This is a genomic window from Mongoliitalea daihaiensis (assembly GCF_021596945.1).
GTDB lineage: Bacteria > Bacteroidota > Bacteroidia > Cytophagales > Cyclobacteriaceae > Mongoliitalea > Mongoliitalea daihaiensis.
Window position 1 is genome coordinate 415,501 of sequence record NZ_CP063779.1, and the last position, 115,343, is coordinate 530,843.

The 115,343-nt window shown below is 40.1% G+C and carries 105 protein-coding genes, 1 tRNA gene and 1 pseudogene (1 of these 107 running past the window's edge); 45 read left to right on the forward strand and 62 right to left on the reverse strand.

What is annotated here, in order from left to right; all coding sequences use genetic code 11:
- Positions 1–485: 485 nt before the first annotated feature.
- A pseudogene (locus IPZ59_RS01515) lies at positions 486–839 on the reverse strand (HipA domain-containing protein); the annotation flags it as partial.
- Positions 840–1,918: 1,079 nt separating this feature from the next.
- Between IPZ59_RS01515 and IPZ59_RS01520 the strand changes: the two are divergent.
- The 8 genes from IPZ59_RS01520 to IPZ59_RS01555 all read left to right on the forward strand — a co-directional run bounded on the left by IPZ59_RS01520 (position 1,919) and on the right by IPZ59_RS01555 (position 6,837).
- Positions 1,919–2,767, forward strand: a complete 849-nt coding sequence (locus tag IPZ59_RS01520; RefSeq protein WP_236139756.1) for an SPFH domain-containing protein — start codon at positions 1,919–1,921, stop codon at positions 2,765–2,767.
- A gap of 4 nt (positions 2,768–2,771) precedes the next feature.
- Entirely contained in the window at positions 2,772–3,254 is a 483-nt protein-coding gene (locus tag IPZ59_RS01525; RefSeq protein ID WP_236138122.1) for a hypothetical protein, read from the forward strand.
- Positions 3,251–4,576 carry an alpha/beta hydrolase gene (locus IPZ59_RS01530; RefSeq protein WP_236138123.1) on the forward strand — a complete coding sequence of 442 codons (1,326 nt, stop codon included), beginning with the start codon at positions 3,251–3,253 and terminating at the stop codon, positions 4,574–4,576. The genes IPZ59_RS01525 and IPZ59_RS01530 overlap by 4 nt, the downstream gene beginning before the upstream one ends.
- A gap of 4 nt (positions 4,577–4,580) precedes the next feature.
- Positions 4,581–5,063 carry a hypothetical protein gene (locus IPZ59_RS01535; RefSeq protein WP_236138124.1) on the forward strand — a complete coding sequence of 161 codons (483 nt, stop codon included), beginning with the start codon at positions 4,581–4,583 and terminating at the stop codon, positions 5,061–5,063.
- Positions 5,053–5,238 carry an Arc family DNA-binding protein gene (locus IPZ59_RS01540; RefSeq protein WP_236138125.1) on the forward strand — a complete coding sequence of 62 codons (186 nt, stop codon included), beginning with the start codon at positions 5,053–5,055 and terminating at the stop codon, positions 5,236–5,238. Before IPZ59_RS01535 ends, IPZ59_RS01540 begins: the two co-directional genes overlap by 11 nt.
- A gap of 265 nt (positions 5,239–5,503) precedes the next feature.
- Complete coding sequence (locus IPZ59_RS01545; RefSeq protein WP_236138126.1) at positions 5,504–5,974, forward strand: hypothetical protein; 471 nt, start codon at positions 5,504–5,506, stop codon at positions 5,972–5,974.
- Between the two features lie 43 nt (positions 5,975–6,017).
- On the forward strand, positions 6,018–6,326 hold the full coding sequence (locus tag IPZ59_RS01550) for a hypothetical protein (RefSeq protein ID WP_236138127.1): 309 nt from the start codon (positions 6,018–6,020) through the stop codon (positions 6,324–6,326).
- Positions 6,327–6,423: 97 nt separating this feature from the next.
- Positions 6,424–6,837: a lipocalin family protein gene (locus tag IPZ59_RS01555; protein WP_236138128.1), complete on the forward strand. Its 414-nt coding sequence runs from the start codon at positions 6,424–6,426 to the stop codon at positions 6,835–6,837.
- Between the two features lie 239 nt (positions 6,838–7,076).
- On the opposite strand, the gene IPZ59_RS01560 is transcribed toward IPZ59_RS01555, so the two are convergent.
- The 6 genes from IPZ59_RS01560 to IPZ59_RS01585 all read right to left on the reverse strand — a co-directional run bounded on the left by IPZ59_RS01560 (position 7,077) and on the right by IPZ59_RS01585 (position 13,958).
- Positions 7,077–7,448, reverse strand: a complete 372-nt coding sequence (locus IPZ59_RS01560) for a GxxExxY protein (RefSeq protein ID WP_236138129.1) — start codon at positions 7,446–7,448, stop codon at positions 7,077–7,079.
- A 656-nt stretch (positions 7,449–8,104) separates the two neighbouring features.
- Complete coding sequence (locus IPZ59_RS01565) at positions 8,105–10,630, reverse strand: ABC transporter permease (RefSeq protein WP_236138130.1); 2,526 nt, start codon at positions 10,628–10,630, stop codon at positions 8,105–8,107.
- Entirely contained in the window at positions 10,623–11,300 is a 678-nt protein-coding gene (locus IPZ59_RS01570) for an ABC transporter ATP-binding protein (RefSeq protein ID WP_236138131.1), read from the reverse strand. The genes IPZ59_RS01565 and IPZ59_RS01570 overlap by 8 nt, the downstream gene beginning before the upstream one ends.
- A 141-nt stretch (positions 11,301–11,441) precedes the next feature.
- The gene (locus IPZ59_RS01575; RefSeq protein WP_236138132.1) at positions 11,442–12,485 is read right to left on the reverse strand and encodes a hypothetical protein; all 1,044 of its coding nucleotides are present in this window, start codon (positions 12,483–12,485) and stop codon (positions 11,442–11,444) included.
- A 5-nt stretch (positions 12,486–12,490) separates the two neighbouring features.
- Entirely contained in the window at positions 12,491–12,829 is a 339-nt protein-coding gene (locus IPZ59_RS01580; RefSeq protein WP_236138133.1) for a hypothetical protein, read from the reverse strand.
- On the reverse strand, positions 12,816–13,958 hold the full coding sequence (locus tag IPZ59_RS01585; RefSeq protein WP_236138134.1) for a DUF4221 family protein: 1,143 nt from the start codon (positions 13,956–13,958) through the stop codon (positions 12,816–12,818). The genes IPZ59_RS01580 and IPZ59_RS01585 overlap by 14 nt, the downstream gene beginning before the upstream one ends.
- Before the next feature lie 326 nt (positions 13,959–14,284).
- Between IPZ59_RS01585 and IPZ59_RS01590 the strand changes: the two genes are divergently transcribed.
- The 5 genes from IPZ59_RS01590 (at position 14,285) to IPZ59_RS01610 (ending at position 18,418) form a co-directional block, all read left to right on the forward strand.
- Complete coding sequence (locus IPZ59_RS01590; RefSeq protein WP_236138135.1) at positions 14,285–14,947, forward strand: arylesterase; 663 nt, start codon at positions 14,285–14,287, stop codon at positions 14,945–14,947.
- Positions 14,948–15,111: 164 nt separating this feature from the next.
- Complete coding sequence (locus IPZ59_RS01595) at positions 15,112–16,854, forward strand: GMC family oxidoreductase (protein WP_236138136.1); 1,743 nt, start codon at positions 15,112–15,114, stop codon at positions 16,852–16,854.
- Between the two features lie 11 nt (positions 16,855–16,865).
- Positions 16,866–17,573, forward strand: a complete 708-nt coding sequence (locus tag IPZ59_RS01600) for a gluconate 2-dehydrogenase subunit 3 family protein (protein ID WP_236138137.1) — start codon at positions 16,866–16,868, stop codon at positions 17,571–17,573.
- 204 nt (positions 17,574–17,777) lie between these two features.
- A complete protein-coding gene (locus IPZ59_RS01605) occupies positions 17,778–18,020 on the forward strand; it encodes a hypothetical protein (protein WP_236138138.1) in 243 nt (80 codons plus the stop codon).
- Positions 18,020–18,418: a type II toxin-antitoxin system VapC family toxin gene (locus IPZ59_RS01610; protein ID WP_236138139.1), complete on the forward strand. Its 399-nt coding sequence runs from the start codon at positions 18,020–18,022 to the stop codon at positions 18,416–18,418. Before IPZ59_RS01605 ends, IPZ59_RS01610 begins: the two co-directional genes overlap by 1 nt.
- 58 nt (positions 18,419–18,476) lie before the next feature.
- Here IPZ59_RS01610 and IPZ59_RS01615 read toward each other — a convergent pair whose 3' ends face one another.
- Genes IPZ59_RS01615 through IPZ59_RS01625 form a run of 3 tightly spaced genes read right to left on the reverse strand, consistent with a single transcriptional unit; the run spans position 18,477 to position 20,578 of the window.
- Positions 18,477–19,586: a hypothetical protein gene (locus IPZ59_RS01615; protein ID WP_236138140.1), complete on the reverse strand. Its 1,110-nt coding sequence runs from the start codon at positions 19,584–19,586 to the stop codon at positions 18,477–18,479.
- A gap of 12 nt (positions 19,587–19,598) precedes the next feature.
- Positions 19,599–20,042 (reverse strand): DUF2147 domain-containing protein, encoded by a 444-nt coding sequence (locus IPZ59_RS01620; protein ID WP_236138141.1) that lies wholly within the window; start codon positions 20,040–20,042, stop codon positions 19,599–19,601.
- A gap of 23 nt (positions 20,043–20,065) precedes the next feature.
- Positions 20,066–20,578 (reverse strand): hypothetical protein, encoded by a 513-nt coding sequence (locus tag IPZ59_RS01625; RefSeq protein WP_236138142.1) that lies wholly within the window; start codon positions 20,576–20,578, stop codon positions 20,066–20,068.
- Positions 20,579–20,739: 161 nt separating this feature from the next.
- On the opposite strand from IPZ59_RS01625, the gene IPZ59_RS01630 reads away from it, so the two are divergent.
- From IPZ59_RS01630 to IPZ59_RS01645, 4 genes are all read left to right on the forward strand, one after another.
- Positions 20,740–22,035, forward strand: a complete 1,296-nt coding sequence (locus IPZ59_RS01630; RefSeq protein ID WP_236138143.1) for a M20/M25/M40 family metallo-hydrolase — start codon at positions 20,740–20,742, stop codon at positions 22,033–22,035.
- On the forward strand, positions 22,032–22,652 hold the full coding sequence (locus IPZ59_RS01635; RefSeq protein WP_236138144.1) for a Pr6Pr family membrane protein: 621 nt from the start codon (positions 22,032–22,034) through the stop codon (positions 22,650–22,652). The genes IPZ59_RS01630 and IPZ59_RS01635 overlap by 4 nt, the downstream gene beginning before the upstream one ends.
- A gap of 328 nt (positions 22,653–22,980) precedes the next feature.
- A complete protein-coding gene (locus IPZ59_RS01640) occupies positions 22,981–24,849 on the forward strand; it encodes an outer membrane protein assembly factor BamB family protein (protein ID WP_236138145.1) in 1,869 nt (622 codons plus the stop codon).
- A 247-nt stretch (positions 24,850–25,096) separates the two neighbouring features.
- Complete coding sequence (locus IPZ59_RS01645) at positions 25,097–26,968, forward strand: alpha-amylase family protein (RefSeq protein WP_236138146.1); 1,872 nt, start codon at positions 25,097–25,099, stop codon at positions 26,966–26,968.
- A gap of 8 nt (positions 26,969–26,976) precedes the next feature.
- On the opposite strand, the gene selD is transcribed toward IPZ59_RS01645, so the two are convergent.
- The 3 genes from selD to IPZ59_RS01660 form a co-directional block, all read right to left on the reverse strand.
- Positions 26,977–28,023: a selenide, water dikinase SelD gene (selD, locus tag IPZ59_RS01650; protein ID WP_236138147.1), complete on the reverse strand. Its 1,047-nt coding sequence runs from the start codon at positions 28,021–28,023 to the stop codon at positions 26,977–26,979.
- Positions 28,008–29,051: a tRNA 2-selenouridine(34) synthase MnmH gene (gene mnmH / locus IPZ59_RS01655; protein ID WP_236138148.1), complete on the reverse strand. Its 1,044-nt coding sequence runs from the start codon at positions 29,049–29,051 to the stop codon at positions 28,008–28,010. The genes selD and mnmH overlap by 16 nt, the downstream gene beginning before the upstream one ends.
- Positions 29,052–29,318: 267 nt before the next feature.
- Entirely contained in the window at positions 29,319–29,789 is a 471-nt protein-coding gene (locus IPZ59_RS01660; RefSeq protein ID WP_236138149.1) for a Dps family protein, read from the reverse strand.
- A gap of 148 nt (positions 29,790–29,937) precedes the next feature.
- Between IPZ59_RS01660 and IPZ59_RS01665 the strand changes: the two genes are divergently transcribed.
- A complete protein-coding gene (locus tag IPZ59_RS01665) occupies positions 29,938–31,179 on the forward strand; it encodes an ATP-binding protein (RefSeq protein ID WP_236139757.1) in 1,242 nt (413 codons plus the stop codon).
- Positions 31,180–31,342: 163 nt separating this feature from the next.
- On the opposite strand, the gene IPZ59_RS01670 is transcribed toward IPZ59_RS01665, so the two are convergent.
- The 6 genes from IPZ59_RS01670 to dusB form a co-directional block, all read right to left on the reverse strand.
- Complete coding sequence (locus IPZ59_RS01670) at positions 31,343–33,559, reverse strand: histidine kinase dimerization/phosphoacceptor domain -containing protein (RefSeq protein ID WP_236138150.1); 2,217 nt, start codon at positions 33,557–33,559, stop codon at positions 31,343–31,345.
- A 151-nt stretch (positions 33,560–33,710) separates the two neighbouring features.
- A complete protein-coding gene (locus IPZ59_RS01675) occupies positions 33,711–34,133 on the reverse strand; it encodes an energy transducer TonB (protein ID WP_236138151.1) in 423 nt (140 codons plus the stop codon).
- A 129-nt stretch (positions 34,134–34,262) separates the two neighbouring features.
- On the reverse strand, positions 34,263–34,997 hold the full coding sequence (locus tag IPZ59_RS01680) for a LytR/AlgR family response regulator transcription factor (RefSeq protein ID WP_236138152.1): 735 nt from the start codon (positions 34,995–34,997) through the stop codon (positions 34,263–34,265).
- Between the two features lie 144 nt (positions 34,998–35,141).
- The gene (locus tag IPZ59_RS01685; RefSeq protein WP_236139758.1) at positions 35,142–35,888 is read right to left on the reverse strand and encodes a ThuA domain-containing protein; all 747 of its coding nucleotides are present in this window, start codon (positions 35,886–35,888) and stop codon (positions 35,142–35,144) included.
- A gap of 91 nt (positions 35,889–35,979) precedes the next feature.
- Positions 35,980–36,876, reverse strand: a complete 897-nt coding sequence (locus IPZ59_RS01690; RefSeq protein WP_236138153.1) for a DMT family transporter — start codon at positions 36,874–36,876, stop codon at positions 35,980–35,982.
- A gap of 126 nt (positions 36,877–37,002) precedes the next feature.
- A complete protein-coding gene (gene dusB / locus IPZ59_RS01695) occupies positions 37,003–37,992 on the reverse strand; it encodes a tRNA dihydrouridine synthase DusB (protein WP_236138154.1) in 990 nt (329 codons plus the stop codon).
- A gap of 38 nt (positions 37,993–38,030) precedes the next feature.
- Between dusB and IPZ59_RS01700 the strand changes: the two genes are divergently transcribed.
- The 5 genes from IPZ59_RS01700 (at position 38,031) to IPZ59_RS01720 (ending at position 42,105) form a co-directional block, all read left to right on the forward strand.
- Positions 38,031–38,972, forward strand: coding sequence for a CPBP family intramembrane glutamic endopeptidase (locus tag IPZ59_RS01700; RefSeq protein WP_236138155.1), 942 nt, complete (start codon positions 38,031–38,033; stop codon positions 38,970–38,972).
- Complete coding sequence (locus tag IPZ59_RS01705) at positions 38,965–39,171, forward strand: putative signal transducing protein (protein WP_236138156.1); 207 nt, start codon at positions 38,965–38,967, stop codon at positions 39,169–39,171. The genes IPZ59_RS01700 and IPZ59_RS01705 overlap by 8 nt, the downstream gene beginning before the upstream one ends.
- Positions 39,155–40,012 carry a phosphatidate cytidylyltransferase gene (locus tag IPZ59_RS01710; protein WP_236138157.1) on the forward strand — a complete coding sequence of 286 codons (858 nt, stop codon included), beginning with the start codon at positions 39,155–39,157 and terminating at the stop codon, positions 40,010–40,012. The genes IPZ59_RS01705 and IPZ59_RS01710 overlap by 17 nt, the downstream gene beginning before the upstream one ends.
- A 73-nt stretch (positions 40,013–40,085) precedes the next feature.
- On the forward strand, positions 40,086–41,363 hold the full coding sequence (locus IPZ59_RS01715) for a Glu/Leu/Phe/Val family dehydrogenase (RefSeq protein ID WP_236138158.1): 1,278 nt from the start codon (positions 40,086–40,088) through the stop codon (positions 41,361–41,363).
- A 79-nt stretch (positions 41,364–41,442) separates the two neighbouring features.
- Positions 41,443–42,105, forward strand: a complete 663-nt coding sequence (locus IPZ59_RS01720) for a phosphatidylserine decarboxylase family protein (RefSeq protein ID WP_236138159.1) — start codon at positions 41,443–41,445, stop codon at positions 42,103–42,105.
- A 231-nt stretch (positions 42,106–42,336) separates the two neighbouring features.
- On the opposite strand, the gene IPZ59_RS01725 is transcribed toward IPZ59_RS01720, so the two are convergent.
- The 9 genes from IPZ59_RS01725 to cmk all read right to left on the reverse strand — a co-directional run bounded on the left by IPZ59_RS01725 (position 42,337) and on the right by cmk (position 50,077).
- On the reverse strand, positions 42,337–42,723 hold the full coding sequence (locus IPZ59_RS01725; RefSeq protein ID WP_236138160.1) for a hypothetical protein: 387 nt from the start codon (positions 42,721–42,723) through the stop codon (positions 42,337–42,339).
- A gap of 239 nt (positions 42,724–42,962) precedes the next feature.
- Positions 42,963–43,562, reverse strand: a complete 600-nt coding sequence (locus IPZ59_RS01730; protein WP_236138161.1) for a DUF502 domain-containing protein — start codon at positions 43,560–43,562, stop codon at positions 42,963–42,965.
- 95 nt (positions 43,563–43,657) lie between these two features.
- On the reverse strand, positions 43,658–44,269 hold the full coding sequence (nqrE, locus tag IPZ59_RS01735; protein WP_236138162.1) for an NADH:ubiquinone reductase (Na(+)-transporting) subunit E: 612 nt from the start codon (positions 44,267–44,269) through the stop codon (positions 43,658–43,660).
- 13 nt (positions 44,270–44,282) lie between these two features.
- Positions 44,283–44,960, reverse strand: coding sequence for an NADH:ubiquinone reductase (Na(+)-transporting) subunit D (locus IPZ59_RS01740; protein ID WP_236138163.1), 678 nt, complete (start codon positions 44,958–44,960; stop codon positions 44,283–44,285).
- Between the two features lie 24 nt (positions 44,961–44,984).
- Positions 44,985–45,764: an NADH:ubiquinone reductase (Na(+)-transporting) subunit C gene (nqrC, locus tag IPZ59_RS01745; protein ID WP_236138164.1), complete on the reverse strand. Its 780-nt coding sequence runs from the start codon at positions 45,762–45,764 to the stop codon at positions 44,985–44,987.
- Complete coding sequence (locus tag IPZ59_RS01750) at positions 45,751–46,968, reverse strand: NADH:ubiquinone reductase (Na(+)-transporting) subunit B (protein ID WP_236138165.1); 1,218 nt, start codon at positions 46,966–46,968, stop codon at positions 45,751–45,753. Before IPZ59_RS01750 ends, nqrC begins: the two co-directional genes overlap by 14 nt.
- A gap of 4 nt (positions 46,969–46,972) precedes the next feature.
- Positions 46,973–48,355 carry a Na(+)-translocating NADH-quinone reductase subunit A gene (locus IPZ59_RS01755; protein ID WP_236138166.1) on the reverse strand — a complete coding sequence of 461 codons (1,383 nt, stop codon included), beginning with the start codon at positions 48,353–48,355 and terminating at the stop codon, positions 46,973–46,975.
- A gap of 138 nt (positions 48,356–48,493) precedes the next feature.
- Positions 48,494–49,387 carry a 4-hydroxy-3-methylbut-2-enyl diphosphate reductase gene (locus tag IPZ59_RS01760; protein ID WP_236138167.1) on the reverse strand — a complete coding sequence of 298 codons (894 nt, stop codon included), beginning with the start codon at positions 49,385–49,387 and terminating at the stop codon, positions 48,494–48,496.
- A 3-nt stretch (positions 49,388–49,390) separates the two neighbouring features.
- Positions 49,391–50,077, reverse strand: coding sequence for a (d)CMP kinase (gene cmk, locus IPZ59_RS01765; protein WP_236138168.1), 687 nt, complete (start codon positions 50,075–50,077; stop codon positions 49,391–49,393).
- A 153-nt stretch (positions 50,078–50,230) separates the two neighbouring features.
- Here cmk and ade point away from each other — a divergent pair, with 153 nt between their 5' ends.
- Entirely contained in the window at positions 50,231–51,862 is a 1,632-nt protein-coding gene (ade, locus tag IPZ59_RS01770; RefSeq protein WP_236138169.1) for an adenine deaminase, read from the forward strand.
- A 446-nt stretch (positions 51,863–52,308) separates the two neighbouring features.
- Positions 52,309–53,448: an acyl-CoA dehydrogenase family protein gene (locus tag IPZ59_RS01775; RefSeq protein WP_236139759.1), complete on the forward strand. Its 1,140-nt coding sequence runs from the start codon at positions 52,309–52,311 to the stop codon at positions 53,446–53,448.
- Positions 53,449–53,739: 291 nt separating this feature from the next.
- On the opposite strand, the gene IPZ59_RS01780 is transcribed toward IPZ59_RS01775, so the two are convergent.
- Together IPZ59_RS01780 and IPZ59_RS01785 are read right to left on the reverse strand one after the other, a co-directional pair.
- Entirely contained in the window at positions 53,740–54,888 is a 1,149-nt protein-coding gene (locus IPZ59_RS01780) for an ATP-binding protein (protein ID WP_236138170.1), read from the reverse strand.
- Between the two features lie 155 nt (positions 54,889–55,043).
- The gene (locus tag IPZ59_RS01785) at positions 55,044–56,276 is read right to left on the reverse strand and encodes an NHL repeat-containing protein (protein ID WP_236138171.1); all 1,233 of its coding nucleotides are present in this window, start codon (positions 56,274–56,276) and stop codon (positions 55,044–55,046) included.
- A gap of 131 nt (positions 56,277–56,407) precedes the next feature.
- Here IPZ59_RS01785 and IPZ59_RS01790 point away from each other — a divergent pair, with 131 nt between their 5' ends.
- Positions 56,408–57,775 (forward strand): DUF5723 family protein, encoded by a 1,368-nt coding sequence (locus IPZ59_RS01790; protein ID WP_236138172.1) that lies wholly within the window; start codon positions 56,408–56,410, stop codon positions 57,773–57,775.
- A 1-nt stretch (position 57,776) separates the two neighbouring features.
- Here the strand turns inward: IPZ59_RS01790 and IPZ59_RS01795 are convergent, their stop codons facing one another.
- From IPZ59_RS01795 to IPZ59_RS01805, 3 genes are all read right to left on the reverse strand, one after another.
- Positions 57,777–58,523 carry an MIP/aquaporin family protein gene (locus IPZ59_RS01795; protein ID WP_236138173.1) on the reverse strand — a complete coding sequence of 249 codons (747 nt, stop codon included), beginning with the start codon at positions 58,521–58,523 and terminating at the stop codon, positions 57,777–57,779.
- Positions 58,523–60,013, reverse strand: a complete 1,491-nt coding sequence (gene glpK, locus IPZ59_RS01800) for a glycerol kinase GlpK (RefSeq protein ID WP_236138174.1) — start codon at positions 60,011–60,013, stop codon at positions 58,523–58,525. Before glpK ends, IPZ59_RS01795 begins: the two co-directional genes overlap by 1 nt.
- 575 nt (positions 60,014–60,588) lie before the next feature.
- Complete coding sequence (locus tag IPZ59_RS01805; protein WP_236138175.1) at positions 60,589–62,157, reverse strand: glycerol-3-phosphate dehydrogenase/oxidase; 1,569 nt, start codon at positions 62,155–62,157, stop codon at positions 60,589–60,591.
- Positions 62,158–62,283: 126 nt separating this feature from the next.
- Between IPZ59_RS01805 and IPZ59_RS01810 the strand changes: the two genes are divergently transcribed.
- Positions 62,284–63,045, forward strand: coding sequence for a DeoR/GlpR family DNA-binding transcription regulator (locus IPZ59_RS01810; protein WP_189584694.1), 762 nt, complete (start codon positions 62,284–62,286; stop codon positions 63,043–63,045).
- A 217-nt stretch (positions 63,046–63,262) separates the two neighbouring features.
- On the opposite strand, the gene IPZ59_RS01815 is transcribed toward IPZ59_RS01810, so the two are convergent.
- The 6 genes from IPZ59_RS01815 to IPZ59_RS01840 form a co-directional block, all read right to left on the reverse strand.
- Complete coding sequence (locus IPZ59_RS01815) at positions 63,263–63,784, reverse strand: phosphoglycerate mutase family protein (protein WP_236138176.1); 522 nt, start codon at positions 63,782–63,784, stop codon at positions 63,263–63,265.
- A 400-nt stretch (positions 63,785–64,184) separates the two neighbouring features.
- The gene (locus IPZ59_RS01820) at positions 64,185–64,919 is read right to left on the reverse strand and encodes an RluA family pseudouridine synthase (RefSeq protein WP_236138177.1); all 735 of its coding nucleotides are present in this window, start codon (positions 64,917–64,919) and stop codon (positions 64,185–64,187) included.
- Between the two features lie 4 nt (positions 64,920–64,923).
- Complete coding sequence (locus tag IPZ59_RS01825; RefSeq protein ID WP_236138178.1) at positions 64,924–66,504, reverse strand: peptide chain release factor 3; 1,581 nt, start codon at positions 66,502–66,504, stop codon at positions 64,924–64,926.
- A 995-nt stretch (positions 66,505–67,499) separates the two neighbouring features.
- Positions 67,500–70,037, reverse strand: coding sequence for a hypothetical protein (locus IPZ59_RS01830; RefSeq protein ID WP_236138179.1), 2,538 nt, complete (start codon positions 70,035–70,037; stop codon positions 67,500–67,502).
- Positions 70,030–70,491: a hypothetical protein gene (locus IPZ59_RS01835; protein ID WP_236138180.1), complete on the reverse strand. Its 462-nt coding sequence runs from the start codon at positions 70,489–70,491 to the stop codon at positions 70,030–70,032. The genes IPZ59_RS01830 and IPZ59_RS01835 overlap by 8 nt, the downstream gene beginning before the upstream one ends.
- Positions 70,481–71,653: a DUF4221 family protein gene (locus IPZ59_RS01840; RefSeq protein ID WP_236138181.1), complete on the reverse strand. Its 1,173-nt coding sequence runs from the start codon at positions 71,651–71,653 to the stop codon at positions 70,481–70,483. Before IPZ59_RS01840 ends, IPZ59_RS01835 begins: the two co-directional genes overlap by 11 nt.
- Before the next feature lie 58 nt (positions 71,654–71,711).
- Here IPZ59_RS01840 and IPZ59_RS20235 point away from each other — a divergent pair, with 58 nt between their 5' ends.
- Positions 71,712–71,837 carry a hypothetical protein gene (locus tag IPZ59_RS20235; protein ID WP_262912244.1) on the forward strand — a complete coding sequence of 42 codons (126 nt, stop codon included), beginning with the start codon at positions 71,712–71,714 and terminating at the stop codon, positions 71,835–71,837.
- Positions 71,838–72,545: 708 nt separating this feature from the next.
- Here the strand turns inward: IPZ59_RS20235 and IPZ59_RS01845 are convergent.
- The 11 genes from IPZ59_RS01845 to IPZ59_RS01895 all read right to left on the reverse strand — a co-directional run bounded on the left by IPZ59_RS01845 (position 72,546) and on the right by IPZ59_RS01895 (position 84,329).
- Entirely contained in the window at positions 72,546–73,637 is a 1,092-nt protein-coding gene (locus tag IPZ59_RS01845) for a hypothetical protein (protein WP_236138182.1), read from the reverse strand.
- Positions 73,638–74,485: 848 nt separating this feature from the next.
- Positions 74,486–75,556 carry a DUF3810 domain-containing protein gene (locus tag IPZ59_RS01850; RefSeq protein ID WP_236138183.1) on the reverse strand — a complete coding sequence of 357 codons (1,071 nt, stop codon included), beginning with the start codon at positions 75,554–75,556 and terminating at the stop codon, positions 74,486–74,488.
- Positions 75,549–76,130 (reverse strand): NifU family protein, encoded by a 582-nt coding sequence (locus IPZ59_RS01855; RefSeq protein WP_236138184.1) that lies wholly within the window; start codon positions 76,128–76,130, stop codon positions 75,549–75,551. The genes IPZ59_RS01850 and IPZ59_RS01855 overlap by 8 nt, the downstream gene beginning before the upstream one ends.
- A 57-nt stretch (positions 76,131–76,187) precedes the next feature.
- A complete protein-coding gene (locus IPZ59_RS01860) occupies positions 76,188–76,850 on the reverse strand; it encodes a porin family protein (RefSeq protein WP_236138185.1) in 663 nt (220 codons plus the stop codon).
- A 55-nt stretch (positions 76,851–76,905) separates the two neighbouring features.
- Positions 76,906–79,653 (reverse strand): TonB-dependent receptor, encoded by a 2,748-nt coding sequence (locus tag IPZ59_RS01865; protein WP_236138186.1) that lies wholly within the window; start codon positions 79,651–79,653, stop codon positions 76,906–76,908.
- A 92-nt stretch (positions 79,654–79,745) separates the two neighbouring features.
- Positions 79,746–79,958 (reverse strand): hypothetical protein, encoded by a 213-nt coding sequence (locus IPZ59_RS01870; RefSeq protein WP_236138187.1) that lies wholly within the window; start codon positions 79,956–79,958, stop codon positions 79,746–79,748.
- Positions 79,959–79,978: 20 nt separating this feature from the next.
- Positions 79,979–81,505 (reverse strand): glutamate--tRNA ligase, encoded by a 1,527-nt coding sequence (gene gltX, locus IPZ59_RS01875; protein ID WP_236138188.1) that lies wholly within the window; start codon positions 81,503–81,505, stop codon positions 79,979–79,981.
- 582 nt (positions 81,506–82,087) lie between these two features.
- Positions 82,088–82,453, reverse strand: a complete 366-nt coding sequence (gene rplS / locus IPZ59_RS01880) for a 50S ribosomal protein L19 (protein WP_236138189.1) — start codon at positions 82,451–82,453, stop codon at positions 82,088–82,090.
- Between the two features lie 86 nt (positions 82,454–82,539).
- Positions 82,540–83,226 carry a tRNA (guanosine(37)-N1)-methyltransferase TrmD gene (gene trmD / locus IPZ59_RS01885; RefSeq protein WP_236138190.1) on the reverse strand — a complete coding sequence of 229 codons (687 nt, stop codon included), beginning with the start codon at positions 83,224–83,226 and terminating at the stop codon, positions 82,540–82,542.
- Between the two features lie 3 nt (positions 83,227–83,229).
- Positions 83,230–83,760 (reverse strand): ribosome maturation factor RimM, encoded by a 531-nt coding sequence (gene rimM / locus IPZ59_RS01890; protein ID WP_236138191.1) that lies wholly within the window; start codon positions 83,758–83,760, stop codon positions 83,230–83,232.
- Between the two features lie 14 nt (positions 83,761–83,774).
- Positions 83,775–84,329 (reverse strand): 30S ribosomal protein S16, encoded by a 555-nt coding sequence (locus IPZ59_RS01895; RefSeq protein ID WP_236138192.1) that lies wholly within the window; start codon positions 84,327–84,329, stop codon positions 83,775–83,777.
- A gap of 322 nt (positions 84,330–84,651) precedes the next feature.
- On the opposite strand from IPZ59_RS01895, the gene IPZ59_RS01900 reads away from it, so the two are divergent.
- The 3 genes from IPZ59_RS01900 to IPZ59_RS01910 all read left to right on the forward strand — a co-directional run bounded on the left by IPZ59_RS01900 (position 84,652) and on the right by IPZ59_RS01910 (position 87,005).
- Positions 84,652–84,723 (forward strand) — tRNA-Arg (locus IPZ59_RS01900).
- Between the two features lie 103 nt (positions 84,724–84,826).
- Positions 84,827–85,876 (forward strand): cellulase family glycosylhydrolase, encoded by a 1,050-nt coding sequence (locus IPZ59_RS01905; protein ID WP_236138193.1) that lies wholly within the window; start codon positions 84,827–84,829, stop codon positions 85,874–85,876.
- A 151-nt stretch (positions 85,877–86,027) separates the two neighbouring features.
- Positions 86,028–87,005, forward strand: a complete 978-nt coding sequence (locus IPZ59_RS01910) for an endonuclease/exonuclease/phosphatase family protein (RefSeq protein ID WP_236138194.1) — start codon at positions 86,028–86,030, stop codon at positions 87,003–87,005.
- Positions 87,006–87,076: 71 nt separating this feature from the next.
- On the opposite strand, the gene IPZ59_RS01915 is transcribed toward IPZ59_RS01910, so the two are convergent.
- Together IPZ59_RS01915 and IPZ59_RS01920 are read right to left on the reverse strand one after the other, a co-directional pair.
- On the reverse strand, positions 87,077–87,721 hold the full coding sequence (locus tag IPZ59_RS01915; RefSeq protein ID WP_236138195.1) for a response regulator: 645 nt from the start codon (positions 87,719–87,721) through the stop codon (positions 87,077–87,079).
- A gap of 183 nt (positions 87,722–87,904) precedes the next feature.
- On the reverse strand, positions 87,905–88,630 hold the full coding sequence (locus tag IPZ59_RS01920; RefSeq protein WP_236138196.1) for an energy transducer TonB: 726 nt from the start codon (positions 88,628–88,630) through the stop codon (positions 87,905–87,907).
- Between the two features lie 102 nt (positions 88,631–88,732).
- Here IPZ59_RS01920 and IPZ59_RS01925 point away from each other — a divergent pair, with 102 nt between their 5' ends.
- On the forward strand, positions 88,733–89,074 hold the full coding sequence (locus IPZ59_RS01925) for a hypothetical protein (protein ID WP_236138197.1): 342 nt from the start codon (positions 88,733–88,735) through the stop codon (positions 89,072–89,074).
- A gap of 7 nt (positions 89,075–89,081) precedes the next feature.
- On the opposite strand, the gene IPZ59_RS01930 is transcribed toward IPZ59_RS01925, so the two are convergent.
- Together IPZ59_RS01930 and IPZ59_RS01935 are read right to left on the reverse strand one after the other, a co-directional pair.
- A complete protein-coding gene (locus tag IPZ59_RS01930; protein ID WP_236138198.1) occupies positions 89,082–89,495 on the reverse strand; it encodes a type II toxin-antitoxin system VapC family toxin in 414 nt (137 codons plus the stop codon).
- A complete protein-coding gene (locus IPZ59_RS01935; protein WP_236138199.1) occupies positions 89,492–89,749 on the reverse strand; it encodes a DUF6364 family protein in 258 nt (85 codons plus the stop codon). Before IPZ59_RS01935 ends, IPZ59_RS01930 begins: the two co-directional genes overlap by 4 nt.
- 92 nt (positions 89,750–89,841) lie before the next feature.
- Here IPZ59_RS01935 and IPZ59_RS01940 point away from each other — a divergent pair, with 92 nt between their 5' ends.
- Positions 89,842–90,453 (forward strand): Uma2 family endonuclease, encoded by a 612-nt coding sequence (locus IPZ59_RS01940; RefSeq protein WP_236138200.1) that lies wholly within the window; start codon positions 89,842–89,844, stop codon positions 90,451–90,453.
- On the opposite strand, the gene IPZ59_RS01945 is transcribed toward IPZ59_RS01940, so the two are convergent.
- Positions 90,443–91,777: a metal-dependent hydrolase family protein gene (locus IPZ59_RS01945; protein ID WP_236138201.1), complete on the reverse strand. Its 1,335-nt coding sequence runs from the start codon at positions 91,775–91,777 to the stop codon at positions 90,443–90,445. The genes IPZ59_RS01940 and IPZ59_RS01945 overlap by 11 nt on opposite strands.
- Positions 91,778–91,828: 51 nt before the next feature.
- Complete coding sequence (locus IPZ59_RS01950; protein ID WP_236138202.1) at positions 91,829–93,061, reverse strand: hypothetical protein; 1,233 nt, start codon at positions 93,059–93,061, stop codon at positions 91,829–91,831.
- 181 nt (positions 93,062–93,242) lie between these two features.
- Between IPZ59_RS01950 and IPZ59_RS01955 the strand changes: the two genes are divergently transcribed.
- Positions 93,243–94,004, forward strand: coding sequence for a tryptophan-rich sensory protein (locus IPZ59_RS01955; RefSeq protein WP_236138203.1), 762 nt, complete (start codon positions 93,243–93,245; stop codon positions 94,002–94,004).
- Positions 94,005–94,009: 5 nt separating this feature from the next.
- On the opposite strand, the gene IPZ59_RS01960 is transcribed toward IPZ59_RS01955, so the two are convergent.
- The 4 genes from IPZ59_RS01960 to IPZ59_RS01975 form a co-directional block, all read right to left on the reverse strand.
- Positions 94,010–94,840 carry an alpha/beta hydrolase gene (locus IPZ59_RS01960; RefSeq protein WP_236138204.1) on the reverse strand — a complete coding sequence of 277 codons (831 nt, stop codon included), beginning with the start codon at positions 94,838–94,840 and terminating at the stop codon, positions 94,010–94,012.
- Between the two features lie 44 nt (positions 94,841–94,884).
- Positions 94,885–95,280 carry a group III truncated hemoglobin gene (locus IPZ59_RS01965; RefSeq protein ID WP_236138205.1) on the reverse strand — a complete coding sequence of 132 codons (396 nt, stop codon included), beginning with the start codon at positions 95,278–95,280 and terminating at the stop codon, positions 94,885–94,887.
- A gap of 9 nt (positions 95,281–95,289) precedes the next feature.
- Positions 95,290–96,540, reverse strand: a complete 1,251-nt coding sequence (locus IPZ59_RS01970; protein WP_236138206.1) for an alkaline phosphatase family protein — start codon at positions 96,538–96,540, stop codon at positions 95,290–95,292.
- A 665-nt stretch (positions 96,541–97,205) separates the two neighbouring features.
- Positions 97,206–98,684 carry a CotH kinase family protein gene (locus tag IPZ59_RS01975; RefSeq protein WP_236138207.1) on the reverse strand — a complete coding sequence of 493 codons (1,479 nt, stop codon included), beginning with the start codon at positions 98,682–98,684 and terminating at the stop codon, positions 97,206–97,208.
- A gap of 182 nt (positions 98,685–98,866) precedes the next feature.
- Here IPZ59_RS01975 and IPZ59_RS01980 point away from each other — a divergent pair, with 182 nt between their 5' ends.
- Positions 98,867–99,514 carry a peroxiredoxin gene (locus tag IPZ59_RS01980; protein WP_236138208.1) on the forward strand — a complete coding sequence of 216 codons (648 nt, stop codon included), beginning with the start codon at positions 98,867–98,869 and terminating at the stop codon, positions 99,512–99,514.
- Positions 99,515–99,569: 55 nt separating this feature from the next.
- Here the strand turns inward: IPZ59_RS01980 and IPZ59_RS01985 are convergent, their stop codons facing one another.
- Complete coding sequence (locus IPZ59_RS01985) at positions 99,570–100,217, reverse strand: Crp/Fnr family transcriptional regulator (protein ID WP_236138209.1); 648 nt, start codon at positions 100,215–100,217, stop codon at positions 99,570–99,572.
- Between the two features lie 92 nt (positions 100,218–100,309).
- Here IPZ59_RS01985 and IPZ59_RS01990 point away from each other — a divergent pair, with 92 nt between their 5' ends.
- The 9 genes from IPZ59_RS01990 (at position 100,310) to IPZ59_RS02030 (ending at position 112,121) form a co-directional block, all read left to right on the forward strand.
- The gene (locus IPZ59_RS01990; protein ID WP_236138210.1) at positions 100,310–101,488 is read left to right on the forward strand and encodes an MFS transporter; all 1,179 of its coding nucleotides are present in this window, start codon (positions 100,310–100,312) and stop codon (positions 101,486–101,488) included.
- A 51-nt stretch (positions 101,489–101,539) separates the two neighbouring features.
- Positions 101,540–102,472 (forward strand): DMT family transporter, encoded by a 933-nt coding sequence (locus IPZ59_RS01995; protein ID WP_236138211.1) that lies wholly within the window; start codon positions 101,540–101,542, stop codon positions 102,470–102,472.
- Positions 102,450–103,745: an aminotransferase class I/II-fold pyridoxal phosphate-dependent enzyme gene (locus IPZ59_RS02000; RefSeq protein ID WP_236138212.1), complete on the forward strand. Its 1,296-nt coding sequence runs from the start codon at positions 102,450–102,452 to the stop codon at positions 103,743–103,745. The genes IPZ59_RS01995 and IPZ59_RS02000 overlap by 23 nt, the downstream gene beginning before the upstream one ends.
- A gap of 451 nt (positions 103,746–104,196) precedes the next feature.
- Positions 104,197–105,546: a M48 family metalloprotease gene (locus tag IPZ59_RS02005; RefSeq protein WP_236138213.1), complete on the forward strand. Its 1,350-nt coding sequence runs from the start codon at positions 104,197–104,199 to the stop codon at positions 105,544–105,546.
- A 101-nt stretch (positions 105,547–105,647) separates the two neighbouring features.
- On the forward strand, positions 105,648–106,136 hold the full coding sequence (locus IPZ59_RS02010; protein WP_236138214.1) for a DoxX family membrane protein: 489 nt from the start codon (positions 105,648–105,650) through the stop codon (positions 106,134–106,136).
- Positions 106,137–106,148: 12 nt separating this feature from the next.
- A complete protein-coding gene (locus tag IPZ59_RS02015) occupies positions 106,149–107,765 on the forward strand; it encodes a Gfo/Idh/MocA family protein (RefSeq protein ID WP_236138215.1) in 1,617 nt (538 codons plus the stop codon).
- A 132-nt stretch (positions 107,766–107,897) separates the two neighbouring features.
- Complete coding sequence (locus tag IPZ59_RS02020) at positions 107,898–108,134, forward strand: hypothetical protein (protein ID WP_236138216.1); 237 nt, start codon at positions 107,898–107,900, stop codon at positions 108,132–108,134.
- Between the two features lie 510 nt (positions 108,135–108,644).
- Positions 108,645–110,129, forward strand: coding sequence for an MFS transporter (locus IPZ59_RS02025; protein WP_236138217.1), 1,485 nt, complete (start codon positions 108,645–108,647; stop codon positions 110,127–110,129).
- A gap of 42 nt (positions 110,130–110,171) precedes the next feature.
- Positions 110,172–112,121 (forward strand): amylosucrase, encoded by a 1,950-nt coding sequence (locus IPZ59_RS02030; RefSeq protein ID WP_236138218.1) that lies wholly within the window; start codon positions 110,172–110,174, stop codon positions 112,119–112,121.
- 109 nt (positions 112,122–112,230) lie between these two features.
- Here IPZ59_RS02030 and IPZ59_RS02035 read toward each other — a convergent pair whose 3' ends face one another.
- Positions 112,231–113,727, reverse strand: a complete 1,497-nt coding sequence (locus IPZ59_RS02035) for a trypsin-like peptidase domain-containing protein (RefSeq protein ID WP_236138219.1) — start codon at positions 113,725–113,727, stop codon at positions 112,231–112,233.
- A 214-nt stretch (positions 113,728–113,941) separates the two neighbouring features.
- On the opposite strand from IPZ59_RS02035, the gene IPZ59_RS02040 reads away from it, so the two are divergent.
- On the forward strand, positions 113,942–115,343 hold the 5' portion of the coding sequence (locus IPZ59_RS02040; protein WP_236138220.1) for a mechanosensitive ion channel family protein. 1,064 nt of this gene lie beyond the right edge of the window; the window shows 1,402 of its 2,466 coding nt (coding positions 1–1,402); it begins with the start codon at positions 113,942–113,944; its stop codon lies off the right edge, out of view.

A 115,343-nucleotide genomic window follows, 5' to 3' on the forward strand; every position in this document is an offset into this window, starting at 1 on the left:
TGGTAGGAGATTAGAAACAAGAGACAAGAATCAAGAGACTAGAATCAAGAAACAAGAGACAAGAATCAAGACGGATATATGCTTACGCAAAATAAATAGAAATATGCCTAGCGGCGAAAGATTAGGGGCGTGTGGAATTCCAACTATTCTTCTTAAATGGAGTAACCCTTTGGAAAAACCCCTTAAATGTAAGAAAAAGACCTTTGAGACTTCTAATTTTTCAAAGGTCTTTTCCTATACTATATGGCGCTATTTAGGAATATTATTTTATAAGGTCTTCTATTTTCACTAAGCTTTTGTCCCTCATACCAAGTGAAGTTTTTTACTTGTTTGACAAAAATCCCTTATAACAACTATAGCTCATACCTTAGTCAATTGTTTTAAGCGACCTTGAAACGACTGGAAATAATTTCTTTTAGTAGTGTCATTAAGAAAGGAAGCAGCCACCATTTTTTCAACTAAATCTGATTTTGAAATCATCAATGCTATGATATATTTTGGAAAGTCTTTTCATTGATTTCAGCTAATTTCGCTAGTTTGGCAAATTGCATAGCAATAGTGCCATGGGCTAGATTTCTTGGCAAAAGACCATCATCTAATGCAAAGTCTCGATCTTCTATATGAATACGGCTATTGAGCAAGTCATAGGCTGGGCTTAGTCGATAATCTCTGAAAGATGTTTCTAGTATAGAAAAATTTTTAAAGTGAGCATCTCCATTTGAAAAGAGAAAATTAAAGATTAGCATTTTCAAAAGTTTGGGAGCTTCTAACTTGTATGTGGTTAAATAGCTACGCATTAATTCAAATATTTCTAAATAATTTCCGAGATACTTATAATGTTCCCCATGGGTTTGTGGAGTTCTTTTTGCTAAGTAAGCAAAGTCATCTTGAGCTAATTTTTAAAATTTCAATAAAAAGAGCGGTAAAAAGCACTATGTTGCGTATAGCTTGAATTCTATCAAAAATTACGGCAAAAGATGCGCCATAAAGCACTATTAACCAACATTTAATCATTGGATAAATGGAGCTCACTTTGTAACTTTCGAAACATACTATATCAAGATAAAAATTGCCGCATGCTCCGGTAATGTAACATGGTTTTATCTTCAGCCCTAAACGAAAAATATTGTGAAAACCTATATCGATAGTTATATCTATCTCTTTGTTATATCGATTATTTTTTTGGCACTAATAGCTCTAATTATAATAATCTTGTATAATGGTTGGAAAATATTAAAAAAACTATTTTCTCGTTCATGAAATTAGGCAATTTTAGCTTAAAATAAATCAACTTGATTTTAATTTTATGGAAAAAAGGATGATATATATTTACTTCTGCTAGTTCAGCACAAGTATGCCCTATAAATTGATATAAGCCTTCTACCTTTGGTAGACAAGAGCGGCGAAATATTATTAGGCGCGTTTGAGATAACCAATTATTCTTTAAAAGATGATTGGGGCTTTCCTAAAAGCAAATTACATAAAGACAGAAGACCTTTGAGATTTCAGGTATCTCGAAGGTCTTTTTTAACATTGTGCTATTCCTGTGTATTGATAAAAAGACTATTGGAGTTTACAAATCAGTTTTTTGGCCTATTTAGCCTTTAAACTCGAAAGCGGAATCTTACAATCAGCCATAAGCTTTTTTAAGTTTAAATCGAATAATGATAGGCGGGGAATCTTCGGATAAAGCCATCAAATAATCTGCAAATTGACGATGGCGAGACGTATAATAGTTAATTATTTCCTTCCGGATATCTGTTCTCAAAAACCAAAATAATTGTTTTACTTTTTTCATCTATTAAAAATGTTGATTGGATATGATTTATATCGAAAGAAAAAAAATTTGTTTGCACACCCAACCTTTTTTTCCAAAAACAAGTATATTGCTATGATATCATTTCAATATCATACCAATATGGAAAAGCTAACCAAACCACTCTCTGGCTATTTGATGATTTTTATCGTAATAGCCCTCTTACCCACCATCGGAATCTCCTTCGCAAACAAGCAGATTTTGCTGGGGATCATATGTACCTTGGGATTTATTCTGATTCTCCCAGGATTCTTCACCTTGCAGCCCAATAAGGCTATGGTTCTGATTTTGTTCGGAGCCTACAAAGGGACTGTCAAAGACAATGGATTCTTTTGGGTGAATCCGTTCATGACCAAGACTAAGATTTCTCTCCGTGTGAGAAACTTTGAAAACAAACCTCTAAAAGTCAACGACAAAATCGGAAACCCTGTGATGGTCGGGACCATCGTTGTCTGGCAAGTACAAGATACCTTCAAGGCTACCTTTGAGGTAGAAGACTATGAAAACTTTGTCCACCTTCAAACAGACGCTGCCGTACGAAAGATGGCTGGAAAGTATCCTTATGACGACTTCGAAGCTGAAAATGCGGAGGTAACCTTACGTTCCGGTGTAGAAGATGTCAATCACTCCTTAGAAGCGGAAATTGCCGAACGTCTGCATCATGCTGGCATCAAGGTTATTGAAGCGAGAATTTCACACTTGGCATATGCACAAGAAATTGCTTCTGCTATGTTGCAAAGACAGCAGGCTACGGCCATCGTAGCTGCCCGAAGAAAAATCGTCGACGGCGCCGTAGGAATGGTAGAAATGGCATTGGAAGATCTGAAATTAAAAGGCATTGTAGACTTCGAAGAGGAGAAAAAAGCAGCCATGGTCAGTAACTTGATGGTGGTCCTGTGTTCCGATAGAGCTGCTAGTCCTGTACTGAATGTCGGTACTTTGAATCAATGACGCTATGGTAGTCAATGAACGGCTGGATTTAAGAGGGACAATCATCATGTGGGCAATCATCCTTTTGGAGATTCCCACATTGCTCCTACTGATTGTTTTGTATGCCGTTGGTCAATTGGGGGATGATGGATGGCAAGTAATCCTTATAGTCTTTGGAATAATGCTTTCGGCATTTACCCTACTCATGAATATTCGGCTAATCCTAAGGGTAGATTCCTATGGATTAGCTTTCCAAAGCCCTCCCTTTGTCAATGGATGGAAAAAATTTAAACCAGAAGAAATTTTATCCATAGAAGTAAAGAAATCAGATGGATTAATGGATTATGGTGGACCAGGTGTGCGTTTCTCTCGTACCATAAGGGCCTATCTCTTTTACACAGACTACATCGTCATCATGCAGACAGCTCAAAAAAAGTATGTATTCAGTACACAAAAGCCAGAAGAGATACAGCACGTAATCGATGAATGGAAAAATAACAAGTTATGAAAAAACTAAGTAACTATACATTCGCATTGCTCACCTGCTTATTTGTAGGATGGAGCGGTGTTGGGCAAGCACAAACAGAACTAAAAGCACTCGCGAGAGAAATGCTGTTAGAATTGCAAAAAGGCGAAGCTGAACTATATGCCCGCTATGCTTCCGATGAACTCCTCAAAGCCGTTCCTGCCGATCAAGTTGCGGGAATCTGGAATCAACTGGAATCCCAACTGGGAAAAGCAGCTCCTGAACTTGTGGATCCTATAGAAAACAAATTGGGGGAAAATATCCAAATCATTCAACCCATCAAATTTGGAGTCATGAGTTTGGCTTTCATCAGCGTATTTAGTAAGGAAAATAAGTTAACTGGCATTGCCTTTCAACCTTTCCAAGCACAAACTTCTCCTAGTGACTCGGAGAAAAAAGCCCCTTATGATTATCCTGAAAAGTATGAGGAAGAGGACATTTCTTTTGCGTCCGGTACCTTCACCATTTCCGGCACCTTGACAACGCCCAAGCAGGCGAACACCAACACGCTTGTGGTATTCGTAAGTGGCAGCGGACCCAATGATAGGCATTCCACTGTGGGCCCAAATAAACCTCATCAGGATATGGCAAGAGGTTTAGCAGGTTTGGGGATCTCAACTTTACGCTTTGATAAACGCACCTTTTCTGCTGCCCGGCAAATCCAAGAAGAAGGCTTGGATATCACGATAGATGTAGAAGTGGTAGATGATGCGGTAGCTGCGATTGAGTTTGCTCAAAAAACAGGTAAATACACTAAAATAATCGTGCTAGGCCACAGCTTAGGTGGCATGTTCGCTCCAAGAATTGCCAGCAAAAGCCAAGTTTCAGGCATCATCATCATGGCTGGCAATTCCAGACCCTTGGAAGTGTTAATCGTAGAGCAATTTGAGAAATTATTAGATGGCAATCCATCCAAGGACCGTGTACTGGATGAATTAAAGGGAAAAGTTGCTAACCTAGATAGACTTGCCTCCGGGGATAAACTTGCTGACGATGAATTGCCCCTAGGGCAGCCCGCTGCTTATTGGAAGTCCTTGCGTGCATACGATCAGGTAGCAACAGCGCAATCATTAAGTGTTCCAATCTTACTCCTACAAGCAGAAGAAGATTATCAGGTTACTATGGATGACTTTCATGGATGGAAACAAGCCTTACCGCAGGCAACCACTATCTCCTATCCCAATTTGGACCATTTGATGCGCCCATCCAATGGAAAAATCGGCATGGAGGCCTATGCTGATCAGGTCTTTGTTTCGGAGCAGGTAATTCAGGATATCGCAAATTGGATTATAAAAATCAAGTAAGCATATGGCTAGATACACATTCAACGAAACACAGCGGTTTACTCAGCTTTGGATTTGGGGGTTATTGATTTTAGTATCTGCTATCAGTATATATGGCATAGCCTCTCAACCAATGGAGGGCTGGGAGTTGGTTCCTTTGGTTGTAATTTTAGGCACTGTGCTTGGTTTATTTGCAAGTATGCAATTAAAAACCCGAATCGATGAAAGTGGCCTAACATTTAGCTTTTTTCCCTTCATAGGAGATAGAAAATACAATTTAGAAGATATCCAAAAGCTAGAACTTATTGAGTATAGTTCGATCTTCAAATTTGGAGGCTGGGGTATCCGATACAACTTTTTCATGTGGGCCTACAATGTCAGAGGAAAGCATGGACTAGTGGTCCACTTGAAGGATAAGAAATTTCTACTCGGCACCCAAAAGCCAGAGGGAATAAAGAAAGTTATTGAGCAGTTTAGAGAATTAAAAGGAGGGGATTATGCCAGCTAAGAAACCATTTGCCCTACGATTGGACGAGAAGATGATGCAGGCTGTAGAAAAGTGGGCGGCAGATGAATTTCGCAGTACCAATGGTCAAATTGAATGGCTCATTCATGAGGCGCTTAAAAAAGCGGGGAGGTTAAAGGAGACGAAGGAAGGGGGAAGGATGAAAGATGAAGGATAATGGGATGAAAAAAATGAAATATGCTTACGCGATATAAATTGATATATGCCTGCTTCGACAAGCGCAGCACAAGTATCGGCCCTATTTTTGGGGCAGGTGAAAAGGAAGATTATTCTCAAAAGATATCAAGTATTTTCAGTATAAGACACCAATGTTGCGGCCATAGCGTGAACCTGCTAAGAAGGTTGCAAACACGATTCGAAAATCTCCAATTTTCTTCCTAACTTCCAGTGATTTAACTTGGCCCTGCTACTTTATGAAACATATGAAATTGATTTTAACGCTTCTTGGTTTTGTTTTTTTAGTTGCATGTGCTGAAAAAGAACCAGCATTCAATCCTCAATTAGTTGGAACTTGGGAAATTGTCCATTTTAATGAAACCCTGAACACCAATTCCATAACTGCTTACACTTTTAACGGGGATGGCACCTATTCATGGGCATGGGCTTTCCGAAATCCAGGAGAGCGCACCAACTTTGGATATCAACTCATTTGGAATGGCACATTCCGAACCACTCAAGATCAGATTAGTTTCAGAGTAGAAGAAATGCTTGATGCACCTATAGGTATTCCAAGCTCCTTTTTAGTTCCAAGAGAGGAGATGGTTCAAAGAAATTATACGCCTGGTGCCATCACCAATCGTCGATTTATGCTGTCTGCTGATAGAAGTACCTTGACAATCCTTGCAGATGATGAAATGGCTAGTGATGAGGTCTACACGAGAGCTAAACGTTAATTTATAGTAAGATCTTTGTTCAATTCTAATCTTCAATCAACCGATGAAAAAAATATGGTTAATCCTACTATTGGCTGCTATTGCATGCACCAGTAATGGTATAGAGGTCAAGGTAGAAGAGATGAAAAATGATCTCGTACGTATTTCGGTTACGAACAATTCTGAGATCGATTATGCAACAATGACATTTATCATTGATTATTTAGACAAAGACAAAAGACTGCTCTTGTCAGACACCATTCCTTACCATAAACAGGATGGAAATTTTCTACCAGCCAAGAGCAATACATTCATCGTACAAAAGCCACCGCAAGGAACTCAATCTGTACAAGTAAAAATAATCAATCCATAATTACTAGTTGGGAAAAGAAGAGTTATCAGGAATTTTATTTATTGAATTGAGACACTAGATGATTTGTCTCCGTCTCTATTAAAAACCCCCAACAGCTATGAAAAAATGGATACTGTCACTCGCTTTTTTAATGATCTTGAGTGGATGCATGGAAAATGGGATTGAAATCCCAGACCTCGGGGCATTCCCTATAGGTGTGTGGGAAGTTCAAAGCCAGCAAGAGGATGGTAAAACATTAAGTTCAAGATCATCGCTACCGGAAAACACTTTCGGATATATTTTTCAACCAAACGGTCGTATGGTCAATAGGAGCATCAATGGATTCTGTGGAACTCCTCCCGTCATCACAGCAGATTTTCCTGGAACATGGACTAGAAGTGGGGATACTATCCGAGTAAACATGCGTTTCTGGGGCGGCACCATCCAAGAAGAATGGAAAATCATTCAATCCACCAACTCCACTGTCCAACTAGAAATCCTACGGTCCACCTATACCTACGACTTCGATTAGGTTGGTCCACAAAAAAGTTGTCCACTAATTTCACTAATTGCACGAAGGTTTTATTACCCTAAATGCTTTTCAGCAATTTGCTTCACTGATAGAAATCTTAACTTTAAATAACTAAATCTATCCCTAAATTAAATCTACCCTCTAAACCCATTATCTTCCTCCTTTTTTTCGTGTAATCCGTGCCATTCGTGGACAACCAAAAATGCGTATTATTTACCCGAGATTGGGAAGACTTCTGCCTACAAAACTATTCTCTTGAATTCTAGCTTCTCGGAACCGAAGTTAATTAGAATGCCTAACTTCATACCACTAGCTTTGAGGTAATTCAAAAGTTGGGCTATATGCTCAGAATTTAATTCTGATAAAGCTTTTATTTCTACAATAATCTCATCAAAGCAAAGAAAATCAGCATAATAGTGTGTTGGTAACAAAATGCCTTTGTAAAAAATCGGTAGCTTATGCTCTGAGATAAACGGTATCCCCGCATTTTCCAGCTCAATTTTGAAAGCCTCATGATAAACTTTTTCAGAAAATCCACAACCTAAAATATGGTGAACCTCCATTGCGGCACCGACTATGCGGTAAGATTCGGATTTATAAATTAGACTCATAGCTGACCTCCATTTTGAAACGAATTAAAAAAATAACCAAAAAACCTCCTAATCCTACCCCCAACTTAAACGACTAATTTACATCCCTTAAAAAAACAATCCACTAATTACACGAATGACACTAAGTTTTATTACCCTAAATGCTTTTCAGCAATTTGATTCATCGAGAGAAATCCTCTAAACCCATAATCTTCCTCCTATATTTTTTCGTGTAATTCGTGCCATTCGTGGACAACCCAAAAAACAGTCCACTAATTTCACTAATTGCACGAAGGTTTTATTACCCTAAATGCTATTCAGCAATTTGCTTCACTGATAGAAATCTTAACTTCAAATAACTAAATCTATCCCTAAATTAAATTTACCCTCTAAACCCATTATCTTCCTCCTTTTTTTCGTGTAATCCGTGCCATTCGTGGACAACCTAAAAAATAGTCCACTAATTACACAAATGACACTAAGTTTTATTACCCTAAATGCTTTTCAGCAATTTGCTTCACTGATAAAAATCTTCTAACACCCAAGAAATCTTAACTTCAAATAACTAAATCTATCCATAAATTAAATCTACCCTCTAAACCCATAATCTTCCTCCTTTTTTTCGTGTAATCCGTGTCATTCGTGGACATCCCAAAAATCCCCTTAGTGGAACTCACTTATCCATTGCCTCGGAGGATTTCCATCGGTGGTTTTTGGATGATTTTGGAGCCGTTGAGCCAGCCTAGGAGGACCACCAAGAAGGTAATCACCGCATACAACACAAAAGCCTCCGTGAACGCCGCACGGAATGGCAACTGAAACACATACTTACTCAATAAAAAGGTCGCTAAGAAAGACAATAAAATCCCACTCAACGAAGCCAAAGAACCCAAGAAGAAATACTCCAAGGTATTGATAGCCGACACTGTACCGCTACTCGCCCCCAAGGTTCGTAACAGAATACTCTCCCGCATCCGCTGATACTTACTGATAATCAAAGAACTGATCAGTACCAAAATACCCGTCAGAATAGAGAAAAAAGCCATAAACTGAATCACAAAACTAATTTTACCCAAAATCTCCTCCAAGGTCTCCACAATCGCTCCCAGATTGACCACCGATATATTTGGAAATGCACGCACAATCTCCGCCTGCACATCCGCCGACTGCCGATCATTTTTGGTCTTGGTAATCAACACGTGGAATTTGGGTGCATTCTCTAATACCTTCTCAGGGAACAACACCAAAAAATTGGTGGATACCTGATTGAACTTTACCTCCCGGAAACTCCCTACATAAGTTTGTAATGGCCGCCCTTGTACATTAAAAACCAAGCGATCACCCAATTTGATACCCGTTCGCATGGCATAACTCTCATCCAATGACACAAATACCGTATCCCCAGGATTTTCAAAGGGACGCAATTGTCCCTTGGTCAAGCGCTCGGAATTGATCAAGGTGTCCCGATAAGTCACCCGAAACTCCCGGTTATACAAACTTCTAGCACGTCGATCCTCATCTGGCAAGGTATCGTTCCCTTTTTTGGTCAAGCCATTGATGGACTCCAAACCCATCGTGACAATTGGAACCCGCTGCAAAATGGGTAAATCTCGGGCTACTAACCTCCCTGCTACCTCCTCGACCTGATGATTCTGAATATCAAAAAGCAACATATTGGGCTGATCTTCCTTGTCTGCAAAGCGTGCCTCATCCAGCAGTTGATTTTGAACAAAAAATAAGGTACTGATCATGGCTGTGCCCAAGCCAATCGTCGCAATCAACGAAACCGTTTGATTGTTGGGTCTATACAAATTCGCTAAGGATTGACGGACGGTGTAGCGGAGGCTAATCGGTAGAAAGCGACGAATGGCCCACATCATACCCAAAGCTACCGCAAATAAGGCCAAGAAAGCGACCACCACAAATCCCGTAAATCCTAAGGCTGCCTTCCAATCCTTCAACAAGAGAAAACTAAATCCAAAGACAAATGCGAAAATCCCCAGAATCACCAACCAACGCAGCGGGTCTTTCCCAAAACCTGTTTCTGAGGCTTCCGGACGCAGCGTGGCCATGGGCGAAACCCTCCTGATTTTGAGCAGCGGCAATAGGGCAAAGAGCACCGACACCAACATACCCGTAACCAAGCCAAAACCTATAGAAGTCCACGAAATACTCATACTCACATCCACGGGTAGAAAATCGGCAAAGACGGTAGGCAGCAAGACCTGTAAACCCGAACCAATCAAAGCTCCCATCACAGATCCAAATAAGCCCATCAGCATGATCTGCACCAAGTAAATCCACATGGCAGTGGCGGAACTCACACCCAAACAACGTAAAACAGCTACGGAAGCTAATTTTTCCTTAACAAAAACATTCACCGCACTGGCTACACCCACACTACCCAAAAGCAGGGCAATAAAGGCTACCAAACTCAAGAAATTGGAAAGATTCTGAAAGGAGCGACCCGTTTGTCTTCGGCGGTCTTCTACCGTATCTGCATCAACCCTATCCTCTTCCCATACCTCTTCATACATTTGGGTCAAAGCCTCTACATCATACCCTTCCTCAAACAAATAATAACGCTGATAGCGCAGACGGCTTCCATATTGAATCAAGCCCGTGGCTTCACCATACTCCATGGGTATATATACCGCTGGTGCAACGGTCGCCGTGATGCCTGTTTGGCCGGGTACTTTTTGCAATTCACCCTCGATGACAAAGGTCAACTCCCCTACTTTGATGGAATCTCCAACAGTAGCATTGAACTGGGCCATCAGCAACTTTTCTACCAAAGCTTTGCGTCCACCTTGACGGAAGGTGCGCTCTGCTTCCACCGGCATAGTTTCTAGAGTCCCATAAAAAGGGAAATCTCCTTCCAACAAGCGTACTTGAGTCAAGCGACTTTCACCTGTAGCAGGAAAAGCAACCATGCTTGCAAAGTTGATTTCATTGGACTGAGCCAATGCCAGTGAGTCTGTGGGCTGCTTACCCAAAGGTTTGTTATTGTTAAGCACCAAATCCGCCCCAACCAATTCCTTGGATTGATTTTCTATGTCCTTCTTCAGGTTTTCGCCAAAGGAATGAATGCCGACCAACGCAGCAATGCCTACGATCATGGACGCTACAAATAATAAGAGCCTCGAGAAATTCTTCCGAAAATCCCGTAGAGCCATGGTCAGTACCCAACGGAAATCAAACATATCGGTCCTCCTGGATTTTGCCCCCTTTGATGGAAATGATGCGGTCGGTTTTTTGGGCAAGCTCCACATCGTGCGTCACCAAAACCAGCGTGGTTCCCTTTTCCCGGTTCAGATCAAAAATCAATTGCTCAATCAGTTCTCCCGTTTCTGTATCCAAATTACCAGTAGGTTCGTCTGCAAATAAAATCGCCGGCTCATTGGCAAAGGCACGTGCGATGGAAACCCGCTGCTGCTCTCCTCCGGATAATTGGGTAGGGTAATGCGTAGCACGATCAGCCAGTCCCACTTGTTTGAGCAGTTCCATGGCTTTTACACGGGCATCCTTCCTCTTTTTCAATTCCAAAGGAACCATCACATTTTCCAAAGCGGTGAGAGTTGGCAGCAATTGGAAATTTTGAAAAATAAAGCCAACGGATTCACTCCTCACAGAAGCGCGCTCGTCCTCAGAAAGCAGATCAAGTCGTTTGCCATTCAGCTCAATGGTCCCTGTACTCGATGAATCCAAACCGGCACAAAGTCCCAAAAGCGTTGTCTTCCCGCTACCGGATGGGCCTACAATGGCAATACTTTCGCCTGCCTGAATCTCTATATTCACTTGGTCCAATACAGTCAGCTTTTTACTGCCTGTTTGGTAGGTTTTGGAAACCTCTTGGATGCGTATGATACTCATAAAAGTTTATGGAGCTTAGAATGGAATAACGTCAATGTCATTGCAAAAGGTTTACCCTTTGCCAATCAAATATACAGGAAAGTTCCTTGGCAATTGACATGCTCTAAGCCTAATTCCTCCAATGGTGGGAACACAATCGACCTATTGTTGCCTGTCATACCCCCCAGAAAGAATCTTTCGGATAGGCACGATGCTAAGTTGATCCACGCTATCTTTTTCACTGCTGAAAAAAATATGCTTGTCATGAGAAAAATTTAAGGGTATTTGGTTTGTGGGAATAATTTTTGGCTGGGCATCATCATGAAGAGAACACATAAGCAAGTGACGACTGGTAAAGGTCCTTTCTGTTCCTTGATTGACAATCAACAAGAGTGCACCATCGGACATAACAAAATCAACCACTCTTGTCCTTTGGGTAGTATCATTCGCGGAATTGAAGAACTCTACTTGTGAAACATAGCTTCTTGTCTTCATTACATGATAAGGAAAGTCAGATGGTGTTTTATATTTTTCTTTGACAGCCGTCCCTTTTTTCTGATCGACTCTTAGCAATTCGGCAGAAAAAGGATTTAAGATGAGCACATCCTGGTTTTCATCAAGTGCTAGTTTGAGCAAATCTGCAACTTTGTCTTCCAAATCAAGTTGATAAATGAAGGTGCTTTGCAATGATTTTAAATTGAGCTTATACAATTTCGATTCTTGCCGGGTCTTAATCGAATAGGTAAGGTAAAATACTTCATGCTTACTTAAAGGCACAAAATCAATCATTCTTTCATTGGAAGCGACTTTGAAGGGAATTTTTTGAGAAATAGAAGAATTTTTAGCATCTAGTATAATCAACGAATCCGGGGTGTATTTCATGATGGCTACATGTGAGTTATCCAATGCTGCTACTTTTTTTAGCACCCTCCCCCCATGGAGTTCCAATCCTTGCATGGTTTGTACTTGTTGCAACAGTTGAATAGTAGTATCAAGCGCTTGTTGATTGAAAATGTCAAGGTTTGAAGAATAATCCCGAAGCACAAAAAAATTATCTTGCACATAAGCGATGGCTGGATCATAAACAGTTCGCAGTTTTTGAACGGATACGCTATCCAGCATTTCCCTTTCAGGGGATTTAGGTGAAGTACAACTCAGTACAAACAAGAAAATGATGCACAATTGCGTGGGCATGTAATGTCTCATAAATGCTATTTATTGGTTTTAAAATAGACGGGTTGTTTTTCGAGATAATGTTCAAAATACCGGGTACTATCCCACAAATAATTGGCCTTGTTGTCTTGTCCAAAAATGTCCGCCTTTTTTTTGGAAGTGGAAAGAATAATCACCACAAATGAAGAATCAGTAGCATAGTCGGCTAACTTATCGCCATATAGCTGAAAGCATGATTTACAACGATCAAGGTCTACAACCATAAATTGTTCGGGGGTAGCGGGAGTTTTATCCAAATCTTTGATACTAGAGGATTTTTTGTGGTTACAACCAATAGCTACAAAAATTAAAATGAACCAATATCTACTTAAACCCATATACATCATAGGTTATATTATCCTCGCGTAAACCAGCAAAAGATGGATTAATTTTTGGCAAATAAATTCCATCAGGACCCAAGAAAGCTACTCGGGGATCATAAGTGCCTGCTTTGAATTGGGTACTACCCAGAAATTCTCCCTCTAAGGTGTATGTCAAGTATTCAAAGTTCTTGGATAAGTAAGCATTGGGTTGTTGGCCTGGTTTTTCAGGTAATGAGGTAGGTAAATACCGCAATCTATGGATCACTTCCCTCTTTTTATCCAACAGGATCTTACCATAGGAGTAACTCTCCATTTCCAATTGTAGTAATTTCTTATTAGGTAAGTCGGCCGTTATTGGTTCAGGTTTAGTGGGATTACCTCCATGCATGGCGATTGCTTTGGATGATAACAGCCTACCATCTTGTCCCTTGATATGATATACTGTATCTGAAATATTCCAGGAATAATACCACTCTTCCTTACCTAACTTAATGCGCGTAAAAAATTGATTGATCCACCTATGTGATTGTAAATAATAAGGTCTATTAATATAATCATAAGTTTTAAAATCACCTGTAGCAATATCCAAACTGTGTTCATGCAGATAATCTTTATCATCAATTCCCTCATTGGTAAGCGGTAAGGTGGAAAAATGTAATTCCGATCCCATTAATATGTTTGGTGCAGAAGAAGAACCATAGTGATTGATCAGTCCGGCCCTGTCACTCACAAATTCCTTATGTCGAATTCTGTCTACTACTTTTCCGGAAATATCCATGATGAGACTGTTTTTTAAGAGCATTTGTGAAAAAATAAAGATGGAATCAGGAGAATGAAAATGAAAAACATAAAGTCTGTCCAAACCATTGATGCCCTCCTTTTCTATGGGAAGTCTGTAAATCATTTCCTCGTGGGATAAGCTATAAAAATCAAGAGAGTGATTGGGTTGATTCAAAACAATGAGCGTATCACCCCGCTGTTGAAAAACAAAAAACTCATACGTGGACCTATCATCCAGGGGTAAACTGACAGATTTTTTTAATGAAAGTAATTGGTTAGTAGTGTCCGTAATATCCGTTTCTCCTGTACAAGAACAAGCAAATAAAACAGCACCAAACAATATTTTTTTGATCAATGAAATCATAGGAGTAATCGGTCAACACTTCGTTATTTCAAGAAAAACTACCATTTGAACTAAAGTTATTGAAAAAAAAAAAAAACAACTCAAGGACTCGTAATTCTTAACGATACGTCCCTTTTTTACGATTTCTCAACTTTTAAGGTAGAAAAATGGTTTTTATCAAAAGTGCCTTTCAAGTGCATAAATCCAATAAAACCAAACCCTTCAGCAGAAAAATTGGTCTATTTGAGCATGGTTGTTACCTTTATCCGAATACTATTTGACACGAAGGTTGACCAATTGCGTTTAGATGGACGATAAAAAATCTAATTTAACGAATACATCCACTCATGAGAAATTTGAATTACTTCTTCCTTTTGGCATTGTTGTCAACTGCCTGTGGGCAGCAACCAAGTGAACCCATCGCAGAACCGATAAGCGAGCAGGTCGAAATTTCTTCTAAAAAGAAGACCATCCTTTTCTTCGGCAACAGCCTGACAGCCGGATACGGCTTGGATGAGGATGAAACTTTCCCCTATCTGATTGGAGGAAAGCTCGAGCAAGATGGCCTGGAATACAAAGTAGTCAATGCAGGTTTGAGTGGTGACACGAGTGCCAGTGGTCTCAGTCGCTTGGATTGGTTTTTGGAAGAGGAACCCGCTGTCTTTGTTTTGGAACTAGGTGCCAATGATGGTTTACGAGGGATTGACTTAGCCGAAACCAAAAGCAATTTAAAATCCATTCTGACAAAAGTACGCTCCAAGTATCCTGAAACTGTCTTAATCTTAGCCGGCATGCAGATCCCGCCAAACATGGGGCCTGAATACACGGCGCGATTTGCTGAAATTTATCCAGAGGTGGCGCAAGAAGAACAAGTCTACCTGATTCCCTTCCTTTTGGAAGGAGTCGCTGGAGACCCTGATTTAAATCTTCCCGACGGCATTCACCCCACCGCAGAAGGTCAAAAAATTGTAGCAACCACCGTGTGGACCCATTTGAAAGGACTGCTGTAAGCTTCCTTTTTTTCGAAACTTCCTGTTTTTATAAAAGACTCTTTAGCTTCCCCTAAGAATCCACAAAAAAGTCTACACTTCTGCCAAATAATTCGAGTCAATTGCTTTTGATTTAAATATTTTTTTACACAACTTACGACAGAATTATAAAAATTTTATAAAACATGAGTTTTGAAATCAAATCATCCGGTGAAGCGTATGATGTAATCATCGTGGGCTCCGGTGCTGGAGGGGGCATGGCCTCCAAGATTCTCTCGGAAGCAGGCTTGTCTGTTGCCGTGCTGGAAGCTGGTCAGGATTTTGACCCTGCCAAAGAAGAAGATCGAACTCAGCTAAGGCCACCTTGGGAATCTCCCCGAAGAGGCAGTGGCACGCGAGTCAGGCCTTTTGGAGATTTTGACCAAGCCATTGGAGGTTGGGATATCGAGGGGGAGCCGTACACGAGAGCCCCTGGCACGCAATTCGACTGGTTCCGCTCACGCATGGTCGGTGGCCGTACCAATCACTGGGGTAGGATTTCTCTCCGATTTGGACCAAACGATTTCAAACGCAAAAGTATCGATGGCTTAGGAGATGATTGGCCCATCGGCTACGATGATCTGAAGCCCTACTACGATAAAGTTGATAAATTGATTGGCGTTTTTGGTTCCAAAGAAGGGATCTACAATGAACCCGATGGATATTTCCTTCCACCCTTAAAGCCGAGACTACACGAGCTTTATGCAATGAAAGGAGCAAATAAATCCAATGTACCCATGATTCCTTCTCGCTTGTCGATGTTGACAAGACCTATCAACAATGAGCGTGGGGTTTGTTTTTTCTGTAATCAGTGCAACCGTGCCTGTCAAGCCTATGCAGATTTTTCTTCCGGTTCGGTGCTTTTAAAACCAGCCATGCAAAAAGGAAAAGTGGATTTATACACTTTTGCCATGGTACGTGCAGTTACCACAGATGACAATGGCAAAGCTACCGGCGTATCCTACATCAACAAAGTGGATATGCAGGAATACAAGTTGCGTGCTCGAGCCGTGGTACTCGGTGCATCCGCCTGCGAGACTGCCAGAATCATGATGAATTCCAAGTCCAAATCCCATCCGAATGGCGTGGGAAATAGCAGCGGAATGGTCGGCAGGTATGTTCATGACTCCACAGGCGCCGATAGAATGGGCATTTTACCCGACCTTGTGGATAGAGAGCGCTACAATGAGGACGGCGTCGGAGGAATGCACGTCTATACTCCATGGTGGTTGGACAACAAAAAATTAGACTTCGCTCGAGGATACCATATTGAATACTGGGGAGGGATGGCCATGCCTTCGTACGGAACCGGTTTCGCCATGGACACCATGCGTAAGTACCTCAAAGATGAATTTGGAAACCCAAGCCCCAATGGAGGCTATGGAGAAGGATTGAAAAAAGATATCCGTCGCCTGTATGGCACCACCCTAGGAATGTCCGGAAGAGGAGAAAGTATTCCTCAATACAGCAACTATTGCGAAATCGACAATAAGGTAGTCGATAAATTCGGAATTCCTGTTCTTAAATTCCACTACAAATGGACCGACCAAGAGATCAAGCAGGCCAAACACATGCAGGATACCTTTGAAGAAATCCTCACCGAAGCAGGAGCCATCTTGATGGGAACAAAACCTGGTGCAGACACCCTCTACGGTCTTGCCACTCCTGGGCGCATCATTCACGAAGTAGGCACCACCCGCATGGGTAAGGACCCCAATACTTCCGTATTGAACAGCAACTGTCAAGCGCACGACTGTGATAACCTCTTCGTAGTGGATGCCGGGCCATTTGTCTCACAGGCTGACAAAAATCCAACATGGACCATCATGGCATTAGCTTGGAGAACATGTGATTACATCGTAGAAGAATTTAAAAAGAAAAACATCTAATTGTAGGAGCCATGAACAGAAGAGAAAACCTAAAACTCCTATTTGCAGGATCCTTGGCTTCAGGCCTATTACTTACGCATTGTAGCCCAAAAGATAAAGTCGAAGATTACAGCCCACGCATAGCAGGAGGAACTCCAGGTGCCCGAACAGCTGAGGAAATTGCCTATGACCAACGCTTACTTTCAGAAGTGTTTTTCACAGATGAAGAGCGGAAGAAGCTGCATGTGCTGGTTGACATCATCATGCCTGCCGGAGAAAATGGCGTCAGTGCTACCGATGTAGAAGTCCCCGATTTCATCGAGTTTATGATGAAAGACTACCCTCCTTTCCAAACGCCCATGCGAGGGGGATTGATGTGGCTGGACAATTACAGCGATGATACCTATGGAAAGAAATTTCTAGCGCTTTCCGAATCCCAGCGCATGGAAGTCATTGAGCTAATTGCTTGGCCTGATAAAGCCCCCGCTGAATTAGCTGGTGCTGTAAATTTCTTTAACATCTTGCGAAACCTCACCTGTACAGGATATTTCACGACCGAAAAGGGATTTCAGTACATGGGTTATAAGGGAAATATCCCCAACGTATGGGATGGCGTACCAGATGAAGTGTTGAAGCGGCATGGATTTGAATACCCAGAAAAATACAAAGACCTCTATCTCAAACCAGAAGAGCGTGGCACGGTCGCCCAATGGGATGAGGAAGGGAACTTAATAGGATAAATTGTGAAAGCGGGTACTTCAATACCCGCTTTTTTATGAATTTTTTGAAGTCTAATGCTAATTGCAATCTTTAAGCATTCTAATAGTTCCAACTTCATAAACTTTTCGAAAAAAATTTAGGCCAACAATCTTTCATCGTAAAAGACTCAACCCCAAACAATACTGAATCGTTAAAAATTTGTATATTTAAAAAAAGGAAATACGATGGAAACTGATGAAATAGATATCACTGATAACTTTATAGGGATGATCAAAAATTTGAGCAAGAAGGTTAAGCTCGATCTTATTGATCAAATTTCAGCCTCTATTTCAGAGAACCCTGAAAATCTCGGAAATGACACATGGAAAAAGCTTTATGGCGCATTTGAATCAGATAAAAGCGCTGAGGAAATAATTGATGAATTAAGATCAAGTAGATACACTTCAAGAAAAGTTGAAGACCTCTAATGAAATACTTATTAGACACAAATATTTGTATCTACTTCCTCAAAGGAAGGTTCAACTTGGTAGAAAAGTTCGGACAAATTGGATTTGAAAATTTATATATTTCTGAAATAACACTTGCTGAGTTAAAGTTTGGTGCTGAAAAAAGTGAATTCCCTACAAAAAACCGAGAAATAATTAATGAATTCACAAATCTTATAAAGCTCATTCCGATTTTTAAGGCCATTGATATTTTTGCAAAAGAAAAAGCCAGATTAAGAAAAACAGGAAGAGTTGTCGATGATTTTGACTTACTCATTGGCTCAAGCGCCATTGTAAATAATATGGTATTAGTGACCAATAACGAAAAGCATTTTATTGATTTAGTAGGGATAACATTTGAAAACTGGACTAAGGTATAAAAAAACAGGGCCTTTACTATTGAAAGCCCTGTCGAAGACAAACAACTATTTCCAATTTTTATAACGTCACAAAACTGATCCCAATATTGAAATAAACCGCATTGCTTAAGTTATTAACCATCCCAAACTGCTGGGTTCCGAAGAAGCCTCTAAAGAACTCGCGACTCCCCTCCAACTCATCTGCATTGAAGGTCCAGTCCATACGATAACCAGCCTGCACATGCATCCAGAATGGTCCCGAAACTTGCTTTTGGAATTCTAATCTTGGTCGCAACTCGCCTCTCCTGATTTCATAGCTATTGTTCCCAACTGAGAAATCATTGATACGGTAGGATTGCCCCTCCAATTCATATCCGAAAAGCAATAATGAATTCTTGCTAAAATTGTATCGCCCATGTGCTCTTGCAGGAAACAAAATTTCTGTTCCCCACTTTCTATTGGCACTTGTAACATCATACATGACTACTGGAACATAATTCAAATTACCCACACGATAGGTTCGGGCCAATCCTAATCCCCAGCGCTTGCTTTCGCTTACACGTTTAGCATAAACTGCCGCCAAGCTCCAGCGAACAGTATTAAAAGGTTGCAAGCCCCATGAGTAATCACCGCTCATGTCCAAGCCAGCTTGGATAATGAAGAAATTTTGCTCACTGATGGGCACAAAGAATGTATTGGTCCAATTGAGGTTATTCAATCCGCGCTCATCCAAAGTCTGAGTTAGCCCCGAAGCATCCGATTGACTATTAATATCAGAGATATTATAACCCACACGCATGTAGTTTAAACCACTTTGCCAAACCAAGTTACTTTTAGAGATAACTGGAATGTTGGAATTGAATCGAACACCACCCGTGAAATTCACTCGGCCACTTTCTGAAACCGGAGCATCCTCATCTACAGCCCAACCAGAATTACCACTAGCTGGAAAGCGCGCAGCAGAAAGATTCATAGTGTACGCTAACTGCCTATCATATGACAAACTGAAAAAACGGGTAGGACTTAAGCCAACAATCGTGGGTCTTGCATACCGCTTTACATTGCTATCATCCACCAATTCCAAGTCACCATAAATATCCCAATCATCGTCATCATCATCTTGGGCCATCAACGGAACAAGCCCTGCAAGAAACAGGGCCATACTCATACATACTATTTTTAGCTTCATCACAGACCTAGATTAGTTTATTTTCAACTTTCTCCAAGTATCTGATCTACCGAATGTTTTGACACCAACGAAGCCACGAATATCTAAAGTATTTTCATCCTTCATGGTGATAACAGAACTGTAGGTATTTCCAGATTCAGGATCATAGATCGTTCCATCTTCCCAAACACCCTTTCCTTTGTAGGTAAAATCCTTCAACATTCTGTAACCTCTTAACGGCACATTCTTCATACTCTCATCGGGATTATTCACATCAGTCTTTGGTTTACCTGTATTTGGATCGTTTGGCTCTTTTAGCCATACGATTCTTCCGTAATACTTCCCATCAATATTATCAATTTTCACTCGGGCTTTTCCATGTCCTGGCTCCCATACCCCCACCAATGCATCTGCATCCTGGGCCATTACAAAAGCACTACTGAATAGAAATGCTACAACTGCAAGTAACTTTTTCATAGGTTTATTGTGTTTATCGTTTGTTATTTTATTCCAAGTTCGAAGGTAACCTTTACCAAAAACTGCACATTTCCCCAAAACTCCTCATCCAACAAATCAAAATCACCCACGAAGGTAATCCTGCCGTCATTGAAGGCATTTGCTAAATTCTCCTGCTTATCGGCGATCGATAAAGAAATAGGAGAACCAACTTCAAATCCACGTTCATGCAAACCAACCCGCGTCATGGATGTATTTTGAGATGTGAGTTCAAATACCATTTTCTCCAGTGCCGGTAATTCATCTCCATCCACCAAGGTGATTTCTACGGAAGCTACTTTAGCTTTAGAAACTTTCCCTTGTACTTCTCCTAATAGTTCATTGACATCAAACTCCCAAGTAGCTGTAGAGGAGTTAGCCCCTTCAAAAAGAGGACCTTCGGCAGTAAGCTCCAACTCAGGAGTTTCGACTATTACAGTCGTCAAATTGCCGGAACAAGCTGCCAATAAGAAGACTACAAGTGCGCTGATAGTCAGCGAGAGGATATATTTTTGCATACGGTTTATGGTTAATTCTACGACAGAACGCGCATTCAGATTCAAATAAATCAAGAATCTTACCAGTTTTAACTCCTACAAGTGAGCTCTTGTTCTTTGAATCTGATAATTTCGATATATTGAACCGACAAAAAAAGTACACAAACTCAAGATTCGCAACTATGAGAACATATCTATTTGGATTCCTCCTGATTTTTTGCTTGCATTTAAGCCATGCTCAATCCTTAAGCTCCTCTGAAGAAAGACTGATTGAAAAAGTAGAAAAAAACTATCAAGAGACCTTGGCTCTACTGGAAGAAACCGTGAATATCAATTCTGGAACATTTAATTTAGAGGGGGTTCGGACTGTTGGAAAAGTATTTGAGCGGGAGTTTGCCAACATAGGATTCACAACAGAATGGATCACTTTGCCTGATTCCTTGAAAAGAGCAGGACATTTTGTTGCCACTCGAAAAGGATCCAAAGGCAAGAAATTATTTTTCATCGGACACTTGGATACGGTTTTTGAAAAAGATATGCCATTTTACCCTTTCACCTATGTGGATGAACATACCGCCAAAGGACAAGGAGCCAATGACATGAAAGGGGGAAATGTGATGATTTTTGCGACACTCAAAGCCTTGCATGAACTAGGACTCTTAGAAGACAGAACTGTTACGGTGTACTTTACAGGGGATGAAGAAAACGCTGGCAGCCCGAGTTGGGTCAGTAGACTGGATTTTGTAGAACGAGCTAAACTACATGATTATGCACTTGGTTACGAAACTGCCCAAGGCTTCAATATAGCAACCGTGGCCAGAAGAGGTGCAAGTGGGTGGACTTTAAAGACAACTGGAAGACAAGTACACTCTTCTGGCGTATTTCGTGAATCTGTAGGTTATGGAGCAATTTACGAAGCCGCAAGAATCTTGAATACCTTCCGCGAAGAATTAGCAGGAGAAGAGTACCTAACCTTCAATCCAGGTCAAATTATTGGCGGTTCGGATGTTGCTTACAATGAGGACACAGGAGAAGGCAGCGCTTTAGGCAAAACCAATATCGTAGCCAGAGAAGCATTGGTAACGGGTGATTTACGCTTTTTGGGTGAGGATCAAAAAGAAAAAGCTCGGGAAAAAATGACGGAAATCGTCGGTAGAAACCTCAATGGAACTACGGCAAGTATTACTTTCGAAGATGGCATTCCTTCCATGCCACCCACGGAAGGAAATTATGCTTTGGTAGATATCCTTTCCAAAGTCAGCCAAGATATGGGATTTGGTGAGGTAAAAGCGGGAGATCCGGGTTCGAGAGGTGCTGGAGATATTTCTTATGTCGCAGACTACTTGGATTGCATCGATGGACTGGGGGCTTCCGGTCGAGGAGCACATTCACCTGAGGAAACTATCAACATGAAGGAGTTTCCTGATTTATTGAAGCGATCGACCGTGTTTGTATATCGCCTACTCCATGAATTATGAGAAAAAATCTAGCCTACATTTTTGCGTTTATCAGCTGGTCTGCGGTGACTATGCAATATTGGATCATGTTGGAAGCCAGTCCACTCTCTTGGGGAGCGGCTACCATTCGTTTTTTTAGTTTTTTCACAATTCTAACCAATACACTTTTAGCGCTTTACTTCAGTTCTCAGATTCATGGAGACCTTCACAACAGAGGAAAAATCTGGAAAAAGTCAGGCACTTTAACCGCTATCACTGTTTACATTTTGGTAGTTGGTCTCGTGTATCAAGTTGTTTTACGCAGTATCTGGGACCCTCAGGGAATGGCCCGGGTCACAGATGAGTTGCTACACACGCTCAATCCCTTACTAGCGCTTATATTTTGGTGGTTGTTCGAAGACAAAAAAGCAGTTGAATGGAAGCAAGTCCCTTATTGGCTAATCTATCCCTTGGGATATTTTGTATACACAGTCATTCACGGGCAAATCTCTGGATTCTATCCTTATCCTTTTGTGGATTTGAATACGATCAGTGTAGGGCAATTGGGCATAAACTTTCTTGTATTGGCTGTTGTCTTTATGGCAATTTCAGGGTTATTGGTCTGGGTTGGGAAAAAGTCCAGTATGAGGCAAACATAGATTTTTTAGATGCATTAATATTGCATTTCTTAAAAATTGATTCCCATAGGAAGAACATATTCTATTTTAAAAATTCATTATTTTTTGAGAGACCTATCTTTTTATTATTCAGAAATTACGCAGTCGAAATGTTTCTTAACTTATTTAGGATAGCATGGAATAGGAAGATAAAATTCTCCTTTTGAATGCATAAAATAATGAAAGTGTTTCATAAAGAGGAAATTAGATGTTAAATTTAGGAATATACTAGAACTTGAAACTCTTGTCAAGCTATTTTTTGGCACTAACATCTCATTTAAACTAAATATTAATTGTTAAAAAAAATCCTATGAAACTACAAGAAATATTATCCATAACTCTGATGTATTCGCTAAAGAAAAAAATGCTCTTTTCAAAACCGAAAATTAACTCATTGACTTCGGTTTCCTATGGTCTTATTTTAGGACTCTTATTTACCTTTAGTGTGTCTCAAGTGTTCGCCCAAAATGGATCTGACTGGGTAATTTCCACTGATTTCACTCCAAGATACACTTCTTTTTCAAATGATGGAAAATACATCATTCTTGAAAATGAGAATCAATATCAAGTGTGGAACCTTCAAAGTAAGCAGCAGGTACTTCAAGGCAATTACCGTAACAAAGTGGGTCGAAGTATCCCTGGTGTTGGGTTGACCGAAGGAAGTGCTTTTCTTTTATTTGAGCAAGAGGAAATTTTTCTACAGTTTGATTACACATTAGCTTTTACAACAGCTACTGCATTTGACCTGAATAACGGAAAAGAAAAGTGGGTAAAAAATGACTTGGATATTGGTATTTCAACAGTGGAATCCATTTATCAGATTTTTTCAAACGCACAAAGACTAAGCCAGGATAAAGAAACGCTTTCCGAAGTGACGTTTTCTGCTGTTACGGGAATAAATACTGTTTCCAAAAAGAATAATATTCCGGTCAGTTATGTAGGGCACGATGAAAGGTTGAATAAGCTAATCACGTATTTTCCCGAAAAAAATGCCATCGCAGTAAATGGCAAGGACGGGCTGCAGTTATTAGAGATCGATTCGGGTGAAGTTTTGTGGCAACAACCAGAATTAAAAGGGGGATTGGGAGAAGTGTTTTACGAGCCCAACAATGACTTGATTATTGCAATCAGGGTAAGTCAGACAGAGCTTCAAAACATAGCGGGAAGACCAGAAGTGCAGGCTTTGAATGCCCAAAATGGGGATTTGATTTGGAGTTTAAAATACAGTGGTGACTTTATCCCAAGCACAGCATTTGTCAGGGAGAATGTTTTGCTTCTACCATATTTTGGATTGACATTGATCGATATCACAACAGGAGAAGAAATGGATAGTGATGTCAAAGAAGGTATGCAAAGACATAGAAGGATGTATAGAAACATGTCCGTTTTGGGGGCAGGCGGTGAAGAAGGAAATACCTTAGGCGACAACAGCTCTTATCCTTTAATTGACGAAAATAACATTATTCACTATGTAGTTGGTATGCAGGGCGGTAGACACATAGACCCGGATGGAAGCAGGAAGTCATATTTGCAGATTGATTTCAATACAGGTGAAATAATTCTTCATGAAGAAAAAATAGCTAGGCAAAACAACCGGGTCATTCAAGAGGAGTTGACAGGGGGTATGTTGTATTTGAAGATGACCAATGGTCTGTCAGGATCCTACATCGTGGCTTTAGATACCAAGAACGGGCAGATTGCTTTTGAAACAGAAAAAGTCAGTAATAGATTGGGAACAGACTTTGATCCATTTGTATTGGATGGGGATAAAATTGTAGATGCCTCCTCACAAGGAATTCACACCTATGATGCCAAAACTGGAGAAACTCTTTCCACAATCAGTTATAAGAAATTTGAAGTAGGAAGATTGAAAAATCAAATTGCTTTTGATAATGGGTTAATTTTGATCGGAACCGACGGTGTAGCCATTGCTGACAATGAAGGGAACGTGCAGACGACTTTCGAAGGAGTCAAAGAAATCAAAGACCTAATTCTTACGGAAAAGGAGATCTGGTTGGTTGAAAAAAATAGATTTTTTAGAGTAGGGACAGAACCTATAGAAATTTTGGAAGAAGTGAAGTTTGACAAAAATGAAAATGTTTTTTTCAGTCCCGAAGGCACATATTTGGTTAGGGTAAATGCCACAGGACGGGAATTGAACATTTTTCAAATGGAATGAGAATAGATGTTGGCTAAGTAAATATCCAGTCGGTTAAAAGAAACTAACGTGTACAAATGAGCATTAATTTACTCATCTCAAAGCATCTGCTAACAGTTATGAGTTTAGGAAAACTTTATCAACTTTTTAAGAACAGTTACTATCAATAGTAAGCATATGTGAGGGATTTTTGAAAAGTTAAGGGACATGGTTATTCTTTCAGTAGATGACATAGATTCAAATCCCAACATTTTTTTATCTTTAGACTATGAAAAAATTGCTCTTTTTATCGCTGGCCGCATGCTCATTTTTGGCATTCAGCTGCAAACAAACCGAAACAGCTCTAGAGTCTCCTATGGAAGAACAACACAAGATCGTCGTGTACCAAGTGTTTACCCGCCTGTTTGGGAACACCAATACTACCAATAAGCCTTGGGGAACCTTGGAAGAAAATGGCGTTGGGAAGTTTTCTGACTTTACCGACAAAGCCTTAGAAGAAATCAAAGCCTTGGGTGTAAGCCATATTTGGTACACTGGCATTCCTCATCATGCGGTCATCAGGGATTATTCAGCCTACGACATTAGCAATGATGATCCAGATGTGGTCAAAGGACGTGCTGGGTCGCCCTACGCTGTGAAGGACTATTATCAAGTCAATCCTGACCTAGCAGATGATCCTGCCAAACGATTGGAAGAATTTGAAGCCTTGATAGCACGCACGCACAAGCATGGGATGAAAGTCATCATCGACATCGTCCCTAACCATGTCGCTAGAAAATATGAAGGCAAAAATAATCCTGCTGGTGTGAGTGATTTTGGTGCGAATGATGACCTTACAGTGGAGTATCATAAGAACAATAACTTTTACTACATCCCAGGGAAATCCTTTACAGTACCTGCTCCCTTGGACAATTACAAGCCTCTCGGCGGAGAAGTTCATCCGCTATCCGACGGAAAATTTGATGAAAACCCGGCAAAATGGACAGGAAATGGCAGTAGAGAAGCTCAACCTCATTTTTACGATTGGTACGAGACTGTCAAAGTTAATTACGGCGTACGACCTGATGGCACCAAAGACTTCCCAAGCCTTCCGGAAGGTTATGACAAAAAAGATTATCAGGCTCATGCTACTTTCTGGGCAGATAAAGAGGTGCCAGATTCATGGAAAAAATTTAAGGATATCGCACTGTTCTGGACTGCAAAAGGAGTGGATGGATTCCGCTTTGATATGGCAGAAATGGTTCCGGTGGAGTTTTGGAGTTACATGAACTCCGCTATTAAAACAGCCAATCCCGATGCCTTCCTTCTCGCTGAAATCTACAACCCAAGAGAATATAGAAACTACATTCATTTAGGAAAAATGGATTTCTTATATGATAAAGTTGAACTCTACGATACCCTCAAAAACATCATGCAAGGCAACGGCTCGACTGACAACCTCATTCCAATTCAAGCAGGATTGGCAGATATCGGGAAACACATGCTTCACTTCCTAGAAAATCATGACGAGCAGCGAATTGCCAGTCCGGAATTTGTCGGAAAAGCGGAAATTGCTAAGCCAGCAGCTGTATTGTCTGCGACCATTGATGCCGCTCCAATGATGATTTACTTTGGGCAGGAAGTAGGCGAACCTGGAGCGGAAGATGCAGGATTTGGAAAACCAAGCCGTACATCCATTTTCGACTATATTGGTGTTCCACATCATCAGCGATGGATGAATGGAGGGAAATTTGATGGAGGACAGTTGAACACCTCCGAAAAAGAGTTGAGAGACTTCTACAAACGCTTGCTCAACTTCACGCTTTATAGCCCTGCCTTAGCTGGGAATTACGCAGAAATTCACAGCCATAACCGCACAAATACCGAATGGTACAATGACAAAGTCTTCTCTTTTGTTCGTTGGTCAGAAAAACAGCAATTAATCATCATCACCAACTTCTATAAAAATGACAGTTTTGGTTTTGAATTACAAGTACCTGCTGAAATTATACAAGCTTGGGGACTATCGGATGGCACCTCCATTTTGACCGAAAAATTGTATGGTCAAGCAAAGCCAGTGCTTACGATCCAAGCTGGAAAAGGGAGCCTTCGTGTAGACTTAAAACCTCTAGAAAGTTGGGTATTAGAGGTAAAAAAATAGGAGGCTAGTTACTTCCCTCCAATTATCTGTACCCGAATATCCTCGTAATCCTTAAATGCTCCCACTAGCCAAATAGATTGCTGAAGCCGATTCATTTCGGCTTCAAATTTTGCTTGAGCAGGCGCAGAAACAGCAAGTAGTAAACCTCCATTTGTCTGAGGATCACACAGCTTAACCATATCCATACCCTGCACACCAGCGGTTTTCTCACTGTAAGCATTCCAGTTTCGATAGGTATTATCCGGAAAAATAAACTGAGCGATGTATTCCTGAACGCCTTCAATCATAGGCAAAGCATTCATCTGTAAATGAGCGCTCAATCCGGAACCTTCTGCCATTTCTAATGTATGCCCCAAAATACCAAACCCAGTTACATCTGTCATCGCATGTACTTCAGGCATGGAACCTAGATGCATTCCAATAGAATTAACTTCAGCCGCATACTCCGCAAGCAATGCCTCATGTTCGGGGCTAATCTTTTCTCTTTTTAATGCTGTAGCCAATACCCCTATTCCCAGAGGTTTGGTAATATAGATTAAGTCCCCGCTTTGTGCCGTACTATTCTTTTTTATCTGTTGTGGATGGACAGTCCCAGTCACCGAAAGTCCAAAAATCGGGTCCTTGGCAGCGATGCTATGTCCTCCAGCTAGAGGAATGCCTACTGCTGCACAGACTTCCCGTGCACCACGCATCACCTCAGCAGCCAAGGAAGGGGAAATCTTTTCTACTGGCCAACTGAGAATAGCATTGGCAAAAATGGGTTTGCCGCCCATGGCAAAAACATCTGACACTGCATTGGCTGCCGCTATTTTTCCAAAGATGAATGGATCATCCACAATGGGGGTAAAAAAGTCAACGGTATTTATGACCGCCAAATCATCAGACACCTGATACACGGCGGCATCATCCTTGGACTCATTGCCTACCAAAAGTTGTGCAAACACTGTTCTAATCCCATCCTCTTGTTCCAATATTCGATCGAGTACCGCTGGGGCAATTTTACATCCACAACCCGATCCTTCACTGAACTGTGTAAGCCTTACTTTTTCTTCCATGTCAATTCATTTTTTGTTTTCAACAGAATTTGCACCCCTTCGTCCCATTTGACATCCGTAAAATCTAGACTTTTCAAGATATTCGCATGATTATTTTCCAAGTCATAATCGTAGAATTTGTCGTAGTAGGATAAGATTTCATCGATCCATCGTGCGTGCAAGCCCTCTTCTAAAGCCTCTAATGCCAGCTGTGTCCGCAAACCTCCCAGTTTTTTGGAAAGCTTTTTTATAGCCGCTTGTAAGTCTGCTCTAGGTAAGGAAGCATATTCGGCTGCAATATGTTTGATTCGTTGCTCTCTCGATTGAATAATCTCAATCATAGGTGCCGACTGCAGTTGAGTAAAAAAAACATCAGGTAAGATAACCGTCCCTATTTTTCTGCTTTCGTTTTCCACCCAAATGGGTTTATCCGCAGGCAATCCCCAAATTTCTTCCGCCAAAAGATTTTCAAAGTATTCATTGCTTGGTTGCGATAGTTGGCCGATACCTCCAAAGGCCGATCCTTTGTGATGGGCCAACCCTTCCAAATCAAGAATAGCCTCTCCTTGATTTTTAAGCTTCTGAAGTAACACCGTCTTTCCAACACCCGTACGCCCACCTAAGACTAGGAGTAAAAGTGGTTTTCTTACGCTTTCAAACGTAGCGGTTCGGTAGTTTTTATACCCACCTTCTAACCTAAAAACTTGAAATCCTACCATACTCAGGAGCCATGATAAAATTTGACTTCTCATCCCCCCTCTCCAACAATACAGTAACACTTTTTTCTTAGGACAAATCTGCATGGCTTCCTTCATGATATCTGCAAACCGAGGTCCAACCAATTCAAAGCCCTTGAGTACCGCTGCCTCTGAGCTTTTTTGTTTATAAATAGTCCCTACGAGTTTTCTTTCTTCATCATTTAAAATAGGAAGATTGTAAGCCCCCACGATGTGGGCTTGAGCAAACTCCCCCTCACTCCTTGCATCTATCAGAGGTAAGGTAGCTCTCAGGGCTAAAAATTGTTCTAAACTTACAAGCTGTTCAGTCATCTATCAAAGATTGGAATAATAACCTTACAAATCGAATCTAGTACATCCTTTTTTTATGAGAGTCAACCGTAAACCGAAGGGCCTTTGTTGGAGGGATACCTTGAAAAAAATGATGTGAATGAGCCTTATCCAAGCATTAGCCATCAACCCGATCAAACAAGGAGGACGAAGTACAAACTATCAATTGATTTGAGAATTGTGATCTTCCAAAAATAAAAAACCCCGAATTGTATCGGGGCCTTATTCCTTATTTTAACGTGATTGATCTTACTTCAAATAAGCAGATAACATCCACACTACTTTTTCTTTCGCAGTGATATATTCACTCATCAAGGCATCAGTACCTTCGTCGCCTTGCTCACCTGCCAATTCCAATGTTTCTCTCTCCAACTCCAAAAGGCTATTCAAATTGTCACGAGTAATCTCCACCATTTGCTTGGCATCTGTAACCAATTTTGCTTCTTTTATAACTGCGTGCTCGATATACTCTTCATACGAAGACAAAGGTCTTTCTCCCAAAGTCAGCACTCTTTCGGCTGTTTCATCGATATTGAGAGCGGCTGCATTATATAACTCCTCAAATTTTGCATGTAATTCAAAGAAGTTAGGTCCTGTGACATTCCAATGAAAATTTCTAAGGTTTTGATAGTATACCTGATAATTCGCAAGTAGGGCATTTAACTTCGATGCTAAAACTTTGCTGTCTTTTATTTTTAAACCAATATCATTTGTGCTCATAATCTTTATATTTAGTGTTTGTTTACTAGCTATATAAACAAATATAAGGCCATAGTGTCACAAAAACTAAATAAGGTCTATTGATAATAACTATGGGGAAAAGCAGTTTTCTATACAATGGGGGATTACCTATCGAAGGATGGAACAAATGAAGCAGGCGCTACAGGATATCGGTATTTTGGACTTTTACCGTAATAAAAACACTATCAAATGGCTGATTTTCATCAGTTCAGTAATCATTAGCTTTGGATCTATTTATTATACCAACTTACTGGTTGAGGAACTGCGCGAACGTGAAAAGCGTCAAATTCAATTATTAGCCAAAGCTTTGGAGTACGCCTCTATAAATACTGACAATTTGACATTTATCAACTCAGAAATCATTCAGCAAAATTATTCTATCCCTGTGATCATAGCTGATGCGGCAGGCAATCCTTTGGATATGCGGAACATCAAGATTAGAAAAAATGCCAGCGATGAAGAAAAGTCAAAGATTTTAAGGGAAGAAATCCAACAAATGAAGGCGCAATTTGAGCCCATAGAAATCATGGACTCTTTTGTGTATTACCGTAACTCTGAGTTGCTAACCTCTCTTCGTTTTTATCCATACATTCAGCTTTCGGTAATTTTGGTATTTGGTGCTTTGGCCTACGCAGTCTTTAACCAATCCAAGATTGCCGAACAGAATAGAGTTTGGGCTGGCTTGACTAAAGAAACTGCACATCAACTAGGGACTCCAATTGCTTCCTTGATGGCATGGCTGGACTACTTTAAGCACTCACCTTTTTACGAAGAAAACAAAGAGGTCATTCATGAGATGGATAAAGATGTGGTGAAATTACGGATGGTCACCGAGCGATTTAGTTCGATTGGAAGCAAACCTTCCATACAGCCTGAAAATGTTTTTATGGTCATCGATGAAGCCATCAACTACCTTCGGCCTCGCATATCAACTAAAGTAAACATGACTGTCAATGGATATGGTAATGACATCGATGCCATGATCAACAAGCCTCTCTTTGAGTGGGTCATCGAAAATATTTGTAAAAATGCGGTAGATGCCATGAAAGGACAGGGAAATATAACCATCAATATCATCAAGGAAAGTGAAAAATATGTCTTTGTGGACATCACTGATGATGGTAAAGGCATGGAAAAAAGCATATTCAAAAAAATATTTACACCTGGATTCACTACCAGAAAAAGAGGCTGGGGTTTAGGGCTTACCCTTGCCAAGAGAATCATCGAAGGCTATCACAAGGGTAAAGTATTTGTGAAAGAATCCGAGGTTGGAAAAGGTACTACATTCCGGATCATTCTTCAAGGAACCAAGGAAGGCATAGCTAAATTTCAACGAGAAGATTTTGTCGCGCAGGGCCTGAATAACTAAAGAACCTAAAGACTTTTCTTTATTTATCAAACCTTCATTATTTTAAACTTGTAGCAGGAAACCCGATGCGTACATGGTTGGGTAAAGGGTGGATTTCTACTATCCACCCTTATCCAATTGTCCCTAATTATACACCATCAAATTCATACTTCTAAAAAGTTAATTAAGCAGCAATACGCTCCTCAGAAAAAGAAATCTCAAAACTAGCCCCAGGATGAGAAACAATGGTCAACTGCCCATTAATTTGGCGCGTGAGTGTCCTCACAAGCTTTAATCCTAAAGATTTTGTTTGATCAATATCCAAGTTTTCATCCAGCCCTTTCCCAGTATCCTTGATAAATAGGCTATACTGCCCTGGTTCTTTTTCTGAAAAAACAATATGAATCTCTCCAAAATCCTTCTCCTCAAATGCATACTTCAGCGCATTAGATAAAAGTTCATTCGTAATCAAGCCTAGAGGAATGGCCATATCCATATCTAAACTTATTTCTTCCGCATCAATTTTGACTTCAATTTGCTTATCAGATCTGTAAGTCTGCGTCAAAAAATCACTCAACTGCTGCATATACTCCTGCATGTTAATTTTTGAAAGATTTTCATATTGATATAGCTTTTCATGGATCAATGCCATCGTTTTCACACGACTTTGGCTTTCCTTCATCGCATCTTTCATTTTATCATCTTTCATTGTGCGAGTCTGCATACTCAAGAGGCTGGAGATAATTTGAAGGTTGTTTTTAACTCGATGATGGATCTCCTTGAGAAGCAATTCACGTTCAGCATTCTGTTTCTCAATTTCTTTGTTTTTGATTTCCAATGCTTGATTATATTTTTTACGTAAGCGAGCTTGCCTATAAAATACACCTGCTATTGTCAAGAGTACCACCAAACCAAAAAGTGTAAGGCTAATCTGCGTCTGCTGCTTTTGTGCCAAAAGGGATTGAATTTCTTTTTCTTGTTCAAGTACTGCAATAGCCTGATCTTTTTTACTCGTCTCATATTGAGTCTCCAACTCAGCGATTTGACGGTTTTTAGTTTCATTAAAGACAGAGTCTTTGTAGACTTGATATAAGGTAAGGTATTGAAAAGCATTATTAAAATCACCCTTTCTTTGAGAAACCTCGGCCAATCCTTGATAGGAATCACGAATCCCTGCCATGTCATTAATTTCTTTTCTTATTTCCAATGACTTATTCATGTGCTCTAAAGCTTTATCCACAACACCCAACTTATTGTAAGCATATCCTATGTTAAAAAACCAGCCAGCTTTATGTTGATTTCTTTGATTTTCATTGAATTTAAGGGCTTTTTCGAAGTATTGGATGGCCTCCTTATAGTTTTCCTTTTTAAACTCTACGTTACCCAATGTACCATAGGAGGCTCCCAACTCTTCACTGAAACCATTAGCCTCGAAAAAGGGCAAAGACCTGTTCACATAATACACTGCCGAATCCAGATCCCCCTCTGAATAATGATAGATGGCAAGTTCACTTTGTAAATTAGCCAATTCCATTAAATGAGGACTAGCCTGCAAAAAGCTCTTAACCTGTAAAAGTGTGGCATATTGTTTTTGGGGTTCTCTTCTGAAATCATATACCTCTGCCAAACGCATAAAGGATTTTGCCATGAGTTTTTGATCATTACTAGCCTCAGCAATTTTCACTGCCTTCAATAACATCTGCATCCCCTCTTCCTGCTTGTTCAATTCTTTGAATGCTAAGTATTTGTTGATGTAAAAACCTACCCAACGGGTCTCCATTGAATCCAACATACTTTTTAAGTAAGTTTCTGTTTTCAAAAAATTGCTCAAAGCCGAATCAAACAAGGATTGTCGGTAAAAAGCTAAACCTATATTTTCATACACACTAGCAAGAGAAAGAGTATCCTTCTCTCTCATAAAAATCGGTAGGGCCTCCATATAATTAAGCACTGCTGAATCGTAATCCCCCCCTTTTTCATGCATGATACCAATATTCATAGCCATACCAGACACATTTTTGGGCTCATTCGCTTCGCCATAAAATACTTTAGCTGATTTGAAAGCATCTTTTGATCCCCTGATATTACCTCTAAAAAACTCAAGAGTGCCTAGCCCCCGATAAAGGTGTGCCATCAATAATGGATTATTCACCTTGGTCTTTTGGGACACTGTCTTCTCATAAAACTCAAAAAACTCAGGATCGAGACTTTCACTTCCTTTAGCTTCAATGATAGCAAGAACCTCTCTCGCCTTTTTTGAATCATTTTTTGCTACAAAGGACCAAAAAGATTTTTCATAAGTAGCCAATGAATCCATTACCCATGCATTCTGTTGCGAATAAGTCCTATGGCACACAGTCAATGTCAAAGAAAGAAATAGGAAAAAAGAAAATTTTCTCATATAATAATTTTTAAAAAAGCCTTTACTGACTAAAGATATAAATTTTAAGAGTAATTTTTATCTGAACATGGGATTTTACCTCAAAACTTAAATAAAAAACCATCTTTTGAACCAAAAGATAGTTAGTGATTAAAAACCTTATGCAAATTCATTAATTTCTAAGTTCAAATCGGATTGGGAGCTGATAAGGGACTTCTCTTGGTTCCCCATTTTGTTGGGCTGGAATCCAATTAGGCATAGTGCTTACAAGTCTTAGAGCTTCTTTATCCAAATTAGGGTGTACTCCTTTTGATACATACGGATTGATTATTTTTCCATCTTTTGAAATTCTAAAGTTTACGAACACCGTGCCCTCTAAACCTTGCTTTAATGCCAATTCAGGATAAATCATTTGGGAAGCTAAAAATGTAGACATAGCCTCTTGTCCACCTATGAAACCGGGTAGCTCCATATCCCGGAATTTTACTTCGTTGGTGGAAGATGACTTATTAGAAGCAAGTAGACTTTCAGTTTGTGAAAAACTATTAAAGCTTACAGATAAAGCCAATGCGAAAATGAGTGCTGTTGCTTTCATGATTCATGTTGTTTGAGGTTGTTAAAAACTTTTGATTGAATCTCGCTAGAAAACGAATACAACGTTCTCACTATGGGAGCATCATGCATGAATTGTTAAAGAAATGCGGAAAAATGTCAAATCCCTTGTTCAGAGAAGTTTGATTTGATGCAACAACCAACTATACTGACTCCTGCTAATTGGAATCTCCTTTCCTGCAAGATGAATTGAATCAGCTTGAATCCCATCAATTTCCTCTAGATTGACCAAAAAAGACTTATGAATTCGGGCAAACCGATGGGAGTCTAGCTTGCTATCTAGCTCCTTTAAAGTTGCACGGATAACAAATTTTTTATTTCTGGTATTCACTATGGTATAATTTGCATCAGCCTCCAAATAAATAATATCTTGCAATTTGATTTTTACAAGCATACCGTTGGCCCGTACAAACAAACTATCCTTTAAAACAAACTCTTCTTCCCCTTCTTGATTTCCATTTTTGACCTGCTTTTTGGCAAAATTCGACATGGCCAATTCTATCCCAGCCAAAATCTCTTTCTCATTAAAAGGTTTCACTAAATACCCATAGGGATTTACAGCTTTAGCCCTGTTGATCGTATGAATATCAGCATGGGATGTCAACATAAGGAAGGGTATCCGGTAGTGTTCATTAATTTCAGCTGCCAATTCAATTCCATCTTTTCCTCCTTTAATCTGAACATCCAATAATGCCAAATCAGGAGACCTTTCCTCAATCATAGCCATAGCCTCTCTACAGCTAATAGCTATACCAACAACTTCATAGCCCAAATCTTCTAAGGTATCTTTCAGATCTTCAGCAATGACCAGCTCATCTTCAACTATCAGTATTTTTATCTTATTCAAAACAATATATTTAAAAGGGATTGAACATTCTTTTTTTTCATCACGTAACTTGCCCAAAAGAATGGATGCAACTACAGCCCATGAAAATAAACATATTCGCAGAGACCCCAACTAAAAAGGATTAAAAATTTAATACTCAAATCGCTAATCCTGATATCCTTTAGCCGCCCACCAAATACCTCCCAAAATATGCTTCATGAAATCAGGATTGGAAAAGGCCCAATCGGTATGGCCTAACGCAGTATAAAACATCCGTCCCCCATCAAATTCATTGGTCCAAGCAATCGGATGAAAGTCTCCCATACCTTGTTTGGCATCGTAACTTTTTTCATCAGCAGTGATCAACACCCGGACCTTTGGATTGAAATTTTGGAAAGCATAAATTTCATCAGACCACACCCATTTTTCTGGTAGATGATAAGTCGAAGGGTGATTTTGATCGATTACGTTCAATTTAACAGTTTGTTGATGAGGATGATTGAGGAACTGTGCTCCAATCAACTCCGTATACCAAGGCCAGTCATATTCGGTATCGGTAGCGCTGTGGATTCCGACGACTCCTTTTCCTGCCTGAACAAACTTTTGAATAGCAATTTTTTGGGTTTCATTAAAAATAGTGCCCGTAGTACTTAATAAAACAAGCACATCAAATCTGGCAAGGTTGGGTCCAGTAATAAAATCCTCATCTTCGGTAGTGTAGATTTCAAAAATATTGTCCCTTGCCAATTTTTTCAATGCGACCACTCCATCGGGGATAGATTGATGTCGAAAACCTTTGGTTTTACTGAAAACTAAGACGTTGAACTGTGCTCCTGATTGGGCGTAGGGACTTTCTAGGGAAAGCAAAAATACGAGAAGAAAAAAAGTAGTGAATCGCACAAATCGTTGCATAATTGGTAGAATTAATAAAGAAGAAAGACCTAAACCATCAAGAGGAAAATTACTCATACAAGCCAAGAATACCAAGTAAGCAGGGAAATAATTAGCGTCGATTGCCAATCCAAACTCCAATAATGACAGCTGCTATCCCAATGTAATGCCCAATAAGTAATGTCTCCCCATCAAGTAAGCCCCACATAATAGCTACGATGGGAATCAAATACGTAACAGAACTTGCAAAAACGGGGGTTGCTACTTTCACCATTACATTGAATAAAATCAAAGCTAGAGCTGTTCCTACAATCCCCAAAACACTAATCAATCCAGCTGCCACCCAAGCTCCTTCCACATGGATGATTTTGAAAGAAAAATCCGTTGCTGCAAATAAATAAATCAAAGCCATTGGCAGCACCATGGTAATAGAAATTGCTGTAATTGCTACTGGTTTTAGTTCTACAAACCGATATTTGATGATATTGAGATTCAACCCATAGCAACAGCAGGCCAGCAGTACAAATAAGGCATAGCTATTGATATCTGAAAAGCCACCAAAGCCCGTATCCTTCACCATCAGTAACAAGACTACACCAATAAAAGCGATCACTAGCCCCACTGTATTCCTTTTAGTGATGGTTGAATTAAAAAAAAGTGCTCCGATAATAACCACAAATAAAGGTGTCATGGCGTTGAAAACCCCGGTCAGGGAGGAACTCAGTTGGGTCTGAGCCTTTGCAAAAAGAAACGCCGGTATGAAGCTACCAACCAGTCCTACGATTAACAGATTTTTTACCTGCCGCTTATTGAGAGTTTTTAATCTGGGCAAAGACAAAGGGAGTAAAAACACTCCCGCAGCTACAATTCTAAATGCTCCTACCTCCCCCGGAGAAAATACTTCCAATCCTCGTTTGATGAGGATAAAAGAACTTCCCCAAATAAGTGCTAGTACAAAAAGGAATCCCCAAGCCTTCAAGGCATTTTCTGCAAGTATATCCCTAGTCATGGATTGAGATCATAACGTGTGCTTCAAACTTAAAATAGCTGCCTCATACAAATTGCCAAGGGCAGGATGTATGAAACAGCCTTTCATGATAAATCAAAAGTAATACTTGTGTATCGTAATCTTGAATTAAAATTGATAATCGGCATAAACAGACCCAACTTCATCCAAAATCCCCATCACTTCTGCCAAAGACTCTACTGTAACCATCTGTGTTCTGTAGGGTTTAAAGTTAGGCATGCCTCGAAAATAGTTGGTGTAATGCCTTCTCATTTCCAAAATCCCTAATTTCTCACCCTTCCATTTGACCGAAAACTCCAAATGTTTTTTGGTCACGCGGATACGATCCTCCATATCTGGACCCGCGAGTTTTTCGCCAGTAGCTAAGTAATGCTTGATTTCGTTGAAAATCCAAGGATAACCAATAGAGGCCCGCCCGATCATCATTCCATCCACATCGTACTTTTGCTTATATTCCAACGCTTTTTCAGGACTATCAATATCTCCATTACCAAATACAGGTATATGCAGACGTGGATTCGCTTTAACCTGATTCAAGTAAGACCAATCGGCCTCTCCTTTATACATTTGCTGCCGTGTACGGGCATGAATGGAAATCGCCTGAATGCCTACATCTTGTAGACGCTCAGCTACCTCTACAATTCGGATCGTGTCATGAGACCAGCCAAGACGCGTCTTGACAGTTACTGGAATTTTGACAGCTTTGACAATTTCGGCAGTCATGGAGACCATTTTATCAATATCCAATAGAATACCTGCACCAGCACCTTTGCAGGCTACTTTATGAACAGGGCATCCATAATTGATATCCAGGATATCTGGGCCCGCAGCTTCTGCAATAGCCGCAGCCTCTCGCATGGATTCTATATCATTTCCAAATATTTGAATACCGATGGGACGTTCGTATTCGAAAATATCCAGTTTTTGAACGCTCTTTGCTGCATCCCGAATCAAGCCCTCAGAGCTGATAAATTCTGTATACATCAAATCAGCCCCATTCTCCTTGCACACTGCACGAAAAGGCGGATCACTGACGTCTTCCATAGGCGCCAATAATAAGGGGAATTCACCGATTTCTAAGTTTCCTATCTTTACCACTGTTCAATTATAATTTTCCTGTAAATTTACGCCAAATTATGCAGATTTATAAAACCCAATCATCAATAGCCACTCGATCCAACTGGATTTTATCCTTAGTTGTATTAATTTTGATCACTTTCGGAGTAATGGCTGTCTTACAAAGTGCCGCTGTTTTTTTAGTTCCTGTAATCTTTAACATTCCCCTAGATGAAACCATAGCAATCTTCACCTCGGGATCTTCACATCCAAAAGCCCGTATGGCTTTCTTATTTGTGCAAGGGTTTGGTGGAGGTTTTGCGTTTTTGGCCGGTGGACTCCTCTATGCCAAATTAATAGACCAAGCGGATTTCTTTTGGAAACAACAAGTACAGGCTACTGAGTTCAAAAGCTTGATCTTAATGGTTTTAATTTTAACAACAGGCATTGTATTCAATGCAGTTTTAATTGACTGGAATGCCTCAGTTGTATTCCCTGAATTTTTGGCGGATATAGAGCAATATCTCCGTCAAAAGGAAAATCAACTGATGGAGCTGACCAAGTTTTTAACTGATTTTGACTCGATTTCAGAAGTGTTAGCAGGTATTTTGGTCATCGGTATTTTAGCCGGACTGGGAGAGGAGGTTTTTTTCCGAGGTGTCTTGCAACCTAAATTAACAGGATACTTCAATAATCCTCATGTAGCTGTTTGGGTGACTGCAATCATTTTTTCGGCTATTCATTTACAGTTTTACGGCTTTGTTCCAAGAGTGTTCTTAGGAGCGATTTTCGGTTATTTATACCTGTACTCAGGATCATTGGTCTATCCTATCCTTGCCCACATCTTAAACAATACCTTTACTGTCGTAATGCTATATTTAAATAAATTGGGTATACTAGAGTTTGATTTAGAGGAATCAGGTCAAGTGCCCTTGCTTACGGCTTTATTGGGTCTCCTTGGAATGATTTTTCTATTTCGAGTTTTCAAAAAACAACATTCTCAAGAAACTTCTCATGGGTAATTGGAAAAAAATATTTGCAGATGGATCTCCTGTTAGGGCTGAAATAGTTAAAAGTATTTTAGAGGAACGGGGAATTACTGCTGTCATATTGAATAAAAAAGAAACAGCCTACCAGATTCATGGACACTATGAAGTAATGGTAGCTGAGCAAAATCAGGAAGAGGCTCTAACTATTGTGCAGCATGAGATCACCTTTTAGAATGCGGGATCGCTTCAATATTAATAATTACAGTAATCTTGGCCAACGGGTCATTACTGCTTTGCTAGGAGCGACCGTTATCATCGCTGGCGCAATTTATAGTCCATGGATATATTTTGTAACCTTCGGACTTATACTTGCATTTTCTCAAATGGAATTTTACAAGCTTTCGGGATTGGACGGGATGCTTCCATTGAAGAGTTTTGGGACCTTTCTCGGGCTGCTCATCTTTTCATTAACTTTTTTTATTGAAATTGGGCATATGAATGATAAATACTACTTCCTGATTTTCCCCCTAGTATCACTGGTTTTTTTCATTAAATTATACAGAAAATCAGATAAAAAACCATTTACAGGAGTTGCTTATACATTTTTAGGCATCTTTTATGTGGCTGTTCCGTTTGCACTCTTAAATGTAGCTGCCTTTGCAGTAGATGAAACCTTTCATTATGAAATCATCATTGGATCCTTATTGATCTTATGGGCATCAGATTCGGGCGCGTACTTTGCAGGGACTAAGTTTGGAAAGACAAAACTCTTCGAAAGAGTATCTCCAAAAAAGTCTTGGGAAGGATTCTTAGGAGGTGCCGGAACTGCCTACGTGATCTCTTATGTATTAGGTAAGCACTTCAACACCTTACCTTCTTGGCAATGGTTGAGCATTGCTACCATCATCATCATCGCAGGCACCTATGGAGACTTGATAGAGTCCCTATTTAAGAGAAGTATAGAGATAAAAGATTCAGGAAAAACATTACCAGGACATGGAGGATTTATGGATCGGTTTGACGGATTGTTATTATCGGCACCATTTATCGCTGCTTTTTTGAAAATCTTTTAAAAATCACCCTAGCATACTGAAAAAGTCATTAATATTGTATCATAATTGAAATATTCAACTAAATAAACCCACTATGGCTTACATTGAACCAGCTCCGATTAAGGATAAAGAAAATCCTTTGGAGTCAATGATGGAAAGATTTAACATTGCAGCAGAAAAATTGGGCCTTTCTGATGAGGTCTACAATGTGCTGAAAAATCCTGCCAAACAAGTGATTGTTTCACTTCCCATTACCATGGATAATGGTAAAATTGAAGTTTTTGAGGGAATCCGGGTAATCCATTCAAACATTCTTGGACCTGCAAAAGGTGGGATCCGATTTTCACCGGATGTTCACATAGACGAGGTCAAAGCCCTAGCTGCTTGGATGACTTGGAAATGTGCCGTGGTGGATATTCCTTACGGTGGTGGTAAAGGTGGTGTTCGTTGTAATCCAAGAGAGATGTCTAAAGGTGAAATCGAACGTTTGATGAGAGCTTATACCACTGCAATGATCGATGTCTTCGGTCCAGACAAGGACATTCCGGCACCGGATATGGGTACCGGACCAAGAGAAATGGCTTGGTTAATGGATGAATACTCCAAGTCACATGGTATGACTGTGAATGCTGTTGTAACTGGCAAGCCACTTGTTCTGGGAGGATCACTTGGACGTACAGAAGCAACTGGACGTGGCGTAATGGTCAGCACTTTGGCAGCCATGCAAAAATTAAAAATCAATCCTTTCTCTGCTACTTGTGCAGTTCAAGGTTTTGGTAATGTAGGTTCTTGGGCATCTTTACTTCTAGAGGAAAGGGGCTTAAAAATCGTTGCTATCTCAGATATTTCAGGTGCATATCACAACGAAAATGGAATTAATATCGTAGAAGCTATTGCTTACAGAGATGGTAACAACGGAACCTTAGAAGGCTTCAAAGGAGCAGAAAAGATGGCTGACCCTATGGAGTTGCTTGAACTACCAGTAGATGTCCTAGTACCAGCAGCTGTAGAAGATGTGATCACCATCAAAAATGTTGACAAAATCAAGGCAAAATTAATCGTAGAAGGCGCTAACGGTCCAACCTCTGCAAAAGCAGATGCCATCATCAACGAAAAAGGAATCATGGCCGTTCCAGATATCTTGGCTAATGCAGGTGGTGTGACAGTTTCTTATTTCGAGTGGGTACAAAATAGATTAGGTTACAAATGGACAGCAGAACGAGTTAACAGACGTTCTGACCGAATCATGAAAGATGCATTTGATCATGTGTATGAAGCCTCTATTAAATACAATGTTCCCATGCGAATCGCGGCCTACATTGTGGCCATAGACAAAGTAGCGAAGACCTATACCTTCCGAGGTGGCTTCTAAGTAAAAGCAAACAAAATAAAAATTTATATATTTGGGGTGTGAAAGGCGACTTTCACACCCCTTTTTAACGAATTATCCCATGACCATACATAAAGAAGGCAGATCATTGCTGTTTTGGATGTTAATAATCTTAACAGCTCTCAATTATGGATTGTATCAATGGATACCTGAACAAGACCTAATTTTGAATCTGGTATTACTAGTAAGTATTGCCTTATACTTAATTGTGCTTCAATTCTTCAGAAACCCTTTCGTAACATTACCTAATGAAGATGATTTGGTCTATGCCCCCGCTGAAGGTAAAGTGGTGGTGATTGAAGAAACAATCGAAGATGAGTACCTAAAAGATCGAAGAAAACAAGTTTCAATCTTCATGTCTCCCTTCAATGTCCATGTCAACAGATCTCCTATTACTGGAATAGTGGAATTTTTTAAATATCATCCAGGTAAATATTTGGTTGCCTGGCATCCAAAATCCAGCACTGAAAATGAACGCACAACAATGGTCATCCGCCATGCAAATGGTGTTAAGTTAGTGGTCCGTCAGATTGCAGGTGCTTTGGCTCGTAGAATCAAATGGTATGTCAAAGATGGTTCTGTACTACCACAAGGCGGAGAATATGGATTTATTAAGTTTGGTTCAAGAGTAGATATTTATTTACCATTAGACGCCGAAATCTTAGTAACCATGAACCAAAAAACCAAAGGAGGAAAAACTCCTATTGCGCGCTTAAAGAAGTAACTAAATGAAAATTGATAGAAGCTTAATTATTCATTCACCAACAAAGATTCGTGAAGAGTAATTAAGCTTTTTTATTTTTCCAGTATTTCCGCTTTCATTTCGGTACCCATTTATACTATTTTATGGGGCTCATTTTAATCAGTTGCTATCGGAGGGCGGTAGACTGTTGACAATTATTTCCAGAATTATACGCGAACTATTTACCTGCTGATGTCAAAGCAGATAATGCTATTATTTTTGATCAGTTTTTAAAAAATACGCATGAAATCCTAGTGTATAAAGGAAACCCACGAACATTCCTGCAAATTTTGCAAGTGGATACTCCTCAAACAAATCATTGGATAGGAAAACATAATAGGCTGTCCATATCAAGAGTGGGTAGCTCACTGGCCAAAGAATGTATTTATCAAATCTATCTCTTGGCTTAAAGAAAAAGAAAAATCCATACATAAAAACCCACAGTGCAAAATGATATATATTTTCGGAAATAGCCTTTAGTCTAGCCTCTGATATCAAAATTGTTACAATTACAATGGCGTTAAACAATGCGAAATTTCTCTTGGGTGTGAATAATAATAAAATTTTCCCACTTAAACGGTCTTGAGTTATAGTTCCCATAGCGTTACGAAATAAATACAAAACATTATACCCTAAATACTAGACAAAAGTTACATATTCAATTTAATTTATGTGATTATCCGCAATTAAGCATAAGTCAAAATAATATCCGAATTATTGCGGATAATGGCCCACAGTCAACTGTCCACTGTCAACAGAAGCTTGAAAGCATAATGAATCTATTCATTTGTTTAGCTACTGGAATAAAGGCGGATAATCATATTAATTTATAACCAAAACTACAACCCTGTGATATCCCCGCTTTGATCACTTAAGGAATCCTTGATATTCAAATTTGAAACTCCTCCAGATACAATAAATTTCATCACTTCTGTACTACTTAAATTATGTAAAATCCTGATGTTTTTTTTGGGTATCAAAAACAAATTTCCTGAAAAATTATAGCTGTGAGGAGTATAGATTGATACAAATGTTTCTTCCTCAATTTCGAGCAAATCATCTTGTGTGATAAAGCCCAGTCTGTAAATATTCTCAGATAACTTAACTAACACAGGGGTGTTAAACTTTTTCTTATCACCTACAAAAGCAGACATCAAGTCTTTGATACTTGTGTACAAGATATTGATCAGTGGAATCCTAAATACCCATCGTTCAAAAATTTCAAACAAAGGCTTGGTTACAAATATGCTCGCCAAAAACCCAATAAATGTAATAAAAGCAAGAATAATCAAAGTTCCCAGACCTGGAATTGGTATAGGAATCATGCCATCCACAAATTTAATGATCCAAGTAATCACATAAATTGTCAAGGCAATAGGAACAACAAAAAGAAGGCCTCGAAAAAAGTAAGTGATAAATCGTTTATAAGTAAATGCCATGAGTACTACACGAAAGTTTATCAAAGTTATTTAAAAATTCCGTCACAAAAAAAGCCTCAGATTTCTCTGAGGCTCTTCATCAATTATATCTGATATTAAATATCAATACCCATAAAGGACATAAATGCTATGCCCATTAAACCGGTGATAAGCATGGTAATTCCCAAGCCTTTCAAACCGTCAGGTACATTCGAGTATTTCAACTTTTCTCTGATAGCTGCCAGCGCAACCATTGCTAAGAAGAAACCTACACCGGAACCAAAGCCATATACTGTTGCTTCAGCAATGGTATAATCTCTTTGAGCCATGAATAAGGATCCACCCAAGATGGCACAGTTTACAGCGATCAAAGGAAGGAAAATACCCAAGGCACCGTATAATGCTGGAGCAAATTTCTCTACAACCATCTCTACCAATTGCACCATCGCAGCAATTACTGCGATAAACATGATGAAACGAAGGAAGGATAGGTCAACTGCTGCAAATGTTGGTCCTGCCCAAGCCAAAGCTCCCTCTTTCAAAATATATTCATTCAATAACCAGTTAGTAGGAGCTGTAACCGACAATACGAAGATTACTGCCGCACCTAAACCTATGGCTGTACTTACTTTTTTGGAAACGGCTAGAAAAGAACACATCCCTAAGAAGTAGGCGAAAACCATGTTATCGATGAAAATCGACTTTACTGCTAAATTTACTAATTCCATGTTTGCTCCTATTTTAGTGTTCTACATAACCAGTTTTGGTACGCTGTACCCAAATAATCAAACCAAGGATGATAAACGCACCTACTGGAGATACCATCAAACCATTGGTTGCTAAGCTAAATCCTTCGCCAAATAGACCTGAGATCGCATCATAAATCTGCACACCGAATACAGAACCAGATCCAAATAATTCTCTAAAGAAAGCTACTGCTAAGATGATCCAAGCATAACCAAGTGCTGATCCAAAACCATCAAGGATAGAATCATAAGGCTTATTCCCTAATGCAAATGCCTCCAAACGACCCATAACAATACAGTTGGTAATAATCAAACCAACGAATACCGATAGTTCCTTGTACATATCAAAAGCAAACGCCTTCAATACTTCATTTACTAAGGTTACCAATGATGCAATGACAGCTAACTGAACGATGATACGTACACGTGATGGGATTGCATTTCTTAACAAGGAAATTGTCAAGTTAGCCATTACCATTACGAAAATTACGGATATCGCCATTACTAAGGTAGGCTGCAACTGTGTTGTTACCGCCAAAGCGGAACAGATACCCAATACTTGGATGGTAATTGGGTTATTATCAACCAGTGGATCACTGATGAATTTTCTTCTCCTTTTGGATAAGAGTGGCTCCGCTGCTTTAACAGGGGCCTGTGCTGTTTCTGTGCTCATTATAGTTTGGTTATAATGTTCAAATTAATTTACTAAGGCTAAATCTGTGGAGCCTGCTTGAGAACGCAACTTCTCAAAATATGCACTGTAAAACTGCAGATAATTTCTCAACATATTGTTGACACCATTAGCTGTAATTGTTGATCCAGAGATTCCATCTACTTTATGTAGATCATCAGAGAAGTCTCTTCCCTCTCCTTTCTGCATCACAACAGATTGGAAGGATCCGGCATCATCATAGATTTGCTTTCCTTGAAATCTATTTTGAACGCCTGCTTCAGTGATACGAGCTCCTAGTCCCGGTGTTTCACCTTTGTGTCCAAAAGTTACACCTGCTATCGTATTCAAATCAATATCCAATGCCAAGAAACCCCATATCTCATCCCAAAGACCTGCACCATATACTTGAACAATGAAAGCTTCGGCAGCATCTGGATTCCCTTCTTTATGGAAAATAAACATAGGGAATTGTCTCTTTTCAGGAGCCATTTTATAATTCTTAGCAACATTAACGTTTTCTGCGACAATAGGATTACCGTCAGCATCCTTTTCAATCAAGTTCCCGTCAATATCGACTACCTTAGAAGTAATTCTCTTTTCATAATAGTCGAGAATTTCTTCTGCACTCATTTTTCTCAATTCAGAAGCCTCTAAGACCGCACCAAGAATTTGCTTTTTGGTATCCAGCTCTACTGCTTTTTTCTGAATAGGTCCCAATACCTGAGAAGTACCGGATAGCAATAACCCTAAAACTACCGTTAGGATTACTGAAAATGTGATGATGTAAGCGTTAGACTGTTGCACGTTGTAACCTCCTTTTCTTATTAGCTTTAACTACATAAAAATCGATCAATGGAGCGAACACGTTCATGAAAAGAACGGCTAGCATGATCCCCTCTGGATAAGCTGGATTGGTTACACGAATAATCACCGTCAACACACCAATAAGGAAACCATAAATCCATTTTCCTACTTCCGTTTGAGCAGCCGACACTGGATCGGTAGCCATAAATACAATACCGAAAGCTAAGCCACCAATTACCCAATGGTATTCAGCAGGCATTGCTAAGTATTCATTATTCCCAGCAAACAGGTTGAATACAACACCCATTGCATATGCACCTGCAAAACCAGAAACGATAATTTTCCAAGATGCTACTCCAGTAGCGATCAAAATAGCTGCACCTACCAAAGCCATCAACGTGGATGTTTCACCGATTGAACCTGGTATCCAACCCATAAAGAGGTTCCAGAATTCGAACATGCCAGCTTGAACACTTGAATTGTGTTCTGCCAATGCTTGAGTAGCTACTTCTCCATCGACTCCAGCATTGTATGCTACTGCAAGGGCAGTTGCACCGGAAAATCCATCAACAGGAGCTTTATCGCCTAAGTATGTCCATACTTGGTCACCGGAAATTTGTGCTGGATATGCAAAATATAAGAATGCTCTTGCAGTCATTGCTACATTCAAAATATTCATACCTGTACCACCAAAGACCTCTTTTGCAATCACAACAGCAAAAACTGTTGCTAAAGCAACTTGCCATAATGGAAGTGTCGCAGGAACAACTAATGGAATCAACATTCCTGTTACAAGGAAACCTTCATTGATCGGGTGTTTACGGATCACAGCAAATGTTGCTTCAACCGCACCACCCGCTGCATAAGCAACGATTACGATTGGCAATACGAGCTGAAGTCCCAATAAAAACTTAGGACCGAAATCTTCCCACAATCCCGCAGTTTGACCAGTTGCCAAGAAATGTTGATGTCCTGTGTTGTAGATACCAAACAACAAACATGGTATCATCGCAATCACCACAGTGATCATCATTCTTTTGAGGTCAATCGCGTCCTTCACTTGAGCACCTTTAATTGCATTGGTGTGGTTAGGCGTAAACAAGAATGTTTCACCTGCCTCAAATGCATAGTAAAAGTTCTCCAACTTGCCTCCTTTTTTAAAAAGGGGCTTCTGCTTGTCCAACAGATCTCTAAGAAACTTCATATAATTAACTGTATTGTAATAAGTCTAAACCTTTTCTGACAATCTCCTGTACTGGGTGTTTGGATACGTCCACAAACTCACAAAGTGCTAAATCTTCTTCAACAACTTCGTAAATACCTAATTCCTCCATGTCGTCAAAATCTTCGGCCATGATTGCTTTCAGCAAATACACCGGCAAAATGTCCATTGGAGTTACACTTTCAAACACACCTGTTTGCACAAATGCTCTTTCCTCACCACGCACGTTAGTATCCAATACGTGTTCTTTCTTTGGATTCAAGAAAGACAGTAAACCTAATGCTCTGTGGTAACTTAAATGTTTGGTAGGTAGCGCCCAACCCAAAAACTCATGGTAATGACCTTCTGGAAGCAGCGTGATTTGGTTATGGTAGTAACCAATATATCCGTCTGCAGTGATTTTTTCTCCTGTCAATACATTTCCTGAAACCACACGAGTGTCTGGAGCAACTGATGATTTTTCATCTTCTTGCAGATTGCCTTCAACCAACGAATCTACACAAGCTCCCATGTATGTTTTTACATAAACAGCTTTCTTTGCTCTAGAACCTGTAATTGCAAACTTCTTAGATGCATCATATTTTCCCTCTAAGAAAAGCTTACCAATCTGAGCTACGCCAAATGGAGAGATTGTCCAGGCGATTTCACCTTTGTTGATTGGGTCAAGGTGGTGAATCTGAACACCCACATTACCCGCAGGGTGAGGACCGGAAAACTTATTCAATTCTACCCCTTTCGCATTGGCGAAAACAGGAGGTACTTGTTCTGCTTCATTGACATTGAGGTGAATTTTTCCAGAAGTGAGCTTACCTAAAATAGTAAGGCCAGCTTGGAAATATTTATCCTCACCTTCAAGCATAAAACCATGGTCAGCAGCCAATGGATGTGTATCAAAAGCTGAAATGAAGATTGCTTTTGGAGTATCTGCAGGATTAGCCACAATCCCGTAAGGTCTTTGGATCAGTTGTGGCCAAACACCAGACTTGCACATTTGAGCAATTGCGACTTCTTTGGATACAGACCCAAGATCACCTTCAGAAAACTTGTCAAATGATTCATAACTGATAGTACTATCAGCAAGAATCTTAATCTCCAATAATTTTCTTCGTTCGCCTCTTTTGATCTCTACAATTTCACCCGATACCGGTGCAACATACTGCACGGATTCCATGGCCTTATCAAACAAGATAGGTGTTCCTGCTTTTACAGTATCTCCCTCACTTACAGTTACTTTTGGTCTTTGCAACCCAATGAAATCGGTTGGTTTCAACGCAAAAGTCTTAGCGGGCTTGAATTCTGCAAGCTGCTTTTCAGCCTTACCTACGAGCTTAATATCGAATCCCTTCTTAAGCTTTATTGTTTTTGACATATGATTTTATGAATATATGATCTTTTTAAAAACGCCCCAAATCTAATAAATTCAATCAGTTTATAGAAGATTATTTTGTTATTATTTGTGACTTAGGACACTTACGGAATTTTGAGATTTTGGATACATTAATTTTTACTACACAGCAAAATCGTGCTCCAGCTTCTCTATATGTGTCTTCACTTGTTCCATCAACCACATGGGAGTGGATGTAGCTCCACAGATACCCACAGTTCCTTGATTCTCAAACCAACATGGCTCTAGTTCATTTTCATTTTCCACAAAATAACTTTGCGGATTGACAGACTTACACACCTGATATAAAGCTTTACCATTAGAGCTTTTCTTTCCAGAAACAAAAACGATCACATCGTTTTCTGCTGCAAACTTTGATAATTGCGGTTCACGATTGGAAACTTGCCTGCAAATGGAATCGTTCGCATTGAAATCAACTTCTGTTAAACTCCCTTTCACTGCCTTGATCCGCTCTTCAATTTTTTCTTTCAGCTCATAGAAGCCTTTGGTGCTTTTTGTGGTTTGTGAAAAAAGAGTCACAGGCTTAGTATAATCGATTTTATCCAAATCCTTATCTTCCATCACAACAATGGCTTTCTCCAAGGTTTGCCCGGTCAGACCAATCACTTCTGCATGACCTTTTTTTCCATAAATTACAATCTGACCCCTTTCCTTCTCCATTTTATCAAATGCAGTCTTTACTCTATGTTGCAATTTCAACACAACGGGACAAGACGCATCGATTAGCTCAATATTATTTTCAATGGCCATTTTGTAAGTTTCCGGTGGCTCGCCGTGCGCTCGTATCAAGACTTTGCAGTCACTCAACTCTTGCAATTGATCGCGGTCTATGATTACCAAACCTTTATCGGCAAGTCTTTTGACCTCCATATCATTGTGGACTATGTCGCCCAGACAATATAGTTTGTCAGAAGCCTCCATCTCGTCTTCAGCCATTTTGATGGCAAATTCTACCCCAAAACAATAGCCTGAATTTTTATCTATGGTTACTATCATATCCTACTTTATCTTTCCCAAAACTTCTTGGGCTACTTGTACTATTTTATCCACTTGTTCTTCAAACTTAAGATTGCTAGTGTCAATCTCCACCGCATCCTCAGCTTTCATCAAAGGACTTTCTTTTCTATTGGAATCCGTTTGATCTCGATCAGCCAGATTTTTAATGATATCCTCCAGAACGACTATCTGACCCTTTTCCTCCAACTCCTTTTGTCTACGCAAAGCCCTCACCTCCAAATTAGCAGTCATAAAAACTTTTAATTCAGCCTTAGGAAAGACCACTGTGCCAATGTCTCTCCCATCCATAACAACACCTTTTTCCTTACCAAGTTCCTGCTGTTGAGCAACCAAGGCTTCCCTAACAGCTTTAATAGTACTTACTTCTGACACGTAATTAGACACCCGCATGTTTCTAATATCCTGCTCTACGTTTCTGTCATTAAGGTATGTTTCCTGATAGCCAGTGTCTGGATTGATCTTAAAACGGATGTTCAATTGATCTAAATGAGCATTGACTTCCTGCGGATTGTGAATATCTACGGAATGATCTAAAAAATGCAAAGTGGCAGAGCGATACATTGCACCACTATCGATGTAGGTATACCCAAGCTTTTTAGCCACTGCCTTGGCAGTTGAACTTTTACCACAGCCTGAATACCCATCTATCGCTATTACAATCTTATTCATGAATGAAAAGTAGATCTGTTTTCTTGATTTCAGGCGCAAATATAGTAGATTTAAATCTAATTTTATCGGCAAATGGATGTAATCCTTCGAAATGTAAGGATGTGTATCAATTATGTTAAAAAGTGAATTTCAACAACTTAAAATCTCTTACTTATGAACCCGCTGTTCATTCAAGGCAACCTAGTGGATATTCGAAATAAGACCATCTACACAAGTGAAATCGAAGTGTTTAAAGGTCAAATTGTATCGATAAAAAAAATCCATGAAGATAAAAATTTCCCGTATATACTTCCAGGTTTCATTGATGCACATGTACATGTAGAATCATCCATGCTCGTCCCATCAGAATTTGCTCGATTGGCAGTGGTGCATGGGACAGTAGCGAGCATCTCCGACCCACACGAAATCGCCAACGTATGTGGAATGGAAGGAGTCAACTATATGATTGATAATGGAAAACAAGTACCTTTCAAATTCTATTTTGGAGCTCCATCTTGCGTTCCAGCCACTCCTTTTGAAACCGCTGGTGCTGAAATAACTGTACAGGAAATCCATGATCTCATGGAGCGAAAAGAAATCGTCTACCTTGCCGAAATGATGAATTGGCCAGGGGCTGTCAATCGTGACCCAGAAGTAATGGCCAAAATTGACATGGCGAAAAGGTATGGCAAACCTGTAGATGGACACGCACCGGGACTGAGAGGAGAACTTGCTGTACAGTATGCTTCCGCAGGTATCAGTACTGACCACGAATGCTTCACCTTGGAGGAAGCCTTGGATAAGGTAAAACTCGGGATGAAAATAGCCATTCGGGAAGGCAGCGCTGCCAAAAATTTTGAGGCTTTAATCGATCTGATGGATGATTATCCTGATATGGTTATGTTTTGCTCGGATGATAAGCACCCAGACAACCTTGCCGTTAGCCATATCGATGAATTGGTGAGAAGGGCTGTAGCAAAAGGAAAAAATGTCTTCGATGTTCTTCAAGCTGCCTGCCTGACTCCAATCGATCACTATAAACTAGAAGTGGGTGAACTTCGGGTCAGTGACCCTGCAGATTTCATTCTAGTGGATGACTTGATAAATTTTAGAGTTCAAAAAACCTACATCGGTGGCCGCCTCGTAGCAGCACATGGGACTACATTGATTCAAAAAGCTGACAATCCGATTATCAACAATTTTCAGGCACTGCCAAAGAAAGAACAAGACTTTCAAATTTCAGCAAAGGGAAGTACCGTACGGGTTATTGAAGCATTGGATGGTCAATTAATTACACCAGAAATCCAAGGTGAAATCTTACTAGAAAATGGGTTTGCTGTATCCAATGTCCTTACTGATATTTTGAAGTTGACAGTAGTAAATCGCTACCAAGATAGCAAACCAGCTATGGCTTTTATAAAAAATATAGGTTTAAAATCTGGTGCTATTGCTTCATCTGTAGGGCATGACTCCCACAACATCATTGCGGTAGGAGTTGACGATCGCTCCATTTGCCAAGCAGTAAATGAATTGATCGCGGTCAAAGGAGGGGTAGTGGCTGTTGATGGCGACAAAACGATGGTACTCCCGCTCCCAGTAGGTGGAATCATGTCTGCTGAAGATGGATACGAAGTAGCCAAAGCCTATACCGCTATTGATCTGATGGCCAAAGAAATGGGTTCGACCCTTCAAAGCCCATTTATGACGCTCAGCTTCATGGCCTTACTGGTGATCCCAGACCTCAAACTCAGTGATAAAGGTTTGTTCAATGGAAAGGAGTTTACTTTCACAGATTTGTTTTTGTGATTATCCGCAATTAAGCATAAGTCAACATAATATCCGAACTATTGCGGATAATGGACCACAGTCAACTGTCCACTGTCAACAGATGCTTGAAAGCATAATGAATCTATTCATTTGTTTAGCTACTGGAATAAAAGCGGGTAATCATATTTGTTTTTATAAAGAAACACCAAAACTGCGTCAAAGGGATCGGATTGAAAAAATCCATCCTAAAAATCAACCAATTGTAAAAAAGTGAAGAAAATTTAATCAGAATTTTATTCGGTAAAATATGATATTTATTTACTTTTCTTCCTCATAATTGAAAACTGATTTTCCCTTATTTGTCAAAAAAATCAAAGCCTGGAATCCTATTTGAATTACTAGCTTGCGGGCAAAACCTTCAACATCCACAGGAAGTTTGTATATTTGATAGGTATAAACCCAAGTATAACTAGAGAATACATATGATGAATTTTGAGATGAATGAGAATCAGCAGATGATTGCTCAGATGATCCGTGATTTTGGAGCGAAAGAAATTACTCCATTTAGAAAAGAGTGGGACGATAATCAGCACTTTCCTTTGGAGCTTTTTAAGAAATTGGGAGAGCTCGGATTGATGGGTGTATTAGTCCCTACGGAATATGGAGGCTCAGGATTTGGTTACTTTGAATACGTAACAGCAATTGCAGAATTGGCAAAACTTGATCCCTCCGTTGGTTTATCCATGGCTGCACACAATTCACTTTGCACCGGACATATTATGATGTTTGGAAATGAGGAGCAAAAACAAAAATACCTACCAAAACTAGCTACTTGTGAGTTTTTAGGAGCTTGGGGTCTTACAGAGCCTAATACAGGTTCAGATGCAGGCAACATGCGAACAGTTGCTGTAAAAGACGGTGAATACTACGTGATCAATGGAGCCAAAAATTTCATTACACACGGAGTTTCGGGTGATGTTGCAGTGGTAATTGCTCGAACAGGTGAAGTGGGGGATTCTCATGGCATGACCGCCTTTATCATTGAAAAAGGAACTCCAGGCTTCAAAGGTGGAAGAAAAGAAGATAAACTAGGAATGCGCGCTTCTGAGACAGCGGAATTGATTTTTGAAGATTGCAGGGTACATGAAAGCCAAATTTTGGGTGAAGTTGGGGAAGGTTTTATTCAGTCTATGAAGATCTTAGATGGAGGCAGAATTTCCATAGCAGCCTTATCATTAGGTATTGCGGAAGGTGCCTTGGAAGAGTCCATCAAATACTCCAAAGAGCGTGAGCAATTCAATCAGCCTATTTCGAAATTCCAGGCTATTTCCTTCAAGTTGGCAGATATGGCTACTCAAGTAGAGGCAGCACGATTGCTAACATTCAAGGCTGCCGATTTAAAGAACCGAGGTCAAAAGGTTACCTTGATGGGAGCGCAGGCCAAATACTATGCCTCTGAGGTGTCCGTAAGTGTGGCCAATGAAGCCGTACAGATATTTGGAGGCTATGGCTTTACCAAAGATTATCCAGTAGAAAAATACTACAGAGACTCCAAACTATGTACCATCGGTGAGGGTACTTCTGAAATCCAAAAACTGGTAATTTCTCGTGAGATCTTGAGATAATTGCTTAAAAAGTAAAAATGATTCATTTGCCCCTTCTGATAATAAAAAATTGGAAGGGGCATTTTTTATTAGGCTCTGCAAGACAAACGTAACAACCTTCAAAGGGAAGACAGAGGAGAAGAGGTTTTCATCCAACCCACCGATCTATCGATCTAATTTATGCAAAACAGCCCACGCTTGGATTACAGAGGATGCAACAGAGTTCAGATATGTATTGATTGATAGGCTACCAATTTACTGGTTTACCCACCCACAATTAGTGGATAGAAAAGACAAAATCAACCCCCACCTTTATTGGTTTGTATAGGGATAATCCCCTAACCACTGCCAAAAATTATCCTTATGTATCACTTGCGTCGTCACTGGATTATACGATTCCACAAAACTTGTTGGAAACTTTGATTTGGCTTTTGGATTCCATTTGAATTCGAACGCAAAAATTTTCCCATCAATCTCTTCCACATAGTCTATTTCCTGCCCACGGGTGGTTCTCCAAAAATAGGTTTTCCCATAAAAGCCATTGTAAGAAAGTAATTTTTGGCGTTCGGAAATCAAGAAGTTTTCCCATAATTGGCCGATGTCGTTCCGATTGCTTAATGCAGCATAATTCCCTATGATGGAGTTTCTCATCCCATTATCAATAAAGAAAATTTTTCTGCTGCTACTTATTTCGGAGCGTAGATTTCGGCTAAATGGATTCAGTTTGAATACAATGAATGCTTTTTCCAATAATTCAATGTAAGCAGATACAGTGGATTTATCAGCTTGAACAGTTCGACTTAATTCATTGTAGCTCACTTCAGAACCTACCTGCCAAGCCAACGCTTGAAGAAGCTTATGAAGTAGTTCAGGCCTCCTTATTCCTTTAAAATTCAACAGGTCTTTGTAAAGGTAGCTTGAAGAAAGATTTTGAAGTAAAGCAATTTCCTCTCCCGTATTGGATATTATTTCGGGATACGATCCAAACACAAGTAGCTTTTCCAGCTTTGGCAATGCTTTGGCAAGTCCTTGCCAATCAGTTAATTCCTGCCATGATATAGGAAATATTTTATACTCCCACTTCCGACCTGTTAAGGGCTCATTTACAGAGCTAGCCAATTCCAAGGAGGATGAACCTGTTACAATTAGTTGGATACCAGTGAAATGGTCTGCCATTAACTTTAATGTCAATCCGATTTCAGGGATGCGCTGAGCTTCATCAATGATAATTACCTTATGTTTGCCAATAAAACTCTTTAAAAATTCAAGATTAGGATTCGATAAAAATTCGACCGTTTGAAATTCATCACCAGTTAATAGCAAATAGTCATGACCTAACTGGGAAGCCAATTCTTCTACCAATGTTGTCTTACCAACTTGTCTAGGTCCAAGAAGTATGATGACCTTTTTCCAATCTACTCGTTTGGAAAGTTCGCTATGGAGAATCCGCTTAATATGCATAATCAGCGATTATAATCCCCAAATATACGTATATTTAGGGATTATAATCACCAAATATCCATATTTTCAGGGATTATAATTTTGGATAATACATAAAACGATACGTCCCCTAGTTTTTTTCAAACACATGCAAGCCAAATCAAAGGCAAAACAATTTAATCCATCAATTGAAGCTTCCCCCTATACACCGTAAAGCTTTCATCTTCCTTATCTTTGCTTAGAGGCTTCATCCACCAGAGTTCTTCATCGATCACCCTGTAGCTATCGTTCCACATGGCAGGGCGTGATACTGGAAAAACCTTCCCATCGACAAGGGCAACTGTTTTCCATTGCTGCTGCTGTCGTACAGATATTTTCAATGATTCATCGGCACTACCATTCTTGACTTTTTCCCAATCAGGTAAAGCTGATGGAGATGGCCCTGGCTTGTAATGAATTAAGAAGACTTCTCCGACCATTTCCAAACTTTCGATGGATGAAGGAAAAGGAAAACCCAATTGAGTTCCATTGAGTACACCGTAAGGAACTTGGCCATATTCCAAGCCTTCATTTTCATAAAATTCATCCAACTCCAAGCGTTGGCTGGATTCAAGAACAGGAATTTCACCTTTCCATGAGTAGGTATAGAGCACAGGCTCATTCTGAAACATCAGGTAAAGCTTTTCCTTTGATTGGTCAAAGAAAAATCGCGGACGAAAATCTTCAAATGGATAGGCAAGGCCTGCCAAAAATTTACTCTCGTTCGGAAAAGGGATCAGTTGTTTTGTCTCTCGAGTTTCCAAGTCAGTCATCAAAAGATTCATACGCTTTTCGAAAAACGCTTGCCCCACTTCCTGAATGTCATCCATCAGGTCTAAATGATGCAGGACATATGTCTTCCCATTCTTTCCAATTACTTGGTTTTTGCGGAAGATATTGATAAACCCATGAAACCCTGTCTGGTATTGATACACGCGATTTTGGAGAAGTACTTCGCCTTCCCGAGAAAAAACGATGAGCCCATGAACCTTGTCAGTGATGAGCAAATTACCCTCTGGGGTCAAAGAGAGATTGTCAGCAACCATGCTAAAAACCCCAGGAACATCGCCCGTTTTAGCCCATTCAGTTACAGGCTTACCAGTCCTATCAAACACAAAAATCTTAGATGCCCCAGCATCTCTGAAGAAAAGATATTCCTCCGTAGCATATTGAAACAAAAACAACGAAGCCAACACATCTTCTACTTGAACACTATCGATAACGACGATTTCAAAGGCTAGCTTGGATGAATCGTTTGCTTTTGACGATTCATTTCCTTGACAAGAAGCCAGGAAAGCGGAAAAAACCAGCAACAAGGTGGCTCGATAAAAATTATAAAATACCCTCATAATTCGTTTATTAGTGATCATCTCAAATTTATAGAAAACCGCCTAAAAAAAATTGTAATTGAATAAGCTTTTAAGATTCTTTTAAATTTAATGGGTTTTGGTTACATTGAATCAAAGAGAAAAAATCATCCTCATCACAAAAAAAAACCCTTATGAAATTCCTTTTCCAAAATCAAAAACGTGCATTACAAGCCGCTCTATTGATTGTTTGTACACTCTTGGGCATAGCGCCGACTTTTGCCCAACAAGGATTTGTAGGTATTCAGAACACGACTAGGCGTGGGCTCCTGCATGCCACCATGAATCCGGCGGAGATCAGCAATCTTCACCGGAAGGTGGAAGTCAATCTTTTTTCCATAGCGGGAAATGTGAGTAATGATGTACTTTCCTTTAGTGATTTTCTCGGAGATGAAGAGATTACAGAGATCCTGTTTAATAGGGTAGATGGACCTGTGAATGTACGAACAGACATCGGAATTATGGGGCCATCAGTGGGGTTTAGGGTAGGTAAATGGGGTTTTGGGGTAACCACACAGGGTTTTGTTCGAACAGATGTGATTGATTTTGATGCGAATTTGGGCCGAAGTATTACTACTGCCACAGATGGGCAATCATTTGTGGAAAGCACCTTAAACCTTACTTCCAATCAACGGATCAATCTTGCCGCTTGGACAGAATTTGGATTGATGGCAGGTAGAGAAGTTTTCCAAAATGAAAATCACCGAGTCTCTGTGGGAGGGGGCATTCGACTACTCATGCCAAGTGCGTACTTCAATGCAGGGATTGAAAATATTCAGGGAACACTTCGAATCGACCAAAATTCTTCGGTAATCACCAATGCAACTGGTCGGCTAAATTTCAATTATTCTGGGGTGATTTTTGATGAATCATTGGATGAATTCAATCTCAACGCCTTGTCCTTTGGGAGTATTTCGGGCCTTGGACTGGATTTGGGCTTATCTCATGAATGGATAAAAGATGGGGTAGTCAAGGCAAGCTCCGGTTTTTCTTTCAAAGGAATGGGGTCTTTGGACTTTGGTGCCAATCAGGTCAATCATAACTACAGCATGAATATACCATCTGGTCAAAGTTTTGATTTGAATCAATTGGAGGGAAGCTTCGAGGATATTGAAAACCAATTACTAGCTTCAGGATTTTTTACCAAAACATCTGACGGAGATTATAATCCAAACTTACCCAGATTATTGACGGCTTACACGGATCTTCGGCTCTCAAGAATATTTTATCTGAGCTTATTCAGTCAGTTCAATCTTGGAAACACCAGTAAAAACGAACAGATCGCTGCCCAAAACCTCTTTGCCATAACTCCACGTGTAAAGTTCGGTATATTTGAAATCTTCTCTCCTTGGATGAGTACAGAGATTGCCGGTATATCGGGAGGACTGGGACTTCGGGCAGGAGGCTTCTTCATTGGAAGCAATTCCGTACTGACAGGATTCTTAAATGACACTAATCAGGCAGATGCGTATGTTGGCTTTAGTTTTGGATTTGGCAGGTAAATTATACCATCCCCCCTACTCCCAGCAATAAATAAATTCCCGCTGCTATGGCTGCGCCTAAAACAGGACCTACTATGGGCACCCAGCTGTATGCCCAATCACTACTGCCTTTTCCTTTGATCGGAAGCAGCTGATGCATCAGGCGAGGACCAAAGTCTCTTGCTGGATTGATGGCGTAGCCAGTCGTCCCCCCTAAACTCAAACCGATCACCCATACCAAAAAAGCCACCGGCAGCGCTCCTAAAGAGCCTAAACCTATCGGAGTTCCACTTCCATCCTGCAATACAGGCTCGGTGGAATACAAAATCACGATAATCAAAACAGACGTCCCAATGATCTCGGAGAATAAATTGGAAGGTAAATTACGGATAGCAGGTGCTGTTCCAAAAGGAGCGAATTTCAATCCAGGGTCATCCGTGGCATCAAAGTGATCTTTATACATCAACCAACAGATACCCGATCCAAACATAGCTCCCAAGATCTGTGCGAATGCATATTTCGGCACCTCGGCCCAAGGAAAATCGCCTGCAATGGCTAAGGCAATACTGACGGCAGGATTCAAATGTGCCCCACTATAAGGGCCCGCGACCACTACTCCAATGAAAACACCCAAAGCCCAAGCCGTGGTAATGACTATCCATCCACTGCCATTTCCTTTGGTTCCTTGCAAAACCACATTGGCAACTACCCCGGAACCCATTGCCAATAGCAAGGATGTTCCTACAAATTCTGCTACAAATGCATCCATTATTCTATCCAGTTTTTAGCACGCTCCACGGCTTTATGCCAAAAATGTAAAAATTTCTCCACTTGAGCTACATCCATTTGGGGCTCAAATGATCGGTCCGCTTTCCAAAGTTCTTTCAACGCATCCTCATCTTTCCAAAAGCCAACAGCCAAGCCTGCCAAAAAAGCTGCCCCTAGCGCCGTAGTCTCGATAATAGTGGGTCGCTGAATACTGCAATTAAGAATATCTGCCTGGAATTGCATCAAAAAATTATTGGCCGTAGCCCCTCCATCCACACGCATTTCTTTGGTTGGCTCTCCACTGTCTTTTTCCATGGCTTTGATCACATCATTCACTTGATAGGCGATCGCTTCTAAGGCAGCTCGGGCCATATGGGCCGCTGTAGTCCCACGGGTGATGCCAAAAAAAGCACCTCGGGCATTGGCATCCCAATGCGGCGCCCCCAATCCAGCCAAGGCAGGAACAAAGTAAACACCATCATTATCACCCAAACTTTTGGCCAATGATTCACTTTCTTTGGCCTCACTTAAAAGGTTTATCCCATCTCTCAACCATTGAATAGCAGCTCCTCCTATAAAAACTGAGCCCTCCAAAGCATATTGCATCTTTCCATTGATTTCCCAAGCTACAGTTGTTAGCAAGCGATTGCTGGATTTGACGGGAGTATCGCCCGTATTCATCATCAAAAAGCAACCTGTACCATAGGTGGTTTTGGCCATTCCAGCTTGGGTGCACAATTGTCCAAACAATGCCGCCTGCTGATCGCCCGCAATTCCTGCTATGGGGATTTTATGGGAAAGAATATCTCCTGAGGTAGTTCCATAGACTTCTGAAGAAGACTTTACCTCTGGCAAAACACTGGTCGGTATATCAAACAACTCCAATAATTCCTGATCCCATTGCTTCTCATGGATATTGAACAGCATGGTTCTGCTCGCATTACTTACATCGGTGACATGGGTTTGGCCTCCACTCAATTTCCAAACCAACCAGGTATCTACTGTCCCAAATGCCAATTCTCCTTTAGCAGCTTTTTCACGAGCCCCTTCCACATGGTCGAGAATCCATTTCAATTTGGTCGCAGAAAAATAGGCATCCACGATCAAACCTGTTTTGTCAGCGATCAACTCCGCTTTCCCCGCAAGCTTCAGCTCCTCACAATAAGAAGCAGTCCTTCGATCTTGCCAAACGATCGCATGGTAAATGGCTTTTCCAGTTGCTCTGTCCCAAACGAGGGTGGTCTCCCGTTGATTGGTAATCCCAATGGCAGCGATTTGGGACGCTTTGATACCCTGATTGGCCAAGGCTTCGATCATCACTGAAGATTGACTGGACCAAATCTCCTGCGGGTCATGTTCCACCCAACCGGATTTAGGAAAATACTGCTTAAAATCTTTTTGTTCCACAGAAACAATCTGTCCCTGTTTGTCAAATACAATCGCTCTTGAGCTTGTCGTCCCTTGGTCAAGGGCTAGGATATAGTGGGTCATAGGGGAGTGAACAGTTAGTAGTTGATTAGTGAGTAGTTGATTAAGTGATTAGTTGATTAAGTGATTAGTTGATTGGTGACTGAGCGAAGTCGAAGCCAGAATTGGGAAGTCGACATATTAGTGATTAGTGGGTTAAGTGATAATTTGATTAGTGATTAGGGGTCCATGACTAACTGCTGACAGTCAACGGCTTGATTATCTTAGATCTGACTATCATGTTTTATTACCTGAATTCATACTTGGTTCTTGACTCTTACTTCTTGAGTCAATGTCACGTCCTGAAATTACTTGACACTTTTTTCATCGTTTTTCTTTTGTCTCCAATGTTTTTGTTTCTTTTTAAATGGATAAATCCTAATTCTTATAGTATTCAAAGATTATCCCGGTATTTCGTCTGTTTCCTAGCATTCCATGGTAGTGGGTTAAAACCCACGTATATGAATCAGGGGATACTCATGTTTTCCCGGGTTAAAACCCGGGGCAATTAATGGAGTTAACTAGTTCAATCATAATTTTTCAATGCGAATTTTTCTGCGAATTCTGTGCATTCTGCGAGCTCTCGCATCTCGCTTCTATCATCCTCCTTCCAAGATATACTTCTTCCCTAGTTTTTCAAAATCTGCCAATTCTCCCGTGATCCAAGCTTCGTCTTTGCCCAGTTCTTGGGCCATAAGATTGGCTACCTGGGGGGCCATTCGTAGGGCTGCTCTGGCATCTAGGAGTAATACCCGCATGCGTCGGCTTAGAATATCTTCTACTTTCATTGCCATCTCATGACGGGTACTCCAAACTACTTCAGCCTGCGTGTAAGGATAATCGGGATGGAGTTGTTGTCCAAGTTCAGGGTTCTCTTGAATCATTTCTTGGATCTTCTTAGCATCCGAACCATAACTTCTCCAATGTCCATTTGCTGGATTTTCGGTATACCCATGATACTTGATATGGGCAGAAGCGGAGGCTGCCATTGATTGATCTGTTACCCTTGCAAATTCCTCCACGGTGTCTTCCCCCATTTTGCGGAAAGTTGTCCATTTCCCACCTGTGATGGAAATTAGTTTACTATCGGAAACAATTACCTTGTGCGAACGGGAGATTTCTTTCGTTTTGGTACTCCCTTCTTTGGGGGCTGCCAAGGGCCGCAGTCCTGCAAATACCGCTTTCACGTCTTTGCGAGTAGGCACTTTATCCAAGTATCCTTCAGCCGTTTCCAGAATAAAATCAATCTCCTTACTCAAAGCCTCTGGTTCCAATTTGGCTTTATCTCTCAAAGTATCTGTAGTACCTACGACCAACTTATCCAACCAAGGCACAGCAAACAGCACCCTACCATCAGAGGTTTTGGGTATCATTAGGGCATCTTTGCCCCCCAAAAACGATTGATCCAATACCAAATGAATTCCTTGGGAAGGTTGAATACTTTTAGGAGCTCCAGGCTGATCCATTTGCAGGATTTTATCAGCAAAAACTCCCGTAGCATTGACTACCATTTTTGTGCGAATTTTGTACTTCGTTTTACTAAGATTATCCTTTACTTGAAGGCCATTAATTTTACCAGAGGAATCTTTGCTAAGTGAGATTACTTGCATATAGTTAAGCATACAGCCACCCATTTCGTCACAGGTTTGAGCAATACTCAACGCTAAGCGGGCATCATCAAACTGTCCATCGTGATAGACCACTCCACCCATCAAGCCTTTTTCCTTGATTTGGGGAAGTCGCATTTTGGTTTCTTTTTTAGAGATAAATTTAGATTTTCCCAAGCGGAGTTTCCCTGCCATCCAATCATAAATTTTCAATCCCACGCTGTATTGTAAGCGGTCAAACCATCCATAGATGGGAATGATGAATGGCTGATTATAGGTTAAATGAGGCGCATTTTGCAATAACCTTCCTCTCTCTTTCAAGGCTTCCAATACCAAAAAAACATCCCCTTGGGCCAAATAGCGCACCCCTCCATGTACCAATTTGGTACTTCTACTGGACGTGCCTTTGGCAAAATCCGATTTGTCCACCAACACCACGGACAATCCTCTGGACAATGCATCCAAAGCAACACCCAAACCCGAAGCTCCTCCCCCGATTACCGCAATATCCCATAGGTAATTTTCGTCTTGTAATCGAAGAAGGTTTTTATTTCTATCCATTTTTAGTAATCATTTGTTCAAAAATATCAAAAAAAGAAACAAAAAGAAACAAAAGGAAATATTTAAATTTTTTAGGCTTTCTTTTATGTCCGTTTTTGGGTACTTTTAAGGGCAAAATCAAGATAGATGACCATAGCAGAACGACATAAGCATATTTTAGACGAATTAGCAAAAAATGGTTTCGTCAACGTAACAGATTTGAGTAAAGAGCTGGATGTTACTGTGGTTACTATCCGAAAAGATTTAAAGCTCTTGGAGGATAAAGGTCTATTATATCGATCCCATGGTTCTGCTACTCCAGTATCTCCCTATGTCAATGATCGTTCTGTCAATGAGAAAAAATTGGTTCGAGTAGAGGAGAAATTGAAAATTGCTCAAATAGCTGCTAGTTTGGTAGATGAAGATGATGCCATCATCATCGGTTCGGGCACCACAGTAGTAGCATTTGCGCAATCCATTCCCAAAAATAAAAAGCTGACCGTACTCACTGCCGCCATGAATGTGACTTTAGCATTGATAGATGCTTCTGAAGTGGAGGTAGTTCAATTAGGTGGAGTAGTAAGGAAAACCAGTAGTTCGGTAGTAGGCCACTATGCAGAAGAAATGCTCAAGCAATTTGCCTGTTCAAAGTTATTTTTTAGCGCAGACGGTGTGAGTTTGGAAGATGGGTTGACGACTTCCCATATGATGGAAGCCCATCTAAATTCTCAGATGATGAAGGGTGTGCAAAAAATCATCCTGCTCGTTGACTCCAGCAAGTTTGGCAAAAGAGGTTTTGGTAAAATCTGCAATTTGGAAGATATCGACATCATCATCACTGACGCAGGTATTCCCGAACTTTACCGCGAAAAAATGGAAGCCATGGGGATTGAGGTGAGGGTTGTTTAGGAGACTTGCCTGCTCCAAGCAGGGGGGAGAGTTTAAGTGAGAAACAAGAAACAAGAGACAAGAACCAAGACTCCAGGCAGTTAGCAAAACCCGTATTTCTTTCTAAAATAAGTCTACTGGAGATTATAACTATTCATAGATTTTAGCAATTGACAACTCCACTGTTCAATGTACACTGCTCACTGTTCACTGCTAAATATTCACTCTTAACTATTCACTAATTAAACTCCCTATATTCTCTTCTAGCTACCGAACTGGAACCATCCTTTTCAAGGGTAATTTCAAAAATATACCCATATTCTAAATCTTCCAATTCAGGGTATTGCTCTCCTTCTTGAACAAAGTAATTGACAACATGGTGAATGGTATTGCTATGGCCGACCACCAACATATTTCCTTTACGCTTCCTTAATTCCTTCACAAGATCATCATGCTTACGGACTTCATAAATCTCCAAGGTCAAGCCGGGGATTTTTTCAATCAACGGCTGAGCAGTAGCTCTTGTACGTATAAAATCGGTGCTGAACACATGTTCAATTTGTTTATCGGAAAGAATCTCTGCCAACTTCTTGGATCGCACAGTCCCCGCCACACTCAAATATGGATCATCCCCAGTCAATAATTTTTCTGCATGCCTCACCACATAGATGGTCTTCGGTTCCTGCTTCGCCCCACAAGACCATAGAAGGAGTACTGCTAAGAAAACTATTGCTGTGTAAAATCCGAATTGTTTTTTCATAAGTATTTTTTTTAGAAGCGAGATTCGAGATACGAGAGCTTAGACTCGGGGAGTGTTTGGGACTTGCATTTTTCTTCCCGAAAGGAAATTAGTGTCACTATTAATTACTGAAAGAACCATTGACCGTCGACTGTGGAAACCTAATTACTAATCACTTAATCAACCAATCACTCACATGTACCAAGTAGTGATTCAGGAAATAAAAAAGAATAATCGTATTTCAATCACAATCGTGCCGTGGACAGTCGACAGTGGACCGAGGACCTCCAACTCATCAACCAATCACTACTACCACACTAAGCCGTATTCCATACCCCTTCCATTCCTCATTATTCATTCCTCATTCTAAATTCTTCATCCCTCCTCCTTCATCCTTCATCCTTTCAGTTCCTCACTCGCATCATCCACTAAACGTATTCGCTACATGCTGATCTTTTGCTTTGACGGGTTCAAATTCCAAGTATTGCTCCCAGAAAGCTTCTTCCGGTAAAGCGGCACGTAGATAGACCTTTTCTTTTTTGATCGGATGGACAAAGACCAAATGGAAGGCATGCAAGTTGATATTGGCATCCGCATTTGGCTTATGGAAACCATATTTGATATCCCCTCTGATCGGACAATCCATGGAAGCCAATTGAACGCGAATCTGATGTGGCCTACCCGATACCGGGCGCACCTCTAAGAGCCAATGATCATTCAGCTTGCCAACGGTTTTGTAATTCAACTCGGCTTTTTGTGAACCGGGAACCTCTTTGGCATAAGCTTTCACAAAGTTCTTCTGCTCATCTTTTACCAGATAATGAGTCAACTTACCAGATTCCTCCTTTGGCTTGTTTTTGACTACAGCCCAATAGACTTTATGAATTTCTCGCTTGCGAAATAGTTCCATCATGCGCTCCAAGCCTTTGGAAGTTCGGGCAAACACCACCAAGCCACTCACCGGTCTATCCAATCGATGCACGGGATGCAAAAACACCGCTCCTGGCTTCTTATACTTGGCGGCAATATATTCCTTGCAATAATCTGTAAGGGTTTTGTCTTTTGTTTTATCTCCTTGGACAAGGATGCCCGCAGCCTTATTGACCACCAACAGGTGATTGTCTTCATATACTACGGAGAATGCTTTCTTTTTCATGGACTTAATATTCCGAGGTAAAGTGAAAATCGATTTCAGGGTAATTGTCTTGCACCATCTGCAACCAAGCTTTGGACTCTGCCATAAAGACTAATTTATCATCTTTATCTTTCGCAATATGCCTACTTTTGGAACGAACAAACTCATCCAACTGCTTTTTATCCTTACTGCTGATCCAACATGCCTTGTACAAATTCATAGGAGAAAACTCTACGGATGCATTGTACTCCTGCTTCAATCGAAACTGAATAACTTCAAACTGTAGTTGACCTACAGTACCTACCACTTTACGGTTACCCATTTCATAGGTAAAATACTGGGCAACTCCCTCTTCCATCAACTGCTTCAGGCCTTTTTCCAATTGCTTGGTTTTCATCGCATCTTTATTGATGACTTCTTTGAAAATCTCCGGAGAAAAACTTGGTATTCCTTTGAACGTAAGGCTTTCTCCTTCCGTCAACGAATCCCCTATTTTCAAATTACCCGTATCGTACAAACCGATGATATCTCCTGGAAAGGCTTCATCTACGATTTCCCTATCCTGCGCCATAAATTGCGTTACATTAGAAAAACGTAGGGGCTTAGGCCCTCTTACATGATTGTAAGGCTTGTTTCGCTCAAATTTACCTGAACAAATTCTCAAAAAGGCAATTCTGTTTCTATGGTTTGGATCCATGTTCGCATGGATTTTAAATACAAACCCAGAAAACTTTGATTCCTCAGGTAGAACTTCCCGCTCTTCCGCATTCCTGCTTTTAGGTGCTGGTGCTATGTTGATGAATGTATCCAACATTTCATTGACTCCGAAATTATTCACCGCAGAACCAAAAAATACAGGTGCTACTCTACCTTCCAGGTATTCGTTTACATCAAAATCAGGATACACACCCTCAATCAATTCCACATCCTCTCTTAATTGATTGGCTGGGTTTTGACCAATAAGCGTATCCAATTGAGCGTCGTCTAAGTTTTCGATCACTGCTCGATCATCGGAAAGCTTTCGCTGACTTGGAGTAAACAGGTTTAATTTTTTATCATATAAATTATAGACACCTTTGAAGCTTTTCCCCATACCTATTGGCCAAGAAAGGGGGCGAACTTGAATATTCAACTTGGTCTCCACTTCATCCAATAATTCATATGGATCTCTTCCCTCTCTATCAAGTTTGTTGATAAAACAAATCACAGGTGTATTTCGCATCCGGCACACTTCCATCAATTTCTCTGTCTGAATCTCCACCCCTTTCACACAATCGATTACCATGATTACCGAATCCACCGCTGTCAATGTACGGTAGGTATCTTCCGCAAAATCCTGGTGACCAGGAGTATCCAGCAAATTGATTTTTACTCCTTTATATTCGAAACCCATGACAGAGGTAGCCACAGAAATCCCCCGCTGCTTCTCGATTTCCATCCAGTCAGATTTGGTAGCTACGTCGATCTTGTTGGATTTTACGGCACCCGCCGTCTGAATAGCTCCACCAAAAAGCAGGAGTTTTTCAGTCAAGGTAGTTTTTCCCGCATCCGGGTGGGCAATGATAGCAAAGGTTCTGCGCTTCTGTATTTCGGTGGTCAAACTCATCTAAATTCCTGATTCAGTTTTTTTTCAGTTTGCAAAGGTACGGTAAATTTCCGAGAAATTTGGGGAGAGGGATAATGTTACAGAGAACTCTAATTGAGAGATTGTGATTGGGAGAGAAAGAAATATGCTGGTGCGAAATAAATTGATATAAGCCTACGGCGACATATAAGAGGTGTTTAAATACTTGAATTATTCTTAAAAAATATAGGGGAATTAGGGTAGAAGAAAATGCAAAGCTCACGTTGCGGGCGTAGCGTTTAACCCTTTGCGTCCGTAGCGAGAAAAGATGCCGACTGATGAATGAAGGTAAAGGAGGAAAATAATTAGGAATTTGGAATGATGGATTTAGAATCAGATGCAAGACCTACTTTGCGGGCGTAGCGCTCAACCTTTGCGCCCGTGGCGTGAAAAAAAATGTCGAATGATGAATGTCTAACTACGAATGATGAATTACGGTAAAGGAGGAAGGGTGAAGGATGAAGGAGGAAAATAATTAGGAATTTGGAATGAGGAATTTAGAATGAGATGCAAAACCTACTTTGCGGGCATAGCGCTCAACCTTTGCGTCCGTGGCGAGAAAAAAATGTCGAATGATGAACTTCCAACTCCGAATCCCCATCCCCCGAGCCATGCGAGGAAATTAAAAGTCAAGCCTACCATTTTATCTAACCTATCCCCCAAAATTTCTCGCAACACTTTAATCTGTGAAAATCTGTGCCATCTGTGGACTTTTTTATTTCAGATTTTAGAGGTTAGATTTTAGATTTATCCGTGTAGAATGACACCTTCGTGTAATTAGTGCCATTCGTGGACTTCTTTATTTTAGATTTTAGAGGTTAGATTTTAGATTTATCCGTGTAGAATGACGCCTTCGTGTAATTAGTACCATTCGTGGACTTCTTTATTTTAGATTTTAGAGGTTAGATTTTAGATTTATCCGTGTAGAATGACGCCTTCGTGTAATTAGTGCTATTCGTGGACTTTTTTCGGGAAACCTACTCTACCACAAACTCAAAAATCACCTGTCCCATCTTTCCATCCGGGCTGAGGGCTTCGAAGTTGCCGGTGAATATGGAGCGGATATCGGAGGTATAAAATTCCATCTCAGCCTTCCCCTCTTCATCGGTCAAGATATACGGCATCCATGTCAGTGTATTCCTGTAATCCGACTCCGGGTCATTTTTGGAAGCTATATCCAGATACTTTTTATGCACAAACCCTGAACCCATAAAAAATCCCTTGGTTCGGGTCATATTATACATCTTCATTAACTCTTCATCCGTGTAGACCGGATATCTGTACTTTATTCTTCTCCAATTACCAGCTGTTAAAACAAAGTGATGACTGGGATGCTTAGCCTTTTCCATATTAATTATTTCGGTATATTCTTTCCCCTCAATTGGCTTATTATTTTCCTCCTTACATCTTGGATCGCCACAATTTAATATTTCCGAAAGCATTAAAACAGGCCTACACAAATAATCATTATTAAAATCCAACTTAGCCCTTTCAGCCAGATCACCTATAAACTTTTCCCGCTCTTGGACCAAGCGCTTTCCTCGGACCACAAATTCTCCCAATAGAATCATATTCCTGTCAAAGGCTGGATAGTCCAACTTCTCCTCTTCCTGCTTTCCATAGTCCATGCTTGAGTACATCATTTCTGCTCTATCCATCATCTGTTCCAGTGGTGCAAGCGGATCCGATATGGAAAGTTCGATCTCCGTATTCTCTTTCGGCAGCGCTCTTACATACAGATATTCATCTCGCCCAAAGTCCAAGGTTTCTGTATCAATTTCAAAATTACCCGCTCCATTCAAGGGAATAAACTCTGTAGAGGCCTCATCGTCTCCTCGGAACAACAGTGCATAATTTGGATTGTCCTGCTTTTTGGAGCTTTTATAGATTATCTGTCCCCTTAGCTTGTTGGGAAGAAGGGGGGGCTTGGGCTGATTGTCTTTCATCTGCTCTTCCAGCCAGATATACTGTTCTACCGCACAGGCTTCCAATATGGTCTGAAGCTTTCTGTTGTCATTTGTCTCAGGTGCTGTCATCAACGACTCAAGATTGGGCTGTGGCCCCACTTGGGTGAGTATATGGGCAACCGTGTATAGGTTTCTTTTGTATCCTTGGTTATGGAAAAGCTTATCCGATACAGCCCCTCCCAAGAGTACACCCCCTAGCGCCTGTCCCTGGGAATCCTTTACTGTGAAGGTAACACCGACTTTCTCCCTGCTACCGTATGCAGATCGGTGGAGGCTGGCTTCCACATGCAGTTTACCATTGTTCTCTATCCATGTCAGTCGTTGGCCCAAGGGTTCGGAAGCTTCGTTGAATACTGCCACTTCTGCTATGCCTGATGGAATATGGGCGATTGGTATCTTTATCTGGGAATTGCTTTCCAGCATCAATTCCTGAAACACGTACACAATCCCTCTCATCTGTATCCTCACAAGGTGTTTCTGACGGGGCCAAGAAGTCTGAATGCCCACCATCAGCGTATCAACCATAGGCCTTAGATTGATCGTCACTCCCTCTTCTTCGATCTGATCAAAGACAGTTACTGTATCTGAGGGTGCATCGTTCCAACGAATTTCATATACAGCACCTTTTTCAGGTCTGATTCTCAGTTTACCCAATCCATCTGCACCCAGGTTAATGAATGTGAGTATTTCTCCGTCTTTCAAAAGTACTCCCTGTCTTGATTGGTCTTTGGAAGCACTGCCCGTGGATGAAAGCATCACAGAGGTTTCCTGATGATGGACTAGTTTACCACTCTCCGCATGCCAGGTCAGTCGGTTTGATTCATTTTGGTTCTTCAGAGGTAGCCTTTGGAATACCTGTTTATTGCCTGAAACTATCTCCAGGTCCAGTAATTGCGCATCGTTTCTTTGGATTGGGATGGAAAGTTTCCCTTCTGCATCTGAGCGGAAAGATGCCTGATGCACAGGTTTCTTTTGCACGTCCAGCCAGCTAGCCTTCACTTCAGCATCCGAGAGTCTGTTGGCTTGTTTATCGGAGAGTATCAGACTTAGACTGTCCCCATCATCCTCATGGTTATGTCTGATGATAATCTCAGGACTGATGTATTTGCGGATTTCGAGTTCCTTGAATGCATGGTAGCGCTCCATCCCATGGTACACTCCTGAGGGAGAATAGGCTTCCAACTGGTATATCCCTGGAGCGAGATCATCCTTGACAAGGACCATCCCATCTGAAAAACCTCCTATAAGCGGGTACTTTTCCTCCCAAAAAACATCCCTGTCCGTCTGTTTCACCAGTCTCAGATACAGGATACTGTCCTTGGGATGCGGAGTTAACAACTGTCCATCAAGCTGAGTAAACCTGAACCAAAGCTGTTCCCCTGTCTCGTAAATATCCTTGTCCGTCTGCAGGTACTCTATCGGTCTTGCATGCTCCCTTGCCCTTTGCTCAAACTCCACCACAAGCTTTTGTTCATAAGCCGTCTGCCCCTGTGCTAGGTAGGACAGGCTCGTGAAAAAAATACAGCATAGCAACAATTGTTTAATCATGGGTGGTAATGATGTCTATTAGGGACTTATCGGCTTTAGGAGAAATATAATATAACGATTTGATAGTTGATTCCTCAAGTTCTAAAACTATGGGATAAATACTGTTATCTGAGGTAATGAGAAACTTATTTTCCAAATCAATCAATACATTGGAATGTTTGTTTACATCTATGCCAATTTTATTCTGGAGCATCTTTAAGGATTCAATCCGTGTTAAAATAAATAACACTTCCGTGCGATTGATATTATTCTTGATGAATTCTTCTACGGTAGAGATGCATCCTTGGCAGCCTAAACTTGGAAGGATAACAGCGTATTTGTAGGTGTTTATGTCCGAGACATTTACTAACTTTTTTTGTAGGTAACTTTCGGATTGATCCTTACTTCCGCAAGAGACCAGCAAAAAACAAATAAAGGATAACCCAATCACAACAATCCCAGGTCTAGTTTTCATCCGAAGTAAGTTTAAATAATTTAAAAACCATGTAATCCTCATTGCTACTCAGCATGTCTGTGTACTCTATCAGTAACCCATCTTTTGTCACGATGATGTTATCGATATTCCAGTTTTTCGATAACCCGAGCTCTTTTTTACCCAATACTTTAAATTCGGAATCGTAGATGATAATACTGACCGGTTTGAGGGATAAATCCTTGACTCCGGTAGTACTCATTTCCGCATTCATTAAAACTCTGTAATATACCTTTCGGTGTTTATCGTATTTGATTCCTGCATAGATATCTGACTCTATCAGATGACTGAGCATAATTTCCCTTGTAGGATTTTTCATAGAAATGGGTTTGACTACTTTGGTCCCAAATTCGGAATCAACAACTTCACTTAAACCCTCCTTTTCGAGTGATGCAGTAAATAAACTATTGGAAATAGGGAAACTGTAGACCATCACTTTCTGATCGGGATTCCAATCATAATAGACAGTTGTGTAATACGGATCATCCCAGTTAAACTTACTCCCATAGATGTTTTTTGGATAAGTATGGCGATAGGTAAGTTCATGGGTTGATAAATCAAATGACGCCGTAAACTTAAAAGTGTCCAAGATATTATCAGGAATTGCCCACATAAAACTCCCAGAAAAAATCAATTTGTCATCAATCCTGATAAATGGTGTGATTGTTCTTGGAAAAAATTGGGGATATGATAAAAGCCAATTGCTATCATTGATCGGTAAATTATTGACCAGTGAAATCGTTCTTAATTTAATACCCTTGTCATTTACAAATACCAGATCATTTTTGATCATATCAAAAACGGTTATGGAATCCCTATTGATAATATGGTATCCGACAGGTCTGCCAACCTGATGCTCTCCCTCGGCATAAATCACAGTTCTTTCGAGATATTTATTTTCATTCAGATCAAACCAATAAATAGATCTGTTGAACGCATTGAAAAAGGTAAGCAAATTTTCTTCCTCCAATACCTGAACAAAAGGAGGCTTTGGTGGACTCACACTGTCCAAGGGAATGACTAGACTATCTATTTCCTCTAACGTAACGCTGTATTCAGAGTCATTTTTATATTCTTGCCTTTGACTACAGCAAACACAGTTCAACAATAATACGAGAGAGATTAGCTTTAAAAACTTTTGCATGTGAGACTCTTTGATTTTTTTTAAAATAAGAGGTTGATTTTCCTATCATCAACCTCTTATGAAAGTTATTACTTTGCCTGTTTTCTACGTTGATCAAGTAAGCGCTTTACATGTAATCAACGTGGGAAAGGCCTTTAAGGATTTGGCCATGGATCAGGAATTTGATCATGTGTTAGAAAGTTAAGTAAAACATAATTTTTATTGCCTTTGTAAAAGCTGTTACTAAGAAAGAAAGAAATAAAGAAGCAAGTTTTTAGTTGAAAAATTTTTTTACCACAAAATCCATGTAAAAATATCATAAACATCTTATTTACGTATTTAATCTGTTTATAATTCAATTTAATACATTTAAACCTGAAGATTTAAGATCAAAAAATGGTGTACATATGAATTAAATGTATGAAGTACGGATAGATTAAAGGTTTTAACCGATGAAAAATCACTTGGCAGGCGTAGCGCTCAACCGTGGCGGACGTGGCGAGAAAAAAATGTCGAATGATGAATTATTGGAAAGGATGAAGATAATTAGGAATTTGGAATGAGGAATTTAGAATGAGATGCAAGACCCACTTAGCGGGCGTAGCGCTCAACCGTTGCGTCCGTAGCGAGAAAAAAATTTCGAATGATGAACGTCCAACTCCGAATGATGAATTATTGGAAAGGATGAAGGGTGAAGGAGGACCGAGCGTAAAGAAAAGCTATATTGATAGCTTTTTAGCGAAGGGCCAGCTTGGGGGGTGGGAAGAAAAGGAGGAATGTCATCCCACGAGTCATGCGAGGAAATTTACAAAAACAAGCCTATCTTTTTTGCGCCCCTTTCTTCCGCAAGGCAGGTCTGCGTGAAACATTTGCATGAAACCTACTCAACCACAAACTCAAAAATACGCATGAGCTATAGCTTAGGTAAAATATTTTGTAAATCATACTTGATAAATTCATCCGAATGAACGTCAAATGTATACATTGTTTGATTTTTAAAATCTATGTCAAATGAGGTAAAATGTTCACCTGTGCCAATTTTAGCTAACGGTTTGCCTTCATAATCAAAAAGTAAAATACTAGGTAATTTTTTTCTAGACATTTGATACACACCTTCATTTTCATTAATGAAAACAATTCCAAAAAAATCATCAAATAAACTCAAATTTGCGATAGTGTATATTCTATTCCATCTAAATGTAGATTGAATTTGTTTTATATCAGATAATTTTTCTTCCAAGCAAATAGACTTTTTAAAAGTCCCATCAATAGCATAGATATTAATATTATTTAATCCAATAGGAGCTTCAATCACTCTATCCTTAATTCTATTATACCCCGTTAAAGTGGACAAAATATTAAAATCCTCCCCTTCTTGGATAGTTACGTCATTCAGTTTGGCAGCAACATCTAAAGGCTTTTTTTTACCATTAGTGATTGTATAACGTACTTGTTGAGTATCTCGATTAAAGACTTCTTTGACAAAAAAGGTGTTACTATCCAATTTTGCAAATGCAAAAGAAAATGGAATAATGTCTCCAACATACTCAGTTAGTACTTCTTGATCTAATTCGAGTGACTCAGAAACATTAAATTTCATTACCCGACCCTTTTGAAAATCATACATGTAAGCTAATAAACTACCATTCTCTTTTTCAAAAGCAACCTTATTTAAATCAGAACCTTGCATAAATTCTAAGGGACCATCACCTATTTTGAAAAAACTCCCCAGGAATTTGTAATCTGGTAAGTCATAAATTTCCCAAAGCGCCCCCGAACTAGATTTTTCAATAATCAAATAATTTTCAAGGATTTTTATTTCTCTCATTCCAACACTGTTTACTTCGGGAAACCCTTTTTTATTTAGATTGACCTCCAATGGGAACTCTAAAATATATCCCACATCATCAAAAGCCATGTGCAGTGTTTCATCTGATGATTTAAAAAAGCTACATGAAGTGTTCAGGATCAACGAAAATATTATTATAATTTCTGTTTTTTTCATTTTTCTTAATACTTAAAAACAAGGGATTGTCACCAATACCCTTGACTATTTATTATAATGATTTAACATTCGCTTTCGATTGTAAATACACAATCTGTAGCATTATTTACCCATGAACAAGTCCCACAGTACCTGACTTGACTCCCATTTTTTGTTTTAATACAAGTCCAACAAGGTTCCTTTGTTCCTTCTCCTGGGTCAACTGATTCTTGTCCAAAAGCGGAACTCATTATAGAGAAAGCGCCACCTGCAATTATTGCTATGCCAATTAGTAATTTTCTCATTGAAGTTTTTGTTTAAGTAGGAATTGATTGAATTAACTTTCAAAGTGTAAACACTAATAAAGTTCATTAAAGAAAGAAAGAAAGAAAGAAAGAAATATTTAGTTTGAAAAAATTTTTATTTCCAACCCATCTGATGCGTCGAAGAAATAAATATTAACACATTTCACCTATCTATATGTCAATTTTAGCTGTTTATCCCTGATTAGAAAATAAAACGCAGTTGGGAGTTATTTAGGCGTCATAATTGTTTGTAGTCCCGACATCTATCGGCATCAGCAGGTAAAATCTAGATTTAAATCTATGCAACCCTCCGAGCACTGCGAGGAAATAAAAAAATCAGGCCTAACAAAGCATGTCAGCTATTGCTCAAATCTCACTTGGCATTTCTCTGTGAATATCTGTGCCATCTGTGGACTTTTTTATATAAGATTTAAGAGGGTAGACCTGCCTTCCGTCAGGAAGGTTTTAGATTTGGGCTTAATCCACCATTTTTGCGCCTTTGCGCCCCTGTCTTCCGCCAGGAAGGTCTGCGTGAAACCCAATACACATTCATGGACCTTTTTATCAGTCTCTTAAGGTATTTCTCCAAGCAAAGGCCAACATCGGTAATTGTTGATAGCTATTCACACCCGCCTTGACTCCTTGAGTTTTCAGGAAAAGATCATTGGACTTACGACTGATCTCTAAATTAAAGGGCTTGATCTGCTCCTGTATTTTTTGAATAGATAAGAGATCATTCCGAATTCCTGTGGGCAAGCCTTGGTAAAACTCCCTGTAAAGATCCCGGGACATCCGGTACAGATCATTCATCTGATACCGTAAAAGACGGAGCTGCCCCGAGTATTGGAGTAAAGGATCCTCTGAATTGGAGCAAATGACCCAAGCTATAAAATTCGCCTCTCCCTCATCTGTAACTCCATAGCTATGGGCCATTTCATGGGCAATCGTAAAGGGTTTTTCTAAAGGATGTAAAGTGGGGTCTATATAGCTCTCTCCGGTGAAAGGGAAATAGATACCCAAAATGCCCATTCTACGCATAAAACCAGCGGGATAAAATTGCTTGGTCCTAGGATCACCAGTAAAATTTAACCCCAATAAATACAGGTTTTCCCGCATATTAGAACGAACTAAGCGCTCCAAACTATCGTATGGAAGGATTTCTTCAATCGCAGTAGTATCTTGGTGAATGGTATTGCGAAGCTGATTGACTATCCGCAACGTAAGATTCATTTCTTCTTCCAATTGCTCTGAATTGAGAGGAATGGGTTGGATTTCGACTTGTTGGAAAATTGGGATACGTTGGTAATTATAGCCCCAAAGAACCAAGAAAAAAAAGACAATGGCGCCCAAACTATTGAATAGCGAGCGAATACTGTATCCTAATTTATTTTTCCAGCCTAGCTTTTGGAAAAAGTAATACATGAAGATACCAATAAAAATAAAAATGGAGGCCACAAAGAGATACACTGTGGCAAATGGTAACTTGGATATCGTAGCATCTACAATATTGCGAATGCCCGGAAAAACAGTTCGAGAGTAAACCAATTCGGTTTTCTCAGGGTACTTAATTGCAAAGTGCCTGACCAGCAAGCTAGTCAGGCCTAATATTGTCCACGTCCAATTTCCTTTAAACACCTTCTGCTTGTACCTCTTTTACTTCCGGAATCATACGGGTTAGTAGATTTTGAATTCCTGCTTTTAGCGTCACCGTACTGGAAGGACAGCCCGAACAGCTTCCCTGCAACAATACTTTTACGATACCATCCTGAAAACTGTGGAATACAATCGCACCTCCATCTTGTTCAACGGCAGGACGTATGTATTCGTCCAAAATTCCCTTGATTTTTTTTACGATTTCAGAATCATTTTCGTCAAACAATGGATCTTTATCATACACCACTGTCACGGCTGCCTTACCTGCCTCCAAATATTTTTTGATATGGTCTCGGATAAAATCCTGAATTTCAAACCAGTCTATATCTTCCTTTTTCGTTACTGTCACGAAGTTAGACGCAACAAATACCCGCTCCACGGCAGCATAATTGAATAATTCATACGCTAACGGAGAAGAATCTGTACTCTCTTGGGTTGGATAATCGAAACTGACACCATCATCTGCCAACATAAAATTAACCACAAACTTCATGGAGTTTGGATTAGGGTTGGCTTCCATATAAATATGTACGGGACGTTTTTGTGCTTGCAACATGTTTGATTAGATTTAATTCTCTAATTATACCTCAAAAGGCAGGAAATAGTTCCTAGACTACTCTTTTTTCCACTTAGGCGGTACCAATTGGAACATATAACTCAGTGACACCTCAATGGTGGTGGAGTTCATATCGAAAATTCTATTTTGTGATTCGGGTCTTCCAAATTCATAACTGAAGCGTACGTCTCCAGCCAACGTGGATTTTCCAAAAAGCTTAGAAAGTCCCGCACCAAGCGTCAACCCGTACATAAATCGATCAGGATTATCATCTACTTGCCCATACGTTGGGAGAAAGATGGGATTATCCACTACTTCTCGACTGATATCTTTAGCATTCATTAACACCCCTACATGTGGACCCAGCTTGATGTGAAAGCGACCTGAGTTTCCAAAATAAAAATTAGATAACAAAGGCATTTTCAAGTAACGGAGTTCCGTTTGATTAACACCTCCTGAAATAGAATCCCGTTGCGTATAACCCAAGCTAACCTGATGCAACTCCAGTGCTATCCCTGCATTTTTATTTCCAAAATACTCTGCTACAAAACCAAAAAGGGGAGCATTGAAATTAGCCGTGTTGATTGCTGGTCTTCCTGGTTCAGGTCTGTAGGTGATCGAAGAGGTTGAAAATCCCCCCCTCACTCCTACACTTAACTGAGCAGAAACTTCCAAGCTTATGACGAAAAGGATTCCAAAAAGCACTAATGATTTTTTCATACCCAAAATTATTCTAAATCTTTCACACTCCTGATAAATCAATCGAAATATGCCGCTATTTAGCAAAAGGAATAGTAAAAGAACCAACAATTGCCTGTCCATCAATACTTAAGCCCTCCACTATAATGGTCTTTGCTGATTCAACGTCATTGGTATAAAAGGCTACTTGAACTTTACCTGTCATGGAATCTGTGAATAGGTAAGGATTCCAGTATAGCGTCACCCGCTCATCTAGCTCAGGGATATCCTCCATTGTGTCATAGTCTACAAAGAAAAAATTAGCCGGTGGGTGAAATCCTTCGATTACAAAAGAGCTCATACCCGGGTTCCCAGCCAACACATCAGCAGCTCTGACATCTCCTCTTTTCAGATAGATTGCAATAATACCATTTCTTCCCATATCCCCCATAATGGATAGTATGCGAGTGACCACTTCTACACGCTCTACATCGTTGGGGTTGATAGAGCGGATTACGTTAGCTGCCGAACTTGAGGGTAGGACATTTCCATCCACCATAACCAATGGTTCGAGGGAATTGGACACAGAAGTTGCCCCTCCCCGGAGTGTAACCTGCCCAAGTGAATTGACCTGCATACCGGGGATAAATGCCTTGATACCCAATAATAAATCAACTGCGTTTCCTCCACGCATCAAAGACTCACCTTGAATGACATAATCCGCATTTCCATACAATGCTTTTTCGGTTTTTTTCCCTTGGGCTTCTACCTTCACTTCTTCTAATTCCACTTCCAATACTTCACGCCTAAAGACACTTGAAGTTGTTTGTGCCATTGTAGGCATTGTTGCATGTTCGGGGATAAAAAAAGGAGGTTTGAGTTTAGGACTTAACTCAAACGTCCCATATCCTTTTCCTTTTTTATCCACCGCCAAAAAAGAAAAATCTATTGGACCATAAAAGTCCATTTCATCCAAAAGGAAGGAACCTTCTTTATCCGTCTCCCAATCCAATTCTCCTTCAAAATTGTTGATATAAATTGTAAAAGGGGTATTGGTTGGTTTTCCTTTTTCATTGAGAAAACGTCCACCAATACTCAATGTATTTTCAACTGCGTGTGAAAATTTTTCAGTAGTAATGTGGCTAGGAACTTCCTTGATTTGCAAGTTTTCCACAATACGAGATGGTACAGCTTGAGGTAAGGCGAACTGATTGTCAGTAACTGTTACCGAGAGATTAGAGGCTAATGGTTTCCCATTGGCATCTTTGGTTTCAATATCTACCACTACCAAGGATCGTTTGCCTACTGTTGATCTATCTGTTTGTATAGTCACTATGCTTGAAGGCGGAAGAGTAGTCCCCGTCGCTGGAGCGATAACCTTTTCTGAACGATCCAATACAGGTAAGGCCTGAATAAAGTAAGTGTCAGGTCCATAATTACGGTTCCATTGAGTAAATGCCCTGACGTAATATTGATTACCTGAAAGGCTTTCAGGGAGAAAAAAATCACCAACTGCTACACCATTTTCAATTTTTAACTTTTTCTCTAAAATCACATCTCTATCCTCTGATAACACTTCCAAATGAAGCACTTGACTCAACGTCCTCCTATTTGCAGGATTCGCATAATTGATGTATCCTTTTAAAAAAACTTGATCTCCTTTATAATAATACGATCTGTCAGTATGGAGGTGAATTCTTTCTTGTAGACTATTCGCATCCCGAATAATTTGGGCTTGCATTTGGACTGAAAGGGGCGGTGTGTAATCCATTGGCAAGAGATTTCCTACTTTGCTTTTATCCATATCACCCGAGAAAATCATATCTTTTTGATTCAATACCATGCCGTTAGAAGTCACCGTCAAATAATTTCCTTTGACCTCAACCCATGAGATGGGATAAGGTGCATCTTTGTATGAATTGACTTTGCTAAACCCTTTTTCGTAATGGATTTCTATTCTTCCCTTTAAAAAAATTCGATACTCGCCTGGGTTTTTGCCAGCAGTTACCAAGTTATCAGGTTCGTATTTGATTACAGATTTCCCCAATTCCTCGGCAAAAACATCTGACCTTAAATTTCTAGATTCAGAGCCTCCAGGTTTGTCTCCATATAGGAAAAAACCTTCTTGGTTATGTCTTCCGATAATGATCGACCGAAACATATTGGCAGGAGAGCGAAGATAAGATTCCAACCGATTAGCCTTCCACATATTCCTCGTTTTGATGTCAGGCGCTTCCAGTTCCTCAAAACGACTAGCTCCCATAATGACATAGGATTGATTATTAAACTGAAATTCTTTCAGGTCAAACGTTACTAAATATCCCAAGGCATTATTTTTAATTTGAATGGGTTGATAGGCAAATGCACGGAAATTACTATTTGCATTGTCTTCCGGAAAATCTATAACCCAAGGATTTAAAATCTCGCAGCTTGCAGCAAGCTCATCTGCTCCTAAAAAGTAGATGCTGAACTTTTTCAATTCTCGTTCCCAAACTTTATCTCGTGAAGCTTTAATTTCCACATCGCTTAATTCTTGTTCGGTAGGAACCAGATTTATGGATAAATTTTGAGTACTATTGACTTTAATAGAGATCGATTTTTGCTGGGCAGCATATCCAATAAATGAAAACCCGATCTCTACATCGCCAGGAGCAATCCCGCTCAGTGTATAGTTACCATCGATATCAGTGGTAGTCGCTATGGTGGTATTATTCACAAACACATTACAAAATGGCAAGGGTTCCTTGGTTAGTGCATCGATTACCGTACCCGAGACAGAACCAGTCTGTGCAAATCCATAGAAAGTAATTAGGAATAAAAATAATGCTGCGAATGCATGTTTCATGGCAATGAAGTTTGTAACCCTTAAAAATAAAACTATAAAATGAGGCAAAAAAGAAATAGCACAAAATTAAACTTTTGTGCTATTTCAGTCATTTATTCTTCACTGGACGTTTTACTGTCCTTGATTTCATCGATATCCTCGCGATCTTTCAGTTTTTTATCCTCCACATTTTTATTCAAAAACTCGTTGAGTTTTTCTATGGAGAAAGAACTGGAGATTTCCCCAAATGAATTGATGCTCATCTTGAAGCCTTCCAGATCTTTATGAACTTTAGGACTCTCTTCTTTTTTTGGTTTTTTGGCCATAATCCTGTCACATTAGACGTTTATAACGAAGCTATGGCAAATTGGATGCGTCTGACCAGCTCTTCTTTACCAATGATCACAAATACTGCCATCAAATCAGGACCTGCGCCAACGCCTGTTACTGCCAGACGCACTGCTTGCATGATTTTCCCCAATTTGATACCATTGCTTTCAGCAGCTTTTTCTAGAAGCGATTTTGCAAGCTCCGGAGTAAAATCAGCTGCATCTGCTTCCAGTTCTTGAATATAGGAATTTAAGACTGTAACTGCATCTTGATTCCACTTTTTCACGGCTACATCTTGGTCAAATGTCTCAGGGGCAATGAGCATGAATTTACCTTCATTCCAAAGATCCGCTGGAAAAGTCGCGCGTTCCTTCATGATTGCCGCAATTTGAGCAGCTTTTTCGGAAGATACTTCCAACCCTTCTTTGGCTACTTCTAGTTGCAAATATTTCGCTAATTCATCGTCTGACTTTCCGCGTAGATACTGTTCATTGTACCATTTCGCTTTGTTGATATCAAACTTAGTCCCAGACTTCCCGATGCGCTCGATGCTGAAAGCCTCTACCAATTCATCTAGGGTGAACATTTCACGGTGATCACCTGGATTCCAACCTAAGAACGCTAAGAAATTAATCAATGCTTCTTTGAGATATCCTTGTTCACGGAAGCCCATGGCTTTTTCTCCCGAATTTGGATCTTGCCAATTCATCGGAAACACTGGGAATCCATGTTTATCGGCATCTCGCTTGGATAATTTACCATTTCCATCAGGCTTTAGCAATAAGGGCAAATGCGCAAATTGAGGCATGGTATCTTCCCATCCAAAATATTTGTACAATAATACGTGCAAGGGAGCAGATGGTAACCACTCTTCTCCACGGATTACATGAGTAATTCCCATCAAATGATCATCCACGATATTGGCCAAGTGATAGGTTGGCATTCCATCCGACTTCATCAATACCTTATCGTCTAAGGTAGAACTATGGACCATAACCCATCCACGGATCATATCATTCAATCTTACTTCTTCCTTCCTAGGGATTTTGATTCGAATCACATACGGCTCACCAGATGCTAAGCGTGCTTTTACCTCATCTTCTGGCAAGGTTAGAGAGTTTTTCATCTGTGTGCGAGTGATGGAATTGTACTGTGGAGATACTACTCTGGCCGCAGTCAGACGCTCCCTCATCGCATCCAATTCCTCGGAAGTATCAAATGCATAATAAGCATGACCTTTTTCTACTAGATCCAAGGCATATTGCATATACATAGGCTTACGCTCAGACTGCCTATAAGGAGCACAATCAGCTGGATTCCAAGGACTTTCATCCGGGGTAATTCCCAACCAATCCAAGGCATCCTTGATATATTCTTCCGCACCCGGCACAAAACGGGTTTGGTCTGTATCTTCAATTCTCAATAAAAATTTGCCATTATTTTTTCTAGCAAACAAGTAATTGTAAAGAGCTGTTCTCACTCCTCCGATATGTAAAGCTCCTGTGGGTGAAGGAGCAAAGCGAACGCGTACTTCTCTATTCATATTGGTTTTTTATTCTGTCATCTAACCCATTCAGAGGGCAAATGGTTGGTTTGGTTACTGAAAATCAGGCTGCAAAGATAGTAAATTTTGAGAGAAAGCTGTGTGCTCTGTGGTTCATTCCTGAAAATCGCTTGGTGTCATTTTTGGAATAGAAGATCGAAAAAATTCCGATTATCTGTTATTTATATTCTATTTGTACATGTAAATCATTGCAAAATTTTAGCTCATAAATCTCAAGTCATATCCCATCAAGGAATTAGCTTTTGGCTACAGGATTATGTACGAGGGAATAATAAATTTTCTATTTGCTTTCGCAAGGGTACTTACTAAGCGTAAAGAAATCTATTTGTAGCCCACAAGTTTCGTGTTCAAAGATGAGATCCTTTCTTATGTCAAATATTTCACCATTTCAACCCTTTTGCTGGGAAAATGCAGGGACGCTTCGTTAGAAAATGAGAACTGCACCTGAAGGGTGTCTTTTAAACTCAGTAAAAAAGCTCCATTTCAGTGAGAAATAAGTAAAAATAAAAAGGGGACCCAATAGGAGTCCCCTTTTCTTGCCAAGATTTGCCTTGATTAAACTTACTTTCTTGGTCTGATTTTTTCTTTGATTTTGGCAGACTTTCCTTGACGGCCTCTCAAGTAGAATAGACGAGCTCTTCTCACTTTACCTTCTCTCATCAATTCGATTTTCTCGATAGATGGGGACAAGATTGGGAAAATTCTCTCTACACCCACACCATTAGAAACTTTTCTTACAGTGAAAGTCTCACCATTGGAGTTAGGGTTTTTTCTTTGGATTACAGTTCCTTGGAATTGCTGGATTCTTTCTTTGTTACCTTCCACGATTCTTACGTGAACGTTGATGGTATCACCAGCTTTGAAAGAAGGGAATTTAGCTCTTACTTCGCTGTATTCCGCTTCTACGATTTTCATTAGTTCGCTCATAGCTTAAATGTTTTATTTGCTTGTAGCAATGCGCTCCCGCGCAGTCTTGAATGAATTCTATAATATGTGCTTGCTTACAATCGCCTTCAGAAATCTTTCCCTTCCAAAAGGTCAGGTCTTCTTTCTTGTGTACGGCGAACCGATGCTTCAAATCTCCAGGATTCGATGTTGGCTTCATGACCTGATAGCAATACCTCCGGAACTTTCATTCCATCATACTCCGCTGGCCTAGTGTAGACCGGTGGTGCTAGCAGTCCATCTTGGAAGGAATCTGTCAATGCTGAGGTTTCATCATTGAGCACGCCAGGTATCAATCGGATAATCGCATCTGTCACGACGGCAGCTGCCAATTCTCCTCCTGATAAAACGTAATCGCCAATGCTGATTTCACGGGTAATCCATTTTTCACGGACCCGCTCGTCCACACCTTTATAATGACCGCATAGAATCATGATATTTCCTTTCAATGAAAGTTCATTGGCCATGTTTTGGTCAAAAGTCTTTCCATCGGGACTCATGTAGATAATCTCATCATACCTTCTCTCCGCTTGCAATGCAGTGATGCATTTGACGATGGGTTCCACCATCAACACCATTCCTGCCCCGCCTCCAAAAGCATAATCATCGACTTGCTTTTGCTTGCCTACGGCATATTCCCGGAGATTGTGTACCCGAACCATGGCGATTCCTTTTTCTTCTGCCCTCTTGAGGATAGAATGAGCGAAAGGACCTTCCAACAAACCCGGTACCACGGTAATGATATCTATACGCATGGGTTAATCTTCCAAATAGATGTCAAGTAAACCTGTGGGCAATTGGCAGTAAACTTTTTTAGCCGCCTTGTCAACCTTGGATACAATTCCATCCTGAATTGGGATGAGAACTTCTTTGCCTTTGTGGTCAACGCCCATTAGATCTTGGGTTTGTAGGTCATAAATGACTTTTACTTCCCCGATACTTCCCAGTACTTCATCCAGTACTTCGAATCCTATCAACTCATGAAAGTAATATTGATCTTCCGGTAACTCCTCCAGTTGGGCGAGTGGTAGAAACAATCCCGAGCCTACAAGAGGGGTAACTGCTTCTATCGTATCGTAATCCTCAAATTTCGCTAGCGCTTTGTTGCTGAATTGCCACACAAAGTGCTCGAGAAAAAAAGGAACCAAGCGGGATTTTTGTTCTACGAACACATGCTTGAGGTCTTCGTATTCTTCCGGGAAATCTACATCGAGAACGATGCCTACTTCACCATGTAGTCCATGAACTTTGGCTATATGGCCCAATTGAAAACAATTGTCTTTGTTCATGGGGATATGAGATATTAAGCTTGAGTTTCCTCTCCACCTTCAGCCGCAGCCTCTGGAGCTTCTTCAGCAGCAACTTCAGGAGCATTCGCCGCCGCAGCAGCTGCATTTGCTTCGTCTTCTCTTGCTTTGATAGCATCCAAACGTGCTTGGTTTTTAGCTGCTTCAGCATCCAATGCCTTTTGGCGAGCATCAGCCTTCGCTTTCGATAAGGATTCTACTTTACCGCCGATTGCAGCATCTTTACCCGACTTCCACGCTTCAAATTTAGCATCCGCTTGTTCTTGCGTGATAGCACCTTTCATTACACCGATTTGAAGGTGTTTTTTCAACAATACACCTCTGTAAGATAGCATCGCCCTTACAGTATCTGTTGGCTGTGCACCATTCATCAACCAAGTAAGAGCTCGCTCATTGTTGATGGTGATAGATGCAGGGTTAGTGTTTGGGTTGTAGGTACCCAATTTCTCGATAAAGCGTCCATCACGTGGAGCTCTAGCATCAGCTACTACTACGTCATAGATAGCCAATTTCTTACGACCTCTACGCGCTAATCTGATTTTAACTGCCATATAAATTTGATATTTAGTGATTTGATGGATCCCGTCCATCGTAATTTTTGGACTGTAAAGATACGCCTTTATCTTGAAAATCAGCAAATCACCTCAAATATATTTGTGTATTTAATTGTAATTAGCTTAAATTTGACCTGATTGAACGAGATCAGTGAATAGTGAAAAGTGAACATGGAGAGAATTAGGAATGAGATATGAATTATTAGGAATAAAGGTTTAAGACACGTATGGAGTCTTAATTCTTGCTTCTTAAATCTTGTCTCTTACTTTAAACGCTCATATCTTGTTTCTCACATCTCGTTTCTAAAAGTCTACTAATGGCTGCGTAGTTCAACGGATAGAACAAGCGTTTCCTAAACGTTAGATCTAGGTTCGATTCCTAGCGTGGCTACTGAATTATTTTTGAAAAACTTAGAGATCTGAATTCAAATCTCTAGGTTGCCGCTTGCAAGGTAAATTTAACAATGCTAAAGACACTCAAAAGACTCTGGTTTTTGAAATTGAATAAAGTGTTTATTATAGCACTAACGATTATACTTATAACCAATTCATCTTGCGAGGTTCACGATTCGACTCCCAACAAAGCACTCCCTCCAATCCCTGCTCAGATCAAAGGACCTTTTGAGGTTAATGGCAACCAACTCACCGAAAACGGAAAGCCTGCATTTTTTTATGGAGTCAATGCTATGCAAACTTTTGGTCTTGGCAATCCCGAGTTGATGAAAGATTGGAATATCAAGATTGTAAGGGAATTTATAGGGAATTTAGGTGAACAGCCCGTCGATGGTTATCCAATACGTGGCAGTGACAATAAATGGTATCACCCCCTGCAGCGAATCGTTGAACAAAACAGGTCTCAAAATATCATTACAATTCTATGCCCTTTTGGTTGGGTAAATCCAACTGGTGAACAAATTTTGTTTGCGGGTCTCAATCCTTCAGAACAGAATTTTTACACAGCCTATAAGACGAAAATGAGAGAGATTGCCGAGCACTTCAAAGATCAGCCCGATGTTTGGATTCAGGTTTGGAATGAACCTTATCATTGGAACAATGAAAATGGATATACTCATGAAATTTGGCTAAGGGATATGAGTGAAATGGTGGACAACCTCAGGTGGGTCAATGGTTTTCATAATTTGATCATTGTTCCTGGAAATGAAATGGGGCAATCCGAAAATGCTATTCTATCTCATGGTAAACAACTTACAGACAATAGATTTAATATAGTATTCGATTTACACGCCTATGAAAAATGGCTTGTAAACACGAGCGAAAATCAAATTAAAGAGCGCTTATTAGGTATCAAAAACAAAGGAATACCCTTTATCTTTGGAGAAGTTGGAGTCCAAAATGTAGGCGCTGTAATGGAAGTCAATCATTTCCTACAAGCGGCAGATTCACACGAAATCTCTGTTTTGGCTTGGCTTTGGGTTCAAAATAGTCAGTACAAGAATGCTTTGCTAGATGAGGGAGGAGAACCAAACTCAACCCCATCTAATAATCATTGGGGGGAAGTTTTTAAAAATTTCCTTCGAGAATAAAACCTCCGAGATAGGAATAAAAGTTGAAAGGACTAGGCAGACAAATCAGTTCAAATAAACCATTTTTCAACCTTCACACGAACACAATTTATTTTTATCCTATTGACTATCAATATTTTTAGTAGTATTTTTCTTCATAAAAATAATTTTTATGGAAAAGCTATATTTCACTTGGTGGAACCTAGAAAACCTTTTTGATGTAGAGGATTCTCCTAGACGTCCAGCTTGGTTACAGTCAAGATTAGCCTCAGAACTCAGAGGTTGGTCTTCGGAAGTACTCACACAGAAAATTGAAAACCTTTCAAAAGTTATCGCTCAAATGAATGAAGGAAAAGGACCTGATCTTCTGGGGGTGTGCGAAGTAGAAAACAAAGAGGTGATGAATATTTTAGCTGCCGAACTACGAAGAAAACTCAATAGACGGTATCTAGTAAGACATCACTCAGGTAATGATGGAAGAGGGATTGATATCGCCTTCTTAGTGGATAGTCAAAAGTTTTCGATTGAGCGGAAAATCTTTACCTATGAAGTCCTCAAGCGAAGTGCCACGAGGGACATTTTGCAAATCAATTTACAAACAAAAAGGGGCAATGACATCATCGTGATTGGTAATCATTGGCCAGCGCGCTCCGGCGGACAATATCAAACAGAACCCTACCGTATGATGTGTGGAGAAACCCTCAGCTATTGGATCAGCCGAATCATAGAAATCAGAGGAGAAAATATCCCGATTTTAGTCATGGGAGACTTCAATGATGAACCATTCAATCGCTCCCTGACGGATTACTGCATGAGCTCTGCTTCTCAGACCAAGGTGAGGAATGGCCGAATCCCCTATCTCTACAATCTCACCCAACAACTCAATATTAACGAGGACAGCTCCTATGTCTTTGGAAATGAACGTTTGTTGATTGATCAAATGATGGTAAGCAAAGGTTTTTTGAATACTCATGAAAACTTTGACATGAGTCATGCAAGGCATCATGTTTTTTCACTTCCTAACATGACCACTGGAATCCACCGTGCTCCGATTAGGTTTGGACGACCTTCCTCCCCAAGCAGTTTTAATACGCTTGGTTTTTCTGATCATCTGCCACTTATTCTAGAGTTAGAGGAAAAATTAAAATGAAGGAAAGCGGCCTTACAGGCTACTCAACTTACTTAAAAAAGAATCTACCAACCATAGAAAAAATGAACATATTACAACTGAGGATGCTCTCGGATCAAACCTAACAATCCTGATACATTGTGAACATTAAGCTTACGATAAATATTTTTTCGGTGTGTTTTGACGGTATGGGGGCTCAAGTGTAGCTTATTGGCAATTTCTTTCCCTTCTGCTTGATTCAAGATCATTTGAAGAATTTGTGTTTCCCTGTCTGATAAGGAAAAAACATCACGCATTTTTTGATAAAGGCAAGGCGCTCCGTTAGGTCGATGATTTCTTACCGCTTCAAAAGATGGAAAGTATTCCCCTCCAGTAGCTATTCTTTTCAAGGCATCGGTAAATTCCTGCAAACAAGCATCTTTCCCAATAAACCCATTAGCACCAAGATTTTTACACATCTCAAGGGTAGTTTTATTTCGCTGTCCACTCATGACAAGTTTGCGGATTTCAGGATACTTTCGATTTAAATATGGCAACAATTGGATCCCATTCATGATCGGCATATTCAAATCTATTACCAATACATCTACTTGCGAGTTCTTTTCCAAATACAGGACAACTTCCCTTCCATTTTCAACTTGTCCTACTAATTTAAACTCCGGAAAACCCTCTAGGAGCTTACTGACCCCGATGGCGAAAAGCCGATGATCATCTGCCAATAAAATAGAAATACCCATCTTAAAAATAGTTTAAGTTCAAAAGATAAATTCAATAAGGTTTGAGAAATTTACTCTAAATGAGGCAGTTAAAATTGTAAAAAAACGAAATGAATAGCATTTAATATAAAAATAAGGCAATTTTTTCTTTCCCAGAAAAGTATCAATACTCATTACTTCTATGCTGAGTTTTTAGGATTACTGTTAACCTAAAACAAATCTTACCGGTAAGAACAGCCAAGCATCAATAGGATAGTCTTGAAGGTCCACAGCATAAACAAACCCATCTTCATACAGGTCAATTACTCTAAGAGCCTCCTTTGCCAAAGATTTATGAACCTCATTTGGGTTCATGACTACTTTTTCCAACAGGCTACCATTTGCACTGACTTTCAAGCCTAGCAAAACCGTGCCTTGAGCCCCAACTCTCCTAGCTACGACAGGATAAGTTAATTCTCTCTGAATAAATCTTCCCCATGAATCCATTGATCTTAAGCTTGGCTTAAATACATTCCTATCTACAAAGGAGCCATTAAACTCCCCCTCACAAACAGTACCAGCACAGGCCAATTCTAAAACTACCCGACTCCCATTATGCACTTGGGTGTATGTTAGCCCTTCTTCAAATTCGGTTATTTCTATTGAAATTAAATCACCAACAGGTCCGTATTTGGAAATTTGTATGCGCTCCACATCATTGTCTCTAAGGGTAGTCTTTCGATTTTGAACCAAGAGATAATCCAGGGTATAGATTTTTTCCAAGATCTCCCCCTCAGATGGCATTGTTTTTACATCATTGTACGTATGCTCTCCAAACCCAAGAGCTAGAGGATAAAAATGCTCATTGAGAGGGATAATTTCCCGCTCTTGTGCAATGACATGAAAACTAACAAATAAAAAAACTATTGGTAGGACAACTAATTTTCGCATAGCAGGAAACAATGACTAACTTATAAATACTAATCTAAAAGATTTTCGAATAAATTACCTGCTATTTGTAGCGTTTTTTCCTTTTATTGCGTTCCCGTATATATGAAAAGCTTCAAATTATATTGGATTGCAATCCTACTCCTAATTGTCAGCAGCTGCGCCGAATCTCCAAATCCCTTAAGACAAGGTAATGCTGAAATTGTGATCAATGTGGCAACTAGAGGGGTCTATAATTTTTTAATTCGCTTTCAAGGAGACCTTTACTACCCCACCAACCTTCCCGAATCATTTCAAGTGCTCAGCCAAGAACCAATACTTGTGAGTATACAATTTGAGCTTACAGGAAATCAAAAAACCATTTCCAGACCTGCTCCAAATGATATCCCCATTCCTTTTCGGGAAATTCCAGAAGTCAACATACTCTCAATTTCTAGAAGAAATTAAAAGCTTATCAAAAGTAAGTTCGGATAAACTCCTGACAGCTCATTACAGGAATCTCCGAAAAATAAAAATCATTGCTATCATCTGTAATCAGAACATCACACCCCTCCTCAACCGCAGAAAAATATTCCAAGGCATCCTCAAAATCAATAGGGTAAGGAAATGATGATGCTTGATTTACAGTTGATTGATTGACAGATGTACTTTTAATTTTACTGCACAAAACCTGAAGCTTTCGCTGCGCCTCCTTTTTACCAGTCTTTTTTTCGGAAAAATAATAGGCTATTGCTAGACAAATAGGAGAAGTATATACCTGAAAGTTGGGTCTATCTACTAAACTCAATACTCTCGCTGCATAAGAGAACACAGGATACTCATGATTAAGCACCGCAACAAGTACATTGGCATCCAGAAAAACCCTCATTTTTTTGCATCAAAATAAGAGGATTTCAAGTCTTTTCTGCTTTTGGATTTGCCATAGGTAGCTTCTCCCTCTGCCAACATGGATACCCAATCAGACACAGGCAGCTCGTCTAAACTCTTGTAATCACCTGAGACGATTTTTTGGTACAAGAATTCGGTCAACCGGGACAAACTCATGTTTTGATCGGAAGCGAATTTTTTGGCTTTTTCGATAACTTCTCTATTGAATGAAAGTGTGATTTTAGCATCCATCATCGCATCATTTGTTGTACGAATAAAAATATAAATTTATACGTAAAACTACAAATAAGATTCATTTTTTAACTCATTTTCAGTAACTTTGCACTATGGAGCAGGAAAAAGAAATTTCAAAAACCAATGAGCCAATCAGTGAATACGGCAAATTCTCTTATGCTGATTACTTGACTTGGCAGATGGAGGAAATGGTGGAATTGATCAAGGGAAAAGTATTTAAGCAAGCAGCTGCTCCAAGAGTTAATCATCAAAGGGCAGTTGGTAAAATTTTTATTACACTTGCAAACTTTCTCAATTCAAGGACTTGCGAGGCGTTTGTGGCACCTTTTGATGTACGTCTTCCGGTAAAATCTAGAAAAAACGAGGATATCGATACAGTAGTGCAACCCGATATCTGCGTAGTATGCGACCCTACCAAGATTGATGAATTAGGTTGCGTAGGCGCTCCAGACCTGATAGTTGAAGTTTTATCCCCTGGAAACAACCGAAAGGAATTGAAGCACAAATACGATGTCTATCAAGAAGCTGGTGTATTGGAATACTGGATTGTACAACCCGTAGAATGTACATTGATGATATACACGCTGGTAAACGGGCAATATCAAGCTTCTAAGTTATTGACTATGGGTGACATTGCCCGCTCTCAAGCAGTGAAGGGATTTGAATTGGATTTAAGCTCAGTTTTTGAAAATATCAATCCATAATATTCTTGCACAGCTTGCCATCTTTCATGATTACCTTAAATTTCTCGGAAGGATTGGCAATTACCGACAAATCCGCCAAAGGATCTCCATCTACCAGAATCAAATCTGCCAAGGCGCCTACTTCTATCACGCCGAGTTTTCCCGGATAAGGACTTCGCAAACCTGATAATTGAAGCAATTGAGCGTTATCATGGGTGACCATTTTCAATATTTCGGCATTACTAAACCAAGGCTGCAACTTCAATATAAATTCATTTTGACGATCATTTAGCTCTGGTTCAAACAGGAAGTCTGTTCCCCATGCTAGCTTCAGCTTGAGCTTTTTTGCCAAAGGCCATACCTTCAACTGTCCCTCCAGTAAAGGCGCACGTTTAGCAATTCTTTGTGGATCCATATTAGGTGTGTTTTCTACCAACATTTGTGTCGATAGCCACACTTTTTTTCTTCCCGCATAACGCAAAGTTTTTTCATCCAACAGTTGCCCATGTTCAATACATTTAACCCCAGCATCAATAGCTCTACGGATCGCTCTTGGAGTGTAGGCATGAACCATGACATAAGTACCCCAATCCTCGGCAGCCTCTACTGCCGCCCGCATTTCATCAAAAGTATATTGTGTTACATCTATAGGATCATAGGCTGAGGAAGATCCTCCTCCTGCCATTAACTTAATTTGACTGGCACCAAACCTAAGATTTTCCCTTACAGCAGTTAATACCTCATCCCTTCCATCTGCTATAAACGTGGCATTAAACCGCTCTGCACGGGAAGGTTCCCCGAAGAATTTCCTGGACCGCTCATCAGGAGTTCTAAAGTCCCCGTGACCCGCTGTCTGGGAAATTGTAGCTCCCGAAGGCCAAACCCGAGGACCTTTGGTCTTATCAGTATCGATGGCCATTTTCAATGGGAAAATTGGACCCCCAGCATCCCTTACCGATGTAAACCCTCGCATCAACATTTTTTCAGCATTAACAGCTACCTTTTCCATCATCATACCCTCGGAAAACATCGGGGACATCATCTCCCGCATGGTCAAGGCTCCAAAGGTTAAATGCACATGGACATCGATTAAGCCAGGCATCAAGGTCTTACCATCCCCAGCAATCCGAACAGCCTCATCCATGTCTACAATCGGCACAGGGCTAATTCGCTGTATCGTATTACCAACTACAAGCACATGTACAGGTGCAGAAAGCTTAGTAGATTTCCCATCAAACACAACCACATTTTCAAAAATAGTCACCTGCTCATTTTGAGCAAACAAGGGAAAATAGGAAAATAACAGCATCAGCAACAAGGTTGCTTTCGATAAATAAAAATTCATATTAAAGAGTTCTATTGATTTCTAAGCTAATATAGAAACTCTTGACCGGTTTTAGTATAACATCCAAGTGGAATTGTTTGAAATACCCTTCAACGCAGAACTAGGAACAGCCTGAACAGAGAGAATGGGATACTCCGGCGCTGCATTCCCCATCTTTCCCAACAATTCACATTTAGCCTGTATATCTTCCAAAATATTTCTCAAAGCAATATAATGTTGAACAAGCTCATTCTTTTCCACTAGGGGATCTGTCGCCTGATCAAATAAATTAAAGTTTACTTGGTCTTGTATGTAAAACCAGTTTTTCAAAAGTGCAGAATTATTGGTTTGATAAACCTTTTGCTGGATTTTGGCAAATAACTCAAGCAATTCTTGCTGCATGGGACAGAGAATATCCTCTTGCGCTGACTCTTTTACAGCCTTCCAGCTTATAGCCTTCTTCTCACTTTGACAAGAACTAAAGTACTCTGTTGGTGTAACGAAGCCTACTCCATAATCCTCCGCAGCCTGAATCAATTCATTCAAAAAAACCTTCACATTCGCAACAACCTTAGCATCACTTAACCGATTCATGTCCAAATAAATACAATAAAATTCATCAGCGTCTGACTGAGATGCTACCCATGAAACAAATTTCCGAGCACCATTTAAAATTGCTTTTGATGAGCCTTGAAGATACTTGAGATCAAATAAATCATGCGCAAAACATATTCCCCCTTTGAAATCCATAGACTTGTAAGTAGCAAAAGGCTCATGATGACCTAATAAATCAATTGGGAAAGGTTGAAGCATATGCTTGATTCCTAAAGATTGGCTGTTTTTAAAAACCTGAAAAGGGTGCTGCCCATTGATATTAAAAAACACTTGGGGCACTTGTCCAAAATGATGCTTGATCTTTTTGGATTGAGCCATCACTTGGGTCAAAAACTCCTGCTCATTGGTTCGTGCATAAACCGAGTGGGAATATGACTCTGCCAAAAACTCAACCCCTCCATGATGATTCAACTCCTTTAAGAGCCGTATCGATTCTGAGGATTTTTTATCTAGAAAGTCCAACATCATTCCAGATAAAGAAACACTGATTTTGAAAGCGTGCTGGGTTTCCTGAAATTTCTTTAGTAAAAAATTCCCCAAAGGAAAATATAGATTTTTATTCAATTTACGCATTCTCGTCTCCAAGGACTCTTCATCAAAATAAGCAGCATAGGACCCTGTTTCAAAAAATCTGAAATTTCTAAGCCGAATGGGCTCATGGGCATGAAATACTACACTAATTCTTTTCATAATGCTGGACTTTTAACGATTTGATCTAGCAAACCAAAAAGATGATTTACAGCATAAAATTAGCTCTATGTGGTTTTTTAAGAGCTAATTACGGTCATTGTCAAAGATGATATTGGTCATATTTTGAAGATTTCTTGCTTTCAATCACATTTACTATATTTCAAAAAACTATTTTCTACTCATGAAAAATCAACTCTTTCTGTTAGCCAATCTCCTCAGCTTTGGTATTACAATTTTTATGAATTACCTATTTTCTACAGGGTTTGATGGGAAAAAAAGCGTGGGAGAAATCAGTGCAATTTACTCCGTAGATATCACGCCGGCTGGATTCACTTTTGCCATTTGGGGATTGATTTATTTGGGTTTAACAATCCTTTGTATCCAACTCATCTTGGAAGCCATTCGCTCCAAGGATCCAAATCTATCCAAAAAGCTGGGGCCTTGGTTCATCTTGAGCAATGGTTTTAATGCAGCTTGGATTTACTTTTGGACATCTGAAATGATTTTTGTCTCTGTACTGATTATCATCGCCTTGCTGATTTGTTTGATTATACTTACGGTCAGAACCACCTCTTTGGACACTAGCTCCTTCTTCTCTTTTAACTACTTTAGTCAAACAAGTCTAAGAATCTATACAGGTTGGGTGATAGCAGCTACCGTACTCAATGTCAGCATTTGGATCAGTGCATTGGACCTGGAATTTTTGGATTATCCGTTTGTATCCGTGGGAGTTTTATTAGTTGCGGCTACCATCTATATACTTGTTGGGCTAAAATTTAAGAGTAGCACAATTCCCTTGGTTGGCTCATGGGCCTTTTGGGGAATTGGCAGCAACAGTCCTGATGTTCCTCTCATCTCGCTCGTTGCACTGGTGGTAAGTGGAATTTTTGTAGCCGTGAGTGTGGCTATCCTAGCGATGACAAAAAAGAGGATTAACAGCTAAATGATTTACTCCTCCATAAATTTTAAAATTTCACGGTACACCTTATTAGGCGTATAAATAAACTGAACAATCATTCCTTTATGTTTTTTTCGTTTTTGAAAAATAAAATTGGGATTGGGTTCAATTTCTCTGTAGGCTTCCATAAACCGCTCGGTGGTCAATGTTATCCCTGGGAGTGTCCTTCCTCCTAGTAAAATAAGCATGGGAGGGGCATGGGAGTCCAAGTGATAAATGGGTGAAGTTTCTTCCCAAACCTCAGGAGAATCAGTAAATGGAATATTGTAAGAGGTTCCAGGCTCATAATTCATCTCCTCCAAAAACCATTTCATATCCAAACCAGCTGCATCAATTAAAACAGTCCCCTTGATAGGGTTTGATACCTCCAATTGCTGGAAATAGCGATCATTAACCGAAATCAAGCTAGCTAAGTGCCCACCTGCGGAGTGTCCCGATACAAAGAGACGGTCTTTGCTACCACCGTATTGCTCTATGGACTCGTACATCCAATTGACTGCATGAGCTGAGGCTAAAGCCATAGATTGAACTTGATAATCAGGACTTAATGGATAATCCATGATGACCGTGACCACTCCTTTTTTGGCAAAGCGAGTACCTAAAAAATTGTAGATTTCCTTATTTCCAGAATCCCAGCTTCCTCCATGAATGAATAGAAGGACAGGTGCGTTTTGAGCTTTTTTTGGCTTAAACACATTAAGTTTTTTCTCAGGAAGGGAATCCGAAGCTTCCAAATAGGTTATTTCTTTGAAACGTTCAACTCTTTTTAGCGAACAAGCAGATAAGGCTATTATCAGAAAAATAAGCGTGAGTTTTTGCATTATTTGAATTGGGTTTTCCTATCAACCCTATTGAATGAAAATTGTTAATCTTGAAGCCTACCTTCCATTATTCTAAAAAATAAAATGTGGGCCATCCTTCCGGCGTGTTCTTTGGCGTAATCTGCCACCTCTCCTTCAAAATAAGCATCCACTGTACCAAACCATAAGCCTAGCCAATGCTCGAAATGCGCTTGCTGCAGCTGATGATTCATCGTTCGGTCCACTTCTTTGTGGACAGGTACGGGACTGAATTTACCCGCTCCCGGGCCAGATTGTAACAGGACCATTTCCCAAAAATCACCTAAATGCTCCAAATGTGTGGGCCAATCCTGAACAATCCGATTGAATATTCGACCTAGGGTAGCATCTTCCCGCACTTGGGCATAAAAGCTATTGACAAGGAATTGTACATCTTCCCGGTTTGTAAGCTGTCTTTTCATACACATGGATTATTTTGATTGAAGAACAGGCTTTAAAACCTCCGAGTTCCCATCAATATAATCCGGCACCTCCAAACCTAAAAGCATACAAATCAATGGATATACATGCACATTGTCAAAAGCAGGAATAGCTAATCCGACTTGTATCATGGGGCCTGCCGCATAAAATATTCCATGCATATCTTTGTAGTGTGGACTATAGCCATGCTCCCCAAATACATCCGTTTTAAACATTGCAGCGCGGTTTTGATAACTCATCATTCCTGAACTGGTAGCCAGGTAATAGCCCAATTCAGGTAAAATCAATATATCGCCCATTCGCTCTTTGTACAATTCTAAATTTTTGTAAAATGCTCGATCTTCCACTTTGACTGCTTGGAAGGATGCTTCCTCAGCATTCAATTGCTGCAAAACTTTATCCATTTCTGCAGGATTTTCCAAATAAAGATGTGCCAAGGCACCATTATTCACCACACGAGCTGCTATGCCCTGTGTGATATCATCCAAATTCAGTAGTTGGGTTTTGGGAACATCAGCCATTCCGTGGTCAGAAACAATAATCACATTGATATCTAAGTCAAAACTCTTAATTCCTTCCAACAGAGCCCCTAACTCTCTATCGAGCTTTTCTAGGCGCTTCCCTATCTCCAAATCGTTGCTTGGTCCGAAACGGTGTCCAAAATCATCCATATCCGAAAAGTACATGGTAATCAATCGGGGACGCTCATCATCTGGTAAATTCAGCCACTCAAATACCTTGGATATTCGTTGCAGATTAGGTACGTTTCCATCGTAGTTAAAGTAATGCGTAGGTCTGATGCCTTGTACTGGAGCCTCTGAACCAACAAAGAAATAAGATGCAGTAGTCAGGCCATTTTTTTCTGCATGCACCCAAATGGGCGTTCCTCCGTACCAATAACCATCTTCCACAATGCTTCTGTCTCTGATATTGTAGATCTGATCTTTATACGGGTCATAAAAGGAATTATTAACCAATCCGTGATTCTCTGGCAGCATACCTGTGGCAATACTGTAGTGATTGGGGAAAGTTTTGGTAGGAAAAGATGGAATCAAGGCTTCCGCAGCAGTACCCGTAGCAATGAATTTACTCAAATTTTCCGGTTGAAAACGTTCCACATAATCGTAGCGAAACCCATCTAAAGAAATTAAAATGACATGTTGATCCTTCTGAGCAATCCCAATAGACCAACTCCCTAACCAACATACAACGACCCAGGCCAGTAACTTTCCGTGATTCATAAGCGTGTTTGTTTGGCGCAAAGATAGTGGGATTTAGTGATTAGTGGAGGAGTGATAGGCTTAATTGAGTGATTAGTGGATGGAGTGACTAGTGGATTAAGTTATAGGTGATTAGTTAAATGGAGGTCCACGATCTACAGTTAGCGATCAAGAGATCAATGGTTAGGGGGGCTTATTACTCGTCCTCTGCAAAAAATACTTGACACTTTTTTAAGAATAATTCTCTTATATATCCGGATGGCTTCAGATGTTAAAAACCTCATTTCGCTTCCTATTTCACGCGACGAGCGCAGCGATTGGTCGCCACGCCCGCAAAGTGGGTTGTCCACAGATTTGAGCTCCACGATCTCCGGAATTTTGAATTATGTGGAATGGATGATGGGGATTTGGAATCCCCTTAGGATACATGAGTTGGTTTGTCCACTAATTTCACGAATGACACGAAAATGGATTTAGGGTTTTTAAGTGAAAGACCCTTATGAAATCACTTGAACCGAGTCTTGATTCTTGGCACTTGATTCTACTACCCAAATACCTACTTTGTTCTTGGTACTTCGTACTTGGTACTTGCCCCTCTCGCTTCTCGTCTCTACTACCAGAATCCCTAGTATTTACACGGTATCTGTCTTGTCTCTTGATTCTTGTCTCTTGATTCTTGATTCTCTCTAAAACCCCATAATTTCTCCATCCATCCAAGCGGCTCGTTGTGTTAGATAATTTTTCAAGTTAGCTACAGCTTGCGCATAATTTACTCCTATTCCTTGATCCCATTTGGCATAATTTCGGAGCACAGCTCCATTCTTTTGCAAATAATCTGCTTTGCTGTCTACCATTTGTGCCATTGCAACATTAGAGAGGGGTCCATTTCTAAAATTTGTCCACCGCTGCTTAATCAAAGTCCTAAACTCCTGATCTTCCATTAATCTTGGCCACCAAAAATGGATCATCCAAGGATCATTGGAGACTAAGTTATTGTATCGAATAACCCAACTATTCATAGGAATGCGATCCCCTTGATCAAAGCCAATGTTCATGTCCCACACCGGTCCCATTTCCAATTTTCCATCTCTATCTTTTTGTAAAAATGTACTTAAGCGATACGCATCCACATTACGACAAAGCTCGTTGATAAGAAAGTAATCCACAAAACTTTCCAAGCTCACATAATCCGCATAGCTTCGTTCGCCTTTTGTGAAATCATCTCTGAGCAAGGCTGATTCAAAATCATACATGTACTGAGCTATAAACTCCTTCTGCGCAGGAGTAATGTTTCTATCTTTTGGATACTCATACAAAAAATAGGTTTCCAAATACATGTTGGCATGATAGGGCGGTCCATACGGTTCGAAATCTATAAAATTGCCAAAAATATCATATTGACTCCGGAATCCAATTTCTGGAGTATACCTCGCATCATCATCCCAATTAGAGTAAAAATAAGAGAGGGGTTTTCCAATACCAGCATCTCCTACCGATGTTTTATCAATTGTCAAAATATAGCCTCCAGATAAATTGGTAGAATTCGCATTGAGAGACTTGACGTCAATACGATGGGTATCCCTTTTGAGCTTTTCCATAAAAGAATACACTCCAAGATACTCTCCATTGACTTCAATTTCTACAAATTTGCTCCTACTAGCATACTTACCAATGCTTCTTGAAAGCTCATACCCTACATCATTGTACATCAACGTTTGGTCCCAAATGTATTTTTCGTTCAAGTTGACCACATGCCCCACAAGCCTCCAATCCTCTTCTTTAGGCATACCCAAGAAAGATACATCGACACCATCCCCTCCAGCATCAATACTTTCGATGTTGAAACCCTTTTTCTGGGATAATCTAAAGCTCGTCTTGCCCCTAAACTCAATCCCGATCCTTTGTTCTTGCTTGAGCTTTTTCCCTTCATACACTTTCATCATGGCTGGAATCCTTGGCTCATATGGGATATCCGCTCCATTGGTATTGATGACCAAATAAGGGATTTCACTATCTCCCACATCAATGGCAAAAACTTGTCCATCATCCCCTTTTGGCAGTACATCTGGCTGGATTTTTTCCTGGCATGCCAGCAAAGAAAAAAGCATCCCCAAAAAAATGAATCGAAAAGACTCTATAAAACGAAAGTTTTGAAATAATTTCATGGTCACTTGGGTTAATTGATCACAAGTTAAAACTAAGCAGCATTCAAGCCGATAGAAAAGCTGATTTAATTAATAGTTTTTTTCTATCGTTTTTTATAATCAATAGTGACACAAGTCTCGTTCATAGTTATCCTAACAAGCGTTATTTGTAGTATCAAAATTTAACACTAACAAAAATTTATATGAACGATCAAACAACACCTAGTATGCCAAGAATCGGGGATCATGCACCGGATTTCAAAGCAATGACGACCACAGGTCCCATGCAGTTTTCAGAATATATCAACAATAGCTGGACAATTTTATTTTCGCATCCTGCGGACTTTACACCAGTTTGTACTACAGAGATGTCTGGATTTGCATTGGAACAAAAATTCTTTGATGAGCACAAAACCAAATTGGTAGGATTGAGTATCGATTCTATTCACTCACACATCGCATGGGTAAACAATGTAAAGAAAAACACAGGTGTGTTATTTGAATTCCCTATCATTGCAGATATCGATATGAGTGTGTCCAAGTTGTATGGAATGTTACAACCCGGAGAAAGCGAAACTGCTGCTGTAAGAGCTGTATTCTTCATCGACCCAATTGGGAAAATCCGATTGATCATGTATTACCCATTGAATGTGGGTAGAAATATGGACGAAATTAAACGAGTGTTAGTAGCCCTTCAAACTGCTGATCAAAACAAATGCGCGATGCCATTGAACTGGACACCTGGAGAAAAAGTGATCGTTCCGCCACCAAAAACTGTTGCTGAAATGTTGGAAAGAGAAGCTTCTGACTATGAAATGGTTGATTTTTATCTAGCTAAAAGATCACTTTAATACATACCACACATAACCACTAAACCAAAACGAGGGCTTCAAAAGCCCTCGTTTGTTATTCCAGTAATTCAATTTGGGTTCGGTTTACTATGACTCTACCCTGTTGTTCCAGTTTTTTCAATAATCTACCCACTACTTCTCTGCTAGAATTGAGTTCCAAAGCAATCTGTGCTTGAGTTTCTTTGATGAATTTTGAATTACTCGCCTCTGCTGTTTTATGCAAATACTCCAGTAAGCGTTCGTCCATTTGCCTAAACGCTACGGCGTCCACCACTTTCAGCAGTTCTTCGAACCGATCCTGATAACTATCCATCACAAAAAAGTACCATGACTGGTATTTAGGCATCCATTCATCCAACTTGCTGATTGGTAACACAATCACAGTTGTATCCTCTACCGGAATGGCTTTGATCTTGGAGTACCCTTCTCTAGCCGAACAAATCAATGTGATCGCACAAGCTTCCCCAGGTTCTAAATAATAGAGGAATATTTCATGGTCATCTTCATCCTCTCTAAAAACCTTCACTATCCCATTGACTATCAATGGTATTTGCTCTACCTTTTGACCAATATCCATGATCAGCTCATCTGCTGGAAAAAGCACCAATTCCCCTAATTCAGCAATCTCTTTTTTGAGACCCTCTTCAAAATGGTCAAAATGTTTTTTCAAGTATTGAGTAATATCCCCTTTAACCCCCATCATATCTTATGTGATTTCTAGTATCTTTCTATTGGAATGTTAATTTTAACAATTAATGCCGAAAAATCATCCCAAAAAAACAAAAAGCATGAGACATGACATCTGGGAATAAAAAAAAGCTGCTCATCAGTATCTCTTTTATTGCGTTTATCAGCTTGGGTTTGCCCGATGGTCTCTTAGGGATTGCTTGGCCTTTCATCAGTGATAAAATCGGTATTCCTTTAGAAAAACTTGGATTAATACTCATGGCCTTCGTGGCTGGTTATTTGACTGCAAGCTTAAGTAACTCCAAAATTAGCGCTTACGTATCCTTGGGTTGGTTACTTTCGCTCAGCTGCATGCTTACAGGTGTAAGTTTGATCGCTTTCACCTGGGTTGGAGGATTATTTTTTTTACTGCTTGCAGCCTACTTCTTGGGTACTGGAGGAGGGGCGATTGACACTTCCCTAAATATTTTTGCCTCTGCTAATTTCTCTCCAAGTGTAGTCAACTGGCTGCATGCTTTTTATGGCATTGGGGCAACCTCAGGCCCCCTTTTATTAACCTATTTATTTACCCAAGGAGACTCGTGGACAATGGGTTACTTCATTGTCGGAGGGATTCAAATCGGATTGGGGATTGTTTTTCTTTCAACCATTAAACTTTGGAAAAGTCAAGCCTCTGCAGCCCAAGACACCAAAGCTGGAAGTTTCCGCGAAAGCATCCAACAGCCTATGGCTTTTCTAAGCATATTGGTGTTTTTTCTATATACGGGATTTGAAATAGGGGTAGGACAATGGCTGTATACCATCCTGACCCAGTCTCGAGGGATTGCTGAAGACACTGGCGGACTATGGGTAAGTACCTATTGGGGAAGCTTGACACTTGGGAGGATATTTTTCGGGTTTGTCTTGCGGAAATCCAGCACCTCAAAAGTTCTAAGTCTTGGCACTATTGGAATTGTTTTGGGAAGTATGATGCTGTATTGGGATGTGAATGCCAATTTAAGTTTTTTCTCAGTAGCCTTGATCGGACTCAGTTGTGCACCCATTTTCCCTTCTATGATTGCCTTAGCATCTACGCTGTTTCAGCCAAAGTTCGCTCCTACCTTGATCAGCTTCCAGATTTCTGCTGCGATGGTTGGAGGAGCTCTTTTACCTGCAAGTTCAGGCCTTTTAGCAGAATATTTTGGATTGGAAATCATCTCCTTTTCATTTGCTATTCAAGCAATTTTATTAGCACTTACGTATGCCCTAATTTATCGCTTCAAAAAAAGAAACGCACTCACAGATTAAGCCATATGATTTCAATGAACGAATCCTTAGATTCGCTAAAATTTCAAACATATGGTCCGAGTAAGCAGCTCCAAAGCTGTATCAGGTTATATCATGGCCCTTACGGCGGCAGTTTTGTGGGGCATCTCCGGGACAGTTGCTCAATTTTTATTTGAACAAAAATCCATTGCGCCCGATTGGTTGGTTACTTGGAGAATGCTGATTGCGGGCATCATTTTGTTGAGCTATGGTTTTAGCAAGGCTGGAGCTGATATACAGCATATTTGGAAAAAACCCAAAGATGGGCTTGAACTTTTTCTCTTTGGTGCTATTGGCATGGTCACCGTGCAGTACACCTACTTCTACAGCATCTCTCTATCCAATGCAGCCACTGCTACCATCCTACAATATGTCGGACCCGTATTTGTAGTGGCTTTTTATGCTATCAAATACAGAAGATGGCCCACTTGGCGAGAGTATGCCGCGCTTGTTTTGGCAAGTGTAGGAATCTTTTTGCTGGTAACCCATGGAACCATTGAAAGTTTGGTCATCTCTAAAGATGCCATCATCTGGGGGATTTTATCGGCTTTGGCTTTGGCCTTTTATACCATACAACCTGTGCAACTCTTGCAGAGATTTTCCTCTAACACAGTCACTGCTTGGGGCATGCTAATTGGAGGTGTAACCTTTGCCCTGTACACACAACCTTGGTATTGGAGTGGTATTTGGGACATAGAAACTTATTTAGCAGTTGGCTTTATCATTGTTTTCGGAACAGTTATTCCATTTTCAATTTTCTTACATTCATTGAATCTGATTGGTGCACAAACAGCGTCTTTACTGTGCAGTGTGGAACCTTTGTCAGCAGCAATTACCGCAGTAGTTTGGCTAGGTATCTTATTTACCGGAATGGATTGGTTGGGAACTATCCTGATTCTTCTTACCGTTGCTTTACTAACCCTCAAAAAAACATCCCAAACAAATGAGCCAACATCCCACACTTAGTCAAAGAGGCAAGGCTGCCGCAACAAACGCCATGCGGGTAGACTTGGAACTGTACTACCAAGCACTGGAAAACCCCTATCATCCACAGGAGAATCCTTCTGGAGCGATTCCTATGAACATGGCTGAAAACCATTTGGGTTGGGAATTGCTCAAGGCTAAAATGGAACAAATCAGTGCTGAACAAACCATACCCGATTGGGTAGCAAGTTATGGAGACCCTGCCGGTGTCTTAAGTTTCCGTGAGTCAGTCTGTAACTATTTCAATCATTTTCTTCAGCCTGAAAAAGGTCTTGATGCAGCAAGACTTGCCTGTTCCGCTGGCGCTACAGGGGTGATTGAAATGACAAGCTTTTTGCTAGCAAACTCAGGCGATACGGCTGTTATCCCTGCTCCAAGCTATCCAGTATATACAGCAGATCTACAGGTATTTTCAGGAATTCAACGCTTTGATTTGACGGATGACTTGTCTATTGCAGCCTTAGCAACTGCCAAATCGACCATAGAGACTTCAGGAAGCCAATTCAAATTACTGATCCTAACTCAGCCAAACAACCCTTCCGGAAAAATTTATAACCCAGAGACATTGGGAATACTTTCAGACTGGTGTATTGCAAATCGAATTCATCTGATTGTCAATGAAATTTATGCGCTTTCCTTGTTGGACATCACCCATCCTGCAATCCAGGAAGATTATCAAGACACGTACCCATTCCAGACTTTTTTATCCATCATCGAGCATAAAAAAAGCCCTTATCTCCACTTTTGGTATTCTTTCTCCAAGGATCTAGGGATTTCAGGCTTTCGGATTGGGACCTTGTATTCGCATAACGACGAACTTATCCAAGGTTACAGAAATGTAGGACTGTCACATTGCATCTCTAATCATACCCAATGGCTATTGCAGGAAGTTTTGAAGGATGTTGACTTTATGGAAAAGTTTATAGCTCATGGACAAGAAGCCCTCACAGAAAACTATATAGCTATCGTGATGAGCCTTAAAAAACTTAGAATCCCATATACTCCTTCCCGTGGCAGTCTATTTGTATGGCTCAATCTTTCTGAATTTTTATCAGAAAACAGTACTTCAGGAGAAGAAAAACTATGGCTTGAAATCTTTGAAAAAACAGGCATTCTCTTAACTCCAACGAATGGCTTTGGTCATCTAGAAAAGGGATGGTTCCGAATGGTGATTTCGAGTCAAACTCTCTTGGCTATCAAAGAAGCTATGAAGAGACTTGCTGCTTTTGTTGAAAGCAAACGAATAAATATATAATGTGATTAACCGCAATTAAGCAAGAGTCAAAATAATATCCGAACTATTGCGGATAATGGACCACAGTCAACTATCCACTGTCAACAGATGCTTGAAAGCATAATGAATATATTCATTTGTTTAGCTACTGGAATAAAAGCGGATAATCATAATATATAATGCATACAAACGGATTAGTTAAAATTATTTTGAGTTCGAATAATGAACTCCCGGCAAATTCCAATCTTTTACCTGAACAGATTTCAGCAAACAAATCATCCGTAGGGAGAAAAAGCATTATTTGAGCATGAACAACCTGTGAAAGGGTGACAAAAAAAGAAATCAAATAAATGAATACCGAATTAAATTTTATTTTTCACACTGAAAGAAGAATTTTTTGACTCAATTCAAAAGATTAAACAACTAGCAGGTTAATTCTATCGTAACTAAACATAACCAACGAATAGAAGCTATGCACAAATTTGTTTTTTCATTTATCCTCGTATTACTGACAGGGTTAGTTGGCGCACAGGATGTCATTCAGTTAAAGGGGGTCTTACTCAGGTCTGCTGGAGAATATGCAGCTGGAGACACCATCACCCTAGTCTCCCAACGAATGAAATTTGATGGAATCACCAAACAATATGGATACATCAGTTACGGGAATCGCAAATTTATTGATGAAGACCGAGTCACTATCTTAAACCCTGAGATGGATTTTTGGGAAGAAGTATGGTTTACCAACCGAGCTGATGAAATCACCAAAGTGGGTTGGGAACAAGAAAAGCGGCAGGAGCTCTACGAAGACGCCATGGACTATTACACAACCGCTTTGAAAAATAACCTGATTTTTGAAGATGAATTGTTAAGTGATTATTTGTATCAATTGACTTTGGCCATTCACCCGTTCGAAATGCTTAAAGAACGTCAGCGGAATTTCAGTATTCTAGTATTAAAATCCCCAGAAGAAACAAGTTTCGCTTTTGATAATGGAATGATTGTGTTGACAACTGGCTTGTTGGCTACATTAAAAACAGAGGAACAACTTATTCATCTACTGGCTGAAAATATTTCCCATGTGGTGTTAGAACATAATCTCATTAACTTCAACAGAGCCTTGAAAGCAGAAAGAAATGCACGCATCTGGGGTACTATCACAGCTGTAGCAGCTGCAACCGCTATGGCGGTCGATGAAGTCAATACAGGACGATGGCATGATTATGGATTGGCTGCAGATTTAGGTGCTTCTGTGTATTTTTTATCGAGAAATACCCGAAGTAATATTGGGGCTGAGTATACTATGGAACAACGGAATTTAGCAAATAAAACTGCACGTCAGTTTTTACGAACCTACCCAGAAGTTGTTAATCATGACGAAATAGCCTTTATCACACAGCTTGCCCCGGCCATCAGTGTGGCAGCTTGGACCCAATTTCACTTCAAGCATTATGGGACAGCCTACCAAATGATTCAGCGATTGGAAGATCATGGATTGACCACAGACATGGATTATTTCTTAATGAGCAGAATCATCAGAAAGCAATACAATGATTTAGAATCCAATCAACTTGCCTTAGCATACATTGAAAAAGGGCGAGCCAAATCATGGGAAGAATTCCCAGAGCTTTATAAAGAAGAAGGTTTAATTTATCAACGCCTAGGGGAATTTGACAAAGCAATTGAGGCATTTAGCAATTACCGTAATCACCTAAGCAGCCTTCGGGATAAAGGACAGTTTGTTGATTTAGAATTGAGAAGCATTGACCAATTTATTCAACGTACGAGTAATTTATCCAAAAGAGTGACTGAAAAACAAGAATAAGTAAACCAACACTACCACAATCATATAAAAACCTGATTTTCATCAGGTTTTTTGTTTTCAAAAATCAGTAATATCGTTCTTTCATTCTATTTACTCAGACTATGAACGATAAACTCAATTTCAATCAAATTCAGCTAGTCAGTTTAGTCCTGCTAAGGATATTAATCGGCTGGCATTTTCTCTATGAAGGAGTCATCAAATTGTATAGTCCCTCTTGGACTGCAAAAGGCTACTTACTTAGCGCGACCTACATGGAAGGTTTTTTTGGCTGGCTTGCCTCAGACTCAATGATTTCTTTCACAGATACGCTAAACATCGCTGCTTTGATCTTTGTAGGCGTAAGTCTACTATTAGGCTTCAAAAGTAGTTGGGGTAGTATCATTGGAATCGCATTATTGATTTTTTATTATCTAGCCCACCCACCTTTTCCAGGCTATCCATTAGGGCCTAGCGAAGGAAGCTATTGGATCATCAATAAAAACCTGATCGAAGCAGCTGCCTTGTTTGTCATATTCCTCTTTCCAACTTCCTCATTTGTTGGCTTAGACCGGCTATTTGTCAAAAAAGAAATCAATCCTTCCACAACCTAATCACCAAAGACCATGGCAGAAGATAAAAAATTATTCAAAGGGTTTTCGAGAAGAGACTTGTTGAAAAGCCTAGGAGGCATTCCTATTTTGGGAGCAGTTTGGTTTGCGGGAATCAATCATGATAAAAAAAGTAAGCTAGAAAGAGATTTTCTACTTGAAAAACTCAATATCAAAGCCACTCCTCCACCCGAAAGTGGCCCCATGAGTGGTGAACCTTTAAGGATTGGGGTGATTGGTTTTGGGATCAGAGGAGAGCAGTTGATGCGCTCACTAGGCTTTGCCACGAATGAGTGGCTGGAAGAGATGGCAGAAAACGAGCGAAAAAACCCTAATGATATGCGACTGGCAGACTTCAAAGCACAAGAAAATCTGAATGTCAAGCTAAGCGGTATTTGTGACATCTTTGATGTAAGGGCTGAAAATGCACTCAGATCATTCAACACCAATGACAATACCTGTAAGCGCTACGATACTTACCTGGATATGATCCATAGTGGGGAAATTGATGCAATTATCATCGCTACTCCTGACCATTGGCATGCCCCAATGGCCCAAGCAGCCATAGAAGCAGGAATTCATGTGTATCTGGAAAAACCAATGACTCACACGATTGAGGAGACATACACACTACGGGAAGCTTGCAGAAAAAATCCAACAGCAGTATTTGCGGTAGGTCATCAGCACCGACAGACCCAAAGTTTCCTTACCGCTATGGATGCCTTGGAAAAAAATACCCTTGGACATGTTTCGCTGATCATGACCACTACGAACCGTAACGATGACAATGGAGCCTGGCAATACGATATACATCCAGAAGCATCCCCTGAAACCATCAATTGGAACGCTTTCTTGGGAACAGCACCCCAAGTACCTTTTAACACCGAGCATTTTTTCCGATGGAGAAAGTGGTGGGCCTATGGTTCCGGTTTATCGGGAGACTTATTGACCCATGACTATGACCGTATCAATTGCATTTTGAAAATGGGCATTCCTAAATATGTGACAGCATCCGGGGGAATTTACACTCATAGAGATGGTAGGAATGTCCCCGATGTCATGCATGTCAATATGGAGTTTCCGGAGTTTAGCACGGGGGGAACACAACGAGAATCAAAAGAAAAAGGGATGACCTTTGTTTACAGTGCCACGCTAGGAAATCAATTTGAAAGAGGAACTGTATTGATGGGGCATGATGCCAGTATGAAACTAGGAAATACACTAAGCATCTACGCAGACCCAAGATCAACCAAATACCGTGACTTATTAGATGATGGTAGGATCGATCCCAATGTCCCCATATTTCAGTATGACCCAAGCGCAAGTGGAGTAGATGCAGTCACCTCAGCTACGGCCAAATACTTTGCAGACAAAGGCTTATTATGGACGTATCGGGATGGGAAAAGAGTGGACTCTACCTTTTTGCATATACGCGAATGGCTGAGCTGTATCCGAAATGGAGGAGAGCCAAGTTGCGGTATTCAGGAAGGATTTGAAGAGGCCATAGCTGCCCATATGGCCGGACTTTCGTACAAAATTGGCAGAAAAATAGCATGGGATGAAGCAAGTGAATCCATCATCGCACTGCCTGGAGAGGATTTGGATGCGATTCTGTTAAATAACGAAGTTTAAATAATAAAACTACTCCCATCGCATCTTGAAGAGTCTCTTGATGTGATGGGAGTTGGTTGAATTAACTCATCTTACTATTTTTACTTAAAGAATTTACCTTGTAAATTGTGATTTATTGAAAAATTAAGCGTTATGACTACCAAATACCATTTGAACTCGGCCCAAGAATTGAATATAGACATTATTGAGTCAATTAAAACCGCTTTCCAATCAAAACCCATAACAATCATTGTTGAGGAAGATAATGACAGCATTAATTTGTCAACCGAAATGAAGTTGACTTTGGAAGAAAGATTGCAAGAAGATGAAAGCACTTACATTACAGCTGAGGAATCAATGAAATTGTTACTCAAAAAGTATGGTGTATAAGGTGATTTTATCTCCTCGTGCCCAACTAGAGATAGAAGAGGCGCTTGACTACTATTTCATCAAAAGCCCCACAGCTGCCTTTAGATTTTTAGTATCCCTCGAAAACTTATACACGCTTTTATCCAGTTCTCCTTTCTTTGAAATCAGATACAAAAATATTCGATCGCAAAATTAAAGAAGTACCCATATTCACTTTTTTTTATCGTAAATGATGAAAAGAAAATGGTGAAAGTTTTATCGTGCTTCCACAATAAGAAGAATCCGGCTAAAAGACCTAAAGGTTAAATTTTACGAAATTCTAATTTTCTTAAAAAAATTCCCCACTTCTCCGCAAACGTTTTAGACTTCCCGAAAACCTAATTTTTCACTAAAAAATAGGCTTTAAAGCCACTTTTCTAGGTGTTTTCAAAGGCCTAAGTATATCAAACTCCAAATATTTTTTTATAATTTGGTAGGGTTGAGTGGCTTGCCAACAATGCGCTTACACATATTAAACCCATACAACCCAAGATGAACCAAAAAGCTCGTTTATCCTTTAGTCAAATTATCAACATGAATGTCGGGTTTTTCGGCATTCAATACAGCTTTGGCTTGCAGCAAAGTGCTGTCAACCCCATCTATGATATGTTGGGGGCGCAACCACATGAAATTCCTATTCTGAATTTAGCAGGCCCCATGACAGGTCTCTTGATTCAACCCATCATTGGAGCCTTGAGTGACAAAACATGGTCTCCAAGGTTTGGCCGAAGGAAGCCTTACTTTTTTATTGGTGCTGTTTTTTGTAGTATTTGCTTATTTCTGTATCCGTTCAGTAGCAGTCTTTGGATGGCTGCTGGATTACTCTGGGTATTGGATGCTGCTAACAATACTGCTATGGAGCCTTACCGGGCTTTAATTGCAGACACCATGCCCGAAGATCAGTTTGCCAAAGGATTTCTAACCCAAAGTTTTTTCACCGGGCTGGGAATTACTTTGGCCAATGTTTCTCTCTTTGTTTTTCAAAAATACATCCCTGGTACAGCTGGTTCTTTGCCTGTATGGGTGTATGCTTCCTTCTTTTTGGGGACCATCTGTTCCATCACATCGGTTATGTGGAGTATCTCAAAAACCACTGAAATTCCACCCACAGAAGAAGAATTGAAAGAATTACGAAAACATCAGGAAGGCAAACCAAACCTGGTGATTCAGTTTTTCTTGTCTATCATCACATCCTTATTGATTTACATTTATTTCGCCCTTTTATTGATACCCTCTATTTTTTCACGCGGGCTGATCAAAAGACAAATTGATGCGATCGAAAATAACCCAAGACTCTCTGTGCTTTTTGGGCAAAACTTGGAAATTGTCAATTCTATAGTTGTCATGCCTAAAGTGATGTGGCAGCTTGCCTTGGTGTATTTATTTCAGTGGTATGCGCTATTTGTTTACTGGCAGAATGCAGCAAAAAGTATTGCACAATCTGTATGGAAAACATCTCCTACAGCTGACATGAAGCTTTTTGAGGAGGCAGTAGGCTGGACAGGTCTCGTAAATGGCTGGTACAATATTGTCACCTTCCTTACAGCATTTGGACTCGTGGGGGTTGCCAAGAAATATGGGCCTCGAAAAGTGCACTTCGTTTGTTTGATCATGGCTGGAGTTGGCTTATTGATTTTCCCCTTTATTGAAAATAAATATTTACTATTTGCCCCAATGACAGGATTTGGAATAGCGTGGGCAAGTATGATGGGAATTCCTTACTTATTGGTAGTGAATGAAATTCCAAAAGAACGCTACGGCGTGTACATGGGCATCATCAACATGATGATTGTAATTCCTATGATTCTACAAACATTGACCTTTGGATTTATTTCCAAAAACTTCTTGGGCAATGATCCGGGAACTGCCATCCTATTTGCTGGTCTACTATTGCTTGGAGCCGCTGCGGCAGTGCTCCGAATCAAAGAAACGCACGATGTAGATACTATCAAGGCCCCTATGGGAGGGGGACATTAAAAAAAATTAAATACTATTCATTCTTTCTACCAACCATCAATTATGCCATCGACGATCACCCACAATGATTTCATTCTCCGAATCATTGCTAAATATGCGCTAAACATCCGTCCAAAAGACACTGCCGTCATTCAACGATTGGAAACTCATTTGGAAGTGATTGGCAAATTATTTTATGAGCTCTACAGCACCCATCCTCATAAGGATGAGCAATTTGAATTACTGATAGTCCAAGTCATTCAGCAGGGTCAAAATCGTGCTATGGATCTACAAGCGAGAGATAAAGAGAAAGCAACAAAAGACCATTGGTTTTTGAGTAATGAAATTGTAGGAATGAGCTTGTATGTGGACAGATTTGCAGGTAAGCTGCAAGATATGCCATCTAAGCTCCCGTATTTAGAGGATTTGGGCGTAAATTTCCTACACCTGATGCCGCTATTTGAAAGTCCTGAGGGAGAAAGTGATGGAGGTTATGCTGTCTCCAATTTCCGAAAAGTAGATACAAAATTCGGAAACTTACAGGATTTGGAAAAGTTGCGTAAACTCATGCATGAAAAAGGCATGTACCTGATGTTGGACATCGTACTGAATCACACTTCCCACAAACACGAATGGGCGGAAAAAGCGAAAGCGGGTGATCCCTACTATCAGAGCTTCTTCTACATGTACGATAATCGATGGATACCCAATCAGTACGAACAAAGCATGCCAGAAATCTTCCCTGAGGGAGCACCGGGCAACTTCACCTGGGTTCCCGAATGCAACCGATGGGTGATGACAGTATTTCACAATTACCAATGGGATTTGAATTACATGAATCCTATCGTATTGAAAGAAATGGTGGACAATGTCCTTTTTTATGCCAATTTGGGTGTAGATGTATTACGTGTAGATGCACCAGCCTTTATCTGGAAACAAACGGGCACCACCAGTCAAAACCTTCCTCAAGTACATAGTCTTTTGCAACTCATCAAACATTGTGTATTGGTAGCTGCACCAGGCATGGCGCTCTTGGGTGAGGCGATCGTCGCTCCTCAGGAAATCATCAAGTATTTCGGTACAGGACCTTACACCGCTAAAGAATGTGATTTTGCCTATAATGCTACACATATGGCTTTGCAATGGGATACCTTGGCCACCGGGGACACTGAATTATTGATGAGTGCACAGCATTTGATGCTTCAAAAACCTTATGGAACATCTTGGATCACCTACACCCGATGCCATGATGATATTGGCTTGGGCTATACAGATGAAATGATCCGAAGCATCGGTAAGAATCCTTATCATCACCGAAAATTCATCACGGACTTTTATTCGGGGAATTACCCCAACAGTCCTTCCAAAGGAGCATTATTCTCCTTCAATCCGAAAACAGGAGATGCCCGAATCAGCGGAACATTGGCATCCTTGTGTGGTTTGGAACTAGCACTTGAAACAAACAACACCTCTAAAATTGAAGAATCCATTCAGAAGATTTTGTTGATGCAGGCACACTCCCTAGTTTTGGGTGGATTACCTATGTTATTTTACGGGGATGAGATTGGCTATACCAACGATTACAGCTTCTATGATGATCCTGCCAAAAGTTACGATAACCGCTGGATGCACAGGCCTTTGATAGATTGGGAAAAAGCTGCCAATATTCAACTTGAAGGCACTGTTGAACAAAAGATTTACCAAGGCACACAAAAGCTGATTGCTATCCGTAAACAGCTCCCACAACTAGCTGACCTCAAAAATCTAGTTTGGTCCAGTCCTCAAAGCAACCATGTGACTGTCTTTTTGCGGGAAGATGAAGGAAAACGCTTCTTTGGCGCTTTTAACTTCAGCGCATATGCTACTCAAATCAGCTGGTATGCTTTCCGTGAATATACCGAAAAGCCTGAAAGATTGCTGGATCTCTGGAACGGAGTCACTCTTGAGGTAGGAATGGATCATGAATTCCTTCACTTTGAACCATATCAATTCATGCTATTGGAAGTACATTAAACCCAACATACGCAATAGATCTTCAATTACGAAACCTTCTATATGATTCCGATAAAAAAAAGGCCGCTCTTCAACTGAGCGGCCTTTTTATTTCTTTGCAATCAATCAATTATTTGATTTTAACTTCAAAGTAATACTCCTGACCAGAAGGATATACTCCAAGGATTACTACTTCTTCTCCTTTGTTGTCAGCAAGTACATTATTCAAATCTTCGGCACCAGAAATTCTATATCTTCCATCTGAACCAATTACAGAGGTAATGATAAAGCCAACTTTAGCACCTGATTTTCTCCATTCCTCATTATTGATACTGATAATGCTAGCTCCACCAGAAATACTCAAGCGGTTTTTCAAGTCGTCCTTGACATCTTCAAATATGATCCCTTCAAACGTTGCACGCTTCGGCAGTTCCTTTCTGATAATCTTTGTATCACCTGAAATATTTTTCAATGTTGCTTTTACCTTTGTTTCTTTTCCATTCCTTAAGTAAGCAACTTCTACTTTGTCTCCAGGTCTCTTTCTTGCAACCATTTCTTGCAGTCGGGCTACTGATTCTGTTTCCACACCGTCAATACCAACGATAATATCACCTTCCTTCAAACCAGCCTCTGCACCTCCGCTACCATCATTGACACCAGAAACATACACACCTCGAGAGACTCCTAAAGTCTTATTCAATTCCTCTTCCAGCTCAGGGTTGACATTTCTGATGGTAACTCCCAAAATACCTCTTTGAACAGTACCGTATTCCAGTAAATCATCCATTACTTTTTTCACAATAGACGTAGGCACGGCAAATGCATAGCCATTGAAGGTACCTGTACGAGAGGCAATCGCTGTATTGATACCGATTAATTCTCCTTTAAGATTCACCAAGGCACCACCAGAGTTTCCAGGATTTACCACAGCATCTGTCTGCAAGAAAGATTCAATCTGAAGGTTATTTTCTAAATCTCTTAAAATCCCAATATTTCTCGCTTTCGCAGAAATGATCCCAGCAGTAACGGTAGATGTCAAGTCAAATGGGTTACCCACGGCCAATACCCACTCACCAACCTTCACCTGATCTGAGTCTCCAAACTTCACGTATGGCAAGCCTTTGGCCTCCACTTTTAATAATGCTAAATCAGTGGTAGGATCCGTACCTATGACACGTGCAGTGTAGCGCGTATTGTCAGATAATGAGATATCTACTTTTGTAGCGTTTTCAATGACATGGTTATTTGTCACTATATACCCATCCTCAGAGATGATCACACCCGATCCTGAACTCTGTCCCTGCCTAGGGGCGCCTCTTCGATCTGGCTGTCTAAAACCAAAAAGCTCCTCTAGGGGATCCATACCTCTTTGCTGTTGAGCTACGGTAACTGAACTTTTGACATGGACAACTGCGGGTGTTACTTGCTCTGCAGAGGCTACAAAATTGATCCCTTCTGGCACAATAAACTTATCATCCGAAAGCCAATTGACCAAACTGGTGTTTTGCTTATCCGTAAAATTGGTTGCCGAATTTTGCTTGGACAGGTAGCTTGCCCCTGCCAATGCTATGATACCTCCGATCATAGAGGCGACAATGATACCTAGGAAAAACTGACCTTTATTCATATCCTGTAAATTTAAGTTCTTAATTTTGTACGTAAATCACTAAGCTACCGCAATCAAAAACCAAGCAAATTTAATTTTATGTCAGGGAGTTTAACAAGCTTTAACGTGAGAACAGTGCTTGCCGATTGTTGCTAAGGTATAACAAAAAATAATAGCTCAAGTTTCTAACATTTTAAAACTTTGTGGAATTCTGTTTACATTTAAAGAAAAAAATATGCTGCAAAGGCTTTTTTTAGTAGTCCTTACCCTTCAATTAATACTCGCTCAGCAACTTTTGTTGGGGCAGGTATCATCTCAGCAAGTCCTTACCCAAGGAAATACAGAAACAGTCCAAGCTCCTCAAGCTAGCTTGGAGCAAAATATTAAGAGAATTCAACAGTTCAATATTGCCATCAATTCCATCATCAGAGGTTTGGAGGCTGAAGTAGACACTACAATACTCGCTGACATTTTGCCAAGTGCCGAACGAATAGCAACTGTCATTCAGTCACGGCTTGACAGTCAGGAGTCTCGGATCAATCTTCGCTACATCAATGCCTTGGACAATTTACTTTCTGGTATCAAATCACAATTGAATGAAGCCGAAAAGCCAGTCTTGGTTAAAATGGAGCAACTTTTAGGATTTCGAACAGTCGTTGATTCCATTAAGACGGATGGAATTTGGCAGTTGGGCAAGGAAAGTACCATTGGATTTGAAGAATATACCCAAGCCAAGAAAGACCTTTCTAAAAAATTAGGGCAACTAGAAAAATCCCTTCAGGAAGCTCGCATGGTCAATGCCAATTACCTTAGCAGAATATCCAGAGTAAGCATTAATCTAGCATTGGTTGGAGAACGAATACAATCCCAACGGAGAACTCTTGAAAGGAGCTTACTTGATAAAGAAAACAACTACCTATGGGAAAAAAGGGATTTTCCAGACACAGAACGTCTCCTCGATATTTTCAAAGCTTCCCTAAGGTTCAACGGATTGATCGTTTCCCGCTACATCACCAGCCACATGGGAGTTTTATTTTTCCTATTGACCTCCATCGGGGTACTCTATTGGTGGACTAGTACGAACATCAAAAAAATCGAACAAGAAAAAGAATTTGCCTCTATCATACTGGGAAGGCTGGTTTACATTCACAAATTCACCTTAGTTGCTTCTTCTTTGCTAATATTGGCTATTTCACCTTTCTTTTTCACCAATCCACCTGTGACACTTTTTGCTGTTATTCTTTTCTTTATGGTCTCTTTTTCAGGAATATTACTCACCAATCGTATCAATAAACCCGCCTTGAAAGTATGGGGTGGTTTATTTATCTTATTTGTATTTAGCTTAATCAGCAATCTTTATTGGGAGATTAGCTACAATGAACGCTGGTATTTATTAGCCTTTGGTATTATAGCAATCCTATTAGGCTTACAACTGAAAAAAGTTATTGCAACGGATGCAGAAAACTCACTTCCCCCTTATCTGAGTAAAATCACCAACGTATACATTGGCTTCCAAGCAGTAGCCATTTTAGCGAATATTCTGGGGAGATTCAGCTTAGCAAAAATGCTCGGGATTACTGCAACCCTCAGCCTCATGCATGCGGTGAGTTTGTTGGTTTTTCTGATCGTAATTAAAG

Bases quoted from the DNA above. Each gene is read 5' to 3' on its own strand.
- IPZ59_RS01845 (WP_236138182.1), bottom strand. From the start codon at position 73,637: ATGAAAAAAACAGAAATTATAATAATATTTTCGTTGATCCTGAACACT.
- IPZ59_RS01600 (WP_236138137.1), top strand. From the start codon at position 16,866: ATGAACAGAAGAGAAAACCTAAAACTCCTATTTGCAGGATCCTTGGCT.
- IPZ59_RS01705 (WP_236138156.1), top strand. From the start codon at position 38,965: ATGGGTAATTGGAAAAAAATATTTGCAGATGGATCTCCTGTTAGGGCT.
- IPZ59_RS01525 (WP_236138122.1), top strand. From the start codon at position 2,772: ATGGTAGTCAATGAACGGCTGGATTTAAGAGGGACAATCATCATGTGG.
- IPZ59_RS01545 (WP_236138126.1), top strand. From the start codon at position 5,504: ATGAAATTGATTTTAACGCTTCTTGGTTTTGTTTTTTTAGTTGCATGT.
- IPZ59_RS01675 (WP_236138151.1), bottom strand. From the start codon at position 34,133: ATGAAAGCAACAGCACTCATTTTCGCATTGGCTTTATCTGTAAGCTTT.
- IPZ59_RS01580 (WP_236138133.1), bottom strand. From the start codon at position 12,829: ATGGGTTTAAGTAGATATTGGTTCATTTTAATTTTTGTAGCTATTGGT.
- IPZ59_RS02000 (WP_236138212.1), top strand. From the start codon at position 102,450: ATGAGCCAACATCCCACACTTAGTCAAAGAGGCAAGGCTGCCGCAACA.
- IPZ59_RS01860 (WP_236138185.1), bottom strand. From the start codon at position 76,850: ATGAAAAAATCATTAGTGCTTTTTGGAATCCTTTTCGTCATAAGCTTG.
- IPZ59_RS02015 (WP_236138215.1), top strand. From the start codon at position 106,149: ATGGCAGAAGATAAAAAATTATTCAAAGGGTTTTCGAGAAGAGACTTG.
- IPZ59_RS01755 (WP_236138166.1), bottom strand. From the start codon at position 48,355: ATGTCAAAAACAATAAAGCTTAAGAAGGGATTCGATATTAAGCTCGTA.
- ade (WP_236138169.1), top strand. From the start codon at position 50,231: ATGAACCCGCTGTTCATTCAAGGCAACCTAGTGGATATTCGAAATAAG.
- IPZ59_RS01575 (WP_236138132.1), bottom strand. From the start codon at position 12,485: ATGAGACATTACATGCCCACGCAATTGTGCATCATTTTCTTGTTTGTA.
- IPZ59_RS01930 (WP_236138198.1), bottom strand. From the start codon at position 89,495: ATGAGGGTTTTTCTGGATGCCAATGTACTTGTTGCGGTGCTTAATCAT.
- IPZ59_RS01970 (WP_236138206.1), bottom strand. From the start codon at position 96,540: ATGAATCACGGAAAGTTACTGGCCTGGGTCGTTGTATGTTGGTTAGGG.
- IPZ59_RS01895 (WP_236138192.1), bottom strand. From the start codon at position 84,329: ATGGCAGTTAAAATCAGATTAGCGCGTAGAGGTCGTAAGAAATTGGCT.
- IPZ59_RS01660 (WP_236138149.1), bottom strand. From the start codon at position 29,789: ATGAGCACAAATGATATTGGTTTAAAAATAAAAGACAGCAAAGTTTTA.
- IPZ59_RS01530 (WP_236138123.1), top strand. From the start codon at position 3,251: ATGAAAAAACTAAGTAACTATACATTCGCATTGCTCACCTGCTTATTT.
- IPZ59_RS01520 (WP_236139756.1), top strand. From the start codon at position 1,919: ATGGAAAAGCTAACCAAACCACTCTCTGGCTATTTGATGATTTTTATC.
- IPZ59_RS01975 (WP_236138207.1), bottom strand. From the start codon at position 98,684: ATGAAATTATTTCAAAACTTTCGTTTTATAGAGTCTTTTCGATTCATT.
- IPZ59_RS01815 (WP_236138176.1), bottom strand. From the start codon at position 63,784: ATGAAAAAACAATTCGGATTTTACACAGCAATAGTTTTCTTAGCAGTA.
- IPZ59_RS01795 (WP_236138173.1), bottom strand. From the start codon at position 58,523: ATGGATGCATTTGTAGCAGAATTTGTAGGAACATCCTTGCTATTGGCA.
- IPZ59_RS01955 (WP_236138203.1), top strand. From the start codon at position 93,243: ATGAAAAATCAACTCTTTCTGTTAGCCAATCTCCTCAGCTTTGGTATT.
- IPZ59_RS01775 (WP_236139759.1), top strand. From the start codon at position 52,309: ATGAATTTTGAGATGAATGAGAATCAGCAGATGATTGCTCAGATGATC.
- IPZ59_RS01940 (WP_236138200.1), top strand. From the start codon at position 89,842: ATGGAGCAGGAAAAAGAAATTTCAAAAACCAATGAGCCAATCAGTGAA.
- IPZ59_RS01535 (WP_236138124.1), top strand. From the start codon at position 4,581: ATGGCTAGATACACATTCAACGAAACACAGCGGTTTACTCAGCTTTGG.
- IPZ59_RS01550 (WP_236138127.1), top strand. From the start codon at position 6,018: ATGAAAAAAATATGGTTAATCCTACTATTGGCTGCTATTGCATGCACC.
- IPZ59_RS01830 (WP_236138179.1), bottom strand. From the start codon at position 70,037: ATGATTAAACAATTGTTGCTATGCTGTATTTTTTTCACGAGCCTGTCC.
- IPZ59_RS01985 (WP_236138209.1), bottom strand. From the start codon at position 100,217: ATGATGGGGGTTAAAGGGGATATTACTCAATACTTGAAAAAACATTTT.
- IPZ59_RS02025 (WP_236138217.1), top strand. From the start codon at position 108,645: ATGAACCAAAAAGCTCGTTTATCCTTTAGTCAAATTATCAACATGAAT.
- IPZ59_RS01910 (WP_236138194.1), top strand. From the start codon at position 86,028: ATGGAAAAGCTATATTTCACTTGGTGGAACCTAGAAAACCTTTTTGAT.
- IPZ59_RS01565 (WP_236138130.1), bottom strand. From the start codon at position 10,630: ATGTTTGATTTCCGTTGGGTACTGACCATGGCTCTACGGGATTTTCGG.
- IPZ59_RS01635 (WP_236138144.1), top strand. From the start codon at position 22,032: ATGAGAAAAAATCTAGCCTACATTTTTGCGTTTATCAGCTGGTCTGCG.
- IPZ59_RS01750 (WP_236138165.1), bottom strand. From the start codon at position 46,968: ATGAAGTTTCTTAGAGATCTGTTGGACAAGCAGAAGCCCCTTTTTAAA.
- IPZ59_RS02035 (WP_236138219.1), bottom strand. From the start codon at position 113,727: ATGAATAAAGGTCAGTTTTTCCTAGGTATCATTGTCGCCTCTATGATC.
- IPZ59_RS01625 (WP_236138142.1), bottom strand. From the start codon at position 20,578: ATGCAAAAATATATCCTCTCGCTGACTATCAGCGCACTTGTAGTCTTC.
- IPZ59_RS01640 (WP_236138145.1), top strand. From the start codon at position 22,981: ATGAAACTACAAGAAATATTATCCATAACTCTGATGTATTCGCTAAAG.
- IPZ59_RS01585 (WP_236138134.1), bottom strand. From the start codon at position 13,958: ATGATTTCATTGATCAAAAAAATATTGTTTGGTGCTGTTTTATTTGCT.
- IPZ59_RS01645 (WP_236138146.1), top strand. From the start codon at position 25,097: ATGAAAAAATTGCTCTTTTTATCGCTGGCCGCATGCTCATTTTTGGCA.
- IPZ59_RS01810 (WP_189584694.1), top strand. From the start codon at position 62,284: ATGACCATAGCAGAACGACATAAGCATATTTTAGACGAATTAGCAAAA.
- IPZ59_RS01945 (WP_236138201.1), bottom strand. From the start codon at position 91,777: ATGAATTTTTATTTATCGAAAGCAACCTTGTTGCTGATGCTGTTATTT.
- IPZ59_RS01805 (WP_236138175.1), bottom strand. From the start codon at position 62,157: ATGGATAGAAATAAAAACCTTCTTCGATTACAAGACGAAAATTACCTA.
- IPZ59_RS01820 (WP_236138177.1), bottom strand. From the start codon at position 64,919: ATGAAAAAGAAAGCATTCTCCGTAGTATATGAAGACAATCACCTGTTG.
- IPZ59_RS01780 (WP_236138170.1), bottom strand. From the start codon at position 54,888: ATGCATATTAAGCGGATTCTCCATAGCGAACTTTCCAAACGAGTAGAT.
- IPZ59_RS01605 (WP_236138138.1), top strand. From the start codon at position 17,778: ATGGAAACTGATGAAATAGATATCACTGATAACTTTATAGGGATGATC.
- glpK (WP_236138174.1), bottom strand. From the start codon at position 60,013: ATGACCCACTATATCCTAGCCCTTGACCAAGGGACGACAAGCTCAAGA.
- IPZ59_RS01690 (WP_236138153.1), bottom strand. From the start codon at position 36,876: ATGACTAGGGATATACTTGCAGAAAATGCCTTGAAGGCTTGGGGATTC.
- IPZ59_RS01825 (WP_236138178.1), bottom strand. From the start codon at position 66,504: ATGAGTTTGACCACCGAAATACAGAAGCGCAGAACCTTTGCTATCATT.
- IPZ59_RS01790 (WP_236138172.1), top strand. From the start codon at position 56,408: ATGAAATTCCTTTTCCAAAATCAAAAACGTGCATTACAAGCCGCTCTA.
- nqrE (WP_236138162.1), bottom strand. From the start codon at position 44,269: ATGGAATTAGTAAATTTAGCAGTAAAGTCGATTTTCATCGATAACATG.
- IPZ59_RS01870 (WP_236138187.1), bottom strand. From the start codon at position 79,958: ATGGCCAAAAAACCAAAAAAAGAAGAGAGTCCTAAAGTTCATAAAGAT.
- IPZ59_RS01915 (WP_236138195.1), bottom strand. From the start codon at position 87,721: ATGGGTATTTCTATTTTATTGGCAGATGATCATCGGCTTTTCGCCATC.
- IPZ59_RS01865 (WP_236138186.1), bottom strand. From the start codon at position 79,653: ATGAAACATGCATTCGCAGCATTATTTTTATTCCTAATTACTTTCTAT.
- IPZ59_RS01630 (WP_236138143.1), top strand. From the start codon at position 20,740: ATGAGAACATATCTATTTGGATTCCTCCTGATTTTTTGCTTGCATTTA.
- IPZ59_RS01760 (WP_236138167.1), bottom strand. From the start codon at position 49,387: ATGATAGTAACCATAGATAAAAATTCAGGCTATTGTTTTGGGGTAGAA.
- IPZ59_RS01995 (WP_236138211.1), top strand. From the start codon at position 101,540: ATGGTCCGAGTAAGCAGCTCCAAAGCTGTATCAGGTTATATCATGGCC.
- trmD (WP_236138190.1), bottom strand. From the start codon at position 83,226: ATGCGTATAGATATCATTACCGTGGTACCGGGTTTGTTGGAAGGTCCT.
- IPZ59_RS01710 (WP_236138157.1), top strand. From the start codon at position 39,155: ATGAGATCACCTTTTAGAATGCGGGATCGCTTCAATATTAATAATTAC.
- IPZ59_RS01620 (WP_236138141.1), bottom strand. From the start codon at position 20,042: ATGAAAAAGTTACTTGCAGTTGTAGCATTTCTATTCAGTAGTGCTTTT.
- IPZ59_RS01740 (WP_236138163.1), bottom strand. From the start codon at position 44,960: ATGAGCACAGAAACAGCACAGGCCCCTGTTAAAGCAGCGGAGCCACTC.
- IPZ59_RS01990 (WP_236138210.1), top strand. From the start codon at position 100,310: ATGACATCTGGGAATAAAAAAAAGCTGCTCATCAGTATCTCTTTTATT.
- cmk (WP_236138168.1), bottom strand. From the start codon at position 50,077: ATGAATAAGATTGTAATAGCGATAGATGGGTATTCAGGCTGTGGTAAA.
- IPZ59_RS01720 (WP_236138159.1), top strand. From the start codon at position 41,443: ATGACCATACATAAAGAAGGCAGATCATTGCTGTTTTGGATGTTAATA.
- IPZ59_RS01595 (WP_236138136.1), top strand. From the start codon at position 15,112: ATGAGTTTTGAAATCAAATCATCCGGTGAAGCGTATGATGTAATCATC.
- IPZ59_RS01570 (WP_236138131.1), bottom strand. From the start codon at position 11,300: ATGAGTATCATACGCATCCAAGAGGTTTCCAAAACCTACCAAACAGGC.
- IPZ59_RS01840 (WP_236138181.1), bottom strand. From the start codon at position 71,653: ATGCAAAAGTTTTTAAAGCTAATCTCTCTCGTATTATTGTTGAACTGT.
- IPZ59_RS01665 (WP_236139757.1), top strand. From the start codon at position 29,938: ATGAAGCAGGCGCTACAGGATATCGGTATTTTGGACTTTTACCGTAAT.
- IPZ59_RS20235 (WP_262912244.1), top strand. From the start codon at position 71,712: ATGAAAGTTATTACTTTGCCTGTTTTCTACGTTGATCAAGTAAGCGCT.
- IPZ59_RS01670 (WP_236138150.1), bottom strand. From the start codon at position 33,559: ATGAGAAAATTTTCTTTTTTCCTATTTCTTTCTTTGACATTGACTGTG.
- IPZ59_RS02005 (WP_236138213.1), top strand. From the start codon at position 104,197: ATGCACAAATTTGTTTTTTCATTTATCCTCGTATTACTGACAGGGTTA.
- selD (WP_236138147.1), bottom strand. From the start codon at position 28,023: ATGGAAGAAAAAGTAAGGCTTACACAGTTCAGTGAAGGATCGGGTTGT.
- IPZ59_RS01540 (WP_236138125.1), top strand. From the start codon at position 5,053: ATGCCAGCTAAGAAACCATTTGCCCTACGATTGGACGAGAAGATGATG.
- IPZ59_RS01920 (WP_236138196.1), bottom strand. From the start codon at position 88,630: ATGCGAAAATTAGTTGTCCTACCAATAGTTTTTTTATTTGTTAGTTTT.
- IPZ59_RS01980 (WP_236138208.1), top strand. From the start codon at position 98,867: ATGAACGATCAAACAACACCTAGTATGCCAAGAATCGGGGATCATGCA.
- IPZ59_RS02030 (WP_236138218.1), top strand. From the start codon at position 110,172: ATGCCATCGACGATCACCCACAATGATTTCATTCTCCGAATCATTGCT.
- IPZ59_RS01950 (WP_236138202.1), bottom strand. From the start codon at position 93,061: ATGAAAAGAATTAGTGTAGTATTTCATGCCCATGAGCCCATTCGGCTT.
- IPZ59_RS02020 (WP_236138216.1), top strand. From the start codon at position 107,898: ATGACTACCAAATACCATTTGAACTCGGCCCAAGAATTGAATATAGAC.
- rplS (WP_236138189.1), bottom strand. From the start codon at position 82,453: ATGAGCGAACTAATGAAAATCGTAGAAGCGGAATACAGCGAAGTAAGA.
- IPZ59_RS01925 (WP_236138197.1), top strand. From the start codon at position 88,733: ATGAAAAGCTTCAAATTATATTGGATTGCAATCCTACTCCTAATTGTC.
- IPZ59_RS01700 (WP_236138155.1), top strand. From the start codon at position 38,031: ATGCAGATTTATAAAACCCAATCATCAATAGCCACTCGATCCAACTGG.
- mnmH (WP_236138148.1), bottom strand. From the start codon at position 29,051: ATGACTGAACAGCTTGTAAGTTTAGAACAATTTTTAGCCCTGAGAGCT.
- IPZ59_RS01555 (WP_236138128.1), top strand. From the start codon at position 6,424: ATGAAAAAATGGATACTGTCACTCGCTTTTTTAATGATCTTGAGTGGA.
- rimM (WP_236138191.1), bottom strand. From the start codon at position 83,760: ATGAACAAAGACAATTGTTTTCAATTGGGCCATATAGCCAAAGTTCAT.
- IPZ59_RS01965 (WP_236138205.1), bottom strand. From the start codon at position 95,280: ATGAAAAGACAGCTTACAAACCGGGAAGATGTACAATTCCTTGTCAAT.
- IPZ59_RS01960 (WP_236138204.1), bottom strand. From the start codon at position 94,840: ATGCAAAAACTCACGCTTATTTTTCTGATAATAGCCTTATCTGCTTGT.
- IPZ59_RS02010 (WP_236138214.1), top strand. From the start codon at position 105,648: ATGAACGATAAACTCAATTTCAATCAAATTCAGCTAGTCAGTTTAGTC.
- IPZ59_RS01685 (WP_236139758.1), bottom strand. From the start codon at position 35,888: ATGCAACGATTTGTGCGATTCACTACTTTTTTTCTTCTCGTATTTTTG.
- gltX (WP_236138188.1), bottom strand. From the start codon at position 81,505: ATGAATAGAGAAGTACGCGTTCGCTTTGCTCCTTCACCCACAGGAGCT.
- IPZ59_RS01855 (WP_236138184.1), bottom strand. From the start codon at position 76,130: ATGTTGCAAGCACAAAAACGTCCCGTACATATTTATATGGAAGCCAAC.
- IPZ59_RS01785 (WP_236138171.1), bottom strand. From the start codon at position 56,276: ATGATCACTAATAAACGAATTATGAGGGTATTTTATAATTTTTATCGA.
- IPZ59_RS01835 (WP_236138180.1), bottom strand. From the start codon at position 70,491: ATGAAAACTAGACCTGGGATTGTTGTGATTGGGTTATCCTTTATTTGT.
- IPZ59_RS01615 (WP_236138140.1), bottom strand. From the start codon at position 19,586: ATGAAGCTAAAAATAGTATGTATGAGTATGGCCCTGTTTCTTGCAGGG.
- IPZ59_RS01935 (WP_236138199.1), bottom strand. From the start codon at position 89,749: ATGATGGATGCTAAAATCACACTTTCATTCAATAGAGAAGTTATCGAA.
- IPZ59_RS01725 (WP_236138160.1), bottom strand. From the start codon at position 42,723: ATGGGAACTATAACTCAAGACCGTTTAAGTGGGAAAATTTTATTATTA.
- IPZ59_RS01730 (WP_236138161.1), bottom strand. From the start codon at position 43,562: ATGGCATTTACTTATAAACGATTTATCACTTACTTTTTTCGAGGCCTT.
- IPZ59_RS01610 (WP_236138139.1), top strand. From the start codon at position 18,020: ATGAAATACTTATTAGACACAAATATTTGTATCTACTTCCTCAAAGGA.
- IPZ59_RS01560 (WP_236138129.1), bottom strand. From the start codon at position 7,448: ATGAGTCTAATTTATAAATCCGAATCTTACCGCATAGTCGGTGCCGCA.
- IPZ59_RS01715 (WP_236138158.1), top strand. From the start codon at position 40,086: ATGGCTTACATTGAACCAGCTCCGATTAAGGATAAAGAAAATCCTTTG.
- IPZ59_RS01590 (WP_236138135.1), top strand. From the start codon at position 14,285: ATGAGAAATTTGAATTACTTCTTCCTTTTGGCATTGTTGTCAACTGCC.